The following is a 113619-nucleotide window of genomic DNA, read 5'->3' on the forward strand; positions in this document are numbered from 1 at the left end:
CATCAAATGCGAGGGCTGGAAATGGACGCAAGCCACGATCGATTTCCCCTATTCGGATCGCTATCGCTACCGGCAGATTCCGGGCGAGGAGCTGCCGCTCAGTGATGAGGACCAAAATCAGCATCAAGCTCTCCAAGCCGAATATGAGCAGATACAGGAAAGGCATGACGGTGCGGACGAACTTACAGCGAGCGAGGCCAAGCGGCTCGACGAGCTTGAAGCGGCCCTCGCCAGCTTCGAAGATCGTCCACTCGTCTACGAACCTGCCGACATGGCTTGTGCCGGCGTCATCGTCAGCCTATCCCACGATGGGCAGCTGCGAATCGAGAGGGGTTTCGTCAGGCAGGAAGATGACCCGCAACGCCGCGAACCTTCGAGCGCCGACCAGGCAACGCGCAACGATGACGGCGAAAGCGGCAACGCCCACGCGCCGGCCCTTCCGGCGAACGGCGGTGTTCAAACCGCTGTAACGGGCGAGGACGAGGTTGGCTCGGCCGCCCTGTCCGACCGCCTCATGGAAGAGCTCACCGCCTGCCGGACCCTCGCCTTGCGTGAAGCTTTGTCCGGCGATCCGGAGGTCGCCCTCCTGTCCGTCCTGCACACATTTTGCCTGAAGCTGTTTTATGTCCGCATCTACGCTGAAAGCTGTTTCGAAATCGACGTCAGGGAAGCTGGCCTCGAGCGCCATTCTGCCGCGATCACCCCCATGCCGGTACAAGAGCGCTTTGAGGGGCGCCGTCAGCATTGGCAAAGCAGACTTCCAGCCGATCCCGTCGAATTGTGGGACGCGCTCTTCGCGTTCGACGCATCTGAGCGATCGGAGCTGTTCGCCTTCTCAGCGGCGCTGACCGTCAATGCAGTTCACGATGTTCACGCAAGCCGCGGAAGTAGCGGGCGCCCAGCCGACCGGCTGGCCCGAGCGCTCAAACTCGACATGACAGACGCCGGCTGGCAGGCCACGGTGGAGAGCTATTTTGGCCGGGTGACCAAGGCGCAGATATTGGACTGCGTCCGCGATGCAAAGGGCCCAGCCGCCGCCGATCTGATCGCGCATCTGAAAAAATCCGACATGGCGCGCGAAGCGGAGCGGCTTTTGCAAGGGTCCGGATGGCTGCCGGAAACGCTTCGCACTTGGAGCACCGAGGAGGAGGCGCAACGACCCCTTACGCAAGCCGAAACGCCGGAGTTGCCCGCTTTTCTCGACCAAGACGCCTTCGGCGAGAGCGCAGCAGCCGAGCCTTACGCGGTCGCGGCGGAATAGGCGCGCCAGCAAGCCACCGCATTTTCCCAACCGGCCCGCCCTCGTGCGGGCCGTTTTCATTTTCAGGAGCCCATTCATGAATTGGTATCGGCCCTGCGCCTATGACGCCGAACAGAAGCACCGTTTTCATCGGGAGGCGCGCAAGCGTCTAAAGCATCTCGCCGCCGAACTCGGCTTTCCTCCCGGCAGCTACGATTTGCGGTCGAACCCCGGTGGCATCGCGGTGTCCGGCGAGATCACGCTGCATCATGAAGCCGTTTACATCCAGATCTGCCAACCCGCCACCGGCCATGACACCGGCATCATGATCCGGACCTGCCAAGGCCGCCTCGATTATGCAGGCGGCCGCAATCATTACGAGCCGCTGGAGCGGCTGGGCGACATTCCCGGCCTTGCGAGACGTGTGCGCGAGGTCTTATACGTTGCGGCCCCGCCCGGAGCGTGCCGCCGATCGTCCTGACTTGATCGTCTCACCTATGGGGCATGCGATCCCGTCGCCCCGAATTTCCCTAAAATCTCTGGAGCCACACATCATGACACTGCCCTTGACACCGGCAGCCCTTGCGGCTGCGCGCCTGCCTGAATTGCCAGGTGCCGATGGCACAACCGAACCCAGAGCACCGCTTCTGTTCGCGGCGGCGCAATCTCTGGAAACCCAGCTCAGCGCCGGCCGAGCCATCGACGCCAGGGCGCTTCGATCGGCGATGGAGGCCGCATTCGGCGCGAGCGACGCAAGCGGCACCTGGCTGTGGAAGGACGCTTACGAGGCGCAGGAAGCAGCTCAGCTTCTATTTCTGCGCCGTCACGGCCCTGCAATGCTGGCAAAGGCCGCCGGCTCGGCACAAACGATGCTCACCATGCTGGCCCGGCTGTCGCGCCTGCTTCCCACCCAGACGCGCCGGTCAGAGGAAAGCCAGACGCTGCAGCAATTCTCGACGCCGATCGAACTTGGGTTTATCGCCAGCGCCGCAGCGCGCCTGTCACCGTCCGATGTTGTGCTGGAGCCGTCAGCGGGCACCGGGCTGCTTGCCATCTTTGCCGAAATGGCTGGCGCGCATCTTCATCTGAACGAGCTCGCCGAGCTTCGGGCCGGGCTACTCGCCCAAGCCTTTCCGCATCTCAGCGTAACACGGCACAATGCCGAGCACATTCACGACTATATGGAGGCAGATATCCGGCCGAGCGTGGCGCTAATGAACCCGCCATTTTCAGTGTCGCCTGATGTAGATGCCCGGGTAACGGGCGCTGCTGCCAAGCACATCATCTCGGCCTTCGCCCGGATCGTGCCGGGTGGACGGCTGGTGGCAATTACGCCCGCGAGCCTTGATCTCAATACTCCGGCCTGGCGCAAGAAATTTGCGACCCTTGGGCCTTCGCAGGTGATTTTCAGCGCGATCATCTCCGGAACCGTCTATGCGCGACATGGCACCGCCGTCGAAACACGGCTGGCGGTCATCGACAAATCTCCAGCTGCCGATCCCGAACAGCCTCGCGGCAATCTTTTGATCGCACCAACGTCTGAGAAGCTGCTTGAATTTGTCGAGGCGCACGTTCCCACGCGAAAGTCATTGGACGTCACTCCCGCTCCCGTGAGATCGACCTCGGTTGCCGCGCAACCGTCGCTGGCCAAAGCGCCGCGGCCATCTTTATCCCAAAAAGCATCCGGTCTGGCGCCCGATCTCGAACCAGCGAATGCGATCGAGCTTGGCTATACAATCAGGCGCGAAGCGGACGCCGATCGATCGCCGGGCAGCGCCGCGCTCTATGAGCCTTACAGCCTGCTGCGCATCTCGATCCCCGGCGCCGCGCCGCATCCGACGCCGCTGGTGCAGTCCGGCGCGATGGCCTCCGTCATGCCACCCGCTCCGAGCTACCGGCCGCATGTGCCAGCGCGGGTCCTGAGCGCAGGCCTTCTCTCCGAGGCGCAGCTGGAAAGCGTGATCTATGCCGGCGAGGCGCATCAAGCCTTTCTTTCCGGCCGCTACACCGTCAATGAAAGCTTCGACCGTCTTACGCCCGCTGGGGAAGGCGATGAGGGCGCGTTGCGCTTCCGGCGCGGCTGGTTTCTCGGCGACGGAACCGGGGCGGGCAAAGGGCGTCAGGCGGCCGGCATCATTGCCGATAATTGGATCAGGGGCCGTCGCAAGGCCGTTTGGATTTCGAAATCCGACAAGCTGATCGAGGATGCCAAACGCGACTGGGCGGCAATCGGCGGCGAGCCGCTCCAGATCGTCCCGCTGGCGCGCTACCCGCAAGGAACGGACATCCGTCTCGACGACGGTATCCTTTTCACGACTTACGCCACCTTGCGCACCGGCGAGGCGCGCAACAAGCCCTCGAGGCTTGCCCAAATCCTCGCCTGGCTGGGCCGCGATTTCGACGGCGTGATTATTTTCGACGAAGCCCACGCCATGGCGAATGCGGCTGGAAGCGCCGGTGAGCGCGGCGACAAGGCCCCATCGCAGCAAGGCCTGGCGGGGCTCCGGCTGCAGAATGCCTGTGCTCAAGCGCGGATCGTCTATATCTCCGCGACGGGCGCGACCACGGTTGAAAACCTTGCCTACGCCGCCCGTCTCGGATTGTGGGGTGCTGGCGATATGCCCTTTGCCACACGAGGCGATTTCGTCGCGGCGCTGGAGGCCGGCGGCGTCGCGGCGCAGGAAGTTCTTGCCCGCGATCTGAAAGCGCTTGGCCTCTACGCGGCGCGCTCGCTGTCTTATCATGGCGTCGAAGTCCAGATGCTCGAGCACGCGCTGACAGCGGAGCAGATCCGCATTTACGATGCCTATGCGGAAGCCTTCCAGGTCATCCATTGCAATCTGGAGGCCGCTTTGCACGCCGCGAACATCACGGGTTCGTCGGGTAAGGCGCTGAATGCCCATGCCAAAGCGGTGGCGCGCTCGGCGTTCGAGTCCAACAAGCAGCGGTTTTTTAACCATCTGATCACGGCGATGAAGTGTCCGTCGCTGATCGCATCCGTTGAAAGGGATCTGGCTGAAGGCAACGCCGCGATCATCCAGATTGTCTCAACCAACGAGGCTCTTCTCGATCGGCGGCTGGCGCAGATTCCAGCCGCCGAATGGAGCGATCTGTCCATCGACATCACGCCCCGCGAATATGTGCTCGACTATCTGGCCAACGCCTTTCCTGTTCAGCTCTATGAGACCTACACGGACGACAACGGAAATCTGCTGTCGCGACCTGTCGTGAACGGTGACGGCCAGCCGGTTCAATGCCGCGCCGCTCTTTGCTTGAGGGATGCGATGATCGAAAGGCTGGCGAGCCTTCCTGCCCTGCCTGGCGCTCTCGACCAGATCATCCAGCATTTCGGCACGGCAAATGTCGCCGAGGTGACTGGCCGTTCAAGGCGGATCGTCAAGCATTGCGAAGCCGACTGCGAGCGCCTTGCCGTGGAAACGCGGCCCGCCTCCGCCAATCTTTCGGAAGCGCAAGGCTTCATGGATGATGAGAAACACGTGCTGGTGTTCTCCGACGCGGGCGGCACCGGGCGCAGCTACCACGCCGATCTGGGCGCAAAGAACCAGCGCCGCCGTATCCACTATCTGCTGGAGGCCGGCTGGCGCGCCGACACAGCGATCCAAGGGCTGGGGCGCTCCAACCGCACCAATCAGAAACAGCCGCCGGTGTTCCGGCCGGTGACAACAGATGTGAAGGCCGAAAAGCGCTTTCTCTCGACGATCGCCCGCCGGCTCGACACGCTCGGCGCCATCACCCGAGGCGCGCGAGCGACGGGCGGACAGGGCATGTTCCGGGCGGAGGACAATCTGGAAAGCGCCTATGCGCGCGCAGCGTTGCGGGATTTTTTCCAGCATCTCCATGCCGGCCAGATCGAGGCCTGTTCGGCCGCCGAGTTCGAAGCTGCAACGGGCTTGACGCTCACCCAGGAGGGTGGCGGGTTGAAGGAAGACTTGCCGCCGATTTCTCAATTCCTCAATCGGATGCTGGCCTTGAAGATCGATTTGCAAAATCGGCTGTTCGAGGCCTTCGAAGCGCTGCTTGAGGATCGCGTTGAGGCAGCAATCGCGGCGGGGATCTACGAGCAAGGCGTGGAGACGATTACGGCTGAGCGCATGACCGTCGCCGAACGCCGGACGCTGTACATGCACGAAGCCACGGGCGCGCAAACCAGTCTCGTGACGATCGAGCGGCGGCAAAAAGCTAAAATATTGCAGCTTGAGACGGCGCTAGAGCTGGCGGCGGGGATGAATGGAGCACTGCTGGTCAACGCGGTCTCGGGACGGGCGGCGGTCGCGACATCGGCACCGGGCCAGCTTGACTCCGACGGGGCCGTCATTGCCCGCCGGCGGCTGCATCGTCCCAAATCCCGCGAGACGATCCCGGCGAAAACTTTGGCGCAGTCCGAATGGCGGTCCGCCGACCCGTCCTCGTTTCGCCAAGCCTGGCAGATGGAATTGGACACGATCCCGCCCTTCACCGACGACACCATTCATCTCATCACCGGGCTCCTATTGCCGGTCTGGGATCGGCTCGGCCGCGGCAAGGACGCGCTGCGGGTCTACCGGCTCGAGACCGAAGAGGGCGAACGCCTGATCGGCCGCGTCATCGCGCCGGATGCCTTACCGCAGGTGCTGGATGCTTTCGGTGCTGGCCTGGGGGCACCGCGGTTGACCCCCGAGGCGACCTTTACGGCGATCCTGCGTCAGGGCCAAACTTTCAATCTCCAGGGCGATCTCGCCTTACGCCGGTCCCTCGTCATGGGCGCATACCGCATCGAATTGACGGGCTTTTCCGACACGGCGGTGCCGCAATTGAAAGCGCTTGGCCTGACCTCGGAGATCATTGCCTGGAAGCTCAGGCTGTTCGTGCCGGCCTCCGAGAGCAATGGACCGGCGATTCTGGGGCGGCTTTTCGAGCGCTGGCCGGTTCGCCACTCAACAGACCGATCGATTGCCGCTTGACTGGACCTTGATCAGCGAGGGTTCGTCATGCGGCCAACTGCCAGCGACACGGCGCGCGCCTTAGGGCGTAGCGCCGAAACTGTCTGCCGCCATTATCTCTCCCGTGGCCGCCGCATGGGCGGATACTGGATCGTCGGCGACATCCTCAATAACCCTGGCCGCAGCTTGTTCGTCCGGCTGCGTGGCCCGGAATACGGTCCGGGCGCCTGTGGTAAGTGGGCGGATGCGGCAACGGGCGAGCATGGCGATCTCCTCGATCTCATCCGCTTGGCGTGCGGTCTCACCTCATTGAAAGATGCCATCGAGGAAGCGCAGGAATTCCTCAGCTTGCCGCCACCGATCACGCGATCAATCCCGCGACCACGAAGACCCTCCTCGCCCTCGAACATGGGGGCGGCGCGCCGGCTCTATGCGGGCGCGCAGCCACTGAAGGGCACGCTCGGTGAAGCCTATCTGCGCGCCCGGGGCATCGACACCGATGTCCTCGCAACGCCGCTCCGCTTCCATCCGCGCCTCCTCTATCGAGAGGGCAAGACAGCCCAATCCTTTCCAGGTCTGGTCGCGGCTGTCACCGACGCGCTTGGCTGCGTCACCGGCGTGCAGCGCCTGTTTCTCGATCCCAATCATCCGCGCAAGGCTGATGTCGAAGATCCTCGCCGTTCGCTCGGACATCTGCTCGGGAATGGCGTTCGCTTTGGAGAGGTCAGCACCGCTCTGGCCGCTGGTGAGGGCATCGAAACCATGCTGTCTCTGGCGACCGTCATTCCGAACCTGCCCGTCGTTGCGGCCTCAAGTGCAGCGCATCTGGCCGCCATCAATCTGCCCGCCAATCTCACACGGCTCTACATTGCACGCGACAATGACGTGGCTGGGCGATGGGCGGCCGCTCGTCTCGAGGTCCGCGCTATCGAAATGGGCATCCCGTCGATCCTGCATCTCATTCCCGCCCTCAAGGATTTCAACGACGATTTGCGCGAACTTGGTGTCCGAGCGTTTGCCGAACGTCTCGCGCCACAGCTCGCCAGCGAAGAGCGGGCGCGATTGACCCTGACGGCTTGACCATCTCTGACCAGCTCTCAGTTCGCGCGACGAATCCATCACTCCCCCATCGACGCCCGGTCGCCGTAAGACAAGCGGCCGTGCGGGACGGCGGCTCTGCCCCCAAGTCGGGGACGGGAGCGTCCCCTAAAGCGCCGCCGCAACGGGCGTGTCGCCCGTTCTCCGCTTCGCTCCGACCAGGACATCACGCCATCCACCGCGGCATTAGGTGCGGCGTCGCTTTGCTTGGCGGCATCCGAGCGCCGTCACGGCCGCTGATCTTGCGGCTTCACAACGTCAGAAGGAGACCGCCATGAGGATTGATCTTCACGACAATACAGATGAGCCGGAACAGCTGTCGGCGACAGCGCGTATTCTCGATCACCTCGCCCTCCACGGTGGGCATCTTCCCGGTGATCCCGACCCGAGGGCATTGCCCGACGACGATAAGGCGCACGCCGGTCTCCGCGCCATGTTGAATGCGCTAGCGTCGATAATCGCCGGATCACGCCTCGAAGACGATACCGAATCGCTGCTTTGGACCGCCGTCAATATCTTCCACGCCGCTTCCCTGCGCCTTCAGCGCCGTCTCGACGACAATGAACGCGCCCAAAGGCAAAGCCAGATCGAGCAGGATGGCTCAGAAATCCGCTCCGTCGATCTTGAACGGCTGATTGCCGCGGGCGAGGATTTAACCGCACGGCATGAGACCTACCTCGCCCTTCGCGATTACGCCGCCACCTTGTTCGCCTCTCACACGGGATCGAGCTGGCGCCCGCGCACCGGGTCGATGACCCCACACAAAACCCTCACAGCCGCCATGATCGACAGTCGCGATTATCTCGCCGCCAAGCGCCGCAAGGAGATCGAACCGCTGCTGCCGACTGGCACGATGATTGCTGTCGCCGGCGGCGTCGACTTCAACGAACACCGCCTGATCTGGGAGACGCTCGACAAGGTTCGGGCCAAACATACCGGCATGGTTCTCTTGCATGGCGGTGCCTCGAAAGGCGCCGAATACATCGCCTCCCGATGGGCCGACAACAGGGAGATCCCGCAAATCGTCTTCAAGCCCGATTGGACCCGCTTTGGCAAAGCGGCACCCTTCAAGCGCAACGATCAACTCGTGGATGCCATGCCCGCCGGGCTAATCGTCTTTCCCGGTGGCGGAGTCGTGCAGAATCTTGCCGACAAGGCACGCGCGCACGGCATCTGCGTTTGGCTCATCGACGGTGGCGGCGCGTGAGCGCCGCATGACCTTCGTCAATCCTCACCAGCCCGAAGCAAAGTCTCCACGGCTTTTCGCGGGATTCCTCATCGCGCAACCGAGCACCCCCGGCGATCCTTTAAAGAGCGGGCGCGACGCGAGGCGAGAAAAACAATCCTCCGATATCCACCCCGTGCGCCGGGGCATGGCGGGTTTTGCCCCGGCGCGAGCCGCGATCAAGCCCCAGCCCGCCCCGACCGCAAGGCCAGCCAGGCGATCAGACCTCCGACCGTGTCGGGGCCTGATCGCGGCTCCAACGCGCCGGGCCGTGCCGCCTCCGCCCCCGGCTTCGCGGGGGTATCATTTGGAGGAAAGTTTTCCATGTCCCTCATCACCGCAAACCAGCGCCGGCTGCTTATCCTGAATGGCATCGCCGCTGAACGTGATCCCCAATTCGATCCGCTCCCCGTGGTCAAGCTCACGGCCTCCTGGAATGGCACGGTCTGGTTACTCACCGAAATGGCGCCTGATGATCCGGACAGGCTGTTCGGCCTTAAAACCATTCAAGTCGGCTCGCCGGAACTTGCCTATTTCCGCATCAGCAGCCTCGAAAGCCTCGCTGGGCCAGATGGCGAGCGCGTTATTTCCGATGAGGCCTTCTTCGCCGACAAGACCCTGTCCGCCTACATCGAAGAGGCCCTCTATCGAGATTATCCAACCAAGCCATAAGCGTGATTGGCCGCCGGGGAAACTCGGCGGCCTATTCATAGGTGATCGTTCGCACTTTCGTGAATTGCGTCAGGCATAGCAGCAATCAACCAGGGGATCTGATGGATGCTCGTAGATTTTTAAACGAGTGACGGATCAGAACCGCGCAAAAAACCTTCCGAAAGCGGCCGACCATCTCTCCTTTGGCCGTTACAGTCACGCGCTTTGCCGTTGCCTCGAAAGCTCATCCGGCTGGGAAGCTTGGGAGTGGCTTGACGCGCCGCCCGCCCCAATTGCGGTCCCGACCACAATCATCGGCTTGGGTGTGATGCGGATAGCGGTCCTTGCATTGTCGTTTCGCCGCGGCGGGATCTCCGTTGAGCGAGGCTCAGCATCGTGCCGCCGGTGTCGCCCCGTAGACGTCCGTGCCGAATGCCAAGCTATCCTCCTCGCAATCGGTGGCGCGTTCGGCCGATGCGGGCCGGGTGCGATGGGCAATGTGGAGCCAATATCGGCTGCGCCTCGATCGTCTTGCCGCAACGGCTGCCTCCGGCTTTCTTCCCCTGGCGCAAGAAGCGCCATTCCTCGCGGAGGCAAGAAAGCCATCGCCTGCCGTTCTCCGCTGCGCTTCGACCCGTTGGGTGCGGTCCGATCGTCTTGGCTCCCGAGACATGCCATCGCGGCCGCGATCGGCGCGGACGCGAAATCAACCGATAGGAGAACAACCATGGCAATCATCGGCAGCTTCACGAAGTCGGGCGAGGGCTTTACCGGCACGATCAAGACCTTGAGCCTCAAGGCCAAGGCCGAGATCAAGCCCGCCGAAAAACCGAGCGACAAGGCTCCGGCCTACCGCGTGTTTTCCAACCAAGCCGAGATCGGCGCGGTCTGGAAGAAGACCTCGAAAGAGGGCCGCAGCTATCTCTCGGTCAAGCTCGACGATCCAAGCTGGCCTCAGCCGGTTTACGCCTCGCTCATCGAGGCCGAAGACGGCAAGAGCCTCAACCTGCTCTGGTCCCGCCCCAACGGCGACTGATGGCCGGCGCCCCGTTCTTCGGAACGGGGCGTTTTTTTTGCGCGGCAAAAGAAGAAGAATAGGAAGAAATTGTCAGGGCGACTAAATTGTCCGCGGGGCCGTTGAGCGGCAGGAGACCTTGAAAAGCAGTCGCTAGGCTCATGCCTCGAACCGTAGCGACTGGGCCAATTTGAATGACGACGGGGGAGGCGCAGCGGACGTTAGATTTCCGCGCATTGAACTGTCCAGTTGCGCTCCTCGGAGGACACCCGAAAAGCAATCGCTGCTGGATTTCGGGCCTCCTTACGTCTGGAGCGAGGGGCATCCGAATGCTGTCGGCGAGTAAGTCGCTATCGCCATGCTGTGATTGGTGTCCATCTTGCCGACATGTGGGATAGTCATGCATAAACGACGGACTTGGAGCGAAACATATCACGGGTGCGCACGACCTGCCTGGCGCCGCGCCAAGGAAACCGACATCGATGCAAGCTGCTCAGCCCCTGACGCCTAAGACGCTGTTTCCCTTTCTTCTGAACGTAGCACCCGTGCTCCCAATATTCATCTGGGGGCCGCCAGGCATTGGGAAATCGGCGCTGGTGCGGGGCTTTGCGGAAGCGGTCGGGCTGCCTTGCGTATCGCTCCTTGGCTCGCAGCTCGCCCCTGAGGACATTATCGGCGTGCCGCAAGTGGTTGATGGCAGGTCGCGCTTTTGCCCGCCCACCATGATCGCCCGGGACGAGCCCTATTGTCTGTTTCTTGACGAGCTCAACGCGTGCTCGCACGAGGTCCAGAAGGCGTTCTACTCGCTGATCCTTGACCGGCGCATCGGTGAATTTCTGCTTCCGGCGGGCACCATCGTGATTGGTGCGGGCAATCGCACGGAGGACGCCGCCATTACCCGGCCGCTCTCCTCCGCGCTGGTGAACCGGCTCCTCCATGTGCAGCTGCGTGCATCAGCAAAGGACTGGCTGGAATGGGCGGGCGGTGCCGGTGTCAACGAAGTGGTCGTCTCCTACATCATGAATCGGAGCGATCATCTCTGGTCCAAGCCGCCCAAGCACGAGGAGCCGTTCTCCACGCCCCGCTCCTGGGACATGCTGGCCCGCGCCCTGGACGCCTACGGTGCCTCGATCACGCTCGACGACATCAAGACATTGGCGTCCGGGCTGGTCACGCCCGCCCACGCGCAGCAATTCGTTGCGTTCGTGAAGCTGCGCGAGCGGGCGCACGATCTGGCCGCCATTCTCAAGGGCGATCGTGGCTGGCCGGACAAGCCGGAGGAGCGCGATATCCTTTATTTCCTTGTTCAGCAGCTGCGCGACCGGCTGATCAAGGAGCTCCCGGAGGACGAAACCAAGGCCGGGCGTGAAGCCCGTGAGTTGGCCAATCGGGCCAAGCAGATGATCATCTCCCTGGCGCGCATCTCGACGGAGTTGGCTCAGCTCGTGGTGTCCGAAACGGAAAGCGGAGCAGCACTACCGGGCTGGTATACGGTGGAGCTGGCGCGCGCATTGCCACGGCTAGTCGCAAAGGCCTGAAGCGCGGCGACCGATGGCCAAGAAGAAAACATCGCCGCCCAAGGAAAACCTCAAGGCCATCGAAGGAGCCTGGGCCCTCCTGCAGGCGCACCCGCTCTTCGGCGGCCTGACCGGGCTCGTATCGCGGCGGCAAACGCCGGAACAGCCCGGTCCAAAGGACGCCTACGCGCGGATCTGCGTCGTGCCGAGCCGCTCCTACCGGATGGTTCAAGGCCGCCGGGTTATGGACCCCGAGCAAGGCTATGTGATCCAGCACAATGCCTGGCGGCGCATCCCCTCCCCCGAATGGGCGAATGTCTATGCGCAGTTGCTGCTGCACATCGCGATGAACCATACCGACGCCGGGCGCACCGACCTGCCATGGCGGATCGCCTGCGAGCTGATCGCGACGGATCTGCTTCGCTCGCTGAGCGTCGGCGTGCGGCCGGCCGAGCTCTCTTACTGCACCTTGCCGTTGCCGGGACGTCATCCGGCCGAGATTGCCGAGTCTATCCTGCACGGCGGCCCCGACGCCGTCGCAAGCTATTCGGGCCACGGCGTCGCCGGGACTGGCCAGCCGAGCTGGCTGTTCATCGACAATGCGCCGCCGCTGTCACCGGGACTGGCGAAACGCAATACCGACGCCCTTTCGGCAGGCATCCGGCGCAACATTATGGATGCGGTTGAAAAGGCGGGTGCCGCGGCGCGGGAACCGGTACGCGGCGGACGCAACCCCAATTCGCTCGCCGAGCGCGCCCGCTCCTGGTTCATCGCCAACTATCCGCTGCTCGCCGCGCTTGCCGCTGCCTTCGATATCGTTGAGGACGAGGTCATCTGTGCCCGGCTCGATATCGCGGTCGCCGCCGTCTGTTCCGAGGAGCGGCAAGTCTACATCAATCCCAAATTCCCCTGGACCTACGAGGGCATGCAATTCGTCATGGCGCATGAATTGCTGCATGTCGGCCTGCGCCATGAACAGCGCCGCCAGGGACGCGATCCCTTCTTGTGGAATGTCGCCTGCGATTATGTGATCAATGGCTGGCTGGTCGAGATGGGTGTCGGCGCCATTCCGACTGACGATCTGCTGCTCGATCCCGAGCTCGGCTTCGAGCGCGAGTCGGCCGAGGCGATCTATGATCGGATTGTCAAGGATTTGCGGTTGATGCGGCGTCTGGCGAAGGCCCGCACCATGCGCGGCATCGGCAAGACGGACATGCTGGGCGAGCGCCCGCCGGGGTGGTGGCTTGGGCCGGGCTGCGATCTCGACAGTTTCTATCGTCGCGCGCTGAACGAAGGGCTCGACCTGCATCTGCGATCCGGAGGCCGAGGGCTGATGCCCGCCGATTTTGTCGACGAAGTCCGCGCGCTTCAGCATCCGCCGATCCCGTGGGATGTGCGGCTCGGGCAATGGCTCGACGCCTTCTTCCCGCCTTTCGAGCGCCGCCGCTCCTTCGCCCGCCTCAGCCGGCGGCAGGCCGTCACGCCCGATATTCCCCGTCCGATCTGGATGCGCCCTCCTGAATTGATCGCATCGCGCACGTTCGGCGTGGTGCTCGACACCTCCGGCTCAATGTCGCCGCGCCTGCTCGCCTATGCGCTCGGGGCGATCGCCAGCTACGCCATCAGCCGCGACGTCGCCCAGGTGCGCGTGATCCAATGCGACGCCTCGCCCCACGATATCGGCTATGTCGAACCCGAAACGCTGATGGGGCGTGTGGAGGTGCGAGGACGCGGCGGAACGGTATTGCAGCCGGGCATCGACAAGCTGCGCGACGCCGACGACTTTCCCAAGGATGCGCCCATTCTCGTCATCACCGATGGCGCCTGCGATATGCTGACGATCCGGCGCGAGCACGCCTTTTTGATGCCGCAGGGCGCCCGCCTGCCGTTCCGGACCTCCGCGCCGCACTTCCACTTCGAGAGCGGCTGAGAAAATCAACAGTAGCAAAGAGTTAGACGACACGCCGCAGCGCGGGCATTATTGCGCTGCAATCGTTTCGCTGTGAGCTGATATCCTAGAAGCTATTTTTTGCCGCATGATCCAGCAAGCTACGAACGATCGAGGCGTGGCACACCGGCGATCAGCGGCGCCGATATCGCATCAGCTGAGGTGATCCTCGCTCAGTGCCGCCCTTCGACCTTTTGCTTCAGACCGCCAAGCCCCGTCTTGAAAAACGCCGTCATGGCCGCCATCGCGGCCTCGTCGTTCAGCGTATCGGGCGGGTAGTTGCCGGTGTCGGCGCGGTAGAAGCGGCCGAGCCATTCCACGCTGGCGCCGCCGGCGGACGGTTTCACACTGAGCGTGGCGGAATAAAAGCTGACCGGGAAGGCGGCGGGGTTTTCCTTCGCGAGGCGATAGCTATAGGTCATGGCCGCCGGAACGTATTCGTCCAGGCTGTCGGTGATGGTGCCGGTTTTCAGCGTGATTTCGCGCTCGGCGCCGACCGCATTGCCGCCGCCGCGGCACGCCTCTACCTCCGGATGCCATTTCGCGAGCGCGTCGAAATCCTTGACCACGGCCCAGACCTGCGCCGGCGTTGCTGCGATCTCGACTGTTTCCGTCACAGTCTGCGGCGTAGGACCATGGGCGAGGGCGGCACCGCTCCAGAGGAACGCGGCGATGAGTGCGAGCAGGCTTTTCATGTCTTGATGCCTTTTCTTGAGGTCAGCGAGGCGAGGCTTCGGAGCCGGGCGGCAAGGGCCGGCGGGCCAGGAAGATAGGCGGCGATCAGCAATGCGAGCGCGAGCGCCGCGGGGAGTGCACTGATGTCGCGCAGAACCCGCACGGGACGGGGGACGGCTGCGGTCATCAGTGCTTCGGCCAACCCTTCGGCACTTTCGAGATGGGCATAGGCAAGGCCGGTCTTGCTCCCCAGGACCTTCAGATGATCCTCGCGGACGGAGGACAGGTGTTCGTTGCCTTGGCGCGCGGCCGCGCCGTAGGGCGCATTGCGCGGGTGCCAGCCTTCGCGGCTTTCGGCGTCCTTGGGTGGTCCTCCGACGCGCGTTTCATGCGGCACATCGTCGACATTGTAGAAGCCGACTTCGCGGCCGGTGGGGTCGAATTTGGGAATGGGCGAAGGCACATAGCCGCCGACGCCAGCGATCAAACCCTTGCTGCGGCCGCTGCCCGGCTCGAAACGCTCCTCCCAGTTTTCGGGCGGAGGCGGCGCTTCCTGGCCGTCGGTGAGGAAGAGCAGATCGGCATCGAGGCTGTCGGCCAGCGTCAAAGCGTGGCTGAGGCCGCTGGCGATGTAGCTGTCGCCTTCCCAGGCCATGCGCCAGTCGAGGCGGGCGAGCGTGCCGTCGATGGCGGCGAAATTCTCGCAGATCTCGACCGGCTCGCTCAGCAGGAAGCTGCGCCGCTCGGTGAACAGCGCCACTGCCACATGCGACTGGCAGGGCAGCATGGCGAGCGCCTGCCGGAGCGTCTGCTTGACAAAGTCCAGCCGACTGGCGGGCTTGCCGCCGATCGCCTGATCGCGCGTGTTCATGCTGCCGGTGATGTCGATCACGGCGATGATATTGAAGCTCGGGCGCCGCAGGCCGATCGTGGGGACGAGCAGCGCGACGGCGAGGCATAGGCCCGAGGCGAGCAGCAGCCAGAAGCGCGCGTCGTGAAGGGCGGGCGGCGTCATGGCAGGCCCTTGGGCAGCGAGGGCAGATCGGTCCAGTTCTGCTTGCGCGAGGGCTGGCGCTCGAGCTCGCCTTCCTGCTCCAGTTGCAGGCGCGGGGTGTCGCGCACCAGGCGCATGGCATAGTCGAGATTGTAGCGGATGTTCCAGTCGCCGGGGGCGAGGCGCAGGGCCTGCCGGTACTCTTCATTGGCGAGGCCGATCAGCGACAGGGCGCGATCAGTCTGCTGGCGCGAAAGCATGGGCAGCGCTTCGCGCAGCCGGGCATTGGCGATGTTGTAGTAGATCGCGGCGCGGATGGCGGGCGCGGCGCGCAGGGCCGGATCATCGCCGAGAAGCTGGGCGTCCTCCATGCGGCCGTGGGCGAGCAGGTAATTGGTGCGCGCCAGCAGCGTTTCGGGCGACGCGGCGCCGTCCCGGTCGATGCCGGCGGCGAGATCGGCGATCAGGCGATTGTCGCGGGCGGTCCGCCAGAGCAGGACACCCTGCCAGACGAGCGCGGCGAGGCACAAGGCGAGGCCGGCCCAGAACAGCGTCGCCCGGCTGCGGAGTGCGGCTTGCCTCAGCCTGTCGCGCAGATCCGTCATGGCCGCCGCCCGGCGAGCCGGGTCTCGCTCAGCTTGGCGAGCAGGAGCAGCAGCACCGCGCCCGCCGCCGCGCCGAAGGCTGCCGGCCGGAAATCGCGGCGCGGCACGCGTTCCTCATAGCGGATCGGGCTCGCCTCCAGCCGCCCGATCTCGGCGATGGCCTCCTCGACCGCATCCGCATTTTCCGCCTCGAAGACGCGGTAGGGGATGCCCAGCTCGCTGAAGAATTTGTGCAGATGCCGTTCGGGCATGGCCTGCGGGGAGTTTTCGCCCGCCTCGCCGGGGCGGGGAAAGATGCCGGGGCTGCCGGTCGTGCGCAGGAACAGCCAGTAGAGGTGCAGGCGGTACTGGCGGAAGCTGGTGCGCAGGGATTGCTGCACGCGCCGGTCGATCAGGGCCGCGCCGTCGGAGACGACGAGCACGGTGCGCGGCGCATCGTCGTCGCGGTCCTCGAACAGCGACAGCGCCATGGCGAGGCCGAGGCCGATATTGGTGTAGGCAAGGCCCGGGCGGCCGATGGCGTTGACGGCGGCTTCGATGGCGTCGCGCTGGAGCGTCAGCGGCAAAGCCAGGATCGGCGAGGTGGAGAACAGGGCGACGCCGATCTCGTCATGCGGGCGCTTCTTGACGAAGCTGGCCAGGATGCGGCGGGCGGCGGAGGCTTTGGACTCGTCCGCTCCGGAGGGCTGCTTGCCGGCAAAAGTGTTGTCCATGCTGCTGGAGCGGTCGATCAGCAGCGCGATATGGGCGCCGCGTCCGGTGCGCAGGACGCTCTGCTCGCGGCTGTGCGGACCTGCGAGGCCGACGATCAGTGCGGCGATGGCGAGGATGCCGGCAAGGCGCAGGGTCCAGCCCGTGACGGTTGAGAACGCGTCGTCCGGCGTGGCGGCGAGGGAGGGATAGGCGCTCGTCGCCAGCAGGGAGGCGAGGATCGGCAGCGCGGCGAGCGGCAGCAGCCAGAGCAGAGCGGGCGTGTCGAAAGCGAGGGTCATGACGCCGCGCGCTCCAACTGGCTGAGGCGGTGGCTGAGCGCGGAGACGGCCTCGATGGGATGCTCGCCGCTGGCGCCGGAGATGTCCTCCGCGAAGAAGGCGCGGCGGGAGGCGGCGAAGAAGCGGGCGATATCGTCGCGCGCGGCGTCGAAGTGCGGATGCGAGGTGACAAAGCCGTCCAGATCCGTAGCGAAGACGCGCTTGCCGTGTGCCGCGTCGAAGGCGCGATGCAGGGCGAGCAGGCTGGCGCGATAGGCAGCGTCGGGGGGCGTGGCTGCGAGGCGGTGGATTTGCCGCTCGGCGATCGTGAAGGGTCGGGCGGCGCGCCGCCGGAAGGGCCACCAAGCGTGATGACGCGCCAGGAGGCCCAGGCAGAGCAGTGAGCCGAGCGCGGTGGCTGCCATGGGCAATCGGAAGCGGTCCGTATCGGAGAGGCGCGGGGCGATGTCGGGCATGAGGACCGCCTGCTGCGCCTCGCCGATGGGCGCCAGACCGCGCAAGGGCGACATGACGAACGCCCAGGCCGGGATGACGGCGCTCGCTGTGCCGCCGGGGGTTTCGAAGGTGAGCGTCACCGATGGGATGCTTCGCTGGACGGCTTCGAGCGGGGCGTCGAGGGTCTGGTAGTCAAAGCGCGCGCGATAGCGGCCCGGCCCGGCCGCCTCGACCAATACGGCGCGCAGGTCGAGCCAGGGGCGCAGCGTGCGCGGCCGCGGCAGGGAGGCGGCTTGCGGGCGGGTGCCGGGATCGGTGGCGATGATGGCTTCGAGACGGATGATGTTGCCGGCGAAATATCCGAAGGCGCGCGGGGGTTGAAGCTCGACGGACTGCACCTGCGCCAGCGCGCTTGCCGAGGCGGCGAGCCATGCCAACGCTGCGAGCACCACGCGCCGTTTCATCCCGCCGCTAATGCCTCCAGCAGGGGCTGCGGGTCGATGCGGTCCGACAGCCGGACGAGCGGGCGGGCATAGCGGGCGCAGAGACGGTCGAGTGCGGCGTCGCGTTCGCGCGCCTCGTTCCGCCAGCGCGCGTGCAGCGAAGGCCGCATCACGGCGAGCCGCTTTCGCCCCGTCTCCAGGTCGATGAGTTCGGCGAGGCCCCAGCGCGGCAGATCGACTTCTTCCGCGCCGTCGCGCAGCAGCACCGGCAGCACGTCATGGCGGGCGAGCGCTTCGAGAATGGCCTCGACATCGCGCAGCGGCATGTGAAAATCGGAGAGCAGGAACACAAGCTTGCGTCGTCCGCCGAGCTGCCTTGCGGCATCGATCAGCCCCATGGCGCTGCGGCCTCGCGGCTCGAACGCCAGCAGCCGCCGCACCACCTCGACCTCGATGCCGCGCTTCGTGCTCGCAGGCAGGAACAGTTCTTCGCGCACCGTCTCGTCGCAGCCGAAGAAGCCGAAGCGGTCGCCATATTGCCGCGCGGACATGGCGAGCGCGGCGCTCAGCACCGCCAACAGCCGCATCTTTCGCGCATGTCCTTCAAACGCCATCGACGCGGACACATCCGCCAGCACCATCACCGTCACCGCCGTCCGCTGCTCGAAGCGGCGGACATGCAGCGCGCCGAGCGGGTCGCGCAGAGAGGCGCGCATGTCGATCCGGCGCGGATCGGGATATTGCATCAACGGCGCGAAGTCGCGGAAGGCGCCGCCCGCACCCGGCTGCCGGCCGCCATGCGCTCCGGGCCGCGCGGCCGACGTCTTCCAGCGCAGCCGGTAGGGGATCGCCGCGCGCGTCGCCTCCTCGATCAGCGCGGCTGCATCGGCGGAGATCATGGCGCGGCCACGCTGGCGAGAACGGCGGGCACCAGCGCGCCGATGATCGCGTCGCGGCGCAATTCGTAGATCGGATCGAGGAAAATCCGGTGTGCGATGACTTCGAAGAACACCGCCTGGATGTCCTCCGGCACGATCATCGCGCGCCCCTCAAGCCACGCCTGTACGCGCGCCGCCTGCACCAGATAGGCCATGCCGCGCGGACTTGCCCCGCCCAGGATCAGCCTGTTCATGTCCACCCCATCGAGCGCGATGCCGACCTCCTGCGGCCGGGCCAGCCCTTGCCACAGGCTCAGCGTATAGCTCTCGATGGCGGCGCTCGAGCGGACCGCAAGCTGGATGGCGCGGGCTATGGCGGGCAAGGCGCGGTAGTCGATCAGGCCGTTCGGCAGCGTGCCGACCAGCGCGTCGGTGTCGTGGAAGACGGTGTCGAAGATCAGCCGCCGCCGCAGCTCCGGATCGGCCGGCGCGCTGATGCCGACCTCCATGAAGAAGCGGTCGCGGGCGGCGGCGGGCAGCTCGAAGGTCTCCTCGCGCTCGATGCGGTTGCGGTCGGCGAAGACCTGCAGGAAGGGGAAGGCGAATTCGGTGTTAAAGGCGCTGGTGCTGCGCTCCGTCATGATGCGCAAGAGCAGCGAGTGCACCTGCGGGCGGGCGCGGTTGATCTCGTTGAAGAAGAAAATTGCAAGGTCGCCGCCATGGCGGATGGCGGGGCCGTATTCGACGCGCGGCTTGCCGTCCGTGTCGATGAAGGCGTGGTAGAGCAAATCGCCCGGCATCAGGTCGACGCTGCCCTCGACGCGCTCGAAAGCGCCGCCGATGAGCCGCGCCGCCGCCCGCAGAAGCGTCGTCTTGCCGACGCCGACATCGCCTTCGAGCAGCACATGGCCGCGCGCGAAAACCGCGATTATGAGCAGCCGGATGGCGCGCGGCTGACCGATGATCACCCGCTCCAGCATTTGCTCGAAGGCGAGCGCGCTTTCGCGGGCCTCCTCAAGCGACATCGCGGCGCCGTGAGGCGCATTCTCAAGCTGCATGAAGACCGGCTGCCACAGTTCAAAGTTCGGAGCTGGTGGGGAAGGGCGCTTTAATGAAACGCCCTTCCCCGTGCCGCGTCATCCGCCCCCAGCTGTCAACGAGGAAGGGGACCGGGAACGGATGGCGATGCAAACCTCTGAGCCGGTTACTCCGGGATCTTGCTCACGTCATAGACGAATTTCCCGGTCTTCTTGAAATGGGCGACCCGCTTGGCGTTGCGCGCTTCCATCGCCTTGATGCTGTCGCCCTGCTTGTTCAGCTCGGCGGCATTGTGCTTGGGGTCGTATTTCGAGCCGGCGATCTTTTCGGGATAGCCGGGCTTGGGCTCCCAGCAGACGCCGGGCTCCTTGCAGTTGGTGCCGTCATAGGCGACGGCGGCGCCGGCCGTCAAAGCGAGCCCGAGCGCCGCGATGGCGAGGCCCTTGAGGCTGATCGATGGTGTCATCAGGCGTTTCTCCTCTTTGCTATGAGGCGGTTTGCCCGCCCGGTTTGTCTCATTTCGGCGGAACGCTGCAGGGCTTCGGCTCCGCCTGGGCCGAGGCCGGCTGCACGGCATCGGGGTTGTAGGGTTTGAAGGCGCGCTTCTGCTCCTCGCTAAGCCATTCGGCGTCCGCCACCGGGCCGGCGTAGATATGCCGGACCCAGGCGATGACATGCAGCATCTCGTCCAGCGTCAGCGAGCTGTATTGTGGACCCATCTGCGCCTGGGCACCGCCATAGATGGTCTCGAACAGACCCTTGTCGGTGACGTTCTTCGGATAGGTCCAGTAGTTGTCGGCAAGGCCCGGACCGAGCTTGCCCTCGGCATGATGGCCGTGGCAGCCCGAGCAGGCGGTAAGATAGATCTCCTCGCCCTTGGCCATGCATTCGCGCTTCTCCGTATAAGGATTGACGCCGGTCGCCATGAACTGCTTAACGCCTTCGGTGTCGCGCCCCTCCGGCAGGGCGTAGCTGAAGTCCAGCACCTCGCCCGTCACGGTGTTGCGGAAGATCGACTCCTGCGCCAGGGCTGAGATGCTGCTCATGGCGAGGAGCGAGACTGCGATGACTGCGCGTTTCATGCTGATCGCATTCCGGCTCATGAACGGCTCGGCTGCGCGATCAGCGGAAAGCCTTCATCCTTCAGCACCGCCTCGATCTCCGGCTTGGCCTTGGCCAGCGCCGCCTCGATCTCGCCGAGCAATTGCGTGTCGCCCTTGCGCACGGCGATGGACTGGTCGAAGTGATGCGGGATCTTGCGCCCATCGGCGGCGACATTGTCGTCGGGGATGAGGACGAGCCGCAGCTCCTTCTCCGCCTTGACGTAACGGGCGATGTCGGGGCCGAAATGCACGGCGACATCGGCCTTGCCTTCCTTCACCTCGCGGACCATGCGGCGCGGATCGATGCGGGTGTATTTGTTTCGCCGGTCTTTGAAATCGGTCAGCGAATGCATGTAGTTGAAATGCACGTTGAACAGCCCGACCTGCTCCATCATCGTCTGCACCGGCGTGCCGGGCACGAAGCCGATATGGCTGGCCTCGACCAGATCCTCGCTCTTCCAGTTCTGGATGTTGAGCTTGGTATCGGCGCGCGTCACGAAGACGTAGCCGCTGCGGTAATAGGGCGTCGTCGTCAGCACGCGCTCGTCGCCGGCATCGAGGCCCATGACGACGTCGCAGCGCTGCTTGTCGAGCCAGTCGCGCACCAGATAGATGGCGGGCTGGTCGGTCCACACGAAGACCGGCTTGCGCCCCATGGTCTTGGCGATGATCGCGGCCGCCTTGTTCTCGAAGCCGGAGCCGTCCTTGCTGGAATAGGGCGCTTCGATCTCCGACGCGCAGATGCGCAGGATGCCGGGATCGGGAAGCGTGGCTTGCGTCTTGGTCTCTTGCGCCGCGGCCGGAAGCAGCATCGCGGACAACAGCGCGGCGCCGAGAACGGGCCGCAGGAATGGCAATGAATGCGTCATGGGAACCTCGTGGCGGCGGCTGACCTCGGCCGCGTCTCATCGGGCAATCGGGCGAATGTCGAGCTTGGAGAGGGGCCGCCGCGCCCGCGCCTGGGCAGAGCGCGGCGGCCCGGATGCCTTTACTCGTACTCGCCGACCTTCACGTCCGTGTAGGGGCTCTTGCCGTCGAGCGAGAACACCATCACGCCGCCGCCCATCTGGGTGTAGTTGGCCAGCTTCTTGAATGCGCCCACCGCGCCGAGGCCCGCCGTCGGGTCCTGCAGGTCGAAGACGAGGCCCACGCCCGGCCAGCCGCCGACGCCGTACATGATGGCGATATATTGCGTGCCTTCATGGGTGTAAGTCATCGGATGGCCGATCGCGCCGGAGGGAAGCTTGAACTTCCAGAGCAGGTCGCCGGTGCGGCTGTCGCGCGCCTTGATGAAGCCGTCGAGCGTGCCGTAGAAGACCAGGTTGCCGGCCGTGGCGAGCGTGCCGCCCCAGACCGAGAAGCGCTCCATTTTCTCCCACTTATACTCGCCGGAGACCGCGTTATAGGCCTTGATCTGGCCGAGGCCTTCATATTCGGCGCGGTTGCCCTTCGGGCCGGGATACATCCACAAGGTCGCGCCGACGAAGAACTGGCCGGCCCGGTAAGGCAGCATGAACGGTTCCCAGTCCATGCAGATGTGGTTGATGCCCATGAAGAAGAGCTGCTTGTCCGGGTCGTAGCTGTCATGGCCCTGGTTGTGATAGCCCATGGCCGAGGGACAGATCTCGCGCGCCCGGTGATCCATGCGGGTGCCGAATTCGCTGTCGCGGACCGGGATGCCCGTCTTCAGGTCGACCGTCTTCACCCAGTTGACCGTATCGTCCAGCTTGTTGGCCGAGACCAGGTCGCCGTTCTCGCGGTCGAGCGTGTAGACGATGCCGTTGCGATCGGGATGGGTGAGGAGCTTGCGATCCTTGCCGTCCTTGTCCTTCTGGTCGGAGAGCATCATGACGTTGACGCCGGCGTAGTCCCATTCGTCATGCGGGGTCTTCTGGTAGCCGAACTTGGCCTCGCCGGTATCGATGTCGCGGCCCCAGATCGTCATCGTCCATTTATTGTCGCCCGGGCGCATGGTCTCGTTCCAGGGCGCGGGATTGCCGGAGCCGTAATAGAACAGGTTGGTGATCGGGTCGAAGGCGTACCAGCCCCAGTTCGTGCCGCCGCCGATCTTCCAGGCGTCGCCTTCCCAGGTCTTGGTGCCGAGGCCCGACTGGCCGTAATGCGGGTTCTTGATGTTGAAATCCTTGCCCAGGCGCAGATCGGAGTCCGGGCCGGTGGCATAGGCGCGCCATTTCTGCTCGCCGGTGCGCACGTCGTAGGCCGTCACATAGCCGCGCACGCCAAGCTCGGCGCCGGATGAGCCGACCAGCACGACGTTCTTGACCACGTAAGGCGCGATGGTCAGCGTGGAGCCGACCTTGATGTCGGAATTCTCGACCTTCCAGACTTCCTCGCCCGTATCGGCGTTCAGCGCCACGACATGGCCGTCGAGCTGGGTCTTCAGGATCAGCGACGGCGTTCCTCCCTCGCCCGGCCAGTAGCCGAGGCCCCGGTTGACAAGGTCGCAGCAGGCGACGGCGCGGGCGGCCGGGTCCTGCTTGGGCTTGTGCTGCCAGACGATCTTGCCGGGGTCCTTCAGGTCGAGCGCAAAAGTGTTGTTGGGGAAGGAGGTATGCACATACATCTTGCCGCCCACGACCAGCGGTGTGCCCTCATGGCCGTGCAGCAGGCCGGTCGAGAATGACCACGACGCGCGCAGCCCCTTGACGGTGTCGGCGTTGATCTGGGTGGCTTTGCTAAAATTGTTGGCGTTGTAGTTCTTGCCGGTGATCGGCCAGTTTTCCTCCGATTGCGACAGCTCGACGAGCTTGTCATTGGCGACGGCCGCGCCGGGTCCGGTGAGCGTGGCGCAAGCCAGCGCCACGGACATGGCGACGGAGTTCAAGAGGTGACGTTGTAAAAAGGTCATCCCGCACATCCTCGACGTTTCCAGGGGTGGTAAGGGCCGTTCTCGGCGAGCCCTCGTTCTTTTCGGCGCCGCGGCGCAGGCATGCCACGTAACCAGCCGATACAGGCTAGCGGCAGGTCCGACGGAATGTCTTGAGGAGGATTGCCAGAAAGTCTCGGGAACTTGTTCCCGAGGGGCGGCGCAATTGTTCCGAGATAGGGGAGATTTGCTGGAAAAGCTAATATAAATTCCAATCCGCAACAAGTTCTTTTCCCTGGCAATCCGGCTGGCCTGGCCTAGAATTGGTCTCATCCACCTCCCGGCGTTGCCTTGCTCGAAGAGTGGGAGGCCGGCATCGGACATCGATCAAGATTGCGGGCATTGATGGACGTTCAAATGCGGCTGCCGCGCGGCTCCGCCCTTCGCCTCCGTCGCACGCCCTCGCTCCGGCTGCGCCTCTTGCTGACCTTCGTCTCGCTGAACCTGCTGGCGGGCGCGGTCGCCTGCGCGGTGATGATCTGGAATGCGCGCGAGGCGACCCGCGTCGAAATGCGGGCCTCGCTTGAAATCGCCGAGCGCTTCGTCAAGGAGACCGTGAGCCGTTTCGGCCCGTCCACGTCGGGCGGGGCGATGCTCAGCAATCTGCCGCTGCATCTCAATCTGGTCCGCCATGTGCGCATCGCCATTCTCGACAATGCGGGCGATCTGAAAGTCATGCTGCCGGACGCCCGCGAGGCGCACGGAGACGAAGATGACCAAGCTCCGCTTTGGTTCGCGCGCCTGCTGTCCATGAGCACCGAAAGCCGGTATGTGCCCGTCGTGGCGGAAGGGCGGCGTGTCGGCACGGTGGTGATCATGGGCGAGCCGGGGGACGAGGCCGCCGAGGTCTGGCAGGATTTCTCGACGCTGGCCGTGGTTGCGGTCTGCATCAACATCCTGATCTTCATCCTGTTCTATTTCACCATGGGCCGCATCCTGAACCCGCTGACCAGCTTTTCCGACGGCCTCAAGGATCTCGAACACGGCCATTACCGTTCGCGCCTGCCACGCCCGTCCATACGCGAGATGGCCGCGATTGCCGACCGCTTCAACGCGCTCGGCACGGCCCTGGAGGAGGCGCGGCAGGAGAATGGCCGCCTCTACCACGCGCTGATCCATTTGCAGGACGAGGAGCGCAAGCAGATCGCCGCCGACCTGCATAATGAGTTCGGCCAATGCCTGTTCGCGATCAAGGCGAACGCCTCCTCGATCGAGGCGCTGCAAGCCGGTGCGGAGCCGGCACGCGCCGATGTCGCCGAGCGGGCGCGCTCAATCCTGTCCATCACTGAGCGGCTGCAGGGTTTGAACCGCAGCCTCTTGAAAAAATTGCGCCCCTCGGCATTCGGCCATGCCTCGCTCGCGGAATTGCTCGACGACCTGATGAAGGATTTCCGCCGCCATCACCAGGGCATCGCCTTCGTGCTGAATGCCGGGCCGCTCCGGCGTTCCTATGGCGAAGCCATCGATCTCAGCGTCTATCGCTGCGTGCAGGAGGGGCTGACCAACAGCGTGCGCCATGCCATGGCGCAGGCCATCGAGGTTCGCGTCGGCGATGATGCCATACCCGCGCAGGCCCTGCGCATCGAGATCCGCGATGACGGACAAGGCCTCGGCAGCGCCGATCTGAACGGTTTTGGCCTCCGCAGCATGCGCGAGCGCGTCCGTTCGCTCGGCGGCGATTGCCTGATCGAAGGGGCAAAGCCGATAGGCACGCGGCTGCTGATCACGCTGCCGCATGCAACGGACAGCATGAGAGAGGAAGTTGCATGACCCGCGTCCTGATCATTGATGATCATCCCATCGTCATGGAGGGCTGCCAGAGATTGCTTCGGGATGCGGGCGTTTGCGAAATCGCCGAGGCAGGATCTCTCGTCGCGGGCTACCGCCTCTACCGTCGAGGCCGTCCGGAGGTGATCATCCTCGATCTTTCGCTCAATGGCAGCGACCTGTCGGGTCTCGCCTTCCTGAAGCGGCTGCGCGCGCGAGACAGCGATACGGGGATTCTGATCTTCTCCATGCATGGCGAGGCCGTCATCGTCAAACGCGCCATCGAGGCGGGCGCCAACGGCTATTTGCTGAAGGACACATCCTCGGCGGAATTTCTCAAGGCGTTCAACCGCGTGCGCGCCGGCCGGCAATATCTGAGCCCGGAGATGGCGGCGGAGATCGCCTTCTTCGGCAGCGGCCGCGGCGCCGACCCGAAAGCCGCCCTCACCATCCGCGAGATGGAGATGCTGGCGCTGCTTGCCGACGGCAAATCCTATGGCGACATCGCCGAACAGCTCGGCTTGAGCTACAAAACCGTGGCGAATATCGCATCGCAGCTCAAGTCCAAGCTGAACGCGCGGTCGTTGCCCGAACTGATCCATCACGCCATCCGCCACACGGCGATGCAGTAGAGATCGCCAGCCGTGCCGCGATGGGACATTGCCCACAAGTCAAGGCACCTTGGAAGCGCGCGTCGTTGGACCGCCTCTCATTGCATGATAAAGCTGGACATGCCGCATGCGGCATCAAGCCGTTCCTCACGAGGCGTCCGATGCCCCAGCAAGCCCGATATCGCGCACTGAGCCTGTCCGCTTTCGCCTTGGGATGGGCAATGGCGGCCGGTTTTGGAGCGCAGGCCGGCGAGCCGGCCGACATGTCCTTGGAGCTGAACAAGCTGGAGCCGGGCGATAAGGGCTGCCGGGCCTATATGGTCATCGACAACAAGGCGGACATCGCCTTTTCCGCCTTCAAGCTCGATCTGGTGGTGTTCCGGCCGGACGGCGTGATCGGCAAGCGCTTCGTACTCGACCTCGCGCCGATCAAGCCGCGTAAACGGAGCGTTAAGATTTTCAGCATGGACGACACGCCCTGCGACGGCGCGGGCAGTATCCTGATCAATGAGATCGCGGAGTGCCGGTCCGAAAGCGGGCCGGTCGAGCGTTGCCTGGATCGCCTCGAGGTGCGGTCCTTGTCGCCCGTCCAGTTCACGAAATAGCGAGGGTATGCTGTGAATCCAGCGTCCGGTATCGAGGCGGCAGGCGGCGGGCTTTCGGTCATCGAACTTTTGCGTCACGCCGATCCCGTGGTGCAGTTCGTCGTCGCCATCCTGGTATCCTGCTCCATCGCAAGCTGGGCGCTGATCCTGGAGAAATCCATCCGGCTCAGCCGCTTGAGCATGAAAGTCCGCGAGCTGGAGTCCGTTGCGGCCGCAGCCGGCGCGGCGAATTTCCAGAGCGGCTCGCTGGCCAGCCTGCTTTGGGCGGCGGCGAGCCAGGAGGATCGCGGCGAGGATGGCGGCCGCGCGGAATTTCAGCAGCGCCTTGAGCGCTCGATGCGCATGCGCGCCAAGCAGGAATTGCGCCGCGCCGAAAGCGGGCTGTCCTTCCTGGCGACCGTTGGTTCGACGGCGCCGTTTATCGGGCTGTTCGGCACGGTCTGGGGCATCATGCACAGCTTTTCCGCCATCGCCCAGGCCAAGGACACCAGCCTTGCGGTCGTCGCTCCCGGCATTGCCGAGGCGCTGTTTGCGACAGCAGTCGGCCTGGTCGCGGCGGTCCCCGCCGTCATCGCCTATAATCAGATTTCCGCGAGCCTGGGCCGTGCCGCCGAGCGCATTGGCGTTGCCGTAGCGAGCCTGGCGCGTCACTGGTCCAAGAAGCGGGATGTCGTTAAAGCCGCGTAGGAGCGAGACGGAATGGCCATCTCCTTGCAGAACAGTCTGAATGCGGACGAGGACGACGCTCCCTACCGGCCGATGTCGGAGATCAATATCACGCCTTTCGTTGACGTCATGCTGGTGCTGCTGGTGATCTTCATGGTCGCAGCGCCCCTGATGATCGCGGGCGTGCCCGTCGAGCTGCCGCAGACCAGCGCAACCCGGATCAGCCAGCCCCGCAAGCCCATTGTGGTGACGCTGACCGGCGACCAAAAATTGTACCTCCGCGACGAACTGGTGCCACGCGAGGGTTTTGTCGGCCGGCTGGCGGCGCTGAAGGCGCAGGAAGGCGACAATGTCGTCTATGTCCGAGCCGACCGGAAAAGCCCTTACGGCGACATCATGGAAATCCTCGGCCGCGTCGGCGAGGGCGGCTATCACCGGATTTCGCTGCTGTCCCACGCGCTGCCCGGCAGCGGCGCCGGAGCGAAGTAGTCGGCATGGACGCGATCCGCATCGGGGCCTGGGTGTTTTCCGTCGCGGCGCATGTGACGGTGGCGTGGCTGCTCGTCGCCGAGCTGCGCGGTTCTTCGGCGATCGATGCCGGGGCCGGTACGGATCAGTTCCTGCTCGAACAGGGAGTGGGCATCGAAAACATCGTGACCTTCGGCGATGCGGCGGAAACGGTCGCGGATGCGGATGCGGCCTTGCCGGTCGTGCAGGCCGCCAGCGAGCAGCCCGAAGAGCTGAAGGAGGACGCGCCCCCTGCCATCGCAACAACCGCGGAGAGCGAGGAGACGACTGTCGTCGCCAAGCAGGTTGAGCCGGAGCCGGTGGAGGAGGTCAAGGCCGAGCAGGTCATGGCCGCGGCCGAGCAGGTCGAGCAGCAGGCCGCCTCGTCCGCCCAGACTGGCGGATTATCGACCGCGCTCTCGGCCTATTTCGGCCGCGTCAGCCGCGCCTTCGAGCGCCATAAGGCCAAGCCCGCGAGCCGGCGCGCCGGGGTCGCCATCGTGCGCTTCTCGATGGAGCCGTCCGGCCGGGTGATCTCCCGCGAGATCGAGCGGAGTTCCGGCTCGGCGATGCTGGACAACGCCGCGCTGGCATCGGTCGACCGGGCCTCGCCCTTACCGCCGGTCCCCCCGGAAATCGTGGCAGCGCGCCCGCTGACGTTTTCCGTGCCGTTCAACTTCATCGTCCGCTGACCGGCGTGCCCGGTCGCTGTGGGCTTCTCACGCGGCGAGAAAAGCAGATCCCCGCGCAGAGGCTGCGCGGGGATTTCGGCATCATGGCTAGCCCCTAAAACTTCACCTTCAGGCCCGCATAGGCCGAGAGCGGCTGCGCGGGCGTGATCGTGCGCGGGTCGGTCAGCCCGACGTCCTCGGCTTCGAAAAACGTCCCGTAGGTGGCGTATTCATTGTCGAAGACATTGTTGACGATGCCGTAGATCTGCACGTTCTTGGTAAGCTGGTAGGAGGTGTGCAGGTTGAACACGGCGTAGCTGGCGAGCTCGGCATTGTCGTTGCCCTCGTCGCCGACGAAGAACTGGTCGCTGGAGAACACCATGTCGGCGCCGATCCGCCAAACCTCCGTCAGGGCATATTCGCCGCCCAGCTTAATGCGGTGTGCGGGGATCGCCGGGATGTGATCGCCCTTGCGGACCTGGATGTCGCCGTTGTCGTCGGCCTCCGGATTGCTCGGCGAGGGCAAGAGCAGATCATCCTGGAAGGTCGCGTTGATATAGGCGTAGTTTGCAAACAGCGACAGGCGCGGCGAGCGGTAGGCGATGCCCGCCTCGATGCCCTGGCGCAGCGTGTCGCCGGCGTTCTGGAAGAAGCCGCGGCCGGCAATGTCACTGGCGACATTGATGATGTCGTTGGTGTTGAGGGTGTGAAAGACGCCGAGGCTCCAGTCGATACGGCCGCCGCTATTGGGCACGCCCAAATTGCCGCGCAGGCCCGCTTCCCAGGTGTGCGAGACGACCTGCTCCAGCTCCGGGTCGGAGACGAGGAAATTCTCCAAAAGGCACGGTGCCTCGGGATCGGAGCAGGCCAGTTCAGCCGGGGTCGGCGCGCGATTGGCTTCCGAATAGCTGCCATAGAGCGATAATTGCGGGCTGAATTTATAGGTCAGCCCTGCCATCGGATTGAAGCGCGTATAGGTGTGCTCGGCGGTCAGGTCCGCATTGTTGCCGAGCTGGTCCTGGAGATCGAGATTGGCATAGTTGAAGCGGCCTCCCGCCGTGAAAGCCAAAGCCGAGGTCACGTCGAAGGTGTTGGAGACATACACGCCGAGATAATCGGTCGTGGTGTTCAGGCCCACGGGCACGATGCCTTCCGGCCCTTGCGGGAAGATGCCGAGGCCGCTGACGACGAAATTGCTGAGATTGATGCTGCCGAGTTCGCTGTCCGAGGTCGACGTGACCTTGCCGTGATCGCCGCTGACGCCAACGACGAACTGGTTGCTATGGCCGAACAGCGGCGCCTTGCTGGTCGCCTGCACCGAGGCGCCGAAGCTTTTTGCGTCCACCGAGGTGCGGTCGATCGAGCCGATGGTTTCTCCGTCGTCGAATGGGTTGGCGATCGGATTGCCGCCGCCATCGACGAGTTGCTCATCCTCGAGGCAGAGGAAATCCGCGTCATCGCACGGCTCGACATCGGAGACGTTGCCGTCCACGTGCTTCTGCCGGAAACGGCGCAGATAGGCGACACCGGACACGCTGAGCGTCGGCGTGACGACCACCGTGCCGTTGGCGGACAGCATCGCCATGTCGTTCTTGGTGGTCTGCGGCGTGGTGAAGGTTTTTGACCAGTCCTGCTCCAGCAGCTCGACCGGCGATGGCGCTGCGACGCCGAAAAAGTTGCTGGCGCCGGTGAAATTCAGATGGAATTCGCTGTCGCGGTTCTTGACGCCGAGATCGCCATACATCCGGCGCACCTTCGAGGGCGAGAAATCGCGAAAGCCGTCATCGTTGATGCCTTCAAGCGCGATATAGGCCGCCACATTGCCGGACTGCACGCCGCCCTGCAGCGATTCCTGGATCCGCCCGTAGGAGCCGATGCGCGTATCCGACTCGACTCCCTGGAAGCCGAAGCCGTCCTTCATGGTGACGCTGATCGCGCCGCCGATGGCGTTGAGGCCGAACACCGGATTGCCGCTGACCACGCTGATGTCATTGATCGCGACGGTCGGGATCATGTCCCAGTTGACGGTGTCGCCGAACACCTCGTTGATGCGCACGCCATTCTGATAGACGGCCAGCCCCTGCGGCGAGCCGTTGACTGGCGAGGCGACGAAGCCGCGATATTGCACATCGGTCTGGAATTCGCTGCCTTGCAGGTCGCTCAGGATGATGCCGGGCACGGTGAGTTGCAGCGCCTGCTCGATCGTGACCGCGCCGCTGCGCTCGACATCCTCGGCCGTGACGCGGCCAACCGCGTTCGGGACCTTCTCCAGTGGCAGCTCGCTGCCCGCCAGCGGCGACATCCTGACGAGATTGTCGTCCGCGCCTGGCCCGGCATCGACCGGCTCCTCCGCAATCTCGACAGGAGCGGGTTCAGGGGCAGGGGCAGGCTGGGGCTGCGTCTGCGCTTGCGGCTTCTTCTTTGCGACCGATTTCTTCGGCTTCGGCTTAGGCTGCTCCTGGATGATGTTCACAGGAGGGATTTGCCCCGCCCCCGGCTGCGACTGCTGCGCCCGCCCCTCGGACGCAAGGCAAAATGCTGCGACGCCGGCGGCAGCATATGCGGCCGCGTCGCAATAAAGGCTGCGTTTCATAGTCCCCCCCGATTCAGCGATTTGGTGTCGGTGTTTCCCTTGGATCGCTTGTTCTTGTAGCGCGCGGCTTGCCGAAGCCATTTTCAAAGATGGCGGCCGTAGACTGTCACTCGCCGGACGTCCCTTCATCCGGATGGTGGATTTCCCCAGGCCGATGTCGCTATGTTCCCCGGCGTTCCATTCGTGCCTGCTTCGCTGAGACCGCGGCCTCACCCGAATCATGCAAGACAGTGCGCCGCAATGATATTGCGCCCATCGATTCGAGCGAGCCTAGTCCGAGCCGCCAAGCCGCGCCACGGCACCTTTTCCAATTCGGATTGCCAAAAGTTCCCGAACGCTGAGTAGCGCTGCCGGCAATAATCAGGGCAAGATCGATCCGCGCACGCCGAATCGGGCGGCGCGCGGATGATTTTTAAGTACGGACCCGGCCATCATACGGCGAGGACACCCATGCCGGCCATTCACCAGCCTTACGCCGCGCGAGCCTGGCACGGCCATCGCGCGGGGCGCGGGGCAATTGCCTGGGCCGGCGCCGCGCTGCCTTCGCTCTGGCGCGGCCGGTCGCTGCGCTGGCAGGTGCTCGCGACCTTCATCCTGATCAATCTCATCGCGGCCTTGGCCACTGCGTCTCTGGTGCTCTTCAACGCCAAGCGCGCGACGGAAGCGGAAATCGCAGCGTCCGTCGCAATGGCCGAACGCTTCGTCCGCACCAGCATAGATAGTCTCGATCGCGCCATGCCCGGCGGCCTCTGGCTGGAGGACCTGCCCGGTCGGATCGGCCCGATGCGGCACGTGCGGCTGCTGATCAGCACGGTCGGCGGCAAGGCGATCTGGCAGGAGCATTCCTCGGGCGGCGGCGCCAGACCCCATGAGGCCGCGGCTCCGCGCTGGTTCGCCTCGATGGTTCATGTCGATGATCTCAGCCGCGAAATCCCTGTCATATCGGGTGGACGCCGCCTCGGCACGGTGCTGGTGACGGGCGAGCCCGAAGACGAGATTGCCGAGGTCTGGTCGGACATGGCCGATCTCGCCGCCGTCGGCCTGCTGGTCGATCTCAGCGTCATCCTGGTGCTCTATTTTGCCTTCGGGCGCGTGCTGACGCCTCTCTCTGCGCTTTCGGCCGGGCTTCGCCAGCTCGAACAAGGCCATTTCCGCCACCGGCTGCTCGAGCCGAAGGCGCGCGAACTTGCCGACCTCGCCTGCCGCTTCAACGCGCTGGCCGGATCGCTCGGCACGGCCCAGGCGGAAAACATCCGCCTAAACCACCGGCTCCTGACGGCCCAGGAAGACGAGCGCCGCCTGATCGCGCACGAGCTGCATGACGAACTCGGTCCCTGCCTGTTCGGCCTGAGGGCGAATATGGCCGTGCTGAACCGGCTCGCTTCGGATCTTCCCGAGGAGAAGGCTGGCCGCGTCAGAAGCCGTGTGCAGATCCTGAGCGAAATCGCCGGTCGGGTTCAGACGGTGAACCGGCGCCTCCTGCAGCGGCTGCGTCCCATCGCGCTCGGCGACGTCCCCCTCGCCGATCTGCTTGCCGCGCTGGTCTCGGAATTCGAAAAGCATGATGACGCGCCGGACATTGCCTTCCGGCCGGTGCAGCTTGCCGACAGCTACGGCGATTGCGTCGATCTCACGCTGTATCGCTGCCTGCAGGAAGGGCTGACCAACATCGTCCGTCATGCACAGGCCAAATCGGTCGAACTGCGGATTGAAGACGGTCTCGGCGCGGTAAGGCTGAGCCTGCGCGATGACGGTCTGGGCATGGCGGCCGGAACGCCGCTCGGCATGGGCCTGTCCGGCATGAAGGAGCGCGTGCATGCGCTCGGCGGCAGCGTCTCCATTTCGGCATGGGCGACCGGCGGCACCTGCCTCGAAATTACCCTGCCCGCCGAAAACCCGGAGAGCCGCCGCAGCGCTATCGCTGGACATGAGGGGACAAGCTGATGTCATCAGTGCTTTTGATCGACGACCATCCCATCGTGCTGCAAGGTTGCCGCACGGTGCTTGAGGAGGCCGGCTTCACGGAGATCCACGAGGCCAGCGATCTCGCCTCCGCCTACCGCCTGTATCACCGCAAGCACCCGCGCATCATCGTCCTCGACCTGTCCATTCACGGCAAGGGCCTGGCCGGGCTGACACTGATCAGCCGCATCCGCGCCCGTGACCGGCGCACGCCGATCCTGGTCTTCAGCATGCACAGCGACGCCGTCGTCATCCGCCGCGCCCTCGATGCCGGCGCGACCGGCTATTTGCTCAAGGACACCGCCGCCGAGGAGTTTATCGATGCGGTGAACGCCGTGCGGCGCGGCCTACCCTTCCTGAGCCACCGTGTCGCCCTGCAGGTGGCGATGCTCGGCGAGAGCGGATCGAAGGAGCGCATGACCCAGCGCGAATTGCAGACCCTCGCCCTCGTCGCCGACGGGAAGGCCTACGCCCAGATCGCGGAGGAGCTCGGCGTCAGCTACAAGACGGTCGCGAACACGTGCTCGCAATTGAAGCTGAAGCTCGGCGCCGGCACGCTGCCGGAACTCATTCGCATGTCAATCGAATATGTGGCGAGCGCGCCCGCAAAGGCGCCGATGCTGCCATAGCGCCGCCGGGCGCTAGGTCTTGGTGTTCCGCGACACGTCCGTTGCGCGATGGCAACAGTTCGTTCTGGTGTTCAGTCGCGCAGTCCAAAACAGAGACAAAAGTTCCGCGATACGTTAATTTAACTAAAGTTATACCAATTTTGTAATGCGTCGATGTTTGATCCTGTTGCCAAGAGCCGCCACGAGACGGAGCTTGAAGAAGGCGTTCATGCCTACCTGAGCTTTCATTTTTGCGGCGATATTGCCTCGCCTTTTCGCGGGCAGGATTTCACCGTGGCAAATACGGCTCGCGGCGGGGAACGATCAGGTCGCTGGTCGCGCCCCGATTTAACGCTCGTTGCTCTCCAGAAATTCTCATATCCGCGCCGCATTGCGATTGAACTTTTCGGGTTCGAAATCAAACGGGACATGCAGGCGGATATTTCTAGCGCGTTCGAGGCTGTAGCCCACACGCGCTTCGTTCATTACGCCTATGTCGTTTGGCAGGTTCTACCCGGGTCTGAAAATTACAAGATCGCCAAGGACATAGAGACAAGCTGTCAACACCACGGCATCGGCCTGATTACGTTCTCAGATGCCCTAAGTGCATCGTCCTATGCCGTGCGCGCCACTCCCGTCCGGCAGCATCCGCATCCGTGGGATGTGGACGAATACCTCACGAAGCGATTGGCGCGACCTGATCAGGAAAATCTGATGAACAAAATCCAAAGCTTGCAGGAGCAAGAGCGATGAAGGTCGTGCCGGTGTTCAACATGAAAGGCGGGGTCGCGAAGACGACGAGCTCGGTGCTGTTGGCCGAGGGGCTTGCGCAGTTCTGCGGTTTCCGAGTCCTGATTGTCGACGCTGATCCCCAGCTCAATGCAACACGGATGGTCTTGTCCCACACAGCCATTGCCGAGGCCGTGAGCGGTCCGCAGAACCGCGCCAGGACGGTCGCGCGCTACCTGCTCAAGAGCGTCACCGAAACCGGCCTTCCGGATCCACGGGACTTCGTTTTACCGAAGGTCGGAACAATCCATGGCGCCGGCCAGATCGATCTGCTGGCCGGGACGCCGCGCACGGCTGAAGTGGCAGATACAATGTTGGTCGCCGGGGCGAACCCTGGCCGTACGTTGGAGAACGTTCTTCAGCGTGCTTCGATGGCCTTCCGGAAGCTGAACGAAGCCGGGCCTTACGACGTGATTCTTGTCGACTGTCCACCAGGGCTGACGACGATCGTCAGGGCTGCGTTGAGCGCTGCTGATCTGCTCATCGTGCCAACAACAGCCGACGATACTGCCTATACGGGTATCGGCAACTTGGTCTGGCACTTACAGCAACATCGTGAAATAAGGCCCGCGGTGGTCGAGAACAGACGGATACTGGTAACGCGGTACCAAGCCGCCATCCATGAAAGCAATTTACCGTCATTGAAGCGAGAATCCGTGTTCATGGCTCCCATTGCGGAACGGTCCACTATTCGGGATGCTCGTCTATTTTCGCCGCACTCCGAGACAAGCTTTAAAGGGAAATACGGTGGTCCGGCGGAGAAGGATTTCAAAAAGATAATCGCCGAGCTGACGGCGGCACTCGGTCTAGCGAGGCCGAACAGCGTTGCAAAAGAACCGCTACCGAAGGATGTCATCCATGTCAAAGGAGACCAAGATAGTCGAGAGCTTCCTAATGGAGCTGATAAACATCATGGAGGAAAAGCCCGCCCTGGCAAAAAGATTAGCTTCAGCGATCTCTTCTCATTTTCGCGAAGACCCCATTGACCTAATTGAAACGTTTGCTGCCGACGGGCGAGAAGGGCTGAAGAGGCAACTTAAGAGGCTGAAGGTAGACGAACTCAGGCAGATTATCCGACGGCAACGTATCCCTTGCGGGGCCCCTTCCGATAAGCGCAAGGCGGAGCTGATCGACGTGATTGTTGGGCATGTTGAAAACAAACACGCCGCATTTACCGGCGCGGACCTGGCCGCAGCTTAGTCGATCGCGACTGCGCCGGCATCCTCTTTACCTCCGGCAATTCGCTACTGACGCACTGCTAACGGATGCTCCCTCTGAAGCTGGGTCTCAATTGCGTCCAACGGCGACGCATCTTACGGCACGTTCGCTACCTCGCTGCGACGAAAATTCTAAACAGGCGGGGGGCGAGCACGGCAACCGGACGCAGGATGCTGTTTGAGATCAGGAGGATTGACTTCTGCTGAGGATCTGCACCCACCAAGCGCAGCAATAGACGAGCCTAACCGAGGCTGTGGATCTGTCGCTTAGGTGGTATAGAGTAACGATCCGCCGCCCCGAGCACATTCGCGAACGAGCCGCACCTCGGGTATCTGCTGTGGTGAATTGCCGTTGGAGCATTACGCCGTAATCAAAAAAGACCGAATTGGGAGAGAAACGGATGAAAATCAGATTGGTCGCAGCGTTTGCTATTGGGTCGATCCTGACAGCTTTTCCGGCCCTAGCGCAGAACAAGGACGACGATGATAAGCCGGCTGCGCGCCACAGCATGTCCGGACTGCTCACCGGCCGCAAGAATCTCGATCCTCTAACCCTATCCTCGGGCAAGCCGCTGGCAAAAGGCCCTTATGAGCTGGAGGCGGGCAAATATTACCGGCTCAGTGTTGTCGCCGATGGCACAGCGGAACTTGCCTTGTCTGGCTCCGATTTCTTTCGCAATATCTGGATCAATGAAATTGTGATCAACAAGATTGAGGTCCGTCCCATGGGCGGCATTGAAAGCATAGAATTCGACGATGAAGGCACCGCGACGATATCCTTCGTGACGATCCGCCCGGGCACCTTCCACCTGCGCATTCCCAACACGACCGGCGATTCACAGCAGGCGATATTCATCGTCAAGTAGGGGCGATCGGTCTCCTCGCGCCTCGGATGAGCTGGAAATCATGCGATATCGGCATGCATCAGGCGCGTGGAAAAACTCGGGCGCGGTATTGTCCGATCCTGGCTCCCCTTTTGTGATGAGCACGACCTGCCAACGTTGCGTCGCGCTGGCGGCATTCTGGGGCATGCCGCAAGACGCCGAGGAACGTGCGATGGTCACGGCGTCGGCGGCTGAGAATCTATCCGCAGACCGAAGCATTAGCGAAGCGGTCACATCTCCCGACAAAGACAAAAACTCAAAGAAAATAACAGATCCAAGGATACTCTCGACCAAAATCAACTCATGCGCTATCGCCATGACAAACTGTCATTGGTTCAATGAAAATGCCTTGTCTATTTTGCTTATACAACAAGGCACGGAGATGGGGATGGTCGGGTTTTCGGACTATTATGTCGATCTAAGGGATCCAGCGGCTCATCAGCTGATGCTCTCACGCCTCGACGATCTGGGAATTTTTACATTTGCGGTCCCAACGCCAAAGGCAAGGCAGGAGCTGTTGCAGTTGGCGTCGAAGCTCGGAAAAATTTACCCGCACACGCATTCCGACGCGGATGGCGTCACGGTCATCCTGCCCACGGAAGAGATCACCGACCTGCCGGGCTTGCTCGGTTTCAGCCGCCATACGCTGGACCTTCATACGGATTGCACAGCGGTGCCGCGTCCCCCCGATTTGATCGTCAACCATTGCGCTCAAGCGGCCATCGAAGGCGGCGAAACCCTCCTGGTCGACATGAAGGACGTCTATGAGGAGTTGCTGCACAGCTGGCCGGGCGTCGCCCAGGACCTCAGTGGTCCGGGCTCCATGATCTTCGGCTTTGGCAAGGGGCGATATGCGGGATCTGTTTTCGAGCACGTTGGCAATAACCGCGTCGTGTGCCGATTCCGCGCTGACGGAGCCGGGTTTTCGGATGTCCGCATTGGAACGTCGATGCAGATATTGATGGATTTGCTTGGGCGGTTTTGCGTCAAGCTCAAGCTGGAGAGCGGCCAGGGATATGTGATTAATAATGGCCGGTGGCTTCATGGCCGATCATCGTTTGTGGGTCACAGGGAGTTCATGCGGATATTGGTGACTGCAAACGATCCGGAGGTCCCTTCATACCGGATAATCCGCGGCTTTGACCTGAGCTATCGAGCCTCAGGCAGCGCACGGGACGGGGTGCGCCGGGATTCCGACGCGATCAATTTGGCGAGGGAAGCAAATGGCTCACGAGCAGAACAGCGATAATCAGGCTTATCGGTTTCCAGTTTCGGTAAAGGGCGTCGTCTTTTTGGACGACCGCGTCGTGCTTCTCAAGAACGAGCGGTACGAATGGGAGCTTCCGGGCGGCAAGCTCGAGCTTGGCGAAACTCCGGCTCTTTGTGTCGCTAGAGAAATAGAAGAAGAGTTGGGCCTTTCGGTTGAGGCTGGCCCGTTGCTGGATAGCTGGGTGTACACCATTCGCGAGGGGGTCAACGTCCTCATTGTAACCTTCGGATGTCCACCGCTAACCGGGGCGCAAGTGACCCATAGTCCGGAACATAAGGCCGTAGGCCTTTTCACCTTGGCCGAGGTCGAGTCACTCAACATGCCGCAAGGCTATAAGGACTCGATTGGGAATTGGGCGTCAAAGGTCCATACGACGCGCGCGGAATAGGATCGGCTGGCGTTTTGCGATGAGCGACGAATCCAGGCTAGCAAGCGTGCTTGCCGCTTATCGCCAGGCGTATGGCGTGTCCCAATCTGCGCTCGCAGACATCTTGGGGGTGGATCAATCCTACATCTCCAAGATCGAACGCGGCCGCCGGGTCATTCGCGATGTTCAGTTCCTAAAGCGTGTGGTCGATCGGCTGGGCGTGCAACCATTCCATATTGGGCTGTCGATCGATGCGTTCGCTGGTAAAGCCGACCAAGACATACTGCAGTTATCAAACAGCATCATTTCGCTGGCGATCACCGCCCGAAACTCCGGGCATCCAGAAAAGGCCATTCAGGAATTACACCCATTATTGATCCGTCTCTATGGCCAGTCCCGCACAAACGCATCCGATTTAACGTTGCTCCGGACCATCGTCAGCGCCAAAATCGCGCTCGGCACGGCGCTGGGTGATTTGCTTCCGCAAGAACGACTGAAGGAGGCCAGCAAGGAATTGCTCGAAGCGCTTGAGATTTTCACCCATACCGAAAAGGCAGCGCAAAAACGTCATTCAGCGGTTAAGACGGAGCTCTTGAGAAAAATCGGCAATGAGATGCGCAAGCAAGGTTCACTTGAAGGCGCGGGCGATTTTTTGGAGCGCTCGCTCGCGCGCGACCGGGATGACGCCAACCGCGGCAGCGCGGCATTGTGCCTGGCCCGGCTCCGGGCAAATCAGCAGGATCAAAGGGCGTTTGCCCAAGCGCTTCGGATCGCCACGAATTGCCTCGACCGCGTCACGCATTTCTCGCCGACCTTCAACCCCATTGCCGTCAATGAGGTCCGGCTTCGCGGCCTGCTTCAGCTAGGACGGCTGACCGAGGCCCAAATCGAGCAGGTGAGTGGACAAGCCGCGATCGGGCTGGCGCCGCATTGGTCCATCATCCGGGAGGTAACGATTGCCGAGGCGTGGATGTCCGTCGGTAATACAGCCGATGCCGCCGCCTATGGCGGCCGGGCTATCGATGGTGCGCTGCTTTGCAAATTGCCAAGACAGATTTCGCGTGTGAAGCAGGCAATGGAGAAGTCAAAATGCTCCGCGATCGAGGAAGTCGCCGTCAGGGCGAACAAAGCCCTCAATGCGTTGACGCCATATAGCCAAATGGTCTGGCCGCGAACCGCATGAAGGCTGGCGGCATTGAAGGAGCCGATGCCGAGCAGTCAGGGGCCCGGGTCGTCGGTTGACAGTCGGGCGGGTCGCACTTGCCCCTTTGGTCAAGTGCGACGCACCTCGTGGATATGCGACTCTGCCGGATCGCGTTTCTGAGGAGACAAAAGTGATAGGGAAGGAGGGCAAGATAAAAGACGGCATTATTCCGTCGTTAGATGATGCCTATCAATAGCTTATCTGACTCCATGGTCCGTCTACTCGACTCCCCCAAACCAAAAGTCCTTGCAGCTGAGCTACTTAGACAGCGCTTTCCGCTAGGTCAGCACCTTTCTCCGCAAATGACCGGTCCTTGCCCGAACTCTGGTTTGGGCGTTGCCCGCGCAGCCGCGGGCCGGGCTGTCGCGCGCCGAGCCGGCGTCCGTCTCGGCCCTTCGGGCGTCCATCCCTAACGCGATGCGATGGAGTTAAAGCTTTCTGTCGCGCCCGATGGCAGCGAATGTCCAACATCGTGACACAAGCAATTCACGGGTTTCCTTATAGGGCAGCACTGTTGCCGGCCAAGGTGATGTCGTTGTTCTTGAACGCGACGCCTTTGACGGCCACGTCACCGGCTTGGACGTTGATGACCGGAGCGGAGGGTGAGGCCGCCATTGCGGCAGACGAAACGCCCGCCAGCAGCAGCGTTGCGGAAACAATTGAACTGGTCAGGAGGAGCTTGCGACGGCTCAGGCCGCCTATGTTCGTGCTCATGAGGGAATTCCTTCTATTGGTCACAAGCCGCCATCGCGTCTTGACCCTCAGAAGATAGGCCGGCCCACATTCAGTGATTAGCCGTCTTTATTCGCATGGGCTTAGAAGGAAATTTTCTGAATAGCTGGTCGAGCCGGGGGATCTAGCCGCGATAGCGAAGCGCATCGAGGACGAGCGCAAAGGCCGGAGAATGCTGGCGGCGGCTTGGGTAGTAGAGATGATATGCGGGGCGCGGCGGGCACCAATCCGCAAGAACGCGCACAACCCGCCCGTCTTGAATGGGTCCGTCCACCTGGTCTTCCGGCAGGTAGGCAAGGCCGAACCCGTCGAGTGCCGCCTGGCGCATCATGCCAACGGTATTGAATGCCGTCCGTCCCTCAATGCGGACTTTCAGTTCCCGCCCACTCTTGTAAAACTCCCAGACATAGAAGCCGCCATGAGTCGGCAAACGCAGTTTGATGCAGCTATGCTCGGTCAGATCCTGCGGAACGCGAGGCTTCTCCCGACCCTCGAAATAAGACGGTGCTCCCACCACCGCCATGCGGAAGTCGGGGCCGATAGGCAGGGAAATCATGTCCTTGTCCACCTGCTCGCCCAACCGCACCCCGGCATCGTACCGGTCCGCGACGATATCCTTGAGGCCGTAATCGCTGATGAGTTCAACGCTAATGTCCGGGTACTCCTGGAGGAGCGGCGCGAGTTTGGGCCAGAGAATGGTCTCGCAGGCGTGTTCCACGGTGGTAATGCGGACATTGCCCATTGGCTTGTCGCGCATGGCGCTCAGCGCCGCGATCTCGCTTTCGATCTCGTCGAAGCGGGGCCCGATACTCAGGAACAGGCGCTCCCCCGCCTCGGTCAGGGACACGCTCCGCGTCGTTCGCGTCAGCAGCCGCAGCCCCAGCCGCGCCTCGAGGGTGCGGACCGTATAGCTCAGCGCCGACTGAGATACGCCCAGCTTGGCAGCCGCGCGGGTAAAACTCTGCTCGCGCGCAACGGCAATGAAGGCAAGGAAATCGTTAATGTTTTCCCGGCGCATTCATAAGCCTCCTTTCTAAGCATGTGCTGATGATGCCATCCATCGGGGGCATAGCGCCATCGCATCGCACTCCATTAAGAAAATGCCTTTCTAGGCCTATGCAGGATTCTCCATCTAATCACTTAATGCCCGAGGAATTATGTTGGTTGGCGAAATGGTCACACAGGCGCGTCCGCGGTTGAGACCAAGCCCGAAGAAGGTGTCCAACCATGGCACCGTCCAAGTTGGAGTCGCATGACCATGAAATATCGCAAACTTGGAAAGTCGGGCCTGTCCATCTCGAACCTGATCCTTGGAACCATGGGTTTCGGCACCGAGACGCCCGAGGCGGAGGCGTTCGCCATCCTCGACGCCTTCCTCGATGCCGGCGGCAACATGATCGACACCGCCGACGTCTATGGTGGCGGCGCTTCGGAAGAGCTTCTGGGACGTTGGCGAGCAAGCCGCCCAAAGACAACGAGCCGCCTCGTCGTCGCGACCAAGGCCCGGTTTGGAACCGGTGCGGACGTGAATGATGCCGGCACCTCTCGCCCGCACCTTCACCGCGCATTGAACACCTCGCTGCGTCGCCTCGGCGTCGAAGCGATCGATCTTTATCAGATGCATGGCTGGGATCCGCTGACCCCCGTCGAAGAGACACTCTCCTTCCTGGATGCGGCCGCGCGCGCGGGAAAGATCCACTATGTGGGACTGTCCAACATCACGGGCTGGCAACTCCAGCTCGTCCTGTCGACCGCGCGGGCGATGGGGCTTCAGGTGCCGATCACGCTCCAGCAGCAATACAGCCTGGCGTGCCGGGAGATCGAGTATGAGGTCATTCCGGCAGCTCTGCATAACGAGATCGGGCTGCTGCCCTGGTCACCGCTGGCCGGAGGATTCCTGAGTGGGAAGTATACCCGCGACATGGCCAACGCGGGTACGAGGTATGGCGCTGGCAATGCCATGTTCCAGTATATCGGGGAAAAGTTGGCTGGGGCCGGGCGGAACTGGGCCACGATCGATGCGGTGCGGCGGATTGCAGACCAAATCGGCGCCACGCCCAGCCAGGTCGCATTAAGCTGGGTCGCCAACCGACCGGCCGTGTCGTCAACCATCATCGGCGCTCGCACGATCGAGCAACTCAACGACAATCTCGCTGCCGCCGAGCTCCAGCTCGACCCTGAGGTGATCGCGCAACTGGATAAGGTCAGCGCTCCGACGCCGGATGAGTATCCCTATGGCCGGTTCGGCTCGCTTCAACGCGAACGGTATATCGACTCCAGCGAGCAGGCCCTTCGCGAATTGTGAAGTCGGCGCCCGCGCCCCGCACTGTCGCAATCGCAGGCGCCGATCATGACTGCACCCTCCGAAGACATAGAGATTCGATCATCGAACCTGGGTTCGAAAGGAGACGCGATGTCAGCCGCCCGTCAATTATCGCTTGAGGTCAATGGCAAGCGCCATAACCTCCAACTCGATATACGCACGACATTGCTCGACGCACTTCGTGAGCATGCAGATCTGCCCGGAACGAAGAAGGGGTGCGATCAAGGCCAATGCGGAGCGTGTACAGTTCACGTTGATGGCGAGCGGGTCTTAAGCTGTCTCACCTTGGCGGCCCAGGTCGAGGGCCGTCAGGTGACAACGATTGAGGGCCTGCAGACGGCCGACGGTGTGATGCACGCCGTTCAAACCGCCTTTATCGAGCACGACGCCTTCCAATGCGGATATTGCACGCCGGGCCAGATCATGTCCGCCATCGCCTGTATTCGCGAAGGCCACGCCGGCACCGACGACGATATTCGCGAGTATATGAGCGGCAATATCTGCCGGTGCGGCGCTTACCCGCATATCGTTGCCGCGGTGCGCGATGCCGCCAGCCGCCTCAAGACGGAGAGAGCGCTATGAGACCGTTCGATTATCTCCGCGCCCAGGACACCGCTGCAGCGATTGCTGAAGCCGGCAAGCCCGAGACAAAATTCCTCGCGGGTGGCATCACGCTCCTCGATCTCATGAAGCTCAATGTCGAGCGCCCTGCCCGTGTGGTGGATATCACGCGCCTCTCCGGCTTAGACACGATCGAGGTGTCGGCGGATGTCATCCGGATCGGTGCCCTCGCGAAGATGAGCAAGGTCGCGGACCACGCAGGCGTCAGGGAGGCCGCACCGGTTCTCTCCGAAAGCCTGTGGCGCGCCGCCTCGGCGCAATTGCGCAACATGGCGTCCATCGGCGGCAACTTGATGCAGCGAACCCGCTGCACGTACTTCCGCGACCCCGGCGCCTATTCCAACTGTAACAAGCGCAATCCAGGCTCCGGATGCGCGGCGATCGAGGGTATCAACCGCAATCATGCGGTCCTCGGCACCAGTGACGCCTGTATCGCCATCTATCCGGGGGATTTTGCGGTTTCCCTTGTGGCATTCGATGCCGATGTCCTCGTCCGAGGAACGGTGGCCCGCCGCATCCCTATCGATGAATTCTACCTGCTTCCCGGACAAACCCCTCATCTCGAGCACCCACTGTCGCCCGGCGAGATGATCGTCGGGATCGAGATCCCGCGTTCGGCTGCGCTAAAACGCTCGCATTACCTCAAGGTCCGAGATCGCGCGTCCTACGAGTTTGCGGCAGCCAGCGCCGCCGTCGGTATCGAGATGGAGGCCGATGGCAGGACCATTCGCGACGTGCGCATCGCTGTCGGCGGGGTCGCCACCAAACCATGGCGCCTGCGCGCTGTCGAAGCTTCGCTCAAGGGAAAGACGCTCGACGAATCAACGCTCCGGGCTGCCGCTGCAGCGGCCGTTGAAGGCGCTAAGTCGAGCGGACACAACGCGTTCAAGATCGCGCTGGTACCCAAGGTCGTGGCACGCGCCCTGATGACGGTTGGAGATATTTCATGACACAGAACAACGCGTTTGAACTCAATCGCCGCACCGTCATGAAACTCGGAGTGGGCGCAGCCGCTGCGGCTACCGCTGGGGTTAACTTATCGAGCGAAAAAGCTTTGGCAAACAACCCTGCCAAATCCCAAAGCCCTGCACTGGGTGCGCGTCTGTCACGCGCCGAAGGCCCGTTGAAAGTCTCCGGGCAAGCACGCTATGCAATCGAGCAGAAGCTCGAGAACATGGCCTATGGCGTCACTGTTCAATCGACGCGGCCGGCGGGCCGTATCGTCAGCATAGACACCTCGGCCGCCAAGGCCCTGCCGGGTGTCGTGGATGTCTATACTCCGCAGAACGCCTTGAAGCTCAACAAGCCGACGGTTTACAGCAAGGGCGGAGGAGCCACCGAGGAATTTACCCCGCTCCAGGACGACGTAATCCGATTTAACGGCATGCATATCGCGCTCGTCGTTGCGGAAACCTTTGAACAGGCCATGGAAGCGGCAAGTCTTCTCAAGGTCGAGTATGAGGCCGGGGACGCGATTGTCGACTTCAACGACCCCAAAGCAAAGTCGCAGCCAATCGACGCAATGGCTGCCGCGTGGGGCGATGCGGCGACAGCGCTCGCCAATGCCGAGGTCAAGGTTGACGTCACCTACACGACGTCACGCGAATACAACGTGCCCATGGAGCCGCATGCCTGCATCGCATCCTGGGACAATGGGAAGATGACCGTCTGGGAGCCCAGTCAGTGGGTTGGCGGCGCGCGGCGTGTCGTGTCGGACTGGCTCGGCATCGATATTGAGGATGTGCGGGTGATTTCGCCTTACGTGGGCGGCGGCTTCGGCTCTAAAATCGGCGCGCATCCCCATGTCGGGCTGGCTTGCGCCGCCTCGCGCAAGCTCGGCAGGCCCGTCAAGGTTTCCCTGACGCGTCCACAGACGTTTACCGGCCTTGGCGGCCGCCCGGCGACACGGCAGAACCTGTCGATCGGCGCCACGAAGGAAGGAAAAATTGTATCGATCGTGCATGAGAGCTGGAACGAGACGGCGATCGACGAACTCCATGTCGAGGCGTGCAACAATGTGACGAAGATCATGTACGCCACGCCGAACCTGTCGTCGCGTCTGAACGTCGTGCCTGTCCATACGGTCCAGCCCGGCTGGAAACGGGCCCCCGGTGAAAACCCCAGCGCCTATGCACTGGAATGCGCCATAGACGAATTGGCCTACGCGCTGGAAATGGACCCGATCACGCTGCGCCTTGCCAACTGGGCGGACATTGATCCCAGCAGCAAGCTGCCGTGGACGACCCGGCAGCTACGGGAAGCCTATGCGGCTGGCGCAGACGCCATCGGGTGGTGGAAGCGAAATCCCAAACCCCGTTCAATGCGCGAAGGCCGCGAGCTAATCGGCTTTGGTATGGCCAGCGGCGCCTATCCGATGCTGCGCACCGCGAGCGAGGCCAAGATCGTGTTCCATGTCAGTGGGCAAATCGAAGTCCTCAGTGGCGGCACCGACATTGGAACGGGCACCTATACGATTCTCGCCCAAACGGCGGCCGATGTCCTGGGCGTCCCTGCCGAGACCGTCGCGGTCCGCCTGGGCGACACCATCCTCCCCAGATCGGCGCTCGCTGGCGGCTCCCAGCAAGCGAACAATCTGACCGGCGCCGTCGACCGGGCGGCGAAAAATGCTCGCGCCGCCCTGCTGTCCCTGGCAGCCACTGATCCAAAGTCGCCGTTGGCAGCCTCGAAGGTAACGGAGCTCACACTCGAAAACGGACGTGTCCGTCCGACGCGTCGACCGTCCGGCGGCATCAGCATCGCGGATCTGTTGAAAGCTGTAGGAAGAAACACATTAGAGGTTGAAGGCAACACCTTCGCCCCCGGCGCCTCCGAGGAGATGAAAAACGGCGCGGACCGCAGTTTTGCTCAAATGAAAGCCTCCCTGGAAGGCGGTGTCTCGGCCCATAGCTGGTGCGCCCAATTTGTGGAAGTTCGCGTCGACGAGGACTTCGGCACGATCCGTGTCAAACGTATGGTTGCCGCGTTCGACAGCGGAAGAATTTTCAATCCGAAGCTGGCCGAAAGCCAGTGGATCGGCGGCATGATCATGGGTCTTGGACAGACGCTGCTTGAAGAAGGACATGTCGACCAGCGAGACGGACGCACCGTGAACGCGAATTTTGCGGACTATGCCGTTCCCGTAAATGCCGATGTGCCTGGCGTCCAAGTGATTTCAGTCGGCATTCCGGACTTCCAGGCAAGCGCGCTTGGGGGGAAAGGCGTTGGCGAGATCGGCGTCGTGGGGGTAGCCCCAGCCATTGGAAACGCCGTCTTCCACGCGACGGGCAAACGCGTGCGCAGCCTTCCGATTACGCTTGAGAAACTGGCCTGAACGGAAAGTCGGCTGTTGCAGCGGAGCAATGCCCGGCTGCACGGGCTTCCTTACCCGTACATTGACGAAGTTGACGTTTCTGGGCGGGGATGAACGGCGGGATGAGCAGTATGGTCTAGTGGCAAGATGCAGGGCAAGAAACCGCGCTGGACTACTGCCTCGGCTCAAGCAGTCCGCTTGAGCAGGAGCGACCGGCGATACCGCACAAACCTCCAAGGTTGCCTTCCTGAACCGCAACTATGTCGGTATGGGCCGGAATAAAACGCGCCGATGGTCGATGCATAGGAGGATTTGTCGAGGACCCTGGACGTTTCCGCGATTGACTTGGTGCGAAACGGGCCGAGATAGGTTTGTCGGCGAATCCTGTGGATATCAGGAATTTTTCAAGCTTGTGCCCCAGCTGTTCCCCAAGCTCAAAAACTAACGCCATGGGGTCTTTGGTGCGAGCCAGAATTATCGTTTATTTTCAATCGCTTAAATTGGTTGCGGGGGCAGGATTTGAACCTGCGACCTTCAGGTTATGAGCCTGACGAGCTACCGGGCTGCTCCACCCCGCGCCAATGTGCCATTCTCAACAAAGAGATGGGCATCCAAATGCCCGTTGCAACGAACAGGCAGCGTATCCGGTCGAAAAAATTTGGGTTGTCGTCGATCGGCGAGAAGTGCTGTGTAACCGAATCGGGGGCACCGCGCAACCCCCAACGGGTGAATTTTATTCGGCTGCGGGATTATACCCAGGCTGCACCACGGCCGCGCTTTCGCGGTTGGTGCGGCGGATGAAATAGATGTTGCGGGCATAGATGAACAGGCCCGAACCCTGGCCCAGAATGAAGACGGGATCCATGCGGTAGATGGAATAGATGAACAGCATCAGACCGCCGATGAAGCTGAAATACCAGAAGGTCTCGGGTACGACGCTGCGGCGGGCCTTCTCGCTCGCAAGCCACTGCACGATGAAGCGCATGGAAAACATTGCCTGAGCGGCAAAGCCGACTCCCAGCCAAATCAACTCCGCCGTCGACTGGCTGGTCCACCACAGCACCAATTTGGAATAGTCCATCGGAATTCTCGCTTCGATCCGCCATCGCAATGGCGATTGTGCATTATTCTCCGGCGGCCTGACGCGCGCGCGCCGCCTCTTCCCGCGCCGACACTGCGTCGGGAACATGGCGCACGGCCGCGCTGTCCTCGACGATCGGCGGCACCTTGGTGCGCTTGCGCAGCCAGACCACGCCGAACAGGTCATAGATGCCGGTCAGCGCCCGGCCGAAATTGGTGTATTTCGACTGCCCGACCAGCCGCGCCCGGTCGTTCACCGGCTCGTAGCCGACCTTGTAGCCGGCCATCAGGAACAAGGCCGGCATGAAGCGGTGCATCGAAGTGAAGAACGGCAGGCGCAGGAACGCCTCGCGCCAGAACACTTTGATGCCGCAGCCGCTATCGGGGCAATTGTCCTTGAAGGCGGCGTTGCGGATGGCGTTGGCGACCACCGAGGCCAGCTTGCGCGAACCGACCGCCTGGCGCTTCGCCCGGACGCCGCCGACCAGCGCCGGGCCCTCATTGAGGCTGGCGCCGAGCCGGTTCAAGAGATTGGGAATGTCATGCGGGTCGTTCTGGCCGTCGCCGTCCATGGTGGCGATGATCGGGCCCTTGGCGGCCAGCACGCCGTTGCGGATAGCGGTGCTCTGCCCGGAGCGGACGCCGTGGCGCAGATAGCGCAGCGTCGGATAGGTGCGGATCAGCGCCTTGATCTCGTCGCCGGTCGCGTCTTCGCTGCAATCGTCGACGACGATGACTTCGGCGAGGCGCTCGCGCGGAATCGCGGCAAAGGTTTCCTCGACCAGACGGCCGATATTGCCTGCCTCGTTCAAAGCCGGAATGACCACCGAAACGCTCATCGGCGCCCCTTCTTCATGCGTCCGGAGCGGATTTGCGCCGGAAGTGCCGTGCCCGTAAGCTCCAATATCAGGCTTTCGCGATACAGCACAACCGGATAAATAACGCTTCCGCTTGGGAGAATTGTGGCAGATCGCGTTAGCGTTAACCCGGCCGGGGAATGCCGCCGGAGGATGGAAAACTTCGTTGAGTCGAGAATGGGTTATCACATTTCCCCCGCTCCGGACGGCGCCCGCCAGATCCGGCAGGGCGCGGCGCGAAGCTGGGGATAGTTACGCGGCGGCGCTGCTTCTATGCGTCGCCGGGCTGACGCTTTTCCGGGTGATCGCGCTTTATGCGTCGAATGCCGAGTTGTTTTTCGACGAGGCGCAATACTGGTTCTGGTCGCGGGAATTGGCCTTCGGATATTACTCCAAGCCGCCGCTAATCGGCTGGATCATCCGCGGCGCGACCGAGATCTGCGGCCAGGGCGAAGCTTGCATCCGCCTGCCCTCGCCGCTGTTCCATGCCGCGACCGCGATGGTGGTCTACGCCATCGGCCGCAGCCTTTACGATGCGCGCATCGGCTTTTGGTCCGGGCTGGCTTACGCGACGCTGCCCGGCGTTTCCCTCTCTTCCAGCCTGATCTCGACCGATGCGCCACTGCTGCTTTTCGTCGCGCTTGGACTCCTGGCGGTCGTGAAAATGCAACGCGACCGGTCCTGGGTCTGGGCGCTGACGCTCGGCCTCGCCATCGGCTTCGGGCTGCTCGCCAAATATGCGATGGGCTATTTCCTGCTCTGCCTCGCGGTCTACGCGCTGTGGACGCGCCAGGGGCGGGCGCTGCTGCGCGACGCTCGGCTCTATGCGGCGCTCGCCATCGGCGCGGCAATGATCGCGCCGAATATCGTCTGGAACGCCCAGCACGGTTTTGCCACCCTCAACCACACCGCCGACAACGCCAATTGGGGCCGCTCGCTCGTGCATCCCAATGAGGCGCTGGAATTCATCGGCGGACAGCTCGGCGTTTTCGGCCCCATCCTGTTCGTCTCATACCTGATCTATTGCCTGAACTGGCTGCGCGATCCCGAGCGGCGCGCCGAGGCGGGCGACGCAGAGCGCCTGCTGCTGGCCTTTTCCCTGCCGGTGCTGCTGCTGATGTCGGCGCAGGCCTTCCTATCGAGGGCACATGCGAACTGGGCCGCTTTCGCCTATATCGCCGGGACGGTGCTGATTACCGCCGCGCTGACCCGCGAGGGTTGGACGCGGCTGTTCCGCACGTCGCTGGCCATCCATATCGCGGCGGCGATCATCATCGGGCTCGGCGGCATGTTCGCCGGGCAGGTGACGCTGGGGCGAATCGATCCTTATGCTCGTGTGCTCGGCTGGAAGGTGCTGGCGGAGGGGGCGGCGCTCAAGGCGCGGGAGGGCGGCTTCCGCGCCATCGCCACGGATAAGCGCGCCTTGGCGGCGGAACTTCTTTATTACCTGCGCGATGACGGCTTGCCAGTGGTGGCGATGCGCGGCGACGGCCCCCCAGGCGATCATTTCGAGCTGACCCATCCGCTCGATGCAACGACGCCGCGCCCGGTCATGCTCGTCAGCTTCGACCGCGACCCGCCGCCGGGCGGCACGCTGCTCGGCGAGGCAAAAATTCCGGCTGGTTTGATCCGCAGCCGCCAAGTCTTTTATTATTCTTTACCAGAGTCCGCCCGATGAGCATGGTCCCGACCAATCCGCAAGCCTCCCCGATCACGGAGCACGCCGCCTATTCGATGCTGTGCATCGCCGCCTCCGTCGGGCTGGCGGCGGCGATCATCTTTTCGGCCTTTCCCGGCATCGATCTGGCGGTGTCGAAGATTTTCTATCTCGGCGACAACAAATTCTGGTTCAGCCGGCCGAGCGCGGGCGAAGTCGTGCGCAATTTGGTGCGGGGGTTGTTTTTCCTCGCCTGCGCCGGGGCGATCGCCGGCTTCATCGCCATGGCGTTTTTCAGCCGCAAGCTGATGGGTCTCGGGCTTGCCGCCTGGGCCTATGTGGCGCTCTGCATCCTGGTCGGACCGGGGCTGACCACCAATCTCTTCAAGGACCATTGGGACCGCGCCCGTCCGGTGCAAATCGTCGAATTCGGCGGCCAGAAGAAGTTCACCCCGCCGCTCTTGCGCACCGACCAGTGCGAGCGCAACTGCTCCTTCTTCAGCGGCGAGGCGTCAAACATCTTCATGCTGGGATTTGCGATCGCGCTGCTGGCGGAGGCGGGACGACGGCGGCGCTTGTTCCTCGCAGCCATCGCGGCGGGGAGTTTTGCCGGGCTGCTGCGCATCGGGGCGGGCGGCCATTTCCTCAGCGACATCGTTTTTGCCGGCGTGTTCATGGCGATCGTGGCGCGGGGGATGGCGTGGCTGGTTTTCGAGCATTTCAACGAGCACTTGGCCGATGAAGGCCCGTTCCACCAGCGCACGGTCACGCTCGGCCGACTTGCGACGGCGCGCGGGCGCAGCGTCTGGGACGCGGTTCGCCAGCGGTTTGAAGGCAGACAAGATTAAACGACCGAAATCCCGGCGAAAGCGGGGATCCAGTATTCACAAGCTCGAAATTGGCTTTCTGCGCAACCGCTTACGCTGCGCCGTACTGGATCCCCGCTTTCACGGGGATTCCGTGTTAGGAGCGTGCGAGGGCGCGAAGAGCGGGAGTGCCGATTCGTTCTAGGCGCGCAAAGTCAGTGTGTCGTCCTTAGCGCGCCGGCACCGGAGGCAGCAGGCCTTCGATGAGCGAGGCGCTGGCGGTTGCGCGCGCGGCGAGCTGGCCCTCGGGATTGAAGAGCTGGCCTTCCACGAAAGCGATGCGCTTGCCGAGCTGGGTGATGCGCGCCTTGACGGTGATCGGGCCAGGGCGCACCACATGCAGGAACTGCGTGTGCAGCTCGATGGTCGCGCCGAAGAGGCGGCCTTTGGTCATGATGAGGATCAGCGGCCCCATCGTGTCGTCGAGCATGGCCGTGAGGATGCCGCCTTGCACGACACCGGCCGGGTTCAGGAATTCCGGCTTCCCCTCGAAGCCGACTTCCAGCTCGCCCGCCTCTGGATCGACGGAGATGAGGCGCCAGCCGAGCAGTTTTGCGGACGGTGGCAGCGGAAAACTCGCCAGCGCGGGATCGATCATGGGTGCTTCTCCTGACTCGCCTCCACCTCACATCCGTCGCCCCGGCCGAAGAGCCGGGGCCTACTCGCCTATCCACTTGCCGCAGTGCTCGCGGATCAGCCATTGGGTCCCGGCTCGGCCTGCGGCCTGCGGTCGTCCGGGACGACGATGGAGGGGCCTAAGCCGCCCCTCGCGAGGCATCGAACTCGCGCACGGCGGCGGCGTCGCGCGGGGAGAGGTCGGGGAATTCCGGGTCGGAGCCGACCTCGGGCGAGATCTTCCAGGAGCGCGCGCATTTGCGGCCCTCGGCCAGACCCGGCACGACGGCAACGCCCGCCACCTCGTCCAGCGTGAAGGCGCCGGCGGGGGGCTTGCCCGAGACCAGCGCCGCAGCGCTGGTGATGGCGATCTCGGCCCAGTCCTCGCCCTTGGCGAGCGCAAACAGCGCCTCGTCGGCGATGTAGATCGTCGGCGCGGCCTCGAGGCTCGAGCCGATGCGCTTTTCCCGCCGCTCGACTTCCAGCGCGCCGGTCACGGCCTGGCGTATCTTCCAGATCGCCTGCCATTTCTCGGCCAGCGCCTCGTCCCTCCACTCCGCCGGAATGGCCGGGAAGGTCTTCAGATGCACCGAATCCTTCGCCTCCGGGAAGCGGGCCAGATAGGCCTCTTCCGAGGTGAAGCAGAGGATCGGCGCGAGCCATGTCGTCAGGCAGGTGAACAGCTCGTTGAGTACGGTGAGCGTTGCCCGGCGCTTCAGGCTGGAGGCGGGCTCGCAATAGAGCGTGTCCTTGCGGATGTCGAAATAGAGCGCGGACAGGTCGCCCGTGCTGAAGTTGAACAGGGACGAGAACACGCGCTTGAAGTCGAAATTCTCGTATGCCTTGCGCACCACGCTATCCAGCTCCCACAACCGGTGCAGCATGAAGCGCTCCAGCTCGGGCAGCTCGGCATAGGGGACGTGCAGGTCCGAGCGGTCATGCGCGAGGTTGCCGAGCATGAAGCGCAGCGTGTTGCGCAGCTTGCGGTAGGATTCCGTGCTCGCCTGGACGATGCCGGGGCCGAAGCGGATGTCGCCGGAATAGTCCGCCGAGGCCACCCACAGCCGCAGGATTTCCGAGCCGGACTGCTTGGTCACGTCCTGGGGCGAGAGCACGTTGCCCTTGGACTTGGACATCTTCTCATCGCCCTTCTCGTCGAGGATGAAGCCGTGCGTCAGCACCGCCTCGAAGGGCGCGCGGCCGCGCGTGCCGCAGGACTCCATCAGCGAGGAGGCGAACCAGCCGCGATGCTGGTCGGAACCTTCGAGATAAAGCGCGGCGGGCGAGCCGAGATCCTTGCGCTTTTCCAGCACGAAGGCGTGGGTCGAGCCGGACTCGAACCAGACGTCGAGAATGTCGTCGACCTTGTCCCATTCGGCCGGGTCGGAGACGAGCCCGGCAAGCAGCCGCTCGCGCGCGCCCTCGGCGAACCAGGCGTCAGCGCCGTCGTCCTCGAAGGCGGTGACGATGCGGCTGATCAGCTCGGATGCGCCGGCGAACCCGGCATTCGGGATCACTTCGCCCGTCTTTTTATGCACGAAGACGGTGATCGGCACGCCCCAGGCGCGCTGGCGCGAGATCACCCAGTCGGGACGGCCATCGGTCATGCCGCGCAGGCGGTTCTGGCCGGTCGGAGGCACGAAGCGGGTATCCTCTATGGCCTTCAGCGCCAGCTCGCGGATTGTCTTGGCGCCCTTGACGCCCTTCACCTTGATCGGCTTGTCGAGCGCGATGAACCATTGCGGCGTATTGCGGAAGATCACCGGCGCCTTGGAGCGCCAGGAATGCGGATACTGATGCTTCAGCCGCCCGCGCGCCACCAGCGCGCCGGCTTCGATCAGCGCCTGGATGACGGCCTCGTTGGCGTCACTGAACTTGCCCTTGTCGTCGATGACGCGCTTCGGATTGGCGCCGCCGAACATCGGCACATGCTCGAAATAGAAGCCGTCCTCGCCGACCGTATGCGGCACTTCGGGGATGCCGGCCTCGTCAAAACTTTTCTTGTTCTTGATATAGAGTTCGTAGTCGTCCGCGCCATGGCCGGGCGCGGTGTGGACGAAGCCGGTGCCGGTGTCGTCGGTGACGTGGTCGCCCGCATAGAGGCGGACTTCGAAATCATAGCCCTTGCCGTGGAAGGGATGGCGCGTCGTCTTGATCGCGGCGGGATCGGCATCCGCGACGCGCTCCCAGCCCTCGATGCGGGCGGCGCCCTTCAGGTTCTCGGCCAGCGCGTCGGCGACGATCAGCTTCTCGCCGACCTTGGCCCAATTGTCGTCCGGCGACGCCGTCACCTGATAAACGCCGTAAGCGATCCGGGGCGAATAGGCGATGGCGCGGTTGCCGGGGATTGTCCAGGGCGTCGTCGTCCAGATCACGACGGAGGCATCGGCAAGCGGCGAGCCGGCCTTGTCCGCCAGCGCAGCCACCGGGAACTTCACGAAGATCGTCGGGCTGACATGCTCGTGATATTCGACTTCGGCCTCGGCCAGCGCGGTGCGCTCGACCACCGACCACATCACCGGCTTCGATCCCTGATAGAGCGCGCCGTTCATGGCGAACTTCATGATCTCGTTGGCGATAGTCGCCTCGGCGTCAAAACTCATGGTCAGATAGGGATGCTCCCAATCGCCCTCGACGCCGAGCCGCTTGAATTCCTCGCGCTGGATGTCGATCCATTTCGCCGCGAACTCGCGGCATTCGCGCCGGAACTCGATCAGCGAGACCTCGTCCTTGTTCTTGCCCTTGGCGCGGTACTGCTCTTCGATCTTCCATTCGATCGGCAGGCCGTGGCAGTCCCAGCCGGGCACATAGTTCGAATCCTTGCCGAGCATGGTCTGCGAGCGCACGACCGTGTCCTTCAGGATCTTGTTCAGCGCGTGGCCGATATGCAAATGGCCGTTGGCGTAGGGCGGACCGTCATGCAGGATGAACTTTTCGCGGCCCTTGGCGGCCTTGCGCAATTGCCGGAACAGCTTCATCTCTTCCCAGCGCTGCAGCAATCGCGGCTCAAGGTTTGGCAAGCCGGCTTTCATCGGAAAGTCGGTTTTGGGCAAGAACAGCGTCTCGCTCCAGTCGCGGCCAGCCGGGGCGGACGGGTCTGCTTTGGCGGCGGCGGAAGGCTTGCCGCCTGCGGGTGCGCCTGCGTCTTTAACTTTTTGCATGGGTCTCGGCTTTAAGCTTCAATGAAATCTGGCGCCGTTGTAGCAATCGCGCGGCGCATAATCCAGCCGCGTCTTGGCGTCTGTGCGCAGCAGGCAAGGGATGCGATGCAAAGCGAAGGCATGGCGACGGGCATAATCGGGATCATCCTCGCGGGTGGATTGTCGCGGCGCATGGGCGGCGGGGCCAAGGCGCTGATGCCGCTCGCCGGCCGGCCGATGGTGGCGCATGTGATCGGCCGCATCGCGCCTTATGTGGATGCTTGCGTGCTGAATGTGAATGGCGATGCTTCCGCATTCGCGCAATTCGGCCTGCCCATCGTCGCGGACAGCTTTGGCGATTATGCCGGGCCGCTGGCCGGGCTGCTGTCGGGCATGCGCTGGGCGGCGGAGCATCGGCTGGAGGCGCGCTGGGTCGTCACCGCGCCTTGCGATACGCCGCTGCTGCCGGAGAATTATGTCGATGCGCTGGCCGCGGAAGGACCGGATGGCGCGACGGTCGTCATCGCCGCATCGGGCGGGCGCGAACACTTCGCCAGCGGCCTCTGGCCGGTCGCGCTGGCGGATGAACTCGCAGCGTTCCTGGCGTCCGGCGAGCGACGCATCCAGAGCTGGATCGAGCGGAACCCCAACAAAACATTGACGTTTCCGCTCATTGACGACGGACGCGGCGGCGTCGATCCGTTCTTCAACGTCAACACGCCGGAGGAACTTGCCATGGCCGAGAGATTTGCAAGCGAGCGCCCGCTATGAGCCCGCCCGTCTTCGGCATCGTCGGCTGGAAGAATTCCGGCAAGACGACGCTGACCTCGCGTCTGATCGCCGAATTCGCCGCGCGCGGATATAAGGTCGCGGCGGTCAAGCACGCCCATCACGGCTTTGATGTCGACCAGCCGGGCCGCGATTCGCACCTATTCCGCGAGGCCGGCGCGCGCGAAGTCGCGGTGGTGTCGTCCAAGCGGGTCGCCATCATGTGGGAGCTGCGCGACGAGGAGGAGCCCGGCCTGGATGAGGTTTTGACGCGGTTGCATGGGTCAGAATTGATTTTAATCGAGGGCTTCAAGACCCACGATCACGCGAAGATCGAAGTCCGCCGCCGCGAGAGCGCCAGCCAGGAGCCGCTCGCCGGCGCGGTGCCGGGCGTCGTGGCGATTGCGGCGGATCATCCGGTGGATGCGGGCGGCTTGGCATCGTTCGGATTGAACGACATCGAGGCGATCGCGGATTTCATCACGCGGTTTACGGGCATGGCGTCTGATTGACGACAATTCTTGTCATCCCCGCGAAGGCGGGGACCTAGTAAAGGTCAAGGTTGGTGAGTCATTGCGTCACCACAGTGCTGCGGAGTACTGAATCCCTGCCTTCGCAGGGATGACAAGAGTGGGTTACTGCTTGCGCATCATTTCCGCCACATAGTCGGTGATTGCAGAGTACACACCATCTATTTCAGATTTCGTCACGCAGTAGGGCGGCAGGATGTAGACCGTGTTGCCGAGCGGGCGAAGCAGCAGGCCGCGCCCCTGGAAGAAGCGGCGCATGTCGAGGCCGATGTCAGCGAGATAGCCCGGCGCGTCGGTGCGCAGGTCCATCGCGGCGATGCTGCCGGTGCAGCGCACGGCCTCGATGCGGTCCAGCGCGGCCATTGCGGGCAGATGCCGCCGGTGCATCGCCTCGACGGCGGCGATGCGCGACAGCACCGGCTCGTCCTCCCAGATGCGCAGATTCTCCAGCGCGGCGGCACAGGCGATGGGGTTGGCGGTGTATGAGCTGGAATGGAAGAAGGTCTTCCGCCGGTCCTCGGAATAATGGGCGTCGAAAATCCGCGCGGCGCAGAGCGTCACGGCGAGCGGCAGCGCGCCGCCGGTGATGCCCTTGGCGTAGCAGGCGATGTCGGGCACGATGCCGGCCTGTTCGCAGGCGAACAGCGTGCCGGTGCGGCCCCAGCCGGTCATCACCTCGTCAGCGATGAACAGCACGTCCGACGCCTCGCAGATGCGCTTCATCTCGCGCAGCGTTTCGGCCCTGTACATCAGCATCCCGCCCGCGCCGAGCACCAGCGGCTCGACGATGAAGGCGGCGGGGGGCGTGCCGCCGGTCCGGCAGGCGGCATCCAGCGCGTCGAGCGTCGCCTGCTCGCGGCCTTCGGCGGGGAAGGGGATGGTCTCGACGGCGAAAAGCAGCGGCTCGTAAGGCTGGTTGAACACGCCGCGCGCGCCGACCGACATCGCGCCGATGGTGTCGCCGTGATAGGCGTGCTCCAGCATCAGGATGCGCTGGCGCGGCGCGCCGCGATTGGCCCAGAAGCCGAGCGCCATCTTCAGCGCCACTTCGACGCTGGTCGAGCCGCTATCGGAGAAAAACACGTAATCCAGCCCGGCCGGGGTGATCTCGACCAGACGCCGCGCCAGGGTTTCCGCAGGCTCGTGGGTAAAGCCGGCGAAGATGATCTGGTCGAGCTTTTCGGCCTGCGCCCGGATGGCGGCGGTGATGCGGGGATGGCAATGGCCGTGGGTGATCACCCACCAGGAGGAGATGGCGTCGAGATAGCGGCGTCCGTCCGCGCCGTGCAGATAGGCGCCCTCGGCGCTGGCGATGGCCAGCATGTCTGGCGTCAGCGCGTGCTGTGTGAAGGGGTGCCAGATGGGCGAGCCGATCATGGCGCCGCGCCCGCGAAATCGGAGAGGCGGAAATTGGCGGCGAAGGCGTTGGCGAGCGTCTCGCGGCCGAGCGGATCGAGCGGCGGCAGGCGGCCGAGGCGGGGCACGCCGCCCATCGCGGCGATGGTCGCTTCCGTATCGGCATTGGCCTCGCCGATGAAGGCGACGCCGAGGATGGGGATCGAGCGCCGCCTCAGCGCATCGACGGACATCAGCGTGTGATTGATGGTGCCGAGCGCCGTGCGCGCGCACAGTATCACCGGCGCATTCCACCGCGCGAAGACGTCAATATAGAGGGTCGTCCGCGTCAGCGGCACGAACAGCCCGCCCGCGCCTTCGGCGATCAGCGGAGCCTCGGCGGCGGGTAGCACCAGCGCGTCAGGATCGATCTCAATCCCGTCGATCTCCGCCGCGCGGTGCGGCGAAGCGGGCGTGCGCAGCCGGTAGATCTCGGGCCGGAAATGCGTCTCGCCGAGGCCGGTCAGCCGGCGCACCGTCTCGCGGTCGGTCTCCTCGTCCAGCCCGGCCTGCACCGGCTTGAAATACACGCCGTTCAGCGCCTGCGTCAGCGCCGCCGCGAACACCGTCTTGCCGATGCCGGTATCCGTGCCGGTGACGACGAAGCGGGCGCTCATGCCGCCGCCAGCCCGCGCATCTCTTCAGCAAGCGCGTCCAGCATGGCGGCCGTCTGGGCCTCGTTAACGTTCAGCGTCAGCGCGATACGAAGCCGCGCCGTCCCTTCGGGCACGGTCGGCGGACGGATGCCGCGAATGTCCAGCCCGCGCGCTTGCAGCCTTGCCGCCAGCGCCATGGTCTCGGCGTCCGGACCGATAATCACCGGCAGGATTTGCGAGCCGCTGCCCGGAACGCCGCATTCCGCTTCCAGCCGCCGGTTGGCCATTTCGATCAGGCCGTGCAGGCGCGCGCGCCGCTCCGGCTGGCTGCGCAGCAGCGACAGCGCGGTGCCGACCGCCACCGCCATCAGCGGCGACGGCGCGGTCGCATAGATGAAGGCGCGGCAGCGGTTGACCAAGAAATCGCACAGCACCGCCGGCGCGCAGATGAGCGCCCCCGACGCGCCGAGCGCCTTGCCGCAGGTGTGCACCGAAATGACGTTCTCGCGCCCCTCATAATCCGCGCCGAGCCCGCGCCCCTCCGGCCCGAATACGCCGGTCGCGTGCGCCTCGTCGATCAGCAGGATGCCATCATGCCGGTCGGCGATGGCGATGATGTCGGCGAGCGGCGCGCGGTCGCCATCCATGCTGTAAAGGCTCTCCACCGCGATCCAGACGCGGCCCTTATTGCCCGCCGTCCGCCAGCCCGCGATGGCGTCCTCGATCGCACCCGCATCATTATGCGCGGCGGCGATATGCTCCGCCCGGCCCGCCCGCATCCCCTCATGGGAACTGGCATGGATCAGCGCGTCATAGACCAGCAGATCGCCCCGCTGCGGCAGCGTCGATAGCAGCGCGAAATTGGCGACATAGCCGCCGCCGAGGAACAGCGCCCGCTCCGCGCCGAAGAACGCTGCCGCCTCCGCCTCCAGCGCCTCGTGCTCGGGATGATTGCCGCGTAAAAGCCGCGACGCCCCCGCCCCGACGGCGACGCCCCGCTCGAGCGCTTCGTGCAGCGCGCGGCGCATCTCCGGCGCCTCGCTCAAGGCGAGATAATCGTTCGAGGCGAAGTCCAGCCCCCGCCGCGGCGCCAGCGCCCGCTTGCGGCCGCGCTGTTCCAGGGCCGCCAGCGCGTCTTCATAGACCTCGTAAATCGAGGTCAAGCCGGTAGCTCGTGGCGCGGCAAATCGGCGATGCCGAGCTTGGCGAACAGCGCTGCGTCGGTGTCGACATCGGGATTGCCCGCCGTCAGCAGCCGGTCGCCGACGAAAATCGAGTTGGCCCCGGCGAAGAAGCACAGGGCCTGCGTCTCGTCGCTCATCGCGGTGCGCCCGGCGGACAGACGCACGAAGGATTGCGGCATCATGATCCGCGCCGTGGCGATGGTGCGCACGAAGGCGATCGGGTCGAGTTTTTCCGCCTTGGCCAATGGCGTGCCGGCGACCGGGATCAGCATGTTGATCGGCACGCTCTCGGGATGCTCCGGCAGATTGGCGAGCGTCACCAGCATGTCGACGCGGTCGCCCGCCTCCTCGCCCATGCCGACGATGCCGCCGCAGCAGACCTTCATGCCCGCCTCGCGCACCCGCTCCAGCGTCTCCAGCCGGTCGGCATAGCTGCGGGTGGTGATGATTTCGGCGTAATAGCGCTCGGACGTATCGATATTGTGGTTGTAATAGTCGAGCCCGGCATCCTTCAGCTTGGCGATATCCTCGTCGGACAGCATCCCGAGCGTCATGCAGGTCTCCATGCCGAGCGCCTTGACGTTCTTCACCATGGCGCAGACGGCATTCATGTCGCGCGTGCGGGCGCTGCGCCATGCCGCGCCCATGCAATAGCGCGTCGCCCCGCTGTCCCGCGCCTTCTTGGCGGCCGCCGTGACGGCCTCGACGTCCATCAGCTTCGATGCCTTGACGCCGGTCTTGTGATGGGCGGACTGGCTGCAATAGCCGCAATCCTCGGGGCAGCCGCCGGTCTTGATGCTCAGGAGTTGGCTCTTCTGCACCTTGTTGGGGTCGAAATTGCGTCGGTGAACCGTCTGCGCGGCGAACAGCAAATCGTTGAACGGCGCGTCATAGAGCGCCTCCGCCGAGGCCCGCGTCCAATCGTGGCGGATCTCGCCGGACATGGCCCGCGCCATGGGGGTTTCGGATAGGCCTCGCCGTCTGTCGCTCATTATCTGTCCTCGACGCTTCGCGCCCCGCCATTCGCGGCGAACGCAGACCGGCAGGCTATCGGCATGGTGTCATCACGTAAAGCAATCTGGTGCCTGCAAGGCGGCGGCGAAAACCCGCATTCCATGTTCTCACCATATTCGGGGGGCAAACAGAGGCAAATCGTTGATAATTTATCGACGATTTATATGCATTTTATGATTGAAGCTTTGTGGATTCATAATTATCATTGTCCGCAAGCGTTGCTTTCCGCCGCTGAGATGGCCTGCTAAGGGGGAGTGGTGATGTCCGGGATTTCGCGAATCGGCGATTCTGTCGAGCCGCTATTCGATATCATGCCTCTGCCCGGCCGGGCATCGAGGCAGCACTCCGGCACGGAGGAGGAGGACGGCGGCGGCTCGCAGCATGACCAGCAGCGCCGGAAGCAGGCTGCGCAGGCCCCCGCCCCGGCCGAGCCAGAGTCGCCGGAGAATGACGGGGGCGAGCCGCCGGAGGTCGACGAAGCGATCCAACAGCTCGGCACGGACATCCGGGCAAAAATCTTCGCCGCGCTCGGCGATATGGGCCAGCTCTATAGCGCAATGGAGACGGCGGCGCCGGCGCAGCCCGCCCTCGGCACAGGCCGCGCCGGCGACCGCAACAAATATGTCTACCGCGACGGCAACTGGTTCAACGCCGCGACCGGCGAGCCCGCGATTCCGGCCCCTGAGCCGGCCCCGGCCGTGACTGCGCTGCCGCCCGATGAGGTGCGCGGCACCGGCCGCCTCTGCGACCTCGCCCGCTTCACCTTCCGCAACGGGCGCTGGTACAACCTCTCGACCGGCCAGCCTGGGACGCCGGACGGCGAGGCGGCGGCGGAGTCGGCCGGTCCCGCTGCGTCGCCGGAGGCGGCGGGCCTGTTTCAGCGGCTTGGCTTCGAGCCCGTCATCGTGACACTGGAGGGTGCCGGCCCTTGCCTTGTCGGCATCGCGGGCGCGGAAAGTCCGGCCGAACCACCCGACGGGCGCGCGCCCGTGAGCGTGCCCGCCGGACGCCCCGCCCGCCCCGATGCCGCGTTCCGGCGGCGCTACGCGCCATGGCTTGCCGCGAGCACGGCGGGCTACAACCGCATCCACCTGGCCGCCGCCGAGGACTTCCTCGCCGCATGGCGCGCGCTGAGCGGCCCGCAGGGCTTCGCCCGCCACGATCTGCGGGCCTTCATGCACCCGCGCACCCGCGACATCCACATCCGGGCGCAGGCCACCACCCGCGAACCGATCATGCACGAATTGGCGCATTCCACCCGGTCGGAGGTGTTCACCGCGATCTTCAGCACTTACCGTCTGCATGGCGATGCCGGCGCCAGCATCAGCGAGGCGGCGACCGCCTATCTCGCCTTCAAGACCGACGCGCCGGAGCCCTTCGCCGCCGCCGGGGGCTATGCGCGCTATCTCGAGCACAAGCGCGGCCCGCGCCTGACGCCCCGCGACGAGATCACCCGGCTCGCCGAACCGCTCTTCGACGCGCTCGGCGACGACCTTTACCGGGCCTTTTTCGCCGGCGATCCGGCATCGCTCGCGCGCCTTGCGGCTGCTGTCCGCGCCATTCCCGAGCTCAAGATCCCCGGCACCTTCCGGACCGAGACCGCGCCGAGCTCGGCCGAGCGCCTTGCCGATCTGCTGCACCGCGTCGCCGCCGACGGCCGCGATGTCAGCCCCCGCAGCATCCACCGCCATCACCGCCGCCCGGATGCGCGGCAAAACTTCCTGCCCGACCTGGAGGCGCCGCTCGCCTGCCTTGCCCGCATCCGCGACGCCGCGCGCGGCCGGCCGCAAGACGCCGATATGCTGAGCCAGTCTCTGCACGCGCCGGGCGAGCCGCTGCTCGGCGCGATCCTCGCCGGCGATCCGCTGCCCGGCTATACGGTGTTCAAGGCGGCCGATGACGGCTTCCTGTTCAGCCGCGCCGGCGCCGAGCGGGAGCGGATCGCCCAGCGCATCTATATCAACGCCGCGCAGGCCCATGCGGGCGACGTCTTGGATTTCGTCATCCGCCAGATCGTCGACCGGCCCGCCGCCTTTCCCGGCGTTGTCGGCGCAAAAATCTCCGGGCCGTTCTCGGGGGCAGGGCGCACCGACAACATCGTCATCTACCTGGAGAGCGAGGAGGATCGCAGCCGCGTGCTCGGCCATCTGGCGCGCTATGAACGCGCCCATCCGTCCCATTTCCTGCCGCAGACGCCGCGCCTCGCCATGCCGCATTTGCCCGGCATCGGCATCGCCGAGGAGCCGACCGCCGCCATGAAGGACGCCGCCGAGGCGATTTTCGAGGCGGAAGGGCTGCCCCCGCCGCAGCGCCATACCGGCCGCCTCGGCTTCGGCAATCTGCGCGCCATCGTCATCTATCTGGCCTACCGTGATTGCGCCGGAGCGCCGAGACCGGCCGCCGGCAACGCCGATTTCGCCGACACCCTGCGCTGGAAGGTATGGCAGCGCTTCGTCCAGTTCGGCATCAATCCGGACGAGCCCTCGCTCAATCTGCGCCGCGGCGCCGATACAGCGCGATAATACCGGGCGTAACCGCCCGTTCAGCCGCGATTAAGCCGGGATATGCCCAGATTCACCGGATGACAGATTTCGCTGATTGGTTCATTGTGACGCGGTTTCAACCTGCCTTCTGACGGAAATCACCATGGTACCCGGCGTAAAACTCTCCATTCGGGCACTATTCTTGCTCAGTTGTACCCTGCTGTTCCATCTCCCGCCGGCGGGAGGAGCCTCGGCCCAGCAATATCTCGGCAATGAGCGGCAGAAATGCACAGGGGCCGTCACGGTGACGGCGTCGGGCGGGACGCTGACGGTGCGGCCCTTCGAGTCGCGCTCGGTCGATATCGGCAACACCAAGGTGAGCTGGCAATGCCAGGACCAGCAGGCCAGCGACACCCAATGCCCGCAAAACACCAATAAGGTGCTGATCGACCGCAGCCAGGGCGGCAGCACCTTTTCCATCATTTGCCTGCACGACTAGATCCCGATCGGCGCGCTCGCGCCGCTGCCTTTTCCTGCGTCCGCACGATTTGCCGCGCAATCCGGCATCTGCCGTCCTGATCGTGCTCTGAAGTCTCGCGTCTTTGAATTCGCGTCGTTTGGGTGGGGGATATGAACGACATCACGCCAGCCGGCTCCAGCGCAGCCCGGCATTTTTCGCAGGACCTGATCCTGTTCATCCTGCCCGCCGCCGTGCTGGGCTTCCTCGCCCTGGCGATGTTCTTCGATTTCCTCGGGGCGCAGTCGAGTGAGATCGCCAAGCTCATCAACGAGATCGAGATCCAGTGCAAGGCGGATTTCTGGAGCAGCGTCGGCAAGGCGGCGGCGCTCGATCCGAGCGTCACCGGCAATGTGAGCTGCGGCCATTACCTGCCCAAGATCGCGCTGTTCTTCGTGCTCCTCGCGGTGTGGAGCGTCATCGCCAATGTCATGACGTTGAAACTGTTCCACTCGGTCCAGCCGCCGCGCCTGCGTTTCGCCATCGCGGCCGCCGTGGTCGTCGCCCTGCCGGCGATCCTGCTGGTCAAATATCTGACCGTGATTCCGCCCAGCCTGACCTGGGTGAGCAATTTCCCGATATTCGTTCTGCTGATCGTCGCCCAGACCGGCCTGTTCGCCGCCTTTTTTGCCTGGCGCTTCTTCCGGCATCCGGACCGGCAGATCGGGCCGTGGCTGCTGCTGACGCTGTTCCTCGGCTCGATCGTCGCTTTCGTGGGCCTGTCGCTGCTCTTCGCCTATTACCCGGCGAACTTGTTCAATTATATCGGCACGACGAATACGCTCGTTCTCTACCTGCTGCTCGCCTACGCCTTTGTCGGCGGGCTGTTCTACTTCGGGCGGGCGACCGGCATTCCCTTCTCCGGGTTGCTGCTGCTCTGGGTGCTGGCGCTCAATAGCTGGGGCATCAACGACAACCATACCGTGCGGGCGCGCCAGATCCCGGCACCGGCCATTAAGGGCGAGCAGCAATTTCTGAGCTGGCTCAACGCCCGGCGCGACCGCGCCGCCTTCGCCAATCACGACTATCCCGTCTATATCGTCGCCTCGGCGAGCGGCGGCACCTACGCGGCGATGCGCACAGCCTATTTCCTCGATGTGCTGCAGCAGAAATGCCCGGCCTTTGCCCACCACATCTTCGCCATCAGCTCCGTCTCCGGCGGCGGCCTCGGCGCGCTCGCCTTCGCCGCCCAGCGGCAGAGCCTGGAGCCGCAGGCCTTGGCGGCCTGCGCCGCCATCGAGGCGGCCGGCACGCCCGCCGATTACAAGGAAACGCCGATCCTCGACGCCTTCTTCTCGCAGGATCTGGTCTCGACCATCGTCGGTGCGGGCTTGTTCCCCGACATGCTGCAGCGCATCCTGCCCTTCTCGGTGGCCGCCTTCGACCGCTCCGAAGCCTTCCGCAAGGCCATCGGCGAAAACTGGCGCTCGGCGCTGCGGAGCACGGCGGAGCGGCGGCCCTCGGTGATGCGGCGCTTGCGGCCGTCCCCCACCGACAAATGCTCGCAATGGCGCTTTTTCTCCCGCTGCGAGATCAGCGCCTATTGGGACCCGGCCGGCGACATTCCGATGCTGATCTTCAACGCCACCGAAGTCGATAGCGGCTCGCCGGTCGTGCTCTCCAATCTCGACGCCATCTATTACGCCAACAGCCTCGCCGCCAGAAACAGCCCGAATTTCCAGAACCGCTCGATCTATGTCATCGATGCGGCGAGCCTCAGCGCCCGCTTCCCGATCGCGCTGCCGGCTGGCTTTATCAACGATGTCGGCGGCAGTACGCGCATCCGCCTCGTCGACGGCGCCTATTTCGACGGCTCCGGCCTCAGCACCGCGCAGGCCGTCAAGCTGGCCATCGACGGCATCGCCGCCGCGCAGAATTTGCGCGTGAAGGTCCGCATCATCTTTCTCGGCGAGAAGGTGCCGAGCATTTACGACGCCCTGGCGATCAGCACGGGCGCCGGCATGACGATGACCACGATCGAGGCCCCGCGCGGCGCTGAACTCAGCGCCCATATCAAGGCGCTGCTGCAGTCGCGCGACCAGCGCAGTGCCGAGACGCTGCGCCAGGCCTTCCGCATCGACCCGACACTCCTCGGCTTCCAGTGGGACCCTTCCTTCGGCCAGCAGAATGCGACGCCCTGCTCGAACATTCCGCTGGCCTGGTATCTGGCCCCCTGCACCCAGCGCGTGTTGAAGGACAGGCTGCGCAACGCCGTGCAGGAAAATGCCGATGCGCTGGAAGTGCTGCGCCAGGAACTGTCGCCGCAATAAAGCGCGGTGCTGTTCCGGGCGCGTTAGCGCCCGGGTCTAACTCCTAAGCGAAATCCCCGCGAAGGCGGGGATCCAGTATTCACAAACTCGAATTAGCTTGCCGATCAACCGCTTGCGCTGCGGCGTACTGGGTCCCCGCCTTCGCGGGGATTTCGATAAGCTGGGTTTCAGCTTAATCTCATCAGGCTCCAGCCGCCGTCAGGAGCACCCGATACGCGGGTGCGGCTCGTCGAATCGCCGACCACCAAATGACGGCACGCCCCCAGCCCCATGGCTCCCGGGACGAAATCACCCTGTCCAGACCTTCCCGCTTGACTAACTCATAGCTCGACAGTTATATGTCAATCCATAGCCCAACGGTTATCGATCCAGATGCTGAACGCTCACGACGTACTCTTCAGAACCCTCGCCGACCCGACCAGGCGGGCCCTCTTCGAGCGGCTATGCCGCGAAGGCGAGCAGACCGTCGCGGCCCTGACCGCTCAGGCCGGGGTCTCGCAGCCGGCCGTGTCGAAGCATCTCGCGGTCCTGAAACAGGCCGGGCTGGTGCGCGACCGGCATGAAGGCCGTCAGACGCATTATAGCGCGCAGCTCGGCGCCCTGGCCCCGCTGATCGACTGGACAAGCCAGATGACCGGGTTCTGGCAAAACCGCTTCGACGACCTCGAGGACTTGCTGAAAAGGATGGACCAATGACCCAAGTTGCGACCCAAACGCGTTCCGTCATTGTCGAACGTGAGATCCCCTATCCGCCGGAAAGGATCTGGCGCGCGCTCACGCAGCCGCATCTGCTCGAGGAGTGGCTGATGAAGAACGACTTCAAGCCGGTCGTGGACCATCGTTTCAAATTCAGCGGCGAGTGGGGCGCCGCTGAATGTCAGGTCACGACGCTCGAGCCGCATAAAACGCTGTCCTACACATGGGCGGCCTACGGCCTGGAGAGCGTCGTCACCTGGACGCTCACGCCGACCGGCAACGGAACGGTTCTGCGCATGGAGCAGGCGGGCTTCCGGCCGGATCAGGAACAGGCTCATCGCGGCGCCCAGGGCGGCTGGCGGCGGTTCTTCGCCAAGCTGGAAGAGCTTTTGGCGCGGGCCGACGAGGTTTAAATGGCGGACAAACCGAGCCAGCGGGCGTCGAAACTGGCGCCTCCGAAGGCCGGAGGGCCGGTGCTGCTAGCGGGCGGCAACCCTCAGATCGCGAAAGCCTATGGCGACGCCCCGGTGCAGGCCTATATCGCTGCCATGCCGGGCTGGAAAAGCGACGTCGGCCGCCGGCTCGATGCGCTGATCACGCGCACCGTTCCCGGCGTGCACAAGGCGGTCAAGTGGAACTCGCCGCTTTACGGCATCGAGGGCGACGGCTGGTTCCTCGGCGTCCATTGCTTCTCCAACTCCATCAAGGTGGCGTTCTTCCGGGGCGTCGCGCTCCGCCCCGTCCCGCCCGGCACCTCCAGGACCAGGGAGACGCGCTATCTCAACATTCGCGAGGACGACCCGTTCGACGAAGCCCAGGTCGCCGACTGGGTGAAGCAGGCTAGCAAGCTGCCCGGCGAGCGGATGTGAGCGGGAGGACCTACGCAATGAAGCCTGCCCAGGAAAGCCCGGGGAAAACGACGACCATGAACAAGATGACGAGCGCTCCGCAGAAGGGCTCCCCCTCGCAACTCATCGACGCGCGAATCGCGGAGCTGGGCGATTGGCGCGGCGCGATGCTCGCCCATGTCCGGGCTGTCATCAAACAAGCCGACCCCGAAGTAGTCGAGACTTGGAAATGGAGAGGGGTTCCGGTGTGGGAGCACGCCGGCATCATCTGCACCGGCGAGACCTATAAGAGCGTCGTGAAGCTGACTTTCGCCAAGGGCGCCGCGCTGGACGACCCGTCCGGCCTCTTTAATTCCAGCCTCGAAGGCTCGACCCGCCGCGCGATCGACATCCATGAGGGCGCCGCGATCGATGGGCAGGCGCTTACGGCGCTCCTTCGCGCCGCCGTCGCGCTGAACCTTTCGCGCCCCGCGCGCTCTCAGAAGAAACCCAAGAGTACGTAATGCCGGCCCGGCGGCGCAGCTATTGCTGCTTGCCGCCTTCCTGCCATTTCGTGACCCACTCGATCGGGTGGACCAGATTGATGATGTTGGTCGTCAGATTGTCGCGGATCAGCCAGGCCATCCAGACTTCGATGCCGATCAGCAAGGCGACGCTGACGACGACCGGCAGCCAGGCGGCAAGGAAGAAGCCGGCGACCATGGTGAGCAGGTCGGCGACCGAATTGATGATGCTGTCGCCGTTATAGCTGGCGGTGATGGCGGTGTCTTTGTACTTGTTGATGATATAGGCGCTGTTCTCGAACAGCTCCCAGCCGCCTTCGATGGCCGTGGCGATCAGCAGACCGACGGCGAAGGGCACGCGGCCCCGCCCGATCAGCCAGATGAAGAAATAGAAGATCAGCCCGTGCAGGATGTGGCTGAAGGAATACCAGTCGAAAATGTGCTGCGAATCCTCGCCGGCAAAGCCGCCGACGTCGAAGAGCTTGACGGTCCCGCAGGCGCAGATCGGCGAGCGGCCGTTGTAATACAGCAATCCGGCAAGGAGCGCGACGCCGGCGAGCCAGATGATGAACGCAGGTACGGGGGTCAATTTACGCATGGGTTCTCATCGCATGAGATCGGCGAATGAGGCAATCGAAGCGGGGATTCCCGACGCATTCCGGGGCTGGAATGAGGTAGCTATGCCACACCCCGAATGGGTGAGGCGATCGCCGCCAGCGGCGGCTGAGAAAAATCGAGGTCGCGTTGTCGGAGGGCCGGCCGGTGGTTCGTCCTAAGCCCACACCCAATCAATCACGGAGAGGACCATGACCGCCGAAGCCCAGACCGCCAAGACCGCCGCGCCCGCCGACGAGCGCGATCTCGTCCTGACCCGCATCATCGACGCGCCGCGCGAAAAGCTGTTCCGCTGCTGGACCGAGGCCGAATTGATCAAGCAATGGTTCGCGCCGCTGCCTTATACGACGCCGTTCGCCGAGCTGGATGTGCGCCCGGGCGGCTCGAGCCTGATCGTCATGCGCAGTCCGGACGGTGTCGACATGCCAAATCCCTTCGTCTATCTCGAGGTGGTCAAGAATGAGCGCCTGGTCGGCACCGATGCTTACACAAGGGCCTGGGAGCCGTCCGCGAAGCCGTTCATGACCTTGATCCTCACCTTCGAGGACGCCGGCGACGGCAAGACCCTCTATACGGCACGCGCGCTGCACTGGACGGTGGCCGACCGCGAAGCGCATGAGAAGATGGGCTTTCACGTCGGCTGGGGCATCTGCACCGACCAACTCGCGGCGCTCGCCGCTAAGATCTAGATCCACAGTTTTTGTCATCCCCGCGAAAGCGGGGATCCAGTAAAGGGCAGAGATTGCGGTTGGGCAGAACCCAAACGCCAGCGCTGCGGCGTACTGGATTCCCGCGTTCGCGGGAACGACACCATTACCTCTGGTGAGCCCCTTCGGCTCAAGCCTGCCGGGCCGGCGCCGGCAGGATCATGCAGGTCTCGATGCCATGGGCGACCAGCTTGCCCGCGGCGTCGGTCAGCCGCGCCTCCGAACTTGCCAGCCGCGAGCCCGTGTGCACGGCGACGCCTTCGCAGCGCAGCCGCCCGGTCGCCGCCAGCACCGGGCGCACGAAATTGATGGTCATGCTGGTGGTGGTGAAGATCTGGCCCGGCTCGAGCAAACTGTGCACCGCGCAGCCGAGCGCGCTGTCCAGCAGCGTCGAAATCCAGCCGCCATGCACCGTGCCGAGCGGGTTGTAGAATTTCTCCGACGGCGCGCCTTCGAACACCGCGCGGCCCCTCTCGACCGAGACCATGATGAAGTCGCAGCTCTGCGCGATGGGCGGGGCCGGGAGCGCGCGATCGATCATCGCCTGCAGCATGTCCAGACCGCTCATGCCGGCCGCGATCTCGCGCGGCGTGATGCCGTATTTCACAATATCCGGCTCCACGGTCATGCCTTCCTCCCCAATTTGCCCAGCTATAGCTGCATATGCAGCTAGATTTAGATGTATATGCAGCCATGAGAGCCGGCGCAAGCAATATGTCAGACAAAATCTCCGCGAAAGCGGAATTCAGGAAGCCGCGGCAATTGCTGGGAAGCAGTGGCCCGACTTCGCGTTCGTCAATACTGGATCCGGGGTTGCGCGGGGGTTTCGAAGACTATGGAGGCCACCCGACCTAACGCCACCTCCGCCTTTCTCCGGACGCGCCCAGGTGCGGCGCGTGCGAGCCCCGCCAGCACATTCTATCGCTTTCGTGATGGCACCTTCGACAGCATTCAAGAGTTCTTTACCTCGCGCGGCATTGGCGAGGGCGGAAGGTTTGCGCTAGACTTCGACCGGACGCGCGGAGAATGGCTCTAGCCATGAACGAAACCGGATCGAACCGCGCCTCAATTCGATCCCGATTTACAAGGAGAACGCACCCATGAAGAAAGTTTGGACGAAGCCTCAGGTCAGCCAGCAGGATGTCAGCCTCGAAGTGACGGCTTACGTCGCAGCGCAGCTGAAGTAGCGATTTCGCGGGCCTGATGCTCGTCAAAATCCTGGGATCGGCTGCGGGGGGAGGCTTTCCTCAGTGGAACTGCGCGTGCCGCAACTGCACGGATGTGCGGCGCGGCGTGCCGGGGCTCAAACCTCGCAGTCAATCCTCGCTCGCCGTCAGCGCCGATGGGCTTGGCTGGTGCCTGCTCAACGCCTCGCCGGACCTGCGCGCGCAAATCGCGGCGCATGAGGCGCTCGCGCCGGGGACGGAAGACGTTCGCGGCAGTCCACTGAAATCGGTCGTCCTGACCAATGCCGATGTCGATCATGTCGCTGGCCTTCTGAATCTGCGCGAGGGCCAGCCGTTTCATCTCTATGCCAGTGCGCGCGTGCTCGAAGCGGTCGCCGCCAATCCGATTTTCAACGTGCTGAAGGACGGCGTCGTGACGCGCGTGGCCATCGCCGATGGTGAGAGCTTTGAGCCGGCCGGCTGTCCAGGCCTCGCCATCGAGCTGTTCACCGTGCCGGGCAAGGTCGCGCTCTATCTCGAAGACCCCGAAGCGGGCGCGAATTTCGGCTCGGATGACGGCGATGTCGTCGGCCTCAAGCTGACGGATAAGGCGACGGGCGGCTTCATGTGCTATGTGCCGGGCTGCGCCTCGGTCGATGAGCGGCTGCTGCTGAAATTCGCGGGCGCCTCGGCCTTGTTTTTCGATGGCACCCTCTATACGGACGACGAGATGATCGCGCTCGGCCTGTCCCAAAAAACCGGCCGCCGCATGGGCCATCTCAGCATCTCCGGCGAGGACGGCTCGATCGCGCAGCTTGCATCGCTGGACGTGGGGCGCCGCATTTTCATCCATCTCAACAATTCCAACCCCGTATTGCGCGAAGACAGTCCCGAGCGCCGCGCCACCGAGGCGGCAGGCTGGGACATCGCCGAGGACGGCATGGAGATCGCCCTGTGAACCGTCCCCTCGATCCGGAAGAGCTGGAAGCCCAAATCCGCGCCGTCGGGGCGGAGCGCTATCACGACAAGCACCCTTTCCATCACCTGCTGCATGGCGGCAAGTTGAACAAGGGACAGGTGCAGGCATGGGCGCTCAACCGCTATTGTTATCAGGCTGCGGTGCCGCGCAAGGACGCCGCCCTCATCGCCCGCACCACCGACCGGCAGCTCCGCCGCGACTGGATCAAGCGCATCCTCGACCATGACGGCCAGGGCGGCGAGGAAGGCGGCATCGAGCGCTGGCTGGTGCTGACCGACGGCCTCGGCCTCGACCGCGACTACGTCACCTCGATGCAGGGCGCGCTGCCCGCCACCCGCTTCGCCGTCGAAGCCTATGTCCGCTTCGTCGCTGAACGCACGCTGGTGGAAGCGGTCGCCTCGTCGCTGACCGAGCTGTTCGCGCCGAAAATCCACCGCGAGCGGATTTCGGGAATGCTGGAGAATTACGATTTCATCGGCGAGCCGGTGATGGCCTATTTCCGCCGCCGCCTGACCCAGGCGACCGACGACGCCGGCTTCGCCCTCGATTACGTCAAGCGCCACGCCCTGACGCGTGAGGCGCAGGACGCCTGCGTTGCCGCCGTGCGCTTCAAATGCGACGTGCTTTGGGCCCAGCTCGACGCGCTGCACCTTGCCTACGTCACCCCGGCGAACATCCCGCCTGGCGCCTTCCGCCCGCGGGCGTGATCTGCCGGTGCCGCCACGCTGTTACGCCCTCGCGCGCGCCAATTGATGCGTTGCGCAAAAACCTCAATGTCGCTAAAAAGAGGCAGACTGAAAAAGGGGCCCTGGCTGGGCAAGGGGCGCTGCGCCGATTTGCTACGGCTGTCACACCCCTGAAACGCGAATCCCTGTTATTCACTCTGACATCATTGCGTTTGGGATAGGATCGTGCAGCAACCCAGCGAGCAGGACGGCTTGAGCAAACATTACCGCACGCTCTTCATCTCAGATGTGCATCTGGGCACCAAGGCGTGCCAGGCCTCTCATCTCCTCGAATTTCTGCGCCGTTACGAAGCCGATACTTATTATCTGGTCGGCGACATCGTCGATTTCTGGCGCATCCGCCGCACGCCGCACTGGCCGCAATCGCATAATGACGTGGTGCAGAAGCTGTTGCGCAAGGTGCGCAAAGGCGCGCGCTTCATCTACATCCCCGGCAATCACGACGAGGCGCTGCGGGCCTATTGCGGCCAGCAATTCGGCGGCATCGAGTTTAAGCAGAACGACATCCATGTCACGGCCGACGGCCGCCGCTTCCTGGTCATGCATGGCGACGAGTTCGACGTCGTCATCCAATATGTAAAATGGCTCGCCTTCCTGGGCGACTGGGCCTATGTGGCCGCGCTCGGCATCAATACCAGCTTCAATAAGGTGCGGCGGCGCTTCGGCTTTTCCTATTGGTCGCTGTCGGGCTATCTGAAGCACAAGGTGAAGAAGGCGGTGAACTATATCGGCGATTTCGAAACCGCGCTGTCCGGCGAGGCCAAGCGCCATGCCGCCGAGGGCGTGATCTGCGGCCATATCCATTTCGCCGCCATCCGCGAGATCGCCGGCACCACCTATATCAATTGCGGCGACTGGGTCGAAAGCGCGACGGCGGTCGGCGAGACGCATGACGGCAAATTCGAGCTGATCCGCTGGCTGGACGTGCTCGAGGCGGAACAGGCGGATGCCATGGCGCTGAGCCAGACCGCCGCCGCCGCCTAATGCGCCTCCTGATCGCGACCGACGCCTGGCGCCCGCAGGTGAACGGTGTGGTGCAGACCTATGAGCGGCTGGCCGAGGAGCTGAGGCTGCTCGGCCATGAGCCGGAATTCCTGACGCCGAACGGCTTCCGCACCGTGCCGTTGCCGACCTATCCCGAAATCCGGCTGGCCATGATTACGCCCGGACAGGCGCGCAGCCGCATCGCCGCCTTCCGGCCCGACCGCGTCCATATCGCCACCGAAGGCACCATCGGCCTCGCGGTACGGTCCTGCTGCCTGCGCCAGGGGCGGCCGTTTACGACCAGCTATCACACGCGCTTTCCGGAATATCTGCATGCCCGGCTGCCGGTGCCGGAAAGCTGGGGCTATGCGCTGGAGCGCTGGTTCCACAACGCCGGCAACGGCATCATGGTCGCCACGCAATCGCTGAGGCGGGAGCTTGCCGGCAAGGGCCTGCAACGGCTGATGCCCTGGACGCGCGGCGTCGACACCAAACTGTTTCGCCCGCGCGACATCCGGCTGTTCGGCGAGGGGCCGGTGTTCCTCTATGTCGGCCGGGTGGCGGTGGAGAAGAATATCGGCGCCTTTCTCGGCCTCGACCTGCCGGGGCGGAAAGTCGTCGTCGGCGGCGGCCCGCAGCTTGCGGCGCTGAAGGCGGAATTCCCGCAGGCCCATTTCACCGGCCCGCTCCGGGGCGAGGCGCTCGCCGAAGCCTTCGCCTCGGCGGACGTCTTCGTCTTCCCCAGCCGCACCGACACTTACGGCGTCGTGATCCTGGAAGCGCTGGCCTCGGGCCTGCCGGTCGCGGCCTTTCCGGTCACCGGGCCGAAGGACATCGTGCAGCATGGCGCGGTCGGCTATCTGAGCGAGGATTTGCGGGACGCAGCCATGCGCGCCCTGGCGATGGACCGCGCCGCTTGCCGCGACTATGCTCTTGGCTTCAGTTGGGAAAATTGCGCCCGCCAATTCGTCCAGAACATCGCCTCCATCTCCAACACCCCACCGGACCAGCCATGACAGAGCCCCTCCGCCTTCCGGCCATCGAAGATCTGCGCGACGCCGCAACCCGTATCGCTCCCTTCGCGGTGCGCACGCCGCTGCTGGAATCGGCCTTTCTGAATGAGCGGCTGGGCACGCGGGTGCTCTTGAAAGCGGAAGTGCTGCAGCGGACCGGCAGCTTCAAATTCCGCGGCGCTTACAACACCATCTCGCGCATCGACGCGAAGGTTTATCCCGGCGGGGTGGTCGCCTGTTCGTCCGGCAATCACGCGCAGGGCGTCGCCGAAGCGGCGCGGCTGTGCGGCATCCCGGCGGTCATCGTGATGCCGGCGGATGCGCCCGCGATTAAGGTTGCGCGGACGAAGCGTTCAGGCGCCGAAGTCGTGCATTTCGACCGCTTCAGCGAAGACCGCGAGGCCATCGCCGCCGCCATCGCCAAGGAGCGCGGCGCGCAATATGTGGCGCCCTTCGACAATTTCCACGTCATTGCCGGCCAGGGCACGGCCGGCCTCGAACTCGCCGAGCAGGCCAAGGCCGCCGGCGCGGATTTGGAAGCGGTATTCGTCCCCGTCAGCGGCGGCGGACTGGCGGCGGGCGTCGCGCTCGCCATGGCCGAGGCGATGCCCGAGTGCCGCGTGCACTCCGTCGAGCCACGCGGCTTCGACGATTACGCCCGCTCGCTGAAGAGTGGCCAGCGCGAACTGAACGCCCCCGGCGCCAAGTCGGTCCTGGACTCGCTGCTGATCCACCAGCCCGGCGAGCTGACCTTCGCCATCAACCGTGACCGCCTCGGTGCCGGCGTGGTGGTCACCGACGCCCAGGCGCTGGCGGCGGTCGCGTTTGCGTTCAACGAGCTGAAACTGGTGGTCGAGCCGGGCGGCGCGGCGGCGCTCGCCGGGCTGTTGTCTGGCGAGTACAAGCTTTCAGGCAAGCCCGTCGCGGTCGTGCTCTCGGGCGGCAATATCGACCCGGATATCCTGGCCGATGCGCTGGCGATGGATGCGGCTTAGAGACATGCTTTCAAAAGCCATGGGTTTCGTGGCCGCGGCGATCGTCGCCGCCGGTCTCGGCGGAGCGGCGGCTGACGAGCGCGCCAGCATCAAGAGCACCGTCGACGAGGCGGTCGGCCCGGTCATGCAGAAATTCGGCGTGCCCGGCATGGCGGTCGGCATCGTCACGAAGGACGGGCAATATGTCTTCGACTATGGCGTGGCATCGAAGGAAACCGGGCAGCCCGTGACGGACACGACGCTGTTCGAGATCGGCTCGGTGACCAAGACCTTCACCGCCACGCTCGCGGCTTACGCGCAGATCAAGGGCCATCTCCAGCTCGCCGACAGCGTCAGCAAGCACCTGACCTCCTTGAGGGGAAGCAGCCTCGACCAGGTGACCGTGCTGCAGCTCGCGACCCACACGCCGGGCGGTTTTCCGCTGCAAGTGCCGGACGAGGTGACCGACGCTGACCAGCTCATGGCCTATTTCCGCAACTGGAAGCCGGCCTACGCGCCGGGCACCACGCGGACTTATTCCAATCCCTCGGTGGCTTTACTCGGCATGGTCGCGGCCAAGAGCATGAACGGGGATTTTGCCGCGCTGCTGCAGGGCAAGCTCTTCGCTCCCCTCGGCATGAGCCGCAGCTTTCTGGCGATATCGGAAGCCGAGCAGCGCGACTACGCGCAGGGCTATACGAAGACGGACGCGCCGGTCCGGATGTCGCCCGGCGTGATCGCCTCCGAGGCCTACGGATTGCGGATGACGGCGGGTGATCTGCTGCGCTTCGTCCAGGCGAATATGGGCATGCTGAGCCTCGACGCGGAGCTGCAGCAGGCGATAACGGCGACGCATACGGGCTATTTCCGTGTCGGTGAGATGACGCAGGATCTGATCTGGGAGCAATATGCCTACCCGGCCGAACTGACGTCGCTGCTGGCCGGCAATTCCGCCAAAATCGCTTTGGAGCCCAACGCGGCTTCCGCGATCGATCCGACCCTGCCGCCCCGGGAGGGCGTTCTCATCAACAAGACCGGCTCGACCAATGGCTTCGGCGCCTATGTGGCCTTCGTCCCGGCGAAGAAAATCGGCGTTGTGCTGCTGGCGAACAAGAATTACCCGATCGAGGCGCGCGTGACGGCGGCACACCGGATCCTGACGGGCTTGGACGCGAACGCAGCGAAAGATTGAGATCGGTCTGGCGGGCGGCGCGGCCGGACTTGCGCTCGACACTTGTCATTCCCGCGCAAGCGGGAATCCAGTACTCCGCAGCGATCGCGTTGAGGCATCGCCTGACGGCTTTTGTTGCCCTTTACTGGATCCCCGGTCGCGCGGGGATGACGACTCAAACCGTCGCCAGTGTCCGGTCATAGGGTGCGTCGAAATTCAGCTCCGGGCCGAGCGGGATGATACCGGTCGGATTGATCTGGCGGTGCGAGCCGTAATAATGGTGCTTGATGTGGTCCATGTTCACCGTGCCGCGAATGCCCGGTGACTGGTAAAGCGCCCGCAGATAGTTCGACAGATTGGGATAATCCGCGATCCGACGCTTGTTGCATTTGAAGTGGCTGTAATAGACCGCGTCGAAACGCAGCAGCGTCGTGAACAGCCGCCAGTCGGCCTCGGTCGGCGTCGCGCCGGCGAGATAAAGCTGGCGGCTCAGCTTGTCGTCCAGCCAGTCCAGCGCGGCGAACAGCGCCATATAGGCCTTCTCATAGGCGGGCTGGAGCGTGGCGAACCCGGCTTTGTAGACGCCGTTATTGACGTCCTCATAGACCCGCACATTGACCGTATCGATGATCTCGCGCAGAGCGGGCGGGCAAAAATCCCCGGCCCGCGCGCCGACGCCGTCGAAGGCGCCGTTGAACATGCGGATGATCTCGGAGGATTCATTGGAGACGATGGTCTCCTGCTGCTTGTCCCACAGCACCGGCACGGTAACGCGGCCGGTAAAATCGGGCTTGGCCTTGAGGTAGACCTCGTAAAGCCGGTCCTTGCCGTTGACGCGGTCGCCGGTCGCGCCGGGGAAATCGGTGGCGAAGGTCCAGCCCTCCTCGAGCATCAGCGGGTGAACGACATCGACGGAGACGATCTCCTCGAGGCCCTTCAGCACGCGAAAGATCAGCGTGCGGTGCGCCCAGGGGCAGGCCAGCGAGACATAGAGATGATAGCGGCCGCGCTCCGCCTTGAAGCCGCCGGTGCCGCTCGGGCCGGGGCTGCCGTCGGCCGTCACCCAGTTGCGGAAGGAGGATTTCTGGCGCTGGAACTGGCCGCCGGTCGAGGCGGTATCGTACCATTTGTCGTGCCAGACGCCATCGACCAGAAGACCCATCGTTTTCGCCCTTCATCCTTCGCAGCCACTGACGCCATATCGCATCTGGACGCCGCCATCCACCCATGCTATGGCCCCCTCGCCATGATGACGAAACCCGCCCTTGCGCGCAAAGTTGCGCTGCTCCGACGACGCTGAAGCTCACCGAAGCTTTCGCGGCTCGGAAGGCATGTCATGGCGCGAGGACCGGCTTTGCCGTCCCGCATGATCGCCTGCCGAATGCTCCTCTCGCCCATTAGAGACTAGGACAGGCGACCTCGTAATGCCCTGCGTTTTTTCGATCCGGCCGCAATCGCCGGAGGATGCTCTCGCCGTTGATGCCCTGCACGAAGCCGCCTTCGGGCCCGGCCGGTTCGCCCGCACCGCCTACCGCATCCGGGAGGCGGCGACCCGGCCGCCGCTGATCGCGCTGACCGCCCGGCACGAGGATCGCGTGATCGGCGCCATCCAGTTCGCCGCCATCACCATCGGGGGGCGGCGCGGCGCAATGCTATTGGGCCCACTTGCCATCGCGCCCGAACACAAAAATCAGGGCTGTGGTTTACAACTGATGAATCACGGCCTTGCCGAGGCGTCCCGGCTCGGCTTCCGCCTGGTCGTCCTGATCGGCGATCTGCCCTATTACAGCCGCGCCGGTTTCGCGGTGATACCGCGCGGCCAGATCCACCTCCCCGGTCCGGCCGATCCGGCGCGTTTCCTCGCCAAAGCCTTGCAGCCGGGCGCACTGGCGGAATATTCCGGCCTCGTCGCGGCGGATAATGAGCCTCCGCCGCGCATGGATTGAAGGCGGTAGCCGATTCGACCTCCCGGTCTCCGTGGCCGCGATGGGGGCCGGTGGGGCTATCCTGGCGCTTAACGGTGGTGAGGCAAGCGCTTGCGGCGCGGCCCCGACCCGGCGGATGGCCCCAAATTGCCGCTCCGCACCATAATTTTGCGCTGCGCAACGACTATGGTAAGTTGCGCTTCGCGGGGAAGGACGACATCCAGCATGGCTATCGACTCGCAAATCCGGTCGGCGCCGGTCCGCTTCGGCGGCTTGCCGGGCGCCATCGACCGCACACGGGCGCTGCGCTCGGCCAAGCGGCACAGCGCGCGGGTCAGGACGCTGCGCTGGCTTCTGCCTGTCCTGTGCGTATGTGTAGCGGCCCTGTATTTCCTGCCGATGCAGTATTCGGTGGAGATCGCCGGGGGCGAGGCGTCGGTCAAGGACGTCGTGCTTTCGGACGGGGGGCTGAAAATGGTTAATCCGCGTATCAAGGGCGTGCACGAGAAATACGGCGTCTACGATATCAGGGCGGAGGACGCCACCCAGCAGATAAAGAATCCCGAACTGATGACACTGAACGTAATCAACGCCGAGATCGTCTCCCCGAGCGGCCAGCGCACCGTGCTGACGGCGCCATCAGGCCTGTACCAGCAAAAGCTGGAAGAGTTGACTTTCGACAATGGCGTGCTGATCGGCGGCGACGCGGGCATTGCCGGCAAGCTGAAAACGGCGACGGCGTATATGCAGAGCAACAAGCTGGTTTCGACCGATCCGGTGGACCTCGCCTTCCACAGCAGCACCATCAAGGCGCAATCCATGACCTATTATTCCAGCGAGGGCCGCGCCATTTTCGAAGGCAACGTCAAGGTCCACCTGGAACGCCAGCCGCAGCAGGGAGCCCAGCGATGATGAAGGACAAACCGTTCCGTGCGGGGGCTGCGCCGCTTCTCGCCGGTGGCGCGGTATGGGCCGTGCTCCTCGTCTCGGGGCTCGCCTCGCCGGCTGGTGCGCAGGCGCCGGGCAATGGCCTTGCCGCGAGCTACGGCGCCAATTCCGGCAAGCCGATCGACATCGAGGCCGACGCGCTCGAGGTGGACGACAAGAAAAAGATCGCCACTTTCACCGGCAATGTCTCGGCGACACAGGGCGATTTCAATCTGAAGGCCAAGGAAATCCAGGTTGCCTATGCGCCGCCGGCCGCAAAGGACGGCGCGGCGAAGGACGATGCCGTCAAGGAGGCCAAGGCTTCCAGTTCGCCTTTGCCGGGCGGCGGCGGCGCGGACATCACCCAGATCGACGCCAAGGGCAAGGTCCTGATCACCACCAAGGATCGCCAGACGGGCAAGGAAGGCCAGACCGCGACGAGCGACTGGGCCGTTTTCGAGGTCAAGAAACAACTCGTCACCCTGGGCGGTGAAGTCGTGCTGACCCAGGAGACGAACACACTGAAGGGCAGCCGGCTGGTGATCGATCTGGTCAGCGGCCAGAGCCGCTTCGAGAACAACGACACCGCCGGCGGCGGCGATGGCGCCAAAGGCCGGGTGAAGGCCCTGTTCACCCCGAAGGCGCGCGAGGCCAAGCCCGATAAGGCGGACAAACCCGAGAAGCCGGAAAAGCCGCGCTGACGCCGCATCGAGCCGGTATCGTCCGCGGCGCGTTCTTCCCGTGACAATTTTGGAATTAAATTTTCCCGCCGCCCGGACTATGGTCTTCGCAAAAGGCGTGCCGAACTCACCGCTGGGTTTCTGATGGCGATCACGGACAGGCATAATCATCCTCAGGCCCGCACCGGCAACGGCAAGGCGCCTGTTCCGGCACGCCGTCCGCAATCCGACCAGGGGCCGCCGCCCAGACGCCGCGCGGACCCGGCCGCCGACGAACTGATCGCGACCGGGCTGGTCAAGAGCTTCAAGGCCCGGACCGTGGTGCGCGGCGCCAGCGTCAGCGTGCGCAAGGGCGAGGCCGTCGGGCTGCTCGGGCCGAACGGCGCCGGCAAGACCACAATCTTCTATATGATCACCGGCCTGATCAAGCCGGATAAGGGCAATGTCACCATCGACGGCCATGACGTCACCAAGCTGCCGATGTACCGGCGCGCCCGGCTCGGCATCGGCTATCTGCCGCAGGAGACCTCGATCTTTCGCGGCCTGTCGGTGGAGCAGAACATCCGCGCCGTGCTGGAAGTGGTCGAGCCGAACCGGCGCGAGCGCGAACGCCAGCTCGACGCGCTGCTCGACGAGTTCCGCATCACCCGCCTGCGCAAATCGCCCTCCATGGCGCTGTCGGGCGGTGAGCGGCGGCGCCTGGAGATCGCCCGGGCGCTGGCGAGCCGGCCGTCCTACATGCTGCTCGACGAGCCTTTCGCCGGCATCGACCCGATCGCGATCGGCGATATCCGCGCGCTTGTGCGCCATTTGACGCAGCGCGGGATCGGTGTTCTCATAACGGATCACAATGTTCGGGAAACATTGGAGCTTATTGACCGCGCTTATATCATTTATGATGGCAAGGTTCTGACCGAAGGCACGCCCGACGAGGTGGTCGCCAATGAGGACGTCAAGCGCGTCTATTTGGGCGACATGTTCTCGCGATAAGCATGGTAAGCATTACGCTGCGGTTTTCCGGAAAAATATGCGATGAATGCAAGGGGATGGACTGGGACCGCAACAGGCGAGCGCGGTCACGGGTGCTGCCCGGGATGAGTGTATGAGTTGAACGTGGAAGCGCGATCTTGCTCCAGACAAAGCTAGAGCTTAGACAGACGCAATCGCTTGTCATCACGCCGCAATTGCAGCAGGCGATCAAGCTATTGCAGCTTTCCAATCTCGAATTGCACAGCTTCCTCGAACGCGAGATCGAACAAAACCCCCTCATCGACTGGGACGAGCGCGCCGGCGACGAGACCCCGCGCCTGACCGCCGCGACCGCCGAGGCTCCTGCGGAGACCGCCCCGGCCGGAGCCGAGACGCTGCCCGGCGAGGGTTTTGGCGGTGAGGACGTCCACCACGCCGCCGGTCCTGCCGATGAGATGTCCGATTTCGCCGATGACGCGGCCATGCCGCCGCCGGCGGCTTACGAAAACCTGTCGCTGCGCTCCTCCGGCAACGGCCTGTCCGAGCCGGGCGCGGCGCGCTTCGAGGATTACACCGCGGAGCAGGTCACGCTGCGCGACCATCTGCGCCAGCAGCTCCATCTCGCCGTCGCCGACCCCACCCGCCGCCTGATCGGCGACCATCTGGTCGACCTGATCGACGAGGCGGGCTATCTGCGCGGCACCGTCGAGGAGGTCGCCGAGCGGCTCGGAGCGCCCTCGCGGCTGATCGAGTCGGTGCTGGCCGAGATCCAGAGTTTCGATCCCATCGGCGTCGGCGCGCGCTCGCTCGAGGAATGCCTCGCCTTGCAGCTCAAGGAGTGCAACCGCTACGATCCGGCCATCGCCAAGCTGCTCGGCAATCTGGACCTGCTCGCGGCGCATGACCTGCCGAAGCTGCGCCGGCTCTGCGAAGTCGATCACGAAGACCTGCTCGACATGATCGCCGAGATCCGCGCGCTCAACCCCAAGCCCGGCCTGCAATTCGGCTTCGCGGCGGTTGAGGCCGTGGTGCCGGACATTCTGGTCACCGCCGACGCGGACGGCGCCTGGAAGGTGCAGCTCAACAGCGATACGCTGCCGCGCATCTGCATCAATCACGGCTTCTACGCCACCGCCAAGCGCCAGGTCCGCAACGAGCGCGACAAGCATTACCTGCAGGGCTGCATCAGCACGGCCAACTGGCTGGCGCGCAGCCTCGACCAGCGCCGCCGCACCATGCTGAAAGTCGCGCGCGAGATCGTCCGCCAGCAGGATGGCTTCCTGAGCCACGGCGTGCGCGGCTTGAAGCCGCTCGGGCTGAAGGATGTCGCCGACCGAATCGGCATGCACGAATCGACCGTCAGCCGCGTCACCTCGAACAAATATATGCAGACGCCGCGCGGAACCTTCGAGCTGAAATATTTCTTTACCTCGGCGATCGCCGCCGCCGGTTTCGGCGACGCGCATTCCTCCGAAGCTGTAAAGCACCGGATCAAGGAAATGATCGACAATGAATCGCCGCGCCGCATCCTGTCCGACGACAAGATCGTCGCCATGCTGCGCGATGACGGCATAGATATTGCGCGCCGGACGGTGGCGAAATACCGGGAATTGATGCGGATACCGTCATCGGTCCAGCGCCGCCGGAATAAAAACGCAGCCGCCTCCAGAGCCTTAGTAACCGCTAAGGGATAACCCTAATCGCTATTCAAGAGCGGTTGGGCGCAATGTGGCTTTTCAAGCGGTCAAACTGGCACCACAATATTGGTCCTGTTTGACATCGGGCAAGCTTCGGAATAGGGTCCGCCGGGGTCTGAGAGGGTGGCGAGGGAAACAACCGGCCCCCTGGGCAGTTGTCAACAGCGTAGGGGCAGCTTTGGTGGGCAAGCTGCCGGATTTTACGCAGACACAAAAAACGCATGGCCATTCAAGTCACCGGCAAGAACATCGATCTCGGATCGGCTTTACGCAGCTATGTCTTGGACAAGCTGGAAAAAGCATTCGAAAAATATGGCAGCCAGGGGCTGTCGGGGCATATATTTATCGAAAAGGAACATGGGCGGTTTGCGACGACTTGCGCGGTGCATATGGCATCGGGGCTTTCGCTGCAGTCGCACGGCTCGGCCGCCGAGGCGCACCCGAGCGTCGACGAAGCCATGGACCGGCTCGAGAAAAGACTGCGGCGATATAAGCGGCGGCTAAAAAATCATCATCCGACTTCCGCGCCTAGGAATAGTGCAGCGGACATCGACGCGATCGATTATACTCTCCGGCACGAGGACGGCGAGCAAGACGCGGACAGCCCTGAGCTTGCGCCGGCCATCGTGGCCGAGACGCGAACGGCCATCCGGGTGCTGTCGGTCAGCGATGCGGTGATGGAGATGGACCTCGCGGATAAGTCGTTCCTTATCTTTGCGAATGCCAGCCATGGCCGCGTGAATGTGGTTTACCGGCGGGAAGACGGCCATGTCGGCTGGATCGACCCCGGTGGATTATCGGCGCAAGAAGACCGCGAGGACTGAGCCGCTACGGCAAGGCCGCTGGTCACTGGAGCGTATGGAAAGCCAATGGATCTAAGCGATCTCATCACACCTTACGGCGTCATTCCAGCATTGAAGGCAACCACCAAGAAGCAAGCGCTTCAGGAATTGTCGGTGCGCGCCTCCAAGCTGACGGGCATCGACCAGCATGAGATCTTCAATACCCTGCTGCAGCGCGAGCGGCTCGGCTCGACCGGCGTCGGCAACGGCATCGCCATCCCGCATGGCAAGATGAACTCGCTGCACCACATTGTCGGCCTGTTCGCCCGGCTCGACGAGCCGATCGATTTCGACGCCATCGACGAGGAGCCCGTCGATCTGGTTTTCCTGCTGCTCGCCCCGGAAGACGCGGGAGCGGACCATCTCAAGGCTCTCGCCCGGATTTCCCGCCTGATGCGCGAGCCGACGGCCGTGGAAAAGCTCAGGTCGTCGCGCGAGAAGGAAGCGCTGTACGCCGTGCTGACGGAGCCTGCCGCTTCGCACGCGGCCTGATATCTGCGCGGGGTCTGCCCGTATCGCGATTGGGGGCGCATGGCAGCGCCCGTTTTTGTGCCCGCGATGGCGTTGCCGGTCACGCCTCCCCAGAGCCTGAACCACTCTCCCTGTTGGCCAAAAATCGGCGCAAACGGACCCGGCCGGGGCGAGCGGCGCCCGGCGGTGAGACATCTCAGGTGCGCCCCCGCCAGAGAGCGGCGGGGGGCTAGTCCTAAGCCGGGACCGCCGTCCCGCCCGAGGCCGGGATATGATCGTAGCGGTGTTCGCGCAGCCTGAAGGCGAGCACCACCAGCGCCACGCCGAAGACCACCGCATAGATGCCCATCCAGAAGGTCAGGACCAGCGCGCCGACCGGCGGCGCGGCGACCAGCAGGATGCCCAGCAGCACCGAACAGACGCCGCTGATGGTCAGCCAGATGCGGCCGTAATTCTGCTTCAGCCGGAAGGCGGAGGTAATCATCATCACGCCCGAGATGATCGCCCAGACTGCGACCAGCAGCACGAAGGCGAAGATGGTCAGCTTCGGCCACATAAAGGCGAGCGCGCCGGCGGCGATGCGCAGGACGCCCTCGCCGGCCAGCACCAGCCATTGCTCGCCGCGCCGCGCCTGCCGCACCGCCATGATGATCGCAAGCACGCCGTCGGCCAGCATATAGGCGCAGAACACCAGGACGAGCGACAGCAGCGTCACCCCCGGCAGGAAGATGGCGGTCAGGCCGAAGGCGACACCGAGCGCGCCGCGCAGGGCGACCACCCACCAGTTCTGCGCCAGCACGGCGCTCTTCATATCCTCAAACCAGTCGCCCGCGTTCTCCTCGGGCGGAGAGGCGGCCGGATTGACGTTCAGATCCCTGATATTGCTGTTGTCGCTCATCGAAAGCACTCCTCTTGCGAAAGACGGCCTTCATTCGATGCGGAGGGAGGCCCCCCGCATCTTGCTAGTTCCGATTGCCAAACAGACTGAGCATCGAGGTAAAAATGTTGATGAAATCTAAATAAAGGCTGAGCGCGCCCATAATCGCGGCCTTGCCCGCCGCCGTCCCGTCGCCCGCGACGCTGTAATAAAGCTCCTTGATGCGCTGGGTGTCGTAGGCCGTGAGGCCGGCAAAAACCAGCACGCCGATGATCGAGACGGCGAATTGCAGCGCGCTCGATTGCAGGAACAGATTGACCACGGCGGCGATGATGATGCCGACCACGCCCATGATGAGGAAGCCGCCCCAGCCGGAGAGGTCGCGCCGGGTGGTGTAGCCATAAAGGCTCAGCGCGCCGAAAGCGGCGGCGGTGATGAAGAAGATTTGGGCGATGGAGGTCGCGGTGTAGCGCAGGAAGATCGTCGACAGCGAGGCGCCCATTACGGCGGCGAACAGCCAGAAGGCCAGTTGCGCTCCGCCAAGGCTCATGCGCCCGACACGCCAGGACAGGAAGAACACGAAGCCGAGCGGGGCGAGCGCCACCACCAGCATCGCCGGGCCCCGGAACAGGGCTTGGCCAAATGGGGTCAGGAACAAGCCGGAGCGGATGGCCGGAACGCCGCCGCCGGGCAGATTGGCCGCAAGCCCGGGATCGGTCGTCACCGCGAAGCTGTAAATGAGATAGGCGACGATGCCGCTCAGCAGCACGCCGCCCGCCATGTAATTGTAGACGCTGAGCATATAGGCGCGCAGCCCCTCGTCCACGGCGCCGGGGGCGAGCCCTGGCCGCGCCGCGCGTTCGAACCCTGGTCCGCTGGTCGACATGCGATGGTTGCCTTTCCTGGTTGGCGGGCGGCGGGCCGCCCGGGTCAAGCCGCGTCGGCGGTCGGCGTGGGCAGCGGCTTGTCCTCTTCATTGGAGCTTGTCTCTTTCGCCGCAGCGCCGTCGCGCCGCTTGCCGGTCGCGGCGAGCGCGCGCAGCGTCTCGACCCGTGCCGATTGCAGCAGATCGAGCACCGTCGCGGCGAGCGTCATCGGATCGAAGGGCTTCGAGATCACGGCGACGGCGCCGAGCGATTTGAGGAGGTCGAGCTCCGTGGCCTGGGCGCGGGCGGTCATGAAGATGATCGGGATATTCGCCGTTTCCGGTTGCGCGCGCAGCCGCGCCAGCATCGTCGGGCCATCCATCAGCGGCATCATGACATCGCAGAGAATGACGTCGGGAAGCCACTCCGTGGCGACGGCGATCGCGTCCAGGCCAGAGGCGCAGCCCCGCGTGACGATGTCCGGATTTAGACCGAGCGAGAGTTCCGTGATCTTGCGGATGTCCGGCTCGTCATCGACGTGAAGAATATGGAAGGTCATGCTTGCAGCCTTTCCTCAACAGGGGGAGGCGGGTTGGACGCCTCGTCCTGGACGCCGGGCTTACCCAGCGCGGGCAATTCGATATAGAAGATCGCGCCGCCGCCGGGCGCGTCGCTGAATCCGACCTCCCCGCCGAGCCGTTCGATCACCTGCTTGACGATGCTGAGGCCGAGGCCGGTGCCGCCCTTCTCGCGCGTATTGGTGGCGTCGGCCTGGGCGAAGCGCTCGAAGATGCGCTGGCGGAAGTCGTTCGCGATGCCGGGGCCATGGTCCCGCACGGAGATGCGCAGCTTGTCGCGCTCGCGGCCGATGGCGACCGCGACCTGGCGGCCGGCGGGGGAGAATTTGATGGCATTGGAGAGCAAATTGGTGACCACTTGCGCCAGCCGGTCGGGGTCGGCATGGACCTCGCCGGCGACGGGGCCGTCCTCGAGCAGGATGCCGACGCCGTAGCCCTCGGCGAAGCCGCGATTGGCCTCGATCGACTGCTCGACCAGCCGCCGCACATTGACCTGGCTGAAACGGAACTGCACCTGGCCGGATTCCATCTTATTGATGTCGAGAATATCGTTCACGAGCCGGACCAGCCGCTGGCAATTGGTATGCGCGATGCCGATCAGCTCGGCGATGGCGTCGGGCAATTCGCCGGCGGCCTTGCCCATCAAGAGGCCGAGCGACCCCGAAATCGAGGTCAACGGCGTGCGCAGCTCATGACTGACTGAAGACACGAATTCATCCTTCATCTGTTCCAGCCGCTTGCGCTCGATGGCGTAGCGCAGGGCGCGCATCAAGGCGCGCGGTTCGATCTGGCCCTTGACCAGATAATCCTGCGCGCCCTCCTGCAAGGCGTGCGTCGCGAGGCCCTCGTCGTCGAGGCCGGTCAGCACCACCAGCGGCACGCGCGGCGCGGCGGCATGGGCGCGCCTGACCGCCTCCATCCCTTGCGCATCGGGCAGCCCGAGATCGACCAGAATGATGTCGGGGCTCTCCGTCGCGAGGTAGCTCTCTGCGGCATGCAGCGACTCCACATGAGTCAACTCCGTAAGCTGCATGTCATTCTCTCTGAGCATTTCCCGAAGCAGCCGGGCGTCTCCCAGATTATCTTCGACCAGGAGAAGCAGTACTTCTTTGATGGTCGCGCTCATCCGACGATCTGGGCGGGCAGCTTGACCTTGGTCAGCCAGAAATCGTTGATGCTCTTCACCAGCGATTCGAACTCGTCGAGCTGCACCGGCTTGCTCAAATAGCAATTGGCCTGGAGCTGATAGCTTTTCACGATGTCCGCCTCCGCATCCGAGGTCGTCAGGATCACCGTGGGGATCAGCTTCAGGCTGTCATCCTCCTTGATGTGGGCCAAGACCTCGCGGCCATCCATCTTGGGAAGGTTGAGATCCAGAAGGATCAGGTCCGGCCGGGGCGCGTCCTGATGCACGCCCTCCCGGCGCAGGAATGTCATCGCCTCCACTCCGTCGGTAGCGACATGTATTCGGATCGCCGTGTTCGCCGCCTGAAAGGCTTCTTGCGTCAGCCGGACGTCGCCGGGACTGTCTTCGACCAGGAGCACTTCAATTGGCATATCGTCTCCAATTCCAATCTGGGGCATGCCGTTTCCGGAACCGATCATGACTGCCGCTCGCTTCCCGTCAGGGCGAAATGAAAGGTCGAACCCTCGCCGGGTTGCGATTCGACCGAGATCGTGCCGCCATGGCGTTCGACGATCTTCTTGCAGATCGCAAGGCCGATGCCGGTGCCGGCGAACTCCTCGCGCTTGTGCAAGCGCTGGAACATGCCGAAAATCCTGTCGAAATATTGCGGATCGATGCCGAGGCCGTTGTCCTTCACCGCGAAGCCCCATTTCAGGGCCGCATCCTGGGCGGCGGAAATGTGGATCTCGGGAACGCCCGGCTTCTGGTATTTGATGGCGTTGCCGACAAGGTTCTGGAAGAGTTGCGTGAGCTGCATCGGATCGGCCAGCACCACGGGAAGCTCGCCATGCGTGACCTTGGCGCCGCTTTCCCGGATCGCGCTGCGCAGGTTCATCAAAGCCTGATGCAGGGCGACCTCGCTGGAAGTGGCGCGCATTTCCTTGCCCTTCGAGCCGACCCGCGAATAGGCCAGCAGATCCTGAATCAGGCGCTGCATCCGGTTCGCGCCGTCGACGGCAAAGGCGATGAACTCGTCGGCGTCCGAATCCAGCTTGCCCTTATAGCGGCGCGACAGGAGCTGGGTGTAGCTGGCGACCATGCGCAGCGGCTCCTGCAGATCATGCGAGGCGATATAGGCGAATTGCGCCAGCTCGTCGTTCGAGCGCCTCAGCTCGCCGATGCTTTGCACGAGGCTGGCTTCCGCCTTCTTGCGGACACTGATATTGCGGATCGCCGCAGTGACGAGGACGCCCTCCGCGCCGCCCAGCGGGCTCAGCATCAGCTCGATGGGGAATTCGCTGCCGTCCTTCCGGAGCGCCGTGAGCTCGATGCCGGTGCCGATCTGCTGCGTCACGGCGTCGAACTCGGAGCGCAGGCCGTCGGCGATCAGCCTTTCGGCAAAGCCGTGCGGAATGATGTTCTTGACCCGCTGCCCGAGAAGCTCGTTGCGGCGGTAGCCGAACTGCTTTTCGGCCTGCAGGTTCAGAAGCACGATCTCGCCCTGCTGGTTGACGACGACCATCGCGTCAGGCGCCGCTTCCAGCAGGCCGCGATAGCGGCCTTCCATCTGCGCCATATATTTCTCCGCGTCCTTGCGGACGGTGATATCGCGGATCGCGGCGGTGACGAGGGTGCCTTCGGTGCTGTCGAGCGGGCTCAGCATCAGCTCGATGGGGAATTGGCTGCCGTCCTTCCTGAGCGCCGTCAGTTCGATGCCGGTGCCGATCTGCTGGTCGAACGCCTCCTCCGCCGAGCGCAGGTCGTCGGCGATCAGGCGTTCGGCAAAGCCTTCGGGAATGATGTTGGTGACCTTCTGGCCGAGCAGTTCGTCGCGCCGGTAGCCGAACTGCTTTTCGGCCTGCAGGTTGAGCAGCACGATTTCGCCGGCCTGATTGACGACGACCATGGCATCCGGCGCCGCCTCCAGGAGCCCGCGATATTTGCCCTCGATCTGGGCCAGTTGCTTTTCCGCGTTCTTGCGCACGCTGATGTCGCGGATCGCGGTGGTGACCAGCGTGCCCTCGGCGCTTTCGAGCGGGCTCAGCATCAGCTCGATGGGGAATTCGCTGCCGTCTTTCCGGAGCGCCGTCAGCTCGATGCCGGTGCCGATGCGCTGGTTGGACGCCTCCTGCGCCGAGCGCAGATCGTCGGCGATCAGCCGCTCGGCGAAGCCTTCCGGGATGATGTTGGTCATCGGCTGCCCGAGCAGTTCGTCACGCCGGTAGCCGAACTGCTTTTCGGCCTGCAGGTTGAGCAGCACGATCTCGCCGGCCTGATTGACCACCACCATCGCATCCGGTGCGGCTTCGAGGAGGCCGCGATAGCGCCCCTCCATCTGCACCACATGCCGCTCGGCTTCCTGGCGCACGCTGATATTGCGGATCGCGGCGGTGACCAGCGTGCCGTCGGCGCTTTCGAGCGGGCTTAGCATCAGCTCGATGGGGAATTCGCTGCCGTCCTTCCTGAGCGCGGTCAGCTCGAGGCCAGTGCCGATCTGCTGAGCGAGCGCATCCTCATCCGAGCGCAGATCGTCGGCGACGAGGCGCTCGGCAAAGCCCACGGGAATGATGTTGGTGACCCTCTGGCCGAGCAGTTCGTCACGCCGGTAGCCGAACTGCTTTTCGGCCTGCAGGTTGAGCAGCACGATCTCCCCAGCCTGATTGACGACGACCATGGCATCGGGCGCGGCTTCAAGCAGACCGCGATAGCGGCCTTCCATCTGCACCACATGCCGCTCGGCTTCCTGGCGCACGCTGATATTGCGGATTGCCGCCGTGACCAGCGTGCCGTCGGCGCTTTCGAGCGGGCTCAGCATCAGCTCGATGGGGAATTCGCTGCCGTCCTTCCTGAGCGCGGTCAATTCCAGGCCGGTGCCGATCTGCTGGGCGAGCGCATCCTCATCCGAGCGCAGATCGTCGGCGACGAGGCGCTCGGCAAAGCCCACGGGAATGATGTTGGTGACCCTTTGGCCGAGCAGTTCGTCGCGCCGGTAGCCGAACTGCTTTTCGGCCTGGAGGTTGAGCAGCACGATCTCGCCGGCCTGATTGACGACGATCATAGCGTCGGGTGCGGCCTCCAGCAGACCGCGATATTTGCCCTCGATCTGGGCCAGTTGCTTTTCCGCGTTCTTGCGCACGCTGATATCGCGAATCGCCGCCGTGACCAGCACGCCCTCAGCGCTTTCGAGCGGGCTCAGCATCAGCTCTATGGGAAACTCGCTGCCGTCCTTGCGGAGCGCGGTCAGCTCGATGCCGGTGCCGATCTGCTGGTCCTTGGCATCCTCGTCGGAGCGCAGATCGTCGGCGACGAGGCGTTCGGCAAAGCCTTCCGGGATAATGTTGGTGACCTTCTGGCCGAGCAGCTCGTCGCGCCGGTAGCCGAATTGCTTTTCCGCCTGCAGGTTGAGCAGCACGATCTCGCTGGCCTGGTTGACCACCACCATGGCGTCGGGCGCGGCCTCCAGCAGCCCGCGATACCGCCCCTCCATCTGCGCCAGGTGCCGCTCTGCCTGCTGGCGCACGCTGATGTCCCGGATCGCGGCCGTGACGAGCGTGCCCTCGGCGCTGGCGAGCGGGCTCAGCATGATCTCGATCGGAAATTCGCTGCCGTCCTTGCGCAGGCCCGTCAGCTCGATGCCGGTGCCGATCTGCTGGTCCTTGGCATCTTCGGCGGAGCGCAGGTCGTCGGCGACGAGGCGTTCGGCAAAGCCTTCCGGGATGATGTTGGTGACCTTCTGCCCCACCAGCTCATCGCGGTGGTAGCCGAACTGCTTTTCCGCCTGCAGATTGAGCAGCACGATCTCGCCGAGCTGGTCGACCACCACCATCGCATCGGGGGCCGCCTCCAGAAGGCCGCGATATTTCGCGCCGGCGTCGCGGCTTTCGTTGAGATCATGGCTGAATTCGGAAAATCCGCGCAGCTTGCAGGCGCTATCGCGCAGCGCGGTGAAGGTGACGCTGGCCAGATAGCGCGAACCGTCCTTCTTGACGCGCATCCCCTGTTCTTCGTGGTGGCCGTTGGCGGCGGTGAGGCGGAGGATGCGCGCCGGCCGGCCGCGCTCGATGTCTTCCGGGGTAAAGAAGCAGGAAAAATCACGGCCGATGATCTGATCGGCGCGGTAGCCCTTGACGCGCTCGGCCCCCGCATTCCAGCTCGCCACCTTGCCGTCGGGGTCGATCATGAAGATGGCGTTGTCCTGGACGCCGTCGAGCAGCATCCGGTATTCCTCTTCGCTGCCCCGGAGCGCCTTTTCGGCCCGGCTGCGGCGAAGACTGTCACGCAGCACGCTCCAGCCCGCGACGCCCGTGACGAGAACCCCGAGCGCGGTGCCCAGGATCACAATGAGCTTGGTCTGCCACAGATAGTCCGCCGCGGCCGCGCGGCGCTCCTCGAGCAGGCGCAGCTCCTCGTCCTTCATCTGGCCGATGAGCGAATTAAAGTCCGCGGCCTCTTGCGGGCTCGGGTCTCCCTTGGCTGCCTCGACCGCCGGCTCCAGGCCCCTCTCGCGGCGCAAAGCGATGAGCGAGTCCGCGCGCTCGGTGCGCTCGGCGGCCAGCTTCGCCAGGATCGCCAGCCGGTTTGCCTGGACGGGATTATCCGACAGCTCCTTGGCAACCACCGGCCCGAGTTCCGCCATCCGTTGCTTGGCGGCGTTATATTGGCTGAGGTCGGTCTCCTCGCCCGTCAGGATGAACCGGCGCACGCCCGAGGACATCCCCTCCATCGACGAGGACAGGTCTTGCAGGCTTCGCAGCACCTCATGGCTGTGACGTACCCATTGGTTGCTCTGGCTGGATGCCACGATGCTTCGATAGGAGAAGGCGCCAACGGCGAGCAGCACGGCAATGGCCAGGCCGAAGGCGATCTGGACCGTCCGGCGCGAGAGGTAGCCGATATTCATAGCGCCCCCGTAGCGGTGCCGTTGGGGCGTGAGCAGCCGCTTTCGGCCCGGCGCGAGGACGGGTGGCCGAAATCACGGATCGCCGCCGTCGCCTGGACGGGGAGGCGGGCGAGTAGCATGGTGTCTCCTTGGAAGCCCTGCCAGTTCCGACGCCGCACGGCAAGGCAACCACGAAGGGTACAGCTTGGCGCATTAACGGCTTGCGACCGAGATCAAGACAATCCGAGCGACTTTGCCGTCGATTTGGGAAGATGTGCGGATGGGGCGGGGGCGGAGCGATGAGGCTCAACCTCGCGAAGGGGCCGGGCTATTTGGTCAGAATCGGGCGCCCGGATCCGGCCCGGCCGCCAACCCAACTGCAGCCGGACTCTCCTTGCGCATCGCTTGGGGCCTCTCCGGCCGTCGTCCCGGGCGGCCGTTAGGCCGGACCGGGACCCCTTGGCCTGGCACCATGCTTGCGGAGAGGCAAGTGGGCCCCGGCTCTGACGGCCGGGGCCACGGATTTCTTGCCGGGCTCTGCGAAGGGCTAGCCTTCGACTCGGCGGGTGGACTCGAACAGGAACCAGACGCGCCGTTCGGTCTCGTCGATCCAGTTCTCCAGCAGGCTCGCCGTTGCGACGTCGTTGTGCTCGTCGCAAATGCCGTGGGTTTCGAGCATGTAGCTGGCAAGCTGCTTGTTGTCGTCGCGCAGCTCGGCGAGCATGTCGAGCGGGGTGACGAAATCGGCGTCATTGTCCGGTATGCGCTGCAGGCGGGCGATCTGGCCGATCGAGCGCAGCGTCGTGCCGCCGATCTTGCGTGCCCGCTCGGCGATGTCGTCGGTCATGGCGAAGAGCTGGTCGCCCTGCTCGTCGAGCATCAGATGGTAGTCGCGGAAATGCGGGCCGGACATGTGCCAATGGAAATTCTTGGTCTTCAGATAGAGTGCGAAGACGTCGGCGAGCAAGGTGGTCAGCGAGGCCGCGATGTCGCGCGTGGCGTTGCTGGTGAGGTTGGTCGGCGTTTCGAGCGGAGACTTCCGCCGGGCTTTTGCGTCCGTAGTCGTCATATCAGCACCTCTTGATGGATCGGGGCACGACGCCCTCAGCGATAGACTATGCGCGCGGACTAGAGCGGGATGAGGTAAAGTCGATACCGGTTTACCGCCGTCAGCCCGCTCTAAATGTAAGAACTAGATCACTGTTGATCTAGCCTTTGAGGAAGGCCAGCAGATCGGCGTTCACCTCATGCTTGTGGGTCGTGCACATGCCGTGGGGGGCACCTTTATAGATTTTCAAAGTCGCGTTCTTGACGATTTTCGACGAGAGCAGCGCGGAAGCTGCGATCGGCACGATCTGGTCGTCATCGCCGTGCAGGATCAGGGTCGGCACGTCGAATTTCTTCAGGTCCTCGGTGGTGTCGGTCTCCGAGAACGCCTTGATGCAGAAATAGGAGGCCGGGAAGCCCGCCAGGGAGCTTTGCAGCCAAAAACTTTCGCGCACGCCCTCGGAGACTTTGGCGCCCGGACGGTTATAGCCGTAGAAGGGCAGGCTGAGATCCTTCCAGAATTGCGAACGGTCCTCGATGACGCCCTTGCGGATGGCATCGAAGGCTTCGATCGGCGTGCCGTTCGGATTGCTTTCGGATTTGAGCATGACGGGCGGGATGGCGCCGATCAGCACGGCCTTGGCGACGCGGCTGGTGCCGTGGCGGCCGATATAGCGGGCGACTTCGCCGCCGCCGGTCGAATGGCCGACATGCACGGCATCCTTCAAATCGAGGGTCTTGACCAGCTCGGCCAGATCGTCGGCATAGGTGTCGAGGTCGTTGCCGCCCCAGGGCTGGCTCGACCGGCCATGGCCGCGCCGGTCGGCGGCGATGGTGCGATAGCCGTTCTGGGCGAGGAAGAACATCTGGTCTTCGAAGGCGTCGGCCGAGAGCGGCCAGCCGTGGCTGAACACGACGGGCTGTCCCTTGCCCCAGTCCTTGTAATAGATCTCGGTGCCGTCTTTGGTGGTGAAACTTGCCATATGGGTCTTCCTGGAGTTGGGGTTTCGGCGTCGTCGCCACAGGCCCGGCGGATTGGCGGCGATACCCGTTGCTCCGGCATGGACCTTGCGGCGCCTGGGGGCGGGTTTATTGTCGATTCATGCGCTGTTTCCTGCCGCGACTTGCGCGCCTACGAACGAGGCGGCAAATTGTCGAAAGTTACTTTGACAAATTTATCCAGTTTTTCGAAGTATCCGCGCGGCCGGGCCCCGCGACAGCGGTTAGAAGATCACGGAATTGCCCGCCAACGCAACCAGCATGCAAGTCACAAATAAGTGTCGCAAGGGCGCTCTATTGCCTCATGCGCCGGAACTTGATTGACAATGACAGCATAGCCATCAAATCCCGCGCAAGCCTCGACCGGCAAGAGGCTCAAGGCGCCGTAAATGCACCTGCGGCCTTGTCCGTGACCGGCATTATGCGATAGATCATCCGCCCCCGCCATATCGCCCAGGCCATTCGCCACATTTCGCCGTGCTCCCGTCAAATTTTCAGATCAGTTTGCAAGCGCAATTGATTAATCCCGTTGGACAGGCGCTCGGCGAGACTTCGTCTCCTCGCGCCAAGGGCTGCACCTGCAATGAATTTCGGCAAGAGTTCCGCGTCCGCGCTGCGCGGCCGCTTCGACGCCCTGCTCAAAAGGCTCACCGGCCGGCGCGCCGGCGCGGCGGATGACGGTGCAAGCCCGCCCGTTCCGCTCGGCGCCGACCCGCTGCCGCGCTTCATCCGCGAGGCCAAGCCTTTGCGCTTCGACGAGCCGCCGGCGCTCGAGCTGGAACCCGCGCCGCCGCGCCGCACCATCGAAGACGACGAATTCGCCGCCCGCCTGAAGCGCGACTACCCCGCCGAGCCGGTGCCGCGCAAAATCCGCTCACTGCCGTTTCGCATCGCGCGGTTCACGCTCTATTGGGGCGCCATCACTGCGGTGTGGTTCGCCGTGGTGCTGGCCAGCGCCGTCACGGTCTACTCGCTCTTCGCCGAAGACCCGCTCAAGGCCGGCCTCAGCAAACAGGCCGCCAAGATCACCATCCTGTCCGACGACAAAAAGGTCATCGCCGAAAAAGGCTTGCGCCGCAGCCACGTCAAGCTCGACGACATGCCCAAGCATCTGATCGACGCGGTGCTGACCACCGAGGACCGCCGCTTCTATTACCATTACGGCTTCGATCCGCTCGGCATCGCCCGCGCCGTCTTCATCAACCGGCGCGCCGGCCGCGTCGTCCAGGGCGGCAGCACCATCACCCAGCAATTGGTCAAGGTGCTGTTTTTGAAGCCGGACCGGACCTATTGGCGCAAGGTCGAGGAAGCGCTCTTGTCCTTGTCGCTGGAATGGCGGCTCGACAAGAAGCAGATCCTGGAGCTGTACCTCAACCGCATCTATTTCGGCGCCGGCAATTACGGCGTCGAAGCCGCCGCCCAGCATTATTTCGGGCACAGCGTCACCAAGATCACCCCTTACGAATCCGCCATGCTGGCCGGCCTGATCAAGTCGCCGACCTATTTCGCCCCGACCACCGATTTCAACCGCTCGCTGGAGCGCGGCAAGCTGGTGCTGACCAACATGCACGACGGCGGCGACATCAGCGATGCCGTCTACAGGCAGTCCCTCGCCGAGCCGCCGACGCTGCGCACCTATCTGCCCTCGGAAAGCTACGGCTATGTCATCGACTGGGTGGTGGCGCAGGTGCCCGAACTCGGCCTCGACTTGAAAGAGGACATGGTGGTCGAGACCACCATCGACTATGAGCTGCAGGGCGTCGCCCAGCGCATCGTCAAGGACCAGATGGACCGGCACGGCAAGGAATATGACGCGGGCGAAGCGGCGGCGGTCATCATCGACCGCAATGGCGCCGTGAAGGCGCTGGTCGGCGGGCGCGACTACACCAAGAACCAGTACAACCACGTCACCCAGGCCAAGCGCCAGCCCGGCTCGACCTTCAAACCCTTCGTCTATCTCACCGCGCTGGAGAAGGGCCTCAACCCCGACACCATGGTGCATGACGGCCCCTTGCGCATCGGCGACTGGACGCCGAGCAATGCCAATGACCGCTTCTATGGCGACGTCACCATGCGCGACGGCCTCGCCAAAAGCCTGAATACGGTGGCGGTACGGCTGTCGGAATGGTCGGGGCGCGACGACGTCATCAAGACCGCGCACCGGCTCGGCATATCCTCGAAGCTCGAGCCGAATGCCTCGATCGCGCTCGGCACCTCCGAAGTGACGCTGCTGGAAATGGCGACCGCCTATGTCCCCTTCGCCAATGGCGGTTTCAGCGCGCAGCCGCATATCATCCGCTCCGTCAAGGACGCCTCGGGCCGCGAGGTCTACAAGATCGGCCGCACCAATTGGGGCCGCGTCATCCGCCCGAATAATGTGGCGCAGATGAACGACATGCTGACCGGCACCATCCAATACGGCACCGGCAATGCCGGCTCGATCGATCCGCACCCCGCCGCCGGCAAGACCGGCACCAGCCAGAGCTACCGCGACGCCTGGTTCATCGGCTATACCGCCTATTACGTGACCGGCGTCTGGCTCGGCAATGACGATTCCAAGCCGATGAAGCGTGTCACCGGCGGCTCCCTGCCGACGCTGATCTGGCGCGACCTGATGATCTACGCCCATGTCAACAAGGAGCCCGCCCATCTGCCGGGCGGCGAATTCTTCGAGGCGCGCGGCAACCGGCCCGCCGGGCAGGGCGGACGCGGCGAAAGCCTGTGGGATGCTTTGTTCGGCGGCACTGGCAGCAGTGCCCGCCGCGATTCCACGCTCGGCACCCCGACGGCGAGCCCCGCGCGCGGCGCGCAACGCAAATCCTGGCTCGAGGATCTGTTTTCGAATTGACGGGGGAGGCGGCGCGAAGCCTCTTCCTCCGTCGCCCCGGGCGGCCGTCAGGTCGAACCGGGACCCATTGGCGGAACCGCTGGCACCATACTTGCAGCGAAGCGAGTAGAACCCGGCTCTACCGGCCGGGGCGACGAAGTAGATTACCCACCTGTGCAGATTTTCAGTGGGCGCCGGCTGCGGCTCACCTGGAGCGGTGCAACCGTCCAACTCTTCAGCCGCCCATCCAATCCACCAGCGCGCGGCTGACGGCGCGGGGTTGCTCCAGCGTCGAGAGATGGCCGCAGGTCTCGACCTCGACCAGTTTCGCGCCGCGAATGCCGGCGGCGATCTCGCGGGCATTGTCCGGCGGGGTGAGCTGGTCGCTGTCGCCGACGAGCACGAGGGTGGGGCAGCGGATCTTGGACAGGTGCGGGCGGCTGTCGGCGCGCGCCTTGATCGCCTCCTGCTGACGGATATACGCCTCCGGCCCGCAGGATTCATGCATCTGCCGGTTTATCCGCACGAGGCCCTCGACCTTCTGATGCTGCGGGTGCATCAGCCTGGGCAGCATCAGATCGGGGATTTGCGAAAACTGGCCCGAGCGCGCCATGGCGATCTGCGCGTCGCGGCGCTCGGTCTGCTCCGGGCTTTCGGGGACGGCCGCCGTATCAAGCAGCGCGAGGCGCAGCACGCGCTCCGGCGCCCGCCGCATGATCTCGAAGGCGATATAGCCGCCCATCGAGAGACCGGCCAGCGCGAAGCGCGCGGGCGCGGCGTCGAGAATATGCGCGGCGATCTGGGCCATGGTGGTGCCGCGCCTGTTGTCGGCAACCATGACCGGCCCGAATTCCCACAGCGCGCTGAATTGCGGCGCGAACAGCAGCGGCGAACAGGCGAGCCCCGGCACCAGCACCACCGGGACGGGCTTGCTCAGCGCCGTGGCCTGCCCGATCACGCGACCTCTTCCAGCAAGCCGCCCGCGTCGGAGACTTTCGCAAGGTGGTGGTCGGTGTCGCCGAACAGCGCTTCGATCATGGTCAGCCGCTTGAAATAGTGCCCGGCCTTATATTCCATCGTCATGCCGATGCCGCCATGGAGCTGGATCGCCTGCTGGCCGACAAAGCGCGCCGAACGGTTGATCAGCACCTTCGCGCCCGAGATCGCGGCGCGGCGCTCGCGAGCCCCGGCATTGGCCATCATCGCCGCCAGCACCGACATCGAGCGCGCCTGCTCCAAGGCGATCATCATATCGACGGCGCGGTGCTGCAGCGCCTGGAAATTGCCGATCGCCACGCCGAACTGCTTGCGGGTCTTCAGATAATCGAGGGTGAGCGCATGCAGCGCGTCCATCGCGCCGACCGCCTCGGCAGCCAGCGCCGCGATGCCGATATCGACGACATGCTCCAAGAGGTCGTGGCCCCGGTCGCGCCCGCCGAGCACCGCGTCAGCGCCGGCCTTGACGCCGTTCAGCGTGATCTCGGCGACGCGCTGGGCATCCTGCCCCGCATAGCCGTGGATCTCGACGCCGGGCGCCCTGGCATCGACCAGGAACAGCGTGATGCCGCTCTTGTCGCGCCGCCCGCCGGAGCTGCGCGCGCTGACGATCAGCCGGTCGGCGCTGTCGCCGTGGATGACCATGGTCTTGTGCCCGTCGAGGACGAAGCCATCCCCGGATTCGCGCGCCGTGGTCGCCACGTCGAACAAATCGTAGCGCGCCTGCCGCTCGCCCTGGGCCAACGCCAGGATCAGCTCGCCGGCGATGATTTGCGGGACCAGCGTCTCGCGCTGCTCCTCGGTGCCGCCCAGGCGCAGCGCGGCCGCGCCAAGCACGACGGTGGAAAAGAACGGCTCCAGCGTCAGGCCGCGCCCGACCGCCTCCATGACGATCATCGTCTCCAGCGGACCGCCGCCGATGCCGCCCGTGCTTTCCTCGAAAGGCAGCGCCGTCAGGCCGAGCGCGGCAAAATCCCGCCAGACCGCCCGGCTCCAGCCGCCGGGCTCCCTGGCATAGGCGTTGCGGCGCTCGAAATCGCCATAGCGGTCCTCGATCAGCCGGTCCACGCTGTCCTTGAGCAGCGACTGCTCTTCCGTAAGGTCGAAATCCATCCTCTGCCCTTGTTCAAGACGCGCCAGTTTTTGTCATCCTCGCGCAAGGCGGGATTCGTTGAGAAATCTACCCGCAGCCGGACTCCCTCTCCCTTGGGAGAGGGCGGGGGTGAGGGGTTCGTGACTCAGCCGAGAGGCACCAACCCCTCACCCGGAACGCTTCGCGTTCCACCCTCTCCCCTGGGAGAGGGTGGGCTTCGGCGAGCGGATCTACCTCGTTCATTTCGCCGCTCTAGAGCCCCAATACAGCCTTCGAGATAATATTGTGCTGGATCTCGTTGGAGCCGCCATAGATCGAGACCTTGCGGTAGTTGAAGTAATTCTGCGCCGCGAGGCCCGCCCAGGCCAGTTCGGCGAGCGGATCGTTGCTGCCAGGCTCGACATCATAGCCGCGGAAGGCCAGCGCGTTCGGACCGGCGGCCTCGAGCAGTAGCTCGCTTACCGTCTGCTGCAATTCCGAGCCCTTGATCTTCAGGATCGAGGAGGCCGGATTGGGCCTGTTGCCGCCGCTCTTGGCCTGCTCGGCGACGACGCGCATCTGCGTCAGCTCCAGCGCCTTCAGCTCGATCTCGGCCAGCATGGCGCGCGAGCGGAACGCGGCATCGTCCCACACGCTGCCCTCGCCGGCCGGCGTCTGCCGGGCGATTTCCTTGACACGCGCCAGCCGCTGTTTGGTGATGCCGACGCGGGCGATGCCGGTGCGCTCATTGGCCAGCAGGAATTTTGCGTAATCCCAGCCGCGATTCTCCTCGCCGACCAGATTGGCGACCGGCACTTTCACATCGTCGAAAAACACCTCGTTGACCTCGTGCCGGCCGTCGATGGTGATGATGGGGCGCACGACAACGCCGGGCGTCGCCATGTCGATCAGCAGGAAGGAGATGCCCATCTGCTTCTTGGCCTCGGGATCGGTGCGCACGAGGCAGAAAATCCAATTGGCGTATTGGGCGAGCGTGGTCCAGGTCTTCTGGCCGGTGACGATGTAATGACCGCCGTCGCGGATGGCGCGGGTCTTCAGCGAGGCAAGGTCGGAGCCGGCGCCGGGTTCGGAGAAGCCCTGCGCCCACCAATCATCGAGATTGGCGATGCGTGGCAGGAATTGCCGCTTCTGCGCGTCGTTGCCGAAGGCGGCGATGACCGGGCCGACCATGTCGACATTGAATTGCAGCGGCTGCGGCACCGAATTGAACTGCAGCTCTTCCAGATAGATGTAGTGCTGGATCGGCGTCCAATCCTGCCCGCCCCAGGCAACCGGCCAGCGCGGCGTCGCCCAGCCCTTGGCGTTCAGGATGCGCTGCGACGTCACCATGTCCTCGCGCGATACCTCCTCGCCCTCGGAGAACTTGCGGCGGATCTCGGCCGGGATGGCGGTACGGAAGAAATGGCGCACCTCGTTGCGGAACGCGATTTCGTCATCGGTGAAGCGGAGATCCATGGCGCTGCCCCTCAATTGCTCGTCATGAAATCGGCGAATTGTGACGCCAAAGCCTGCGCCTTCCCGGGCGCGGCGGCACCGTCACACGCAATTTGCGCCGTCTTCGATTTCATTGCGTTTCCTCATCGCAAGGATACACGCGCGAGCGGGATTGCGCATACCGCACGCGGGTGAGGCATAAATCGCGCACACGGTTGACATTATGCCGCTGTGCGGAATAGTTTTCTGCAAATGCGATTGAAGCCTAGCACACGTCGCCGTTCCGTCAAGCGGCGGACGCGGCGAGGGCTCGCGCGGGCAACGCACGGAAGCGGACGGCATGGCGAGAAAGCGATTCAAGGATGCGGGCGAAGCGGCGGTGATCCCCTTGCGGATCGACGACACCCAGGAGCGCCACTTCGTGACCTCGCTGGCGCGAGGGCTGGAAGTGCTGGCCTGCTTCCGCAAGAACGAGGCGCTGCTCGGCAATCAGGAGATTGCGGCCCGCTGCAATTTGCCGAAATCGACCGTCTCGCGCCTGACCTACACGCTGACCCGGCTCGGCTACCTGCATTATGTCGAGCCGCTGGCCAAATACCGGCTCGGCACCGCCATCCTGGCGCTCGGCACCGCCATGCTCGCCCGGCTCGACGTCCGCCCGATCGCGCGTCCGCTGATGGAGGAACTGGCCGTCTTCTCCAAGGCGCATGTGGGCCTCGGCGCGCGCGACCGGCTCAGCATGGTCTATGTCGAATGCTTTCGCGGCGAATCCGCCGTCTCGCTGACGCTCGATGTCGGCTCGCGTATCTCGATCTCGACCAGCGCCATGGGCCGCGCCTTCCTCGCGGTCTGCACCGAGGAAGAGCGCGCGCCGATACTGGAGGAAATCCGGGCGCTCGACGATCTGAACTGGCCGCGCACGCGCGACGGCATCGAACAGGCCATCGAGGATCACCGGCGGCTCGGCTGCGTCACCAGCTTCGGCGAGTGGCAGAGCAATGTGAACGCCATCGCGGTCGGCTTCCGGCCGGGCGGCGGTATGCCGGTCATGGCGGTGAATTGCGGCGCGCCCGACATGGTCGTCAGCCCGGAATTCCTGATGACCCAGGCGCGGCCGAAACTGATCGCGCTCGGCCGGCGGCTGGAAGGCACGATGGGCGTGTGAGGCAGCCGATCGGCGCTAAAGCTGGTTCAGCTCGGTATTCGCGACCAGAGGGTTCACGAAGGGCGCCTTGTAGAAAATATGCACGCCGATCTTGGTCACGCGTTTGACCAGCTTGCGCCATTGCGGGGAGACATAGGTGGCGTGGTAGTGCGTCGCGTCGCCGACCTCCTCCAGATAGACCTTGCCCGACATGACGTTCTTGGCGACCTGGAGCGCGGCCTCCCACTCGTCCTTTTCCTTCGGCGTATCGGCGACGCCGTCGCAGGCGAAGGAGAATTGGCAAGCGTTCTTGTTCCACTGGCCCTGATAGACCACGCCGCAGATTGTGTTCGGGTAGAAATCGCTGCGCACCCGCGTCATGATGACCTGGGCGACGGCGATCTGGCCCTTGGTCGACTCGCCGCGCGCTTCGAAATAGACGGCGGTGGCCATGCAGCGCAACTCGCGGGCGCGGAATTCCTTCTCGGTCAGGCCGCCGAAGATGCTCGGCTCCTTTTCCTCGCCGTCGCCGCCCTTGACGCGGGCGAGCTTGACGAGATCGGCCCAGGTGGCCTGCGCCGAGGTGGCGCGGCGCGGGGTGACGGCGGCGACCACGCTCGGCTCGTCGGTGGAGGCGGTGGCGGTAATAGGGGATTTTTCCGGCGCGGCAAAAGCCGCCGTCTCGGCGGGGCCGGAGGGCGGCGGTGAGACGAAGAACAAAGCGGCGCTGGCCCCGGCGGTGATCTCGGGCTCGTCGGCCGGGGTGAGCAGCCTGGCAACCGCCATTTGCGGCAGCGACAGCCGGTCCCGCTTGCCGCCGCGATTGACGTCCTGCCCGAGAATGGTCTCCGCCGCCATGCCGGAAATCGAGCCGATCTCCATCGGCGTCATCGCGGCCGCCATGAAATGCGGCTTGTCGGCGCCCTCGATGCCCTCATCGGCGGTCGCACTGGCCGTGGACGGAGCGGCGGCATGGCCGCCTTCGACGTCGGCGCGATTCTGTTTGCCGTGCTGACTGAAAAGGGCGCTCGCCTGTGGCCCAAGCGCGATGCGCGGCGCGTCGGCCGGGGCCGGCACGCGCACGATGGTCACGCCATGGACGCGTGGCGCATGCCTTGCCGAAAGCGCGTAATCGATGAACGCGGACCCGGCGCCGAGCAGCGAAACCACCGTCGCGGCGGCGACAATTTTGGCGCTCCTCGTGGCGGAGCGTAAACCGATCACGACTTCCCTGCCCATCCTCCAGCGCCCCAAACGCTGAAATTTCACAACGCCTCGCAGACCCAGTGTCGCGACCTGTTTCAAATTAGAACAAGAAGTAAGGCTCATAAAGGTAAATGCATCCTTACCGCCCGCATGGATTGATGAAACCGCCCAAGACGTTTGAGCCAGAAAACTATGGAAAAAATAAGTTGTGGGAAGGGCAGGCAAGGCCGATCGGCCGCCACATACGGGGCAGCGCGTATGAAATTGCGGCGGCTGCGGACTATTGTGGTTTTTTGCTGTCGATAAAAGGCGTTTAAAGTTTTACAGATAATATCAAAATTTACTTAACCACGCTTATTAAAGCTAATATTTCATGTTTCTATTGAAATGCAAACTACATAAAATTTTACGTCGTGCAAACATAACCCAGCTCGAATCATCTTCGCCTAACATTTAGGCTTTCGGCGGATGATCTTGGTTCCTTAGCATCACCCGCCCCTGGATGGCTGAATGTCGGAACTATTGACCCAGCGATATCTTCGCACACGCCTGTGGCTGGCGGGAATTACGGTCGGGCTCAGCATGGTCATCGCGATTGTCGTCGGCTGGCAGGCCCTGTCATCCTTCAAGGCGCATGCCCTCTACTCCAAGCTCTTTACCGATTTGATCCAGGCGACCAGCCAATTCGAGTCGGAAATGTCAAGGCCGACCTCCAGTGACGAGACGGCCGCCGCTCAGGCAAGGCTGGTTGGCGCGCTGGACAATGTCGCCAATATCACCGCCCTGATGAGTTCGCTGACCGGCCCCGAAGGTCACCCCCAAGCGGCCACCGCCACGACGGCCTCCGCGGCGGATCTGCGCAATCTGCGCCAGCGCTACGGGCTGAAGCCCGGCACGATGCCGGAACCGCTGCGGGCGGTCTGGCAGGAGCGCGACGTCTCCGGCGCGACGCTCGAGACGGCGCTGTCCGACCTGGCCGTGTTCGGCCGCCAGCTCGCCGAGATCGAGGACCGGGGAAGCGCGAAATATCACGCCATCTCCAGCTATCTGCGCAACCAGGTGCATCAGTCGATCTGGCCGGCCTATCACCGCGCGCTGGACTCCATCTCCACGAGCACGGCGCTCACGGCCCAGGCCGGCATCTATCTGCTCGGCCTATGCGCGCTGGTGCTGCTGGGCGCCGCCGTGCTCAACACCGTCTTCATCTTCATCCCGCTGGTCGGCACGGTGATGCGAAGCCAGGACGAGCTCGTGCATGAACGCGACCGGGCGCTCGCCTCCGAAAAGGCCAAGCGCGAGTTCCTCGCCATGATGAGCCATGAATTGCGCACGCCGATGAACGGCGTGCTCGGTTTCGCCAATATGCTCCTGAGCTGCGATCTGCCGCCCAAGCAGCGCGACTATGCCGAGACCATCCATTCCTCCGGCCTGACGCTGCTCGACCTGCTCAACGACATTCTCGACATCTCCAATATCGAGACCGGCAAGCTGGAATTGGAAACCTCCGATCTGTCGATCGAGGAGGTGGTCGCCGAAGTCATCGCGCTGCTGGCGCCGCAGGCCTTCGCCAAGCGGCTCGAGATCGGCGCCTTCATCGATCCTTCGTTGCCGGAGATGCTGTCGGGAGACGTCGGGCGCGTACGGCAGATTCTGCTGAAGCTGACAGGCAACGCGATCAAATTCACCGAAAAGGGCGGTATCGCCATCGAGGTCCGGCATGAGGGCGTCCGGGTCGACGGCGATCACGACATCCGCTTCGCCGTCATCGATACCGGCATCGGCGTCCAGCCCGGCCAGATCGGCTCGATCTTCGACCACTTTACCCAGGCCGACAGCTCCAACCGGCGCAAATATAACGGCGCCGGCCTCGGCCTGCCGATTTGCCGCGAACTGGTCAAGCTCATGGACGGCAAGATCGGCGTCGATAGCACGCCCGGCGAGGGCAGCACCTTCTGGTTCCGCGTCCGCCTCGCCGACGCCGTGCCGCCGATGGAGGCCATCCGCGACAGCGCCGGCGGCAATCTGGACGGCGTGCGCTGCCTGGTCGTCGACGACAACGCGCTCAACCGTCGGATCTTCCAAATGCAGCTCGAAAGCTTCGGCGCCGAGGTCGATCTGGCCGCCGACGCCAACGGCGCGATGCACATGCTCGCCGGCGCCCTCAGCGAGGGCCGCCCGCACAGGATCGCGATCATCGACCACATGATGCCGGACGCGGACGGCCTGGTGCTGCGCCGTATGATCCGCGAGCAGCCGCAATACGGACCGGTGAAGCTCATCATTTCCTCGTCGGGAGGCATCAGCTTCGATCAGCAGGCGCGGGCGCTCGGCTTCGACGCGGCCTGTCCCAAGCCCGTCATGCAGGACAAGCTGGTCCGTCAGATGTTTGCCCTGCTGAAGCCGCTGGACGCCGCCGTCCTGCCCGTCAATCTCGCCAATATGCAGCCGTCCGCCGCGCCGGGCGGGGGGGAGCCGGCCGAGCCTAAAGCCCGCCTGCTGGTGGTCGAGGACAATGCCATCAACCAGCGGCTGATCATGGGCGCGCTGCAGCAGGCCGGCTATGTCGTCGACCTCGTCGGTGATGGCGTCGAGGCGGTGCACGCGGTGCAGCGCCTGCCCTATGATGTGGTGCTGATGGACATCCGGATGCCGGTGATGGGCGGTATCGAGGCGACCCGCCGCATCCGCTCGCTGACAGGGCCGGCCTCCCGCCGCCCGATCATCGCCATGACCGCCAACACCATGATCGGCGACCGCGAGGAATATCTCCAGGCCGGCATGAATGACTATATCGCCAAGCCCATCGACTTTCCGCTGCTCATCGGCAAGATCGAGAGCTATCTGGTCGCGCGCACCCACGCGTCGCTCGGCGAGGACGACATCACCCGGCAGGCACCGCTCGGCACGCTGCACCGCTAGAGCGGGATGAGGTAAAGTGGGTATCGCAGATCTGTTGCGCTCAGCTCGCTTCGGCGAGCAGGGAGAGCTGGCGCACGGGTGGCGGGCCTTCGAGGTCGCGGAGCCGTGTCGGATAGTCGCCGGTGAAGCAATGGTCGGTAAATTGGGGCTGGACGGGATCGCGGCGGTCGAAGCCCATCACTTGATAGATGCCCTCGACCGAGAGAAAGGCGAGCGAGTCGCAGCCCATTTTCTGGCGCATTTCCTCAAGCGAATAATTGGCGGCGAGGAGATGCTCTCGGTCGGGCGTGTCGATGCCGTAATAGTCCGGCCATGCGATCGGCGGACAGGCGATGCGCATATGCACTTCCGCCGCGCCGCGCTCATACATCATGCGGACGATCTTCATCGAGGTGGTGCCGCGCACGATGCTGTCGTCGATCAGGATGATGCGCTTGCCGGCGACGACGCTCGGGGTCGGGTTGTGCTTCAGCTTGACGCCGAGGGCGCGGATGCGCTGTTCGGGCTCGATGAAGGTGCGACCGACATAATGGTTGCGAATGATGCCGAGCTCATAGGGGATGCCGGATTGCTGGGCATAGCCGATGGCGGCGGGCACGCCGCTATCCGGCACAGCCATCACGACGTCGGCGTCGATGGGTGCCTCGCGGGCGAGCTGGGCGCCGAAGGCTTTGCGCACGTCATAGACGCAGCGGCCGCCGAGCACACTGTCGGGGCGCGAGAAATAGATATATTCGAAGATGCAGGGTCGCGCCGGGCGGTTCGGGAAGGGACGATGGCTCTCCAGCCCATCCTTCGAGATTACCACCACCTCGCCATTTTCGACTTCGCGCACGAATTCGGCGCCGATGATGTCGAAAGCGCAGGTCTCGGACGCCAGCACATAGGAGTCGCCGAGCTTACCGAGCATCAGCGGGCGGATGCCGAGCGGGTCGCGAGCGCCGATCAGCTTCTTGTTGGTCAGGCAAACGAGCGCATAGCCACCCTCGATTTGCAGCAGCGCCTCGATGAAGCGCTCGACGATGCGCTGCTTGCGGCTGCGGGCGATCAGATGCAGCACAACTTCAGTATCGGATGTAGACTGGAAGATGGCGCCGGTCTGCACCAGCCGCTCGCGCTGGGTGCGGGCATTGGTGAGATTGCCATTATGGGCGAGCGCGAAGCCGCCAGAGCCGTATTCGGCGAAAAGCGGCTGCACATTGCGCAGGAGGGTTCCGCCCTGCGTCGAATAGCGGACATGGCCGATGCTATAGCGGCCGGGAAGGCTCTCGAGCACCGGCGCCTTGGTGAAATGTTCGCCGACGAGGCCGAGGCGGCGTTCGGAATGGAACTGGTCGCCGTCGAAGGTGACGATGCCTGCGGCTTCCTGGCCGCGATGCTGCAGCGCGTGCAGGCCGAGAACTGTCAGGGCCGAAGCATCCGGATGGTCGAAAATGCCGAAGACGCCGCATTCCTCCCGGAGCTTGTCCTCGCGGTCCCAAGCCAGGAAGGATTGAAAATGATCTGCCGCTGCCGCTGCGCCGCTCTCGTCCATATGAACCGACCTCATCGTTTTCGGGGGGCGGGTTTATGACGCTTCTTGGGTTCCGCCTTGCGTGGGCGCGTTATAACGCTGATATGACCCGCTATATGTCACTTTCAAGACATAGAGGGCAGCCAAATTTTTGTGTTCGCGAATATTCTCGGCGCGTTGTCCACCAAACATTGAGGCTGGGTTGTCGGGGAGCAACGAAATAATGGCCCGGCCGGTGCTTTCGATCACGGTCAGCGAGCGGGCCTCGGTGACCCATTTCGGCAAGGTCTCCTTCGGCATGATGGCGACCAGCAGCTCATAGGCGATCACCACCAGGATCAGGCCGCGCGCCAGCCCGAAGACGAAGCCGAGCGTGCGGTCGAGCGCGCCGACGCGGCTATCGAGCACCCTGTCGGAGAGGCGCACGGTGATCAGGCTGACGACGATGAGGACGATCACGAAGACCGTGGCGATGAGCACGCCGTCCGCCAGGATGTCGGGCTGGATCATTTGCCGCAGCTTGTCGCGATAGAGCGGGTAGATGAACAGCGCGGCGAGGGCGGCGAAGGCCCAGGACATGATCGACAGCATTTCCCGCGTCAATCCCCGCAGCATGGCGAGGAAGGCCGAGATCAGCATGATCACTACCAATATGACATCGAGCCACTGTATGGGCATGGACATGGAACTCATCCTCTACACGGGGCAACCGGCGCCGTCTGCCGCGCCATATTCTCTTGTATCGGCCTTTGCCGCCTGCCGAAACGTCAATCAGCCTACAGCAGGCCGCTTACGGCTTTGTGTTGCGCCGCCGTCGCGGATGAAGCGCGCCGCCAGATCCGACAGATGCCGAAGCGGCGTGATCCGCAAACCCGACGAAAACTCCGAGACGTCTCCGAAGGCGGGAGCCGCAGCGGCGGTGAAACCCAGCTTCTGCGCTTCCTTCAGCCGCATGGCCGCATGACTGACGGGCCGGATGGCGCCGGACAGGCTTGCCTCACCGAAATAGACGCTATCGCCGCCCAAGGCAACGCCTGAATGGGCCGACAGGAGCGCCGCGGCGACGGCAACATCGGCCGCCGGCTCGGAAATGCGCAAGCCTCCCGCGACATTGAGGTAAATGTCATGCGCCCCGAGCTTGAAGCCGCAGCGGGCGTCGAGCACGGCGAGGATCATCGACAGCCGGTTGGCGTCCCAGCCGACGACGGCGCGGCGCGGTGCGGCAAAAGGTGACGGCGCGACAAGTGCCTGGATTTCCACGAGGATCGGCCGCGTGCCCTCGACGCCGGCGAAAACCGCCGCGCCGGGGCTGGCATCGTCGCGGTCGCCGAGGAACAGCTCGGACGGATTGGTAACCTCGCGCAGGCCGGTGCCGCCCATCTCGAAGACGCTGACTTCGTTCGCTGGGCCGAAACGGTTTTTCACCGAGCGTAGGAGCCGGAACAGGTGGCTGTTGTCGCCTTCGAAATAGAGCACGGTGTCGACCATGTGCTCGACCACCTTCGGCCCGGCGATCTGGCCGTCCTTGGTGACGTGGCCGACGAGGATGATCGAGGAGGAGCGGCGCTTGGCATAGGAGATCAGCGCCTGCACCGAGGCGCGCACCTGGCTGACGGTGCCGGGCGCGGCGTCGAGCATGTCGGTCCACAGCGTCTGGATCGAGTCGATGACGACCAGCTCGGGCGGCGTGCCGTCCTCCAGCGTCGACAGGATGGTGGCGGTGTTCGTCTCGGCGGCGAGTTCGACGGGCGCCTCCGAGACGCCGAGCCGCTTGGCGCGCATCCGGATCTGCTGGGCGGCTTCCTCGCCGGAGAAGTAGATGGCGCGCTTGCCGGCGGAGGCGAGCCTTGCCGCCAGTTGCAGCAGCAGCGTGGATTTGCCGATGCCGGGATCGCCGGCCAACAGGATCGCCGAGCCGGGCGCGAGGCCGCCGCCGATCACCCGGTCGAATTCGCCGATGCCGGTCTCAAGGCGCGGCAGTGGCGGGACGTCGTCATTCAGCGTTTCCAGTTTCACGCCGGACGTGCGGCTGCGGCGCTTGGCCTTGGCGTCGAGCGGCGAGGCGGCGCCGCTTTCCTCGGTCAGCGTATTCCATTCGCCGCAGGCCGCGCAGCGTCCGGACCATCGGGGACTGGGGGAACCGCAGGATTGACACACAAATTCACGCGCCGCTTTGACCATAAATTGGTTCCTTTATGCGGACGGCTCCCCGGTGTCATCGCCGGTTCCCCCGCTGAAGTAAATTCGGTGATAACGCGGACCCAGACTCGTCAGAATCTCATAGCCGATGGTGCCCGCCAGCGCGGCGGCGTCATCGACCGTAAAATGATGCCCGATCAATTCGGCAAACCCGCCGCGCTCGATGCGCCCCGGCGCGATGCCGGTGACGTCGAATACGCTAAGATCCATGGAAACGCGGCCTAAGATTGGCAATGGCTCGCCGTCGACATAGGCGGGCGCGCCGGCCTGCGCGTCGCTGGAGCTGAGGGCACGAAATATACCGTCCGCATAACCAACCCCGACCGTGGCGTAGCGGGTGCGGCGGGTAAGCCGCAGCATGCCGTTATAGCCGACGGTTTCGCCGGCCTCCGCCTCGCCGGTCTGCAGAATGCGGCCGTAGACACGAACGACCGGCTCCATCGGGTTTTCCCGGTCGGAAAAGGGATTGCCGCCATAAAGCGCGATGCCGGGGCGCACGAGGTCCAGGCAGAATTGCGGGCCGATGAAGATGCCGGCGGAATTGGCGAGGCTGAGCGGTGTACCCGGCAATTCCGCCGCGAAGGCGATCAGCCGCTCGAGCTGCTCGGCGTTCATGGCATCGCTGGGCGTGTCCGCGGAGGCCGGGTGGCTCATCAACAGGCTGATCGGGAAGGCCCGGAGCATGTCCGGCGCCGAGAGCAGGGCGCGGCGGTCTTCGGCCTTGAGCCCGAGGCGGTTGAACCCGGTATCGACATGGATGGCGGCGGGAGGCGGCGGCGCCTGGGTCGCGCGGCAGCAGGCGGCCCATTCCTCGATCTCCACCATGCTGCCGAGCACCGGGCGCAGATCGAGCCCGGCGTAGGAGGCGGCGGTGCCGGGCAGCAACCCGTCGAGCACATAGATGACGGGATCGGGAAGGGCCGCGCGCAGCGCCTCGGCCTCGGCCAAGGTCGCCACGAAAAATGTCCGGCAGCCGGCTTCATACAAGGCCGCGCCGACGGGAGCCGCGCCAAGCCCATAGCCATTGGCCTTGACCACGGCCGAACATTCGGCGGGCGCCGCGATCATGCGCAGCTTCTTGTAGTTCCGCACCAGGGCGGCCAGATCGACGGCCAACACGCCGGTCGCCGCCGGGGGGATGTCGGCGCCGCCGAAAAGGCGGCCGAGCGCCGTGCTGTCGCGTCCTATCCCTGATGATCCGCCATCCATTACTCGCTCGAATAATGCCTGGGCAGCCGGCTGTCGTCGGCGAGGTCCGAGAAGCGCGTGAATTCAGGGGTGAATTGCAGCCGCACCGTGCCGGTCGGGCCGTGGCGCTGCTTACCAATAATCACTTCGCCGATGCCTTGCACCTGATCCATCTCGTCCTGCCACCGCTGATGCTCCTCGACCTTGGTGATCGAAGGCTCGGCGCGCTGCACATAATATTCCTCGCGGAACACGAACATAACCACATCCGCGTCCTGTTCGATAGAGCCGGACTCGCGAAGGTCCGAAAGCTGCGGGCGTTTATCCTCGCGGTTCTCGACCTGACGCGAGAGCTGCGACAGCGCCAGGATCGGTACCGCAAGTTCCTTGGCCAGAGCTTTCAGCCCGGTGGTGATCTCGGTGACTTCCTGCACGCGGCCTTCCGACGAGCGCTTGGCCGAGCCGCTCAGCAATTGCAGATAGTCGACCACGATCAGGCCGAGGCCGCGCTGGCGTTTCAGCTTGCGGGCGCGGGCGGCGAGCTGGGCGATCGAAATGCCGCCGGTGTGGTCAATGAACAGCGGCAGCGATTGCAGCTCCTGCGTTGCCTTCACCAGCCGGTGGAACTCATCCTCGCTGATCAGGCCGCGCCGGATCTTTTCGGAGGAGATCTGCGCCTGCTCGGAAATGATGCGGGTGGCGAGCTGTTCGGACGACATTTCGAGCGAGAAGAAGCCGACGATGGCGCCGTCGGTGACTTCCTCCTGGCCGCCGGGGCCGGGCTGGGTCTTGAATGCCTTGGCGATGTTGAACGCCAGATTGGTGGCCAGCGCCGTCTTGCCCATGGACGGGCGTCCGGCGAGGATGAGCAGGTCCGACGGCTGCAAGCCACCCAGGGCCCGGTCGAGATCCTTCAGCCCGGTCGAGATGCCCGACAGGCCGCCCTGGCGCTCGTAGGCTTTCGACGCCATGTCGATGGCGTCGCCCAGGGCGTGGGAGAACTCCATGAAGCCCGAGCCGTACTTGCCGCGCTCGGCGAGGCCGTAAAGCCGCTGCTCGCTCTCCTCGATCTGCTTTTCCGGCGGCATGTCGAAGGGCGAATCATAGGCGATGTTGACCATGTCCTCGCCGATCATGATGAGGTCGCGGCGGACGGAGAGGTCGTAAACGGTGCGGCCATAATCCTCGGCATTGATGATGCTGGTTGCGTGCGCGGCGAGCCGGCCGAGATATTGCGGCACCGTCACCGTGCCGATGGCGTCCTCGTTCTCGAAGAAGCTCTTCAGCGTGATCGGTGTCGCGTGCTTGCCGCTCTGGATGAACTTGGCCGCGGTTTCGAAAATCCGCCCATGCAGCGGATCGAAGAAATGATGCGGCTCCAAAAAGGCCGAGACGCGGTCGAACGCCTCGTTGTTGATCAGGATGGCGCCGAGCAGCGCCTGCTCGGCCTCGATATTGTGCGGGGCTTGGCGGAACGGAATGGCGGGATCGCCGGAAACGGCTTGCAGATGGGATGGCGTGGCGGCTGGCTTCTGTCTCATGGGCGGCATGATTAGCCGATTCCGCGACCCACGGAATCGGCAAGCGCGGAGCGGTCCGAACTCATACCCGTTTTGCACAGCCGGGAGCGCGGTTGGTTGACGGATTCGGCTGCAACTTTACCCGATTCGTCAGAGACTTAGTTACCCGAATGCGTGCGAACATCCACAGTTTCCCGCGCAGGATGCGGAAGCGCCCAAACCGCGGTTTCGCGGGTCTGGGCGACGAGGGCGTCCTCCTGCTGCAGCCGGGCTTCCTCGGCGGCCATATAGTCCCGGGTGATGGGCAGCACGTCGATCTCCTTGGCGAACTGCATTTGCAGCACCGACAGCCCGCCCCAGCGGAACCCGGCCTCACAGGATTGAAGGTAGAAATCCCACATCCGGCAGAAGCGCTCGTCGTAGAGCGACGCGATTCGCTCGCGATTGGCCTCGAAGCGCTCGCGCCAGGCGCCGAGCGTCATGGCGTAGTGCAGGCGAAGATTCTCGGTGTCGGTCAGCCAGAGGCCCTGGCGCTCGATCAAAGGGGCGAGCTGAGACAGGCTCGGCAGATAGGCGCCGGGGAAAATATGCCGGCGCAACCATGGGTTGATCTGCGAGGGCGGCGTCTGGAACGCGATGGTGTGAATGAGCGCGACGCCGTTTTCCGTCAGCAGCGAGGACAGCTTTCGGAAGAAGGCGGCGAAATGCGGTTTGCCGACATGCTCGAACATGCCGACCGAGACGATGCGGTCATATGTCCCCGCTTCCAGCCGGTAATCGGAGAGCTTGAAGGTGACGCGGTCGGCAAGGCCGGCGGCGCGGGCGCGCTCGCTGGCGTAGCGGAATTGCTCATCGGACAAAGTGAGGCCGGTAACGCGCACCGGATAATGCTCGGCGAGATAGATGGCGAGGCCGCCCCAGCCCGACCCGATGTCCAGAATATGCTGGTGCGGCCGGATGTTGAGCTTGGCGGCGATATGCTGCTTCTTGTGCAGCTGGGCGGCGTCGAGATCGTCGCCATCCTCGCGGTAATAGGCGCAGGAATATTGCCGGTCGGCGTCGAGGAAGAGCGAGAACAGCTCGCCGGACAGATCGTAATGATGCTTGACGTTCTGGCGCGAGCGGCTGGTCCAGTTGAGCACCGCCGGCATCTTGACGATGTCCTCGATGCGGTAATAGGCGCGCCCCGGCAGGCTGTCGTTCCAGCGCCGGGTGTTCTGCAGGATGACGCCGACGAAATCGCGCAGCGAACCCTTGTCTATCACCAGCGAGCCGTCGGTATAGGCTTCGCCGACATTCATCGCCGGGTTCTTCGCGATCCGCCAGGCGAGGCCGGGATCACGCAAAGTAATGGCGGCATCGAGCGGCGCATTCGCATCGCCGAACTCGTAGGTTTCGCCGTCATGGTCAGTAATCTGCAGGCGGCCTTGCTTCACCAGCCGCTTCAAAACCATGTTCAACGCAAACATGCCAACAACCATCAGCAAAAAGCGTCAGATGACACCCTAGCTTAACGATCCTGCAAACAACTGCAAGCCCTTGTAATGGTTCCCCATTGAGTCAAATTTCGAGCAGTTTTGGGCCGAATTCACCTGTGCTGTGCAAACACCAGGCAAGCGCTTACAGATTGGCCCGGGCAACCTTGAGCCAATCCTGGTCGGCCTTCACGATGGTCACGCGCCGCGCCGTTCCAGCGCGCACGACATCCTCGAACAAAGCCCGCGCTTTGGCCGGTTCCCCCAGCCGTAAAAGCAAGAGTCCGTAGCGGGTTCGCGCCTCCAACCCCGCATAATAGCGGGACAGATGGGCATATTCTTCCGCCGCTTCGGCAAGGCGGTCCTGCGCCTCGAGCGCGCGTGCATAAAGGAGATGGCCGTCCTGATGCACCATGTCAGGATGTGCCGCGCGCAGGCGGTTCAGAGTCGCCTCGGC

The 113619-nt window shown here is 64.1% G+C and carries 99 protein-coding genes and 1 tRNA gene (1 of these 100 only partly in view); 54 read left to right on the top strand and 46 right to left on the bottom strand.

What is annotated here, in order from left to right:
• The first annotated feature begins 1337 nt into the window (after positions 1-1337).
• The 8 genes from BLEFHOIH_RS07390 to BLEFHOIH_RS07425 all read left to right on the top strand — a co-directional run bounded on the left by BLEFHOIH_RS07390 (position 1338) and on the right by BLEFHOIH_RS07425 (position 13616).
• The gene (locus BLEFHOIH_RS07390) at positions 1338-1721 is read left to right on the top strand and encodes a hypothetical protein (protein ID WP_088343934.1); all 384 of its coding nucleotides are present in this window, start codon (positions 1338-1340) and stop codon (positions 1719-1721) included.
• Between the two features lie 73 nt (positions 1722-1794).
• The gene (locus tag BLEFHOIH_RS07395) at positions 1795-6201 is read left to right on the top strand and encodes a strawberry notch-like NTP hydrolase domain-containing protein (protein WP_088343936.1); all 4407 of its coding nucleotides are present in this window, start codon (positions 1795-1797) and stop codon (positions 6199-6201) included.
• Positions 6202-6228: 27 nt separating this feature from the next.
• Positions 6229-7260: a toprim domain-containing protein gene (locus tag BLEFHOIH_RS07400; RefSeq protein WP_088343938.1), complete on the top strand. Its 1032-nt coding sequence runs from the start codon at positions 6229-6231 to the stop codon at positions 7258-7260.
• A gap of 292 nt (positions 7261-7552) precedes the next feature.
• Positions 7553-8485, top strand: a complete 933-nt coding sequence (locus tag BLEFHOIH_RS07405; protein WP_088343940.1) for a DUF2493 domain-containing protein — start codon at positions 7553-7555, stop codon at positions 8483-8485.
• Between the two features lie 342 nt (positions 8486-8827).
• Positions 8828-9175, top strand: coding sequence for a DUF2958 domain-containing protein (locus tag BLEFHOIH_RS07410; protein WP_088343941.1), 348 nt, complete (start codon positions 8828-8830; stop codon positions 9173-9175).
• Positions 9176-9881: 706 nt separating this feature from the next.
• Positions 9882-10190 (top strand): DUF736 domain-containing protein, encoded by a 309-nt coding sequence (locus BLEFHOIH_RS07415; protein WP_088343942.1) that lies wholly within the window; start codon positions 9882-9884, stop codon positions 10188-10190.
• A 461-nt stretch (positions 10191-10651) separates the two neighbouring features.
• Positions 10652-11707, top strand: coding sequence for a MoxR family ATPase (locus BLEFHOIH_RS07420; RefSeq protein ID WP_088343943.1), 1056 nt, complete (start codon positions 10652-10654; stop codon positions 11705-11707).
• Between the two features lie 13 nt (positions 11708-11720).
• A complete protein-coding gene (locus BLEFHOIH_RS07425; RefSeq protein WP_088343944.1) occupies positions 11721-13616 on the top strand; it encodes a VWA-like domain-containing protein in 1896 nt (631 codons plus the stop codon).
• Positions 13617-13807: 191 nt separating this feature from the next.
• Here the strand turns inward: BLEFHOIH_RS07425 and BLEFHOIH_RS07430 are convergent, their stop codons facing one another.
• From BLEFHOIH_RS07430 to BLEFHOIH_RS07480, 11 genes are all read right to left on the bottom strand, one after another.
• Positions 13808-14329 carry an SRPBCC family protein gene (locus tag BLEFHOIH_RS07430; RefSeq protein ID WP_088343946.1) on the bottom strand — a complete coding sequence of 174 codons (522 nt, stop codon included), beginning with the start codon at positions 14327-14329 and terminating at the stop codon, positions 13808-13810.
• Complete coding sequence (locus tag BLEFHOIH_RS07435; protein ID WP_088343948.1) at positions 14326-15324, bottom strand: vWA domain-containing protein; 999 nt, start codon at positions 15322-15324, stop codon at positions 14326-14328. The genes BLEFHOIH_RS07430 and BLEFHOIH_RS07435 overlap by 4 nt, the downstream gene beginning before the upstream one ends.
• Positions 15321-15908, bottom strand: coding sequence for a hypothetical protein (locus BLEFHOIH_RS07440; RefSeq protein ID WP_088343950.1), 588 nt, complete (start codon positions 15906-15908; stop codon positions 15321-15323). The genes BLEFHOIH_RS07435 and BLEFHOIH_RS07440 overlap by 4 nt, the downstream gene beginning before the upstream one ends.
• Positions 15905-16900 (bottom strand): vWA domain-containing protein, encoded by a 996-nt coding sequence (locus tag BLEFHOIH_RS07445; RefSeq protein ID WP_088343952.1) that lies wholly within the window; start codon positions 16898-16900, stop codon positions 15905-15907. The genes BLEFHOIH_RS07440 and BLEFHOIH_RS07445 overlap by 4 nt, the downstream gene beginning before the upstream one ends.
• Positions 16897-17799, bottom strand: coding sequence for a hypothetical protein (locus BLEFHOIH_RS07450; protein ID WP_088343954.1), 903 nt, complete (start codon positions 17797-17799; stop codon positions 16897-16899). The genes BLEFHOIH_RS07445 and BLEFHOIH_RS07450 overlap by 4 nt, the downstream gene beginning before the upstream one ends.
• Complete coding sequence (locus BLEFHOIH_RS07455) at positions 17796-18677, bottom strand: DUF58 domain-containing protein (RefSeq protein WP_088343956.1); 882 nt, start codon at positions 18675-18677, stop codon at positions 17796-17798. The genes BLEFHOIH_RS07450 and BLEFHOIH_RS07455 overlap by 4 nt, the downstream gene beginning before the upstream one ends.
• On the bottom strand, positions 18674-19714 hold the full coding sequence (locus BLEFHOIH_RS07460) for a MoxR family ATPase (RefSeq protein ID WP_088343958.1): 1041 nt from the start codon (positions 19712-19714) through the stop codon (positions 18674-18676). The genes BLEFHOIH_RS07455 and BLEFHOIH_RS07460 overlap by 4 nt, the downstream gene beginning before the upstream one ends.
• A 146-nt stretch (positions 19715-19860) precedes the next feature.
• Positions 19861-20160 carry a methanol dehydrogenase [cytochrome c] subunit gene (locus tag BLEFHOIH_RS07465; RefSeq protein ID WP_088343960.1) on the bottom strand — a complete coding sequence of 100 codons (300 nt, stop codon included), beginning with the start codon at positions 20158-20160 and terminating at the stop codon, positions 19861-19863.
• A 49-nt stretch (positions 20161-20209) separates the two neighbouring features.
• A complete protein-coding gene (moxG, locus tag BLEFHOIH_RS07470; protein ID WP_245296904.1) occupies positions 20210-20776 on the bottom strand; it encodes a cytochrome c(L), periplasmic in 567 nt (188 codons plus the stop codon).
• A 17-nt stretch (positions 20777-20793) separates the two neighbouring features.
• Positions 20794-21666: a methanol oxidation system protein MoxJ gene (moxJ, locus tag BLEFHOIH_RS07475; RefSeq protein WP_088343964.1), complete on the bottom strand. Its 873-nt coding sequence runs from the start codon at positions 21664-21666 to the stop codon at positions 20794-20796.
• Between the two features lie 119 nt (positions 21667-21785).
• Positions 21786-23627, bottom strand: a complete 1842-nt coding sequence (locus BLEFHOIH_RS07480; protein WP_088343966.1) for a methanol/ethanol family PQQ-dependent dehydrogenase — start codon at positions 23625-23627, stop codon at positions 21786-21788.
• Positions 23628-24029: 402 nt separating this feature from the next.
• On the opposite strand from BLEFHOIH_RS07480, the gene BLEFHOIH_RS07485 reads away from it, so the two are divergent.
• The 6 genes from BLEFHOIH_RS07485 to BLEFHOIH_RS07510 all read left to right on the top strand — a co-directional run bounded on the left by BLEFHOIH_RS07485 (position 24030) and on the right by BLEFHOIH_RS07510 (position 28532).
• Positions 24030-25454 carry an ATP-binding protein gene (locus tag BLEFHOIH_RS07485; protein WP_088343968.1) on the top strand — a complete coding sequence of 475 codons (1425 nt, stop codon included), beginning with the start codon at positions 24030-24032 and terminating at the stop codon, positions 25452-25454.
• Positions 25451-26083, top strand: a complete 633-nt coding sequence (locus BLEFHOIH_RS07490; RefSeq protein ID WP_088343970.1) for a response regulator transcription factor — start codon at positions 25451-25453, stop codon at positions 26081-26083. Before BLEFHOIH_RS07485 ends, BLEFHOIH_RS07490 begins: the two co-directional genes overlap by 4 nt.
• A 200-nt stretch (positions 26084-26283) precedes the next feature.
• Positions 26284-26667: a hypothetical protein gene (locus BLEFHOIH_RS07495; RefSeq protein WP_088343972.1), complete on the top strand. Its 384-nt coding sequence runs from the start codon at positions 26284-26286 to the stop codon at positions 26665-26667.
• A gap of 12 nt (positions 26668-26679) precedes the next feature.
• Positions 26680-27354, top strand: coding sequence for a MotA/TolQ/ExbB proton channel family protein (locus tag BLEFHOIH_RS07500; RefSeq protein ID WP_170937045.1), 675 nt, complete (start codon positions 26680-26682; stop codon positions 27352-27354).
• A 12-nt stretch (positions 27355-27366) separates the two neighbouring features.
• Positions 27367-27822, top strand: coding sequence for a biopolymer transporter ExbD (locus BLEFHOIH_RS07505; RefSeq protein ID WP_088343974.1), 456 nt, complete (start codon positions 27367-27369; stop codon positions 27820-27822).
• 5 nt (positions 27823-27827) lie between these two features.
• Entirely contained in the window at positions 27828-28532 is a 705-nt protein-coding gene (locus tag BLEFHOIH_RS07510; protein WP_088343976.1) for an energy transducer TonB, read from the top strand.
• Positions 28533-28626: 94 nt separating this feature from the next.
• On the opposite strand, the gene BLEFHOIH_RS07515 is transcribed toward BLEFHOIH_RS07510, so the two are convergent.
• The gene (locus tag BLEFHOIH_RS07515; RefSeq protein ID WP_088343978.1) at positions 28627-31104 is read right to left on the bottom strand and encodes a TonB-dependent receptor; all 2478 of its coding nucleotides are present in this window, start codon (positions 31102-31104) and stop codon (positions 28627-28629) included.
• A gap of 450 nt (positions 31105-31554) precedes the next feature.
• Here BLEFHOIH_RS07515 and BLEFHOIH_RS07520 point away from each other — a divergent pair, with 450 nt between their 5' ends.
• From BLEFHOIH_RS07520 to BLEFHOIH_RS07555, 8 genes are all read left to right on the top strand, one after another.
• Positions 31555-33048 (top strand): ATP-binding protein, encoded by a 1494-nt coding sequence (locus BLEFHOIH_RS07520; RefSeq protein ID WP_170937046.1) that lies wholly within the window; start codon positions 31555-31557, stop codon positions 33046-33048.
• A complete protein-coding gene (locus BLEFHOIH_RS07525) occupies positions 33048-33695 on the top strand; it encodes a response regulator transcription factor (protein ID WP_088343982.1) in 648 nt (215 codons plus the stop codon). Before BLEFHOIH_RS07520 ends, BLEFHOIH_RS07525 begins: the two co-directional genes overlap by 1 nt.
• Positions 33696-33848: 153 nt before the next feature.
• Positions 33849-34427: a hypothetical protein gene (locus tag BLEFHOIH_RS07530; protein WP_088343984.1), complete on the top strand. Its 579-nt coding sequence runs from the start codon at positions 33849-33851 to the stop codon at positions 34425-34427.
• Positions 34424-35449 (top strand): ParA family protein, encoded by a 1026-nt coding sequence (locus BLEFHOIH_RS07535; protein WP_088343986.1) that lies wholly within the window; start codon positions 34424-34426, stop codon positions 35447-35449. Before BLEFHOIH_RS07530 ends, BLEFHOIH_RS07535 begins: the two co-directional genes overlap by 4 nt.
• A 632-nt stretch (positions 35450-36081) precedes the next feature.
• On the top strand, positions 36082-36546 hold the full coding sequence (locus BLEFHOIH_RS07540) for a hypothetical protein (RefSeq protein ID WP_088343988.1): 465 nt from the start codon (positions 36082-36084) through the stop codon (positions 36544-36546).
• Positions 36547-36586: 40 nt separating this feature from the next.
• On the top strand, positions 36587-37813 hold the full coding sequence (locus BLEFHOIH_RS07545; RefSeq protein ID WP_088343990.1) for a TauD/TfdA family dioxygenase: 1227 nt from the start codon (positions 36587-36589) through the stop codon (positions 37811-37813).
• Complete coding sequence (locus tag BLEFHOIH_RS07550; protein ID WP_088343992.1) at positions 37788-38222, top strand: NUDIX hydrolase; 435 nt, start codon at positions 37788-37790, stop codon at positions 38220-38222. Before BLEFHOIH_RS07545 ends, BLEFHOIH_RS07550 begins: the two co-directional genes overlap by 26 nt.
• Positions 38223-38241: 19 nt before the next feature.
• Positions 38242-39384, top strand: a complete 1143-nt coding sequence (locus BLEFHOIH_RS07555; RefSeq protein WP_088343994.1) for a helix-turn-helix domain-containing protein — start codon at positions 38242-38244, stop codon at positions 39382-39384.
• A 519-nt stretch (positions 39385-39903) separates the two neighbouring features.
• Here BLEFHOIH_RS07555 and BLEFHOIH_RS26160 read toward each other — a convergent pair.
• Positions 39904-40119 carry a hypothetical protein gene (locus BLEFHOIH_RS26160; protein ID WP_088360744.1) on the bottom strand — a complete coding sequence of 72 codons (216 nt, stop codon included), beginning with the start codon at positions 40117-40119 and terminating at the stop codon, positions 39904-39906.
• Between the two features lie 142 nt (positions 40120-40261).
• Positions 40262-41155, bottom strand: a complete 894-nt coding sequence (locus BLEFHOIH_RS07565) for a LysR family transcriptional regulator (RefSeq protein WP_088343998.1) — start codon at positions 41153-41155, stop codon at positions 40262-40264.
• 240 nt (positions 41156-41395) lie between these two features.
• Between BLEFHOIH_RS07565 and BLEFHOIH_RS07570 the strand changes: the two genes are divergently transcribed.
• The 4 genes from BLEFHOIH_RS07570 (at position 41396) to BLEFHOIH_RS07585 (ending at position 46412) form a co-directional block, all read left to right on the top strand.
• Positions 41396-42442: an aldo/keto reductase gene (locus BLEFHOIH_RS07570; protein WP_088344316.1), complete on the top strand. Its 1047-nt coding sequence runs from the start codon at positions 41396-41398 to the stop codon at positions 42440-42442.
• 108 nt (positions 42443-42550) lie between these two features.
• Positions 42551-43042: a (2Fe-2S)-binding protein gene (locus BLEFHOIH_RS07575; protein WP_088344000.1), complete on the top strand. Its 492-nt coding sequence runs from the start codon at positions 42551-42553 to the stop codon at positions 43040-43042.
• Positions 43039-44031 (top strand): xanthine dehydrogenase family protein subunit M, encoded by a 993-nt coding sequence (locus BLEFHOIH_RS07580; protein ID WP_088344002.1) that lies wholly within the window; start codon positions 43039-43041, stop codon positions 44029-44031. Before BLEFHOIH_RS07575 ends, BLEFHOIH_RS07580 begins: the two co-directional genes overlap by 4 nt.
• Complete coding sequence (locus tag BLEFHOIH_RS07585; RefSeq protein WP_088344004.1) at positions 44028-46412, top strand: xanthine dehydrogenase family protein molybdopterin-binding subunit; 2385 nt, start codon at positions 44028-44030, stop codon at positions 46410-46412. Before BLEFHOIH_RS07580 ends, BLEFHOIH_RS07585 begins: the two co-directional genes overlap by 4 nt.
• Before the next feature lie 480 nt (positions 46413-46892).
• Here BLEFHOIH_RS07585 and BLEFHOIH_RS07590 read toward each other — a convergent pair.
• The 3 genes from BLEFHOIH_RS07590 to BLEFHOIH_RS07600 form a co-directional block, all read right to left on the bottom strand.
• A tRNA-Met gene (locus tag BLEFHOIH_RS07590) sits at positions 46893-46969 on the bottom strand.
• Between the two features lie 155 nt (positions 46970-47124).
• The gene (locus BLEFHOIH_RS07595) at positions 47125-47472 is read right to left on the bottom strand and encodes a lipid-A-disaccharide synthase N-terminal domain-containing protein (RefSeq protein WP_088344006.1); all 348 of its coding nucleotides are present in this window, start codon (positions 47470-47472) and stop codon (positions 47125-47127) included.
• A 43-nt stretch (positions 47473-47515) separates the two neighbouring features.
• Positions 47516-48310, bottom strand: a complete 795-nt coding sequence (locus BLEFHOIH_RS07600) for a glycosyltransferase family 2 protein (protein WP_088344008.1) — start codon at positions 48308-48310, stop codon at positions 47516-47518.
• Positions 48311-48494: 184 nt separating this feature from the next.
• On the opposite strand from BLEFHOIH_RS07600, the gene BLEFHOIH_RS07605 reads away from it, so the two are divergent.
• Both BLEFHOIH_RS07605 and BLEFHOIH_RS07610 read left to right on the top strand, forming a co-directional pair.
• Positions 48495-50006, top strand: coding sequence for a glycosyltransferase family 39 protein (locus BLEFHOIH_RS07605; protein WP_170937047.1), 1512 nt, complete (start codon positions 48495-48497; stop codon positions 50004-50006).
• Positions 50003-50833, top strand: coding sequence for a phosphatase PAP2 family protein (locus tag BLEFHOIH_RS07610; protein ID WP_088344012.1), 831 nt, complete (start codon positions 50003-50005; stop codon positions 50831-50833). Before BLEFHOIH_RS07605 ends, BLEFHOIH_RS07610 begins: the two co-directional genes overlap by 4 nt.
• A gap of 187 nt (positions 50834-51020) precedes the next feature.
• Here the strand turns inward: BLEFHOIH_RS07610 and BLEFHOIH_RS07615 are convergent, their stop codons facing one another.
• Both BLEFHOIH_RS07615 and ileS read right to left on the bottom strand, forming a co-directional pair.
• Positions 51021-51449, bottom strand: coding sequence for a PaaI family thioesterase (locus tag BLEFHOIH_RS07615; RefSeq protein WP_088344014.1), 429 nt, complete (start codon positions 51447-51449; stop codon positions 51021-51023).
• A gap of 157 nt (positions 51450-51606) precedes the next feature.
• Entirely contained in the window at positions 51607-54627 is a 3021-nt protein-coding gene (gene ileS / locus BLEFHOIH_RS07620; protein WP_088344016.1) for an isoleucine--tRNA ligase, read from the bottom strand.
• A 120-nt stretch (positions 54628-54747) separates the two neighbouring features.
• On the opposite strand from ileS, the gene mobA reads away from it, so the two are divergent.
• A complete protein-coding gene (gene mobA, locus BLEFHOIH_RS07625) occupies positions 54748-55377 on the top strand; it encodes a molybdenum cofactor guanylyltransferase MobA (protein WP_088344318.1) in 630 nt (209 codons plus the stop codon).
• Positions 55374-55886: a molybdopterin-guanine dinucleotide biosynthesis protein B gene (mobB, locus tag BLEFHOIH_RS07630; protein WP_088344018.1), complete on the top strand. Its 513-nt coding sequence runs from the start codon at positions 55374-55376 to the stop codon at positions 55884-55886. Before mobA ends, mobB begins: the two co-directional genes overlap by 4 nt.
• A 123-nt stretch (positions 55887-56009) precedes the next feature.
• On the opposite strand, the gene BLEFHOIH_RS07635 is transcribed toward mobB, so the two are convergent.
• The 4 genes from BLEFHOIH_RS07635 to bioB are packed head-to-tail and all read right to left on the bottom strand — an operon-like array spanning position 56010 to position 60023.
• Positions 56010-57281 carry an adenosylmethionine--8-amino-7-oxononanoate transaminase gene (locus BLEFHOIH_RS07635; RefSeq protein ID WP_088344020.1) on the bottom strand — a complete coding sequence of 424 codons (1272 nt, stop codon included), beginning with the start codon at positions 57279-57281 and terminating at the stop codon, positions 56010-56012.
• Positions 57278-57916 carry a dethiobiotin synthase gene (gene bioD, locus BLEFHOIH_RS07640; RefSeq protein ID WP_088344022.1) on the bottom strand — a complete coding sequence of 213 codons (639 nt, stop codon included), beginning with the start codon at positions 57914-57916 and terminating at the stop codon, positions 57278-57280. The genes BLEFHOIH_RS07635 and bioD overlap by 4 nt, the downstream gene beginning before the upstream one ends.
• A complete protein-coding gene (locus BLEFHOIH_RS07645; protein WP_088344320.1) occupies positions 57913-59049 on the bottom strand; it encodes an 8-amino-7-oxononanoate synthase in 1137 nt (378 codons plus the stop codon). Before BLEFHOIH_RS07645 ends, bioD begins: the two co-directional genes overlap by 4 nt.
• A gap of 5 nt (positions 59050-59054) precedes the next feature.
• On the bottom strand, positions 59055-60023 hold the full coding sequence (gene bioB, locus BLEFHOIH_RS07650; protein ID WP_245296905.1) for a biotin synthase BioB: 969 nt from the start codon (positions 60021-60023) through the stop codon (positions 59055-59057).
• A 330-nt stretch (positions 60024-60353) separates the two neighbouring features.
• On the opposite strand from bioB, the gene BLEFHOIH_RS07655 reads away from it, so the two are divergent.
• From BLEFHOIH_RS07655 to BLEFHOIH_RS07685, 7 genes are all read left to right on the top strand, one after another.
• On the top strand, positions 60354-62615 hold the full coding sequence (locus BLEFHOIH_RS07655; protein WP_088344025.1) for a T3SS effector HopA1 family protein: 2262 nt from the start codon (positions 60354-60356) through the stop codon (positions 62613-62615).
• A gap of 163 nt (positions 62616-62778) precedes the next feature.
• Entirely contained in the window at positions 62779-63075 is a 297-nt protein-coding gene (locus BLEFHOIH_RS07660; RefSeq protein ID WP_088344027.1) for a hypothetical protein, read from the top strand.
• A 131-nt stretch (positions 63076-63206) separates the two neighbouring features.
• On the top strand, positions 63207-65363 hold the full coding sequence (locus tag BLEFHOIH_RS07665) for a hypothetical protein (RefSeq protein ID WP_088344029.1): 2157 nt from the start codon (positions 63207-63209) through the stop codon (positions 65361-65363).
• A 372-nt stretch (positions 65364-65735) separates the two neighbouring features.
• On the top strand, positions 65736-66059 hold the full coding sequence (locus BLEFHOIH_RS07670) for a metalloregulator ArsR/SmtB family transcription factor (RefSeq protein WP_088344031.1): 324 nt from the start codon (positions 65736-65738) through the stop codon (positions 66057-66059).
• Complete coding sequence (locus tag BLEFHOIH_RS07675; RefSeq protein WP_088344033.1) at positions 66056-66472, top strand: SRPBCC domain-containing protein; 417 nt, start codon at positions 66056-66058, stop codon at positions 66470-66472. Before BLEFHOIH_RS07670 ends, BLEFHOIH_RS07675 begins: the two co-directional genes overlap by 4 nt.
• A complete protein-coding gene (locus tag BLEFHOIH_RS07680) occupies positions 66473-66928 on the top strand; it encodes a DUF1801 domain-containing protein (protein WP_088344035.1) in 456 nt (151 codons plus the stop codon).
• Positions 66929-66984: 56 nt separating this feature from the next.
• On the top strand, positions 66985-67410 hold the full coding sequence (locus tag BLEFHOIH_RS07685) for a DUF1801 domain-containing protein (RefSeq protein ID WP_088344037.1): 426 nt from the start codon (positions 66985-66987) through the stop codon (positions 67408-67410).
• Positions 67411-67429: 19 nt separating this feature from the next.
• Here BLEFHOIH_RS07685 and BLEFHOIH_RS07690 read toward each other — a convergent pair whose 3' ends face one another.
• Positions 67430-68008, bottom strand: a complete 579-nt coding sequence (locus BLEFHOIH_RS07690; protein ID WP_088344039.1) for a DUF2585 family protein — start codon at positions 68006-68008, stop codon at positions 67430-67432.
• 208 nt (positions 68009-68216) lie between these two features.
• Here BLEFHOIH_RS07690 and BLEFHOIH_RS07695 point away from each other — a divergent pair, with 208 nt between their 5' ends.
• Positions 68217-68714 carry an SRPBCC family protein gene (locus tag BLEFHOIH_RS07695; protein ID WP_088344041.1) on the top strand — a complete coding sequence of 166 codons (498 nt, stop codon included), beginning with the start codon at positions 68217-68219 and terminating at the stop codon, positions 68712-68714.
• Between the two features lie 148 nt (positions 68715-68862).
• Here BLEFHOIH_RS07695 and BLEFHOIH_RS07700 read toward each other — a convergent pair whose 3' ends face one another.
• The gene (locus BLEFHOIH_RS07700) at positions 68863-69360 is read right to left on the bottom strand and encodes a PaaI family thioesterase (protein WP_088344043.1); all 498 of its coding nucleotides are present in this window, start codon (positions 69358-69360) and stop codon (positions 68863-68865) included.
• Between the two features lie 575 nt (positions 69361-69935).
• Between BLEFHOIH_RS07700 and pqqB the strand changes: the two genes are divergently transcribed.
• The 6 genes from pqqB to ampC all read left to right on the top strand — a co-directional run bounded on the left by pqqB (position 69936) and on the right by ampC (position 75786).
• Positions 69936-70856 (top strand): pyrroloquinoline quinone biosynthesis protein PqqB, encoded by a 921-nt coding sequence (pqqB, locus tag BLEFHOIH_RS07710; RefSeq protein WP_088344048.1) that lies wholly within the window; start codon positions 69936-69938, stop codon positions 70854-70856.
• The gene (pqqC, locus tag BLEFHOIH_RS07715; protein ID WP_170937050.1) at positions 70853-71584 is read left to right on the top strand and encodes a pyrroloquinoline-quinone synthase PqqC; all 732 of its coding nucleotides are present in this window, start codon (positions 70853-70855) and stop codon (positions 71582-71584) included. Before pqqB ends, pqqC begins: the two co-directional genes overlap by 4 nt.
• A gap of 204 nt (positions 71585-71788) precedes the next feature.
• Positions 71789-72607: a UDP-2,3-diacylglucosamine diphosphatase gene (locus BLEFHOIH_RS07720; RefSeq protein ID WP_170937051.1), complete on the top strand. Its 819-nt coding sequence runs from the start codon at positions 71789-71791 to the stop codon at positions 72605-72607.
• On the top strand, positions 72607-73623 hold the full coding sequence (locus BLEFHOIH_RS07725; RefSeq protein WP_088344054.1) for a glycosyltransferase family 1 protein: 1017 nt from the start codon (positions 72607-72609) through the stop codon (positions 73621-73623). The genes BLEFHOIH_RS07720 and BLEFHOIH_RS07725 overlap by 1 nt, the downstream gene beginning before the upstream one ends.
• Positions 73620-74615: a threonine/serine dehydratase gene (locus BLEFHOIH_RS07730; protein ID WP_088344056.1), complete on the top strand. Its 996-nt coding sequence runs from the start codon at positions 73620-73622 to the stop codon at positions 74613-74615. The genes BLEFHOIH_RS07725 and BLEFHOIH_RS07730 overlap by 4 nt, the downstream gene beginning before the upstream one ends.
• A gap of 4 nt (positions 74616-74619) precedes the next feature.
• On the top strand, positions 74620-75786 hold the full coding sequence (gene ampC / locus BLEFHOIH_RS07735; RefSeq protein WP_088344058.1) for a class C beta-lactamase: 1167 nt from the start codon (positions 74620-74622) through the stop codon (positions 75784-75786).
• 154 nt (positions 75787-75940) lie between these two features.
• Here the strand turns inward: ampC and BLEFHOIH_RS07740 are convergent, their stop codons facing one another.
• Positions 75941-76927 (bottom strand): glutathione S-transferase family protein, encoded by a 987-nt coding sequence (locus tag BLEFHOIH_RS07740; RefSeq protein WP_088344060.1) that lies wholly within the window; start codon positions 76925-76927, stop codon positions 75941-75943.
• 262 nt (positions 76928-77189) lie between these two features.
• Between BLEFHOIH_RS07740 and BLEFHOIH_RS07745 the strand changes: the two genes are divergently transcribed.
• From BLEFHOIH_RS07745 to ptsN, 7 genes are all read left to right on the top strand, one after another.
• Complete coding sequence (locus tag BLEFHOIH_RS07745) at positions 77190-77711, top strand: N-acetyltransferase (RefSeq protein ID WP_088344062.1); 522 nt, start codon at positions 77190-77192, stop codon at positions 77709-77711.
• Between the two features lie 204 nt (positions 77712-77915).
• The gene (gene lptC / locus BLEFHOIH_RS07750) at positions 77916-78602 is read left to right on the top strand and encodes an LPS export ABC transporter periplasmic protein LptC (RefSeq protein WP_088344064.1); all 687 of its coding nucleotides are present in this window, start codon (positions 77916-77918) and stop codon (positions 78600-78602) included.
• Positions 78599-79318, top strand: a complete 720-nt coding sequence (locus tag BLEFHOIH_RS07755) for an LptA/OstA family protein (RefSeq protein WP_088344066.1) — start codon at positions 78599-78601, stop codon at positions 79316-79318. The genes lptC and BLEFHOIH_RS07755 overlap by 4 nt, the downstream gene beginning before the upstream one ends.
• A gap of 123 nt (positions 79319-79441) precedes the next feature.
• A complete protein-coding gene (lptB, locus tag BLEFHOIH_RS07760) occupies positions 79442-80287 on the top strand; it encodes an LPS export ABC transporter ATP-binding protein (protein ID WP_088344068.1) in 846 nt (281 codons plus the stop codon).
• 137 nt (positions 80288-80424) lie between these two features.
• Complete coding sequence (gene rpoN, locus BLEFHOIH_RS07765; protein ID WP_348626033.1) at positions 80425-81960, top strand: RNA polymerase factor sigma-54; 1536 nt, start codon at positions 80425-80427, stop codon at positions 81958-81960.
• 224 nt (positions 81961-82184) lie between these two features.
• On the top strand, positions 82185-82787 hold the full coding sequence (raiA, locus tag BLEFHOIH_RS07770) for a ribosome-associated translation inhibitor RaiA (RefSeq protein ID WP_088344072.1): 603 nt from the start codon (positions 82185-82187) through the stop codon (positions 82785-82787).
• 45 nt (positions 82788-82832) lie between these two features.
• Positions 82833-83297, top strand: a complete 465-nt coding sequence (gene ptsN, locus BLEFHOIH_RS07775) for a PTS IIA-like nitrogen regulatory protein PtsN (protein ID WP_088344074.1) — start codon at positions 82833-82835, stop codon at positions 83295-83297.
• Positions 83298-83511: 214 nt separating this feature from the next.
• Here the strand turns inward: ptsN and BLEFHOIH_RS07780 are convergent, their stop codons facing one another.
• The 9 genes from BLEFHOIH_RS07780 to BLEFHOIH_RS07815 all read right to left on the bottom strand — a co-directional run bounded on the left by BLEFHOIH_RS07780 (position 83512) and on the right by BLEFHOIH_RS07815 (position 93632).
• Complete coding sequence (locus tag BLEFHOIH_RS07780; RefSeq protein ID WP_245296906.1) at positions 83512-84174, bottom strand: HdeD family acid-resistance protein; 663 nt, start codon at positions 84172-84174, stop codon at positions 83512-83514.
• Positions 84175-84238: 64 nt separating this feature from the next.
• Entirely contained in the window at positions 84239-85039 is an 801-nt protein-coding gene (locus tag BLEFHOIH_RS07785; protein WP_088344076.1) for a Bax inhibitor-1/YccA family protein, read from the bottom strand.
• A 44-nt stretch (positions 85040-85083) separates the two neighbouring features.
• Positions 85084-85578: a response regulator gene (locus tag BLEFHOIH_RS07790; protein ID WP_088344078.1), complete on the bottom strand. Its 495-nt coding sequence runs from the start codon at positions 85576-85578 to the stop codon at positions 85084-85086.
• Positions 85575-86723 (bottom strand): ATP-binding protein, encoded by a 1149-nt coding sequence (locus tag BLEFHOIH_RS07795; protein ID WP_088344080.1) that lies wholly within the window; start codon positions 86721-86723, stop codon positions 85575-85577. The genes BLEFHOIH_RS07790 and BLEFHOIH_RS07795 overlap by 4 nt, the downstream gene beginning before the upstream one ends.
• Complete coding sequence (locus BLEFHOIH_RS07800; RefSeq protein WP_088344324.1) at positions 86720-87154, bottom strand: response regulator; 435 nt, start codon at positions 87152-87154, stop codon at positions 86720-86722. The genes BLEFHOIH_RS07795 and BLEFHOIH_RS07800 overlap by 4 nt, the downstream gene beginning before the upstream one ends.
• A 44-nt stretch (positions 87155-87198) precedes the next feature.
• Positions 87199-91623, bottom strand: coding sequence for a PAS domain S-box protein (locus BLEFHOIH_RS07805; protein WP_088344082.1), 4425 nt, complete (start codon positions 91621-91623; stop codon positions 87199-87201).
• The gene (locus tag BLEFHOIH_RS27500) at positions 91620-91742 is read right to left on the bottom strand and encodes a hypothetical protein (protein WP_280950406.1); all 123 of its coding nucleotides are present in this window, start codon (positions 91740-91742) and stop codon (positions 91620-91622) included. The genes BLEFHOIH_RS07805 and BLEFHOIH_RS27500 overlap by 4 nt, the downstream gene beginning before the upstream one ends.
• Positions 91743-92149: 407 nt before the next feature.
• Positions 92150-92671 (bottom strand): DNA starvation/stationary phase protection protein, encoded by a 522-nt coding sequence (locus BLEFHOIH_RS07810; protein ID WP_088344084.1) that lies wholly within the window; start codon positions 92669-92671, stop codon positions 92150-92152.
• Positions 92672-92810: 139 nt separating this feature from the next.
• Entirely contained in the window at positions 92811-93632 is an 822-nt protein-coding gene (locus BLEFHOIH_RS07815; RefSeq protein WP_088344087.1) for an alpha/beta hydrolase, read from the bottom strand.
• A 599-nt stretch (positions 93633-94231) separates the two neighbouring features.
• On the opposite strand from BLEFHOIH_RS07815, the gene BLEFHOIH_RS07820 reads away from it, so the two are divergent.
• Positions 94232-96496: a PBP1A family penicillin-binding protein gene (locus BLEFHOIH_RS07820; RefSeq protein WP_088344089.1), complete on the top strand. Its 2265-nt coding sequence runs from the start codon at positions 94232-94234 to the stop codon at positions 96494-96496.
• A gap of 214 nt (positions 96497-96710) precedes the next feature.
• Here the strand turns inward: BLEFHOIH_RS07820 and BLEFHOIH_RS07825 are convergent, their stop codons facing one another.
• The 3 genes from BLEFHOIH_RS07825 to BLEFHOIH_RS07835 form a co-directional block, all read right to left on the bottom strand.
• Positions 96711-97433, bottom strand: a complete 723-nt coding sequence (locus BLEFHOIH_RS07825; RefSeq protein WP_348626035.1) for an alpha/beta fold hydrolase — start codon at positions 97431-97433, stop codon at positions 96711-96713.
• Complete coding sequence (locus BLEFHOIH_RS07830) at positions 97430-98584, bottom strand: acyl-CoA dehydrogenase family protein (RefSeq protein ID WP_088344091.1); 1155 nt, start codon at positions 98582-98584, stop codon at positions 97430-97432. The genes BLEFHOIH_RS07825 and BLEFHOIH_RS07830 overlap by 4 nt, the downstream gene beginning before the upstream one ends.
• A gap of 232 nt (positions 98585-98816) precedes the next feature.
• Positions 98817-100019, bottom strand: a complete 1203-nt coding sequence (locus tag BLEFHOIH_RS07835) for an acyl-CoA dehydrogenase family protein (protein WP_088344093.1) — start codon at positions 100017-100019, stop codon at positions 98817-98819.
• Positions 100020-100338: 319 nt separating this feature from the next.
• Here BLEFHOIH_RS07835 and BLEFHOIH_RS07840 point away from each other — a divergent pair, with 319 nt between their 5' ends.
• Positions 100339-101163 (top strand): IclR family transcriptional regulator, encoded by an 825-nt coding sequence (locus tag BLEFHOIH_RS07840; RefSeq protein ID WP_088344095.1) that lies wholly within the window; start codon positions 100339-100341, stop codon positions 101161-101163.
• Between the two features lie 15 nt (positions 101164-101178).
• Here BLEFHOIH_RS07840 and BLEFHOIH_RS27600 read toward each other — a convergent pair whose 3' ends face one another.
• A complete protein-coding gene (locus tag BLEFHOIH_RS27600) occupies positions 101179-102381 on the bottom strand; it encodes a cell wall hydrolase (RefSeq protein ID WP_088344097.1) in 1203 nt (400 codons plus the stop codon).
• Positions 102382-102858: 477 nt separating this feature from the next.
• Between BLEFHOIH_RS27600 and BLEFHOIH_RS07850 the strand changes: the two genes are divergently transcribed.
• Positions 102859-105267, top strand: coding sequence for a response regulator (locus BLEFHOIH_RS07850; protein WP_088344099.1), 2409 nt, complete (start codon positions 102859-102861; stop codon positions 105265-105267).
• Positions 105268-105307: 40 nt separating this feature from the next.
• On the opposite strand, the gene purF is transcribed toward BLEFHOIH_RS07850, so the two are convergent.
• From purF to BLEFHOIH_RS07885, 7 genes are all read right to left on the bottom strand, one after another.
• The gene (gene purF / locus BLEFHOIH_RS07855; RefSeq protein WP_088344101.1) at positions 105308-106801 is read right to left on the bottom strand and encodes an amidophosphoribosyltransferase; all 1494 of its coding nucleotides are present in this window, start codon (positions 106799-106801) and stop codon (positions 105308-105310) included.
• 33 nt (positions 106802-106834) lie between these two features.
• Positions 106835-107464 (bottom strand): CvpA family protein, encoded by a 630-nt coding sequence (locus tag BLEFHOIH_RS07860; protein WP_170937052.1) that lies wholly within the window; start codon positions 107462-107464, stop codon positions 106835-106837.
• Positions 107465-107551: 87 nt separating this feature from the next.
• Positions 107552-108961 carry a DNA repair protein RadA gene (gene radA, locus BLEFHOIH_RS07865; protein WP_088344105.1) on the bottom strand — a complete coding sequence of 470 codons (1410 nt, stop codon included), beginning with the start codon at positions 108959-108961 and terminating at the stop codon, positions 107552-107554.
• Between the two features lie 12 nt (positions 108962-108973).
• Positions 108974-110188, bottom strand: a complete 1215-nt coding sequence (gene alr / locus BLEFHOIH_RS07870) for an alanine racemase (RefSeq protein ID WP_088344107.1) — start codon at positions 110186-110188, stop codon at positions 108974-108976.
• The gene (locus BLEFHOIH_RS07875) at positions 110188-111708 is read right to left on the bottom strand and encodes a replicative DNA helicase (protein WP_088344328.1); all 1521 of its coding nucleotides are present in this window, start codon (positions 111706-111708) and stop codon (positions 110188-110190) included. Before BLEFHOIH_RS07875 ends, alr begins: the two co-directional genes overlap by 1 nt.
• A gap of 137 nt (positions 111709-111845) precedes the next feature.
• Complete coding sequence (locus BLEFHOIH_RS07880) at positions 111846-113156, bottom strand: cyclopropane-fatty-acyl-phospholipid synthase family protein (RefSeq protein WP_088344109.1); 1311 nt, start codon at positions 113154-113156, stop codon at positions 111846-111848.
• 151 nt (positions 113157-113307) lie between these two features.
• A protein-coding gene (locus BLEFHOIH_RS07885) for a tetratricopeptide repeat protein (RefSeq protein WP_170937053.1) crosses the window boundary here: on the bottom strand, positions 113308-113619 show its end. 612 nt of this gene lie beyond the right edge of the window; only the last 312 of its 924 coding nucleotides appear in the window; the start codon falls outside the window, past its right edge — the gene reads right to left on this strand; it ends in the stop codon at positions 113308-113310.

Source organism: Rhodomicrobium sp. R_RK_3, assembly GCF_002198715.1.
In the GTDB taxonomy this organism is placed as follows: domain Bacteria; phylum Pseudomonadota; class Alphaproteobacteria; order Rhizobiales; family Rhodomicrobiaceae; genus R-RK-3.

Coding starts and splice junctions, on each gene's coding strand:
- BLEFHOIH_RS07555 (WP_088343994.1), top strand. CDS start 38,242: ATGAGCGACGAATCCAGGCTAGCAAGCGTGCTTGCCGCTTATCGCCAG.
- BLEFHOIH_RS07545 (WP_088343990.1), top strand. CDS start 36,587: ATGCGATATCGGCATGCATCAGGCGCGTGGAAAAACTCGGGCGCGGTA.
- BLEFHOIH_RS07730 (WP_088344056.1), top strand. CDS start 73,620: ATGACAGAGCCCCTCCGCCTTCCGGCCATCGAAGATCTGCGCGACGCC.
- BLEFHOIH_RS07600 (WP_088344008.1), bottom strand. CDS start 48,310: ATGAGCGTTTCGGTGGTCATTCCGGCTTTGAACGAGGCAGGCAATATC.
- BLEFHOIH_RS07805 (WP_088344082.1), bottom strand. CDS start 91,623: ATGAATATCGGCTACCTCTCGCGCCGGACGGTCCAGATCGCCTTCGGC.
- BLEFHOIH_RS07695 (WP_088344041.1), top strand. CDS start 68,217: ATGACCGCCGAAGCCCAGACCGCCAAGACCGCCGCGCCCGCCGACGAG.
- BLEFHOIH_RS07785 (WP_088344076.1), bottom strand. CDS start 85,039: ATGTCGACCAGCGGACCAGGGTTCGAACGCGCGGCGCGGCCAGGGCTC.
- BLEFHOIH_RS07810 (WP_088344084.1), bottom strand. CDS start 92,671: ATGACGACTACGGACGCAAAAGCCCGGCGGAAGTCTCCGCTCGAAACG.
- BLEFHOIH_RS07745 (WP_088344062.1), top strand. CDS start 77,190: ATGCCCTGCGTTTTTTCGATCCGGCCGCAATCGCCGGAGGATGCTCTC.
- BLEFHOIH_RS07445 (WP_088343952.1), bottom strand. CDS start 16,900: ATGACCCTCGCTTTCGACACGCCCGCTCTGCTCTGGCTGCTGCCGCTC.
- BLEFHOIH_RS07840 (WP_088344095.1), top strand. CDS start 100,339: ATGGCGAGAAAGCGATTCAAGGATGCGGGCGAAGCGGCGGTGATCCCC.
- BLEFHOIH_RS07585 (WP_088344004.1), top strand. CDS start 44,028: ATGACACAGAACAACGCGTTTGAACTCAATCGCCGCACCGTCATGAAA.
- BLEFHOIH_RS07540 (WP_088343988.1), top strand. CDS start 36,082: ATGAAAATCAGATTGGTCGCAGCGTTTGCTATTGGGTCGATCCTGACA.
- BLEFHOIH_RS07670 (WP_088344031.1), top strand. CDS start 65,736: ATGCTGAACGCTCACGACGTACTCTTCAGAACCCTCGCCGACCCGACC.
- BLEFHOIH_RS07400 (WP_088343938.1), top strand. CDS start 6,229: ATGCGGCCAACTGCCAGCGACACGGCGCGCGCCTTAGGGCGTAGCGCC.
- BLEFHOIH_RS07455 (WP_088343956.1), bottom strand. CDS start 18,677: ATGATCTCCGCCGATGCAGCCGCGCTGATCGAGGAGGCGACGCGCGCG.
- BLEFHOIH_RS07390 (WP_088343934.1), top strand. CDS start 1,338: ATGAATTGGTATCGGCCCTGCGCCTATGACGCCGAACAGAAGCACCGT.
- BLEFHOIH_RS07830 (WP_088344091.1), bottom strand. CDS start 98,584: ATGGATTTCGACCTTACGGAAGAGCAGTCGCTGCTCAAGGACAGCGTG.
- BLEFHOIH_RS07420 (WP_088343943.1), top strand. CDS start 10,652: ATGCAAGCTGCTCAGCCCCTGACGCCTAAGACGCTGTTTCCCTTTCTT.
- alr (WP_088344107.1), bottom strand. CDS start 110,188: ATGGATGGCGGATCATCAGGGATAGGACGCGACAGCACGGCGCTCGGC.
- BLEFHOIH_RS07800 (WP_088344324.1), bottom strand. CDS start 87,154: ATGCCAATTGAAGTGCTCCTGGTCGAAGACAGTCCCGGCGACGTCCGG.
- ampC (WP_088344058.1), top strand. CDS start 74,620: ATGCTTTCAAAAGCCATGGGTTTCGTGGCCGCGGCGATCGTCGCCGCC.
- BLEFHOIH_RS07700 (WP_088344043.1), bottom strand. CDS start 69,360: ATGACCGTGGAGCCGGATATTGTGAAATACGGCATCACGCCGCGCGAG.
- purF (WP_088344101.1), bottom strand. CDS start 106,801: ATGGACGAGAGCGGCGCAGCGGCAGCGGCAGATCATTTTCAATCCTTC.
- BLEFHOIH_RS07880 (WP_088344109.1), bottom strand. CDS start 113,156: ATGTTTGCGTTGAACATGGTTTTGAAGCGGCTGGTGAAGCAAGGCCGC.
- BLEFHOIH_RS07520 (WP_170937046.1), top strand. CDS start 31,555: ATGCCGGCCATTCACCAGCCTTACGCCGCGCGAGCCTGGCACGGCCAT.
- BLEFHOIH_RS07850 (WP_088344099.1), top strand. CDS start 102,859: ATGTCGGAACTATTGACCCAGCGATATCTTCGCACACGCCTGTGGCTG.
- BLEFHOIH_RS07410 (WP_088343941.1), top strand. CDS start 8,828: ATGTCCCTCATCACCGCAAACCAGCGCCGGCTGCTTATCCTGAATGGC.
- BLEFHOIH_RS07835 (WP_088344093.1), bottom strand. CDS start 100,019: ATGGATCTCCGCTTCACCGATGACGAAATCGCGTTCCGCAACGAGGTG.
- BLEFHOIH_RS07740 (WP_088344060.1), bottom strand. CDS start 76,927: ATGGGTCTTCTGGTCGATGGCGTCTGGCACGACAAATGGTACGATACC.
- BLEFHOIH_RS07570 (WP_088344316.1), top strand. CDS start 41,396: ATGAAATATCGCAAACTTGGAAAGTCGGGCCTGTCCATCTCGAACCTG.
- BLEFHOIH_RS07815 (WP_088344087.1), bottom strand. CDS start 93,632: ATGGCAAGTTTCACCACCAAAGACGGCACCGAGATCTATTACAAGGAC.
- BLEFHOIH_RS07505 (WP_088343974.1), top strand. CDS start 27,367: ATGGCCATCTCCTTGCAGAACAGTCTGAATGCGGACGAGGACGACGCT.
- BLEFHOIH_RS07525 (WP_088343982.1), top strand. CDS start 33,048: ATGTCATCAGTGCTTTTGATCGACGACCATCCCATCGTGCTGCAAGGT.
- BLEFHOIH_RS07635 (WP_088344020.1), bottom strand. CDS start 57,281: ATGATCGGCTCGCCCATCTGGCACCCCTTCACACAGCACGCGCTGACG.
- BLEFHOIH_RS07860 (WP_170937052.1), bottom strand. CDS start 107,464: ATGTCCATGCCCATACAGTGGCTCGATGTCATATTGGTAGTGATCATG.
- BLEFHOIH_RS07465 (WP_088343960.1), bottom strand. CDS start 20,160: ATGACACCATCGATCAGCCTCAAGGGCCTCGCCATCGCGGCGCTCGGG.
- BLEFHOIH_RS07535 (WP_088343986.1), top strand. CDS start 34,424: ATGAAGGTCGTGCCGGTGTTCAACATGAAAGGCGGGGTCGCGAAGACG.
- moxG (WP_245296904.1), bottom strand. CDS start 20,776: ATGAAACGCGCAGTCATCGCAGTCTCGCTCCTCGCCATGAGCAGCATC.
- BLEFHOIH_RS07405 (WP_088343940.1), top strand. CDS start 7,553: ATGAGGATTGATCTTCACGACAATACAGATGAGCCGGAACAGCTGTCG.
- radA (WP_088344105.1), bottom strand. CDS start 108,961: ATGGTCAAAGCGGCGCGTGAATTTGTGTGTCAATCCTGCGGTTCCCCC.
- BLEFHOIH_RS07685 (WP_088344037.1), top strand. CDS start 66,985: ATGAACAAGATGACGAGCGCTCCGCAGAAGGGCTCCCCCTCGCAACTC.
- BLEFHOIH_RS07430 (WP_088343946.1), bottom strand. CDS start 14,329: ATGAAAAGCCTGCTCGCACTCATCGCCGCGTTCCTCTGGAGCGGTGCC.
- BLEFHOIH_RS07725 (WP_088344054.1), top strand. CDS start 72,607: ATGCGCCTCCTGATCGCGACCGACGCCTGGCGCCCGCAGGTGAACGGT.
- BLEFHOIH_RS07480 (WP_088343966.1), bottom strand. CDS start 23,627: ATGTCCGTGGCGCTGGCTTGCGCCACGCTCACCGGACCCGGCGCGGCC.
- BLEFHOIH_RS07820 (WP_088344089.1), top strand. CDS start 94,232: ATGAATTTCGGCAAGAGTTCCGCGTCCGCGCTGCGCGGCCGCTTCGAC.
- BLEFHOIH_RS07575 (WP_088344000.1), top strand. CDS start 42,551: ATGTCAGCCGCCCGTCAATTATCGCTTGAGGTCAATGGCAAGCGCCAT.
- BLEFHOIH_RS07490 (WP_088343970.1), top strand. CDS start 25,451: ATGACCCGCGTCCTGATCATTGATGATCATCCCATCGTCATGGAGGGC.
- BLEFHOIH_RS26160 (WP_088360744.1), bottom strand. CDS start 40,119: ATGAGCACGAACATAGGCGGCCTGAGCCGTCGCAAGCTCCTCCTGACC.
- moxJ (WP_088343964.1), bottom strand. CDS start 21,666: ATGACGCATTCATTGCCATTCCTGCGGCCCGTTCTCGGCGCCGCGCTG.
- ptsN (WP_088344074.1), top strand. CDS start 82,833: ATGGATCTAAGCGATCTCATCACACCTTACGGCGTCATTCCAGCATTG.
- BLEFHOIH_RS07565 (WP_088343998.1), bottom strand. CDS start 41,155: ATGCGCCGGGAAAACATTAACGATTTCCTTGCCTTCATTGCCGTTGCG.
- BLEFHOIH_RS07580 (WP_088344002.1), top strand. CDS start 43,039: ATGAGACCGTTCGATTATCTCCGCGCCCAGGACACCGCTGCAGCGATT.
- BLEFHOIH_RS07530 (WP_088343984.1), top strand. CDS start 33,849: ATGTTTGATCCTGTTGCCAAGAGCCGCCACGAGACGGAGCTTGAAGAA.
- BLEFHOIH_RS07485 (WP_088343968.1), top strand. CDS start 24,030: ATGGACGTTCAAATGCGGCTGCCGCGCGGCTCCGCCCTTCGCCTCCGT.
- bioB (WP_245296905.1), bottom strand. CDS start 60,023: ATGTCCGGCGAGATCCGCCACGATTGGACGCGGGCCTCGGCGGAGGCG.
- BLEFHOIH_RS07795 (WP_088344080.1), bottom strand. CDS start 86,723: ATGAGCGCGACCATCAAAGAAGTACTGCTTCTCCTGGTCGAAGATAAT.
- BLEFHOIH_RS27600 (WP_088344097.1), bottom strand. CDS start 102,381: ATGGGCAGGGAAGTCGTGATCGGTTTACGCTCCGCCACGAGGAGCGCC.
- BLEFHOIH_RS07395 (WP_088343936.1), top strand. CDS start 1,795: ATGACACTGCCCTTGACACCGGCAGCCCTTGCGGCTGCGCGCCTGCCT.
- BLEFHOIH_RS07875 (WP_088344328.1), bottom strand. CDS start 111,708: ATGAGACAGAAGCCAGCCGCCACGCCATCCCATCTGCAAGCCGTTTCC.
- lptB (WP_088344068.1), top strand. CDS start 79,442: ATGGCGATCACGGACAGGCATAATCATCCTCAGGCCCGCACCGGCAAC.
- BLEFHOIH_RS07690 (WP_088344039.1), bottom strand. CDS start 68,008: ATGCGTAAATTGACCCCCGTACCTGCGTTCATCATCTGGCTCGCCGGC.
- BLEFHOIH_RS07655 (WP_088344025.1), top strand. CDS start 60,354: ATGTCCGGGATTTCGCGAATCGGCGATTCTGTCGAGCCGCTATTCGAT.
- BLEFHOIH_RS07675 (WP_088344033.1), top strand. CDS start 66,056: ATGACCCAAGTTGCGACCCAAACGCGTTCCGTCATTGTCGAACGTGAG.
- ileS (WP_088344016.1), bottom strand. CDS start 54,627: ATGCAAAAAGTTAAAGACGCAGGCGCACCCGCAGGCGGCAAGCCTTCC.
- raiA (WP_088344072.1), top strand. CDS start 82,185: ATGGCCATTCAAGTCACCGGCAAGAACATCGATCTCGGATCGGCTTTA.
- lptC (WP_088344064.1), top strand. CDS start 77,916: ATGGCTATCGACTCGCAAATCCGGTCGGCGCCGGTCCGCTTCGGCGGC.
- BLEFHOIH_RS07680 (WP_088344035.1), top strand. CDS start 66,473: ATGGCGGACAAACCGAGCCAGCGGGCGTCGAAACTGGCGCCTCCGAAG.
- BLEFHOIH_RS07550 (WP_088343992.1), top strand. CDS start 37,788: ATGGCTCACGAGCAGAACAGCGATAATCAGGCTTATCGGTTTCCAGTT.
- BLEFHOIH_RS07615 (WP_088344014.1), bottom strand. CDS start 51,449: ATGATCGATCCCGCGCTGGCGAGTTTTCCGCTGCCACCGTCCGCAAAA.
- BLEFHOIH_RS07510 (WP_088343976.1), top strand. CDS start 27,828: ATGGACGCGATCCGCATCGGGGCCTGGGTGTTTTCCGTCGCGGCGCAT.
- BLEFHOIH_RS07595 (WP_088344006.1), bottom strand. CDS start 47,472: ATGGACTATTCCAAATTGGTGCTGTGGTGGACCAGCCAGTCGACGGCG.
- BLEFHOIH_RS07790 (WP_088344078.1), bottom strand. CDS start 85,578: ATGACCTTCCATATTCTTCACGTCGATGACGAGCCGGACATCCGCAAG.
- BLEFHOIH_RS07755 (WP_088344066.1), top strand. CDS start 78,599: ATGATGAAGGACAAACCGTTCCGTGCGGGGGCTGCGCCGCTTCTCGCC.
- BLEFHOIH_RS07495 (WP_088343972.1), top strand. CDS start 26,284: ATGGCGGCCGGTTTTGGAGCGCAGGCCGGCGAGCCGGCCGACATGTCC.
- BLEFHOIH_RS07780 (WP_245296906.1), bottom strand. CDS start 84,174: ATGAGCGACAACAGCAATATCAGGGATCTGAACGTCAATCCGGCCGCC.
- pqqB (WP_088344048.1), top strand. CDS start 69,936: ATGCTCGTCAAAATCCTGGGATCGGCTGCGGGGGGAGGCTTTCCTCAG.
- BLEFHOIH_RS07460 (WP_088343958.1), bottom strand. CDS start 19,714: ATGCAGCTTGAGAATGCGCCTCACGGCGCCGCGATGTCGCTTGAGGAG.
- BLEFHOIH_RS07610 (WP_088344012.1), top strand. CDS start 50,003: ATGAGCATGGTCCCGACCAATCCGCAAGCCTCCCCGATCACGGAGCAC.
- mobB (WP_088344018.1), top strand. CDS start 55,374: ATGAGCCCGCCCGTCTTCGGCATCGTCGGCTGGAAGAATTCCGGCAAG.
- BLEFHOIH_RS07415 (WP_088343942.1), top strand. CDS start 9,882: ATGGCAATCATCGGCAGCTTCACGAAGTCGGGCGAGGGCTTTACCGGC.
- bioD (WP_088344022.1), bottom strand. CDS start 57,916: ATGAGCGCCCGCTTCGTCGTCACCGGCACGGATACCGGCATCGGCAAG.
- BLEFHOIH_RS07450 (WP_088343954.1), bottom strand. CDS start 17,799: ATGAAACGGCGCGTGGTGCTCGCAGCGTTGGCATGGCTCGCCGCCTCG.
- BLEFHOIH_RS07665 (WP_088344029.1), top strand. CDS start 63,207: ATGAACGACATCACGCCAGCCGGCTCCAGCGCAGCCCGGCATTTTTCG.
- mobA (WP_088344318.1), top strand. CDS start 54,748: ATGGCGACGGGCATAATCGGGATCATCCTCGCGGGTGGATTGTCGCGG.
- BLEFHOIH_RS07425 (WP_088343944.1), top strand. CDS start 11,721: ATGGCCAAGAAGAAAACATCGCCGCCCAAGGAAAACCTCAAGGCCATC.
- BLEFHOIH_RS07435 (WP_088343948.1), bottom strand. CDS start 15,324: ATGACGCCGCCCGCCCTTCACGACGCGCGCTTCTGGCTGCTGCTCGCC.
- BLEFHOIH_RS07515 (WP_088343978.1), bottom strand. CDS start 31,104: ATGAAACGCAGCCTTTATTGCGACGCGGCCGCATATGCTGCCGCCGGC.
- BLEFHOIH_RS27500 (WP_280950406.1), bottom strand. CDS start 91,742: ATGCTACTCGCCCGCCTCCCCGTCCAGGCGACGGCGGCGATCCGTGAT.
- BLEFHOIH_RS07440 (WP_088343950.1), bottom strand. CDS start 15,908: ATGACGGATCTGCGCGACAGGCTGAGGCAAGCCGCACTCCGCAGCCGG.